Origin of the sequence: Streptomyces sp. NPDC050418, from assembly GCF_044458745.1 — a bacterium.
In the GTDB taxonomy this organism is placed as follows: Bacteria; Actinomycetota; Actinomycetes; order Streptomycetales; family Streptomycetaceae; genus Streptomyces.
This window is the reverse complement of the sequence record NZ_JBITIG010000014.1, coordinates 1-115,343: the sequence shown is the minus strand read 5'-3', so window position 1 is coordinate 115,343 and position 115,343 is coordinate 1. Positions and strand designations below refer to the sequence as shown.

Sequence of the window (115,343 nt, the reverse complement as noted above, 5' to 3'; positions counted from 1 at the left end):
GAGCGCGACGGCCTCGTCGGGGGTGATCCGCAGCGCCCAGTCGCTCATGTCGAAGGTGCCACGCCACGACTCGGGCAGCGTCTGCAGCTCGCTGAGTGCCTGCTGGGTGCGCAGCGTGTACGTGGACGCCACGGACTGCAGATAGGCGAGGGCCGCCACGGGCTCCTGGTCCACGACCTCGCGGTCGCTCAGCGTCGTCGTCCGGTGCGCCGCGCGCCACCAGCGCTCGCGCGCGTTGCCCCGCTCGGTGTCCTCCTCGACGAAGCCGGCCGCGTCCAGCTGACGCAGGTGGTAGCTGGCCGTACCGGAGTTCACGCCCAGGCGCTCCGCGAGCCGGGTGGCCGTGGACGGTCCGAACTTCCGCAGCAGCCCGACCAGCTGCACCCGGACAGGGTGGGCGAGGGCCCGCAGCCCCTTGGCGTCGAGGACGACCGTGTCCTCGGGGGCGGGGGCGGGGTGGTGCTCGGGGGTCTGCGGCGCATCACTCATGGACCCCACCGTAGACCGCAAAGAGTTATTCGCGAAGAACTCTTTGCGAAGAAGCCTCCGCATGGAGCACCACCCCGCCTTTTGAACGCGTTCAACAGGGGCGTACTCTCCTGCCATGAGCGACAGAGCCGCCCTGCTCAAGGGCATCCGCGCGTGGTTGGTCCTGTTCGTCGTCTGCCTGGTCCTGAGCGGAGCCACGGCCTTCCCCCTCGTCCACGAACTGCGCTGGACCGAGGACCTGCTGCGATGGCTGTCCGTGGGCGACCACCTGCCCGGCCTCGTCGAGTGGATCGAACGCGTCCGCGCCGGCCTGGACGCGGCCGACGCGGACTATCCGTTCCTGCTCTACGGCACCGACTGGCTCGCCTTCGCCCACCTCGTCATCGCCGTCGCGTTCTACGGGCCCTACCGCGACCCGGTCCGCAACATCTGGGTGATCGAGTTCGGCATGATCGCCTGCGCCGGGATCGTCCCGCTGGCCCTGATCTGCGGGCCGATCCGCGGGATACCCTTCTGGTGGTCGCTGATCGACATGGCGTTCGGCGTCTTCGGGGTGATCCCGCTGTACGTGGTGCGGCGGAAGATCAAGCGCCTGGAGGCGCTCACGGGCGCGGGCGCCAACCCCGTCCCCGTACCTACTGGTTGAACGCCGGGAACGCGAAACGCGTCCCCAGGGCCAGTCCGTCCTGGTGGGCGGCGGTGGCGTTGACCGAGTAGACGACCGTGCGCGAGAGGTCCGGGGTCGCGGCGATCACCGTGTGGAAGCCGGGGCGTGCGCCCGTCTTGCCCCAGACCTCCTTGCCGTTGATGGTGAACGTCTCCAGACCGGCCGCCATCGTCGCCGCCTTCCCGGTCTCGATGTCGTCCACCCCCGGCAGCGTGAACATCTCCTTGAGCTGCGGCTCGGGGACGACGCGTCCGCGGAACAGGGAGGTGAGGAAGCGCTCCAGGTCGCGGGTGGAGGAGATGAGGTCACCGGCCGCGAAGCGGTCCGTCACGTTCCACTCGGTGACGTCCACCAGCTTCCCGTCCATCTCCTGGTACCCGCGGTGGTGCGGGCCGCGGATCCGGGGGTCGGAGCCCGGGAAGTACGAGTCGCGCATCCCGAGGGGCTTGAAGATCCGCTGCGCGGCCTGGCGGGCGTACGAGTCCCCGGTGACCTTCTCGATGATCAGGCCGAGCACCGTGTAGTGGATGTTCGAGTAGCGCTGGTACTCGCCCGGCTTGTGCAGCGGCCCCTTCGCCGCCGAGGCCGCGACGACCTCCTGCGGCGTCAGCGTCTCGAAGCGGTTCTCGTACAGCTCCTCGTCCGTCTCGCCGAGCGAGGAGCCCGCGTCCAGGCCGCTCGTGTAATTGAGCAACTGCCGTACGGTGATGGGCTGGAACTTCGGAGACGGGAGCAGGCCCGGCAGGTACTCCTGCACCGTCCCGTCGAGGTCGAGCGAGCCGTCGGCGACGAGCTTCAGGGTGAGCGCCGCCGTCACGACCTTCGTGGTCGAGCCCGCACGGAAGCGCACGTCGTCGCGCGCGGGAGCGCCCGTCCTCAGGTTGCTCACACCCGCCACGCCCTGCCAGTCGCGCCCGTCACCGCCCACGCGCACCAGCGCCGCCGTCGCCTGCCGGTCGGGCAGCCCTTCGAGCGCCTTCTCCAGGGCCGCCACATCCGGGCCGCGCTCCGCCGTCTCGCGCTCCGCGGTCACGGCCGCGGCGGGCCGTCCGTCCGCGAAGGCTGGTGCGGCGAGCGCACCGCCGGCGGCGAGGCCGAGGACGAGGGCGGCGGCGACGGTCGTACGCAGGGAAGCACGCATGCTGAAAGCTCCAGGAGGCCGTGGTCGCACGGTATTTGTGCCGTGCCGGACTGAACGGCTTCCATCCTGCTGAGCACCGGGCCGCCCCGGATCATCGCGACGGAGGGTGCCGCCCCTGGTGTGACCCTGGGGGTGCCGACGGCCTCAACTGCGTGATGCTCAGGGATGATCCCTAGAGCCCGCCGAGCTGACGCAGGTCGAGCCCGGTGGGCGGGGGCAGCGGCGGACGTACGGCATCCGTGCGGAACGCGTCGAGCATCAGGGCCACGAGGCGCCGGGAGGCGGCGGACGGGTCGGGTGTCGCGCCGAGTGCGGCATTGGCGACGAGGAGGACGGTCAGGTCGGAGGGATGGAAGTCCGCGCGCAGCGCCCCCGCTTCCTGCGCCCGGCGGACGAGGCCCGCGAAGTCCCGTTCGCCTTGCCGCCGCAGCCGGGCGTGCTCGCCCGCGGTGTCGGGAAAGGCGTCGAGGAAGGCCGCGGTGAACCCTCGTTCGGCGGCCTGCAGGGCGCAGATCCGCTCGATCACATGACAGAAGCCGCGCCAGGGGTCGGGGTCCGCCAGGCCCTCGTCGAACGCGGCGATGCAGGCCTCCAGCTGGTCGGCGAAGACCTCGCGGATCAGGTCGTCACGGGTGGGGAAGCGCCGGTAGAGCGTGGCGACGCCCACCTCGGCCCGGCGCGCGATCGTGGCCATCGGCACTTCCACGCCGTGCTCGGCGTAGGCCGCGCGGGCCGCTTCCAGGATGCGCTGCCGGTTGCGCAGGGCGTCCGCACGCAAGCGAGAGGAATCCTCGTCGATCTTTCTCACCTCCGGTCCAAACGGACGGTGTCGTCCACTTGCCACCGTACGTTCGAAGGACCAGGAGCCGACGGACGAGGTACGGGACATGACCGAGAAGATGCGCGCCGCGCTGTACGACCGCTTCGGCGGACCCGAGGTGCTGTACGTGGGCGAGGCGGACCGGCCCGTGCCCGGCCCCGGCGAGGTGCTGGTGCGGGTGGCGGCGGTCAGCGTCAACGGCGGCGAGCTCGCGGCCCGTTCGGGGCGGGTGCGGCTCGTGACGGGCCGGAAGTTCCCGCAGCGCACGGGGCTCGACTTCGCGGGGACCGTCGCCGCGCTCGGCGCGGGCGCGTCCGGTGTCGCGGTGGGGGACCGGGTCTGGGGTGTGATGGGCCGCGGCTCGGGATTCGGAAGCGCCGCCGAATACCTGGCCGTCCGCCCCGAGCGGCTCGGACGGATCCCCGACCGGATCGACCTCCATGAGGCCGCCGCACTGCCCGTGGGCACCACGGCGATCACCGCGTTGCGCGACAAGGCGGGCCTGCGCCCGGGCGAACGTCTCCTGGTCCGCGGCGCGACCGGCGGAGTGGGGTACGTCGCCGTCCAGCTCGGCAAGGCGATGGGCGCGCACGTCACGGGCCTCGCCCGGGCCGGCAACCTCGGCCTCGTACGCGACCTCGGCGCCGATGAGGCCCTCGACTACCGCACCGCCGCACCGGCCGGCCTCGGGCGCTACGACGTCGTTCTCGACACGGTCGGCAAGGACCTCGCCGCCTACCGCCGGCTGCTCACCCCGAAGGGCCGGATGGTCGCCATCGCCTTCGACCTCGACCGGGTGGCCGCCTCGCTCGGCTCAGTGCTCGCCAGTGGGGTGCACGGGCGCGGCCGGGTGCGCTTTTTCAGCGGCAATCCGAAGACGGCGCTCTTCGACGACCTCGCCTCGTACGTGGAACAGGGGGCGCTGCGCCCGCTCGTGGACCGCGTCTTCCCGCTGGACGCGATCGGCGAGGCGCACCGGGCCCTGGAGGCCGGGGGTGTGCGGGGCAAGTACGTGGTGCGGGTCGCCTGAGGCCTGTCCCGGCCCGGTCGGTGCCCCGGCCGGGTGCTCAGGAAGCGCCAGGGGGGCGGTCACGCCATCCACTGCGTGACGTACGCGTCGATCTCATCGGTGATCCGCGCCTTGCCCGCCGCGTCCAGGAAGGACGCCTCGACCGCGTTCTTCGCGAGGGCCGCCAGGCCGCGCTCGTCGAGGCCGAGGAGGCGGGCCGCCACCGCGTACTCGGAGTTGAGGTCCGTGCCGAACATCGGCGGGTCGTCCGAGTTGATGGTGACGACGACGCCTGCCTGCACCATCTCCTTGACGGGGTGCTCGTCCAGCGTCGCCACCGCACGCGTCGCGATGTTCGACGTCGGGCAGACCTCCAGCGGGATGCGGTGCTCGGCGAGGTGCGCGAGGAGCGCCGGGTCCTGGGTGGAGCTGGTGCCGTGGCCGATGCGCTCGGCGCCCAGCTCGCGCAGCGCGTCCCAGACCGTCTGCGGGCCCGTGGTCTCGCCCGCGTGCGGGACCGAGCGCAGTCCGGCCGCGCGCGCCCGGTCGAAGTACGGCTTGAACTGCGGGCGCGGGACGCCGATCTCGGGTCCGCCGAGACCGAAGGAGACAAGGCCCTCGGGGCGCAGGGCGTCGTCCGTCGCGAGGCGCGCGGTCACCTCGGCGGCCTCGAGGCCGGCCTCGCCGGGAATGTCGAAGCACCAGCGCAGGACCGTGCCGAACTCGGACTCGGCGGCCTTGCGCGCGTCCTCGATCGCCTCCATGAAGCCACGCTCGTCGATCCCGCGCCGTACCGAGCTGTACGGCGTGACGGTCAGTTCCGCGTACCGGATGTTCTGGCGGGCCATGTCGCGGGCCACCTCGAAGGTGAGGTCGCGGACGTCCTGCGGCGTGCGGACGAGGTCGACGACCGCCAGGTACACCTCGATGAAGTGCGCGAAGTCCGTGAACGTGAAGAAGTCCGCGAGCGCCTCGGGGTCGGTGGGGACCTTCGAGTCGGGGTGGCGGGCGGCGAGTTCCGCGACGATACGGGGCGAGGCGGAGCCGACGTGGTGCACATGCAGCTCGGCCTTGGGCAGCCCGGCGATGAAGGGGGTCAGATCCGTCGCGGTCACGGGGTCCTCCGGGGGAGTGCGGTTGCTGTGCGGTGGCGACGCGTGGCGATGCGGCCCACCGGGTAACGGCGGTGACGCGTCGGGATCATCGTAGGTGCGGGGCGTGCTCCCCCCTTGGGCAGGCGCCCGGGGCGGGTGCGCGGCCTGCCCGTAGCATGTCGGGACGCCCGGATCCGGAAGATCGGGACGCGGGGAGCTGAAGGGAACGGCGATGTCCGAGCAAGCAGACCAGACGCCCGAGCAGCGGGACCAGCAGGACCCGTGGGCGCCCCCTGCCGACCGGACCCCCGAGGGCACGGTGGACCCGGGGGCCACGCAGGTGGGTTCCGATGTCGACACGCTCGCGTCGTCGGTGGACGCCGGGACGCCGGTCGTCGACGGTCCGGTGCCCACGTCGGCCGCGGGCGCGGAGGCCGAGACCATCGGCGCCGCCCCGGCCGCCCGCCCCGAGGCCGAGACCATCGGCGCTCCGCTGCCCGGCAACCACGACGGCGAGACGCTGCTCGGTGCGCCCGGGGAGCCGGGACCGGCCCCGGAGGTCTCCCTGACGAAGGGGGCCGCGCCGCAGGACGCACCGCCGGAGCGCGACATCTGGGCCCCGCCCGCCGAGCAGCACCGGCAGGGCCCCGCCCCCGCCTACGGCGCTCCGGGCGCCGGGCCCTGGCAGAACCCGGGCGGTCCCGCGGCCCAGGCGCCGTACCCGGGCGCCCAACCCCCGTACGCCGCAAGCGGTCCGGCCCCCGACGGCGCCGTCCCGCCGCCGCCGGTCGGACCCGAGGGTCCCGGACCGGGCTACGGCTATCCCGGCTACGGTCCGCAGGCCGGCTTCCCGCACTACGGCGCCCAGCCCGGCTACGGCTGGCCGCACATGCCGCTGCCCGCGAGCAACGGGATGGGCACGGCCTCGCTGGTGCTCGGGATCATCTCCGCCGTGCTCTTCTGCCTGTGGCCGGTGGCGATCATCGTCGGGGTGCTCGCGATCATCTTCGGCGCGATCGGCCGCGGCAAGGCGAGCCGGGGCGAGGCGAACAACGCGGGCCAGGCCCTGGCGGGCCTGATCTGCGGCTGCGTCGGCACAGCCCTCGCCGTGATCTTCCTGATCCTCGTGGTGGTCAACAACTACGACCCCTACGGCAACGATCCGTACGACTTCGGCGACAACCTCGTCGTCAAGGCCTCGGCGCCGCAGTACCCCTGACCCTCACACCCCCGCGCGCAGTCGCTCCCGCGCCTCCATCAGCGCGAAGCCCAGCAGGTTGAGCCCGCGCCACTGCCCCGGGTCCGCGGCCCGCTCGTCGGCGGCCGCAAGACCGATGCCCCAGATGCGGTCCAGCGGGCTGGCCTCGACCAGGACGCGGTCGCCCGTGCCGAGCAGATACGCCCGCAACTGGGGGTGTGCGGCGAACTTGTGGGTGCTGCCCTCGGCCACCACCTCGAAGCGCTCGCGCCGCCAGATCTCCTCGTCGAAGCCGCGCACCAGGCGGCCCGCCTTCTTCGCGGCGCCGGGCGAGCTCGCCGTGACGGCGGCCCGCTCCGCCTCCTCGTCACCGAAGAGGCGGGCCTTCGCCGCCATCATCCAGTGCTCCGCCGTCGCGTAGCCCACCTCGTCCACCGTGAACAGGGCGGGCCACCACTGGCTCAGGACATGCGGGCCGACCGCACCGTCCGCAGGTGCCGTATGTCCCCAGAAGTGCAGGAATTTCACGTTCTCGCCGTTTTTGACCCGCTCGGCCAGCGCGTCGATCTTTGATTCCGTCGCCTCGATCGCCATACACGCGAGTCTCGCAGGCACCACGGACAGTCCGTCCCTCGTTTTCCCTTGCCACTCGACACCCTGGCCGACAGATTCCGTTGAGTAACCAAAAGGCAACAACGGAATCCCTTGGCGGAGGGCCTTTCCTCTGTCAGGATCGGCACTCAAATCGAGCTGGAGCTACGGAAACCTGGAGCGACAGAGATGCACTTCCCCGCGCAGCAGCGCCTCGCCGCCGGCGCGCAGTACATCGACGGCCGGCTGTGCCCCGGCACGTCGGGCCGCACCCACGACGTGATCGACCCGGCCACGGGCGACACGGTCTACACGTACGAACTCGCGGGCCCGGACGATGTGGACGCCGCCGTCGCCGCCGCGAAGGCCGCCTTCCCCGGCTGGGCGGGCAGCACCCCGGGCGAGCGCTCCGACGCGCTGCACCGCTTCGCCGCCGTCCTGGCCGAGCGTGCGGAGGAGTTCGCGCAGGCCGAGTCGCTGCAATGCGGCAAGCCGCTCAAGCTGAGCCGCGAGTTCGACGTACCGGGCACCATCGACAACACCGCCTTCTTCGCGGGCGCCGCACGGCACTTGGCGGGCCAGAGCGCGGGCGAGTACAGCGGGGACCACACCTCGTACGTACGCCGTGAACCGATCGGTGTCGTCGGCTCCATCGCCCCCTGGAACTACCCGCTGCAGATGGCCGCGTGGAAGATCCTGCCGGCCGTCGCCGCGGGCAACACGATCGTCCTCAAGCCCGCCGAGCTGACCCCGCTGACCTCGCTCCTCTTCGCGGAGGCCGCCACCGCCGCGGGGATCCCGGACGGTGTCATCAACATCGTCACCGGCACCGGCAAGGAGGCGGGCGAGCACCTCGTCGGCCACCCCGACGTGGCCATGACCTCCTTCACCGGCTCCACCGCGGTGGGCAAGCGGGTCGCCGAGGTCGCCACCGCCACCGTCAAGCGCCTCCACCTGGAGCTCGGCGGCAAGGCACCCTTCGTCGTCTTCGACGACGCCGATGTCGAGGCCGCCGCGCACGGCGCCGTCGCCGGTTCGCTGATCAACACGGGCCAGGACTGCACCGCTGCGACCCGTGCGTACGTCCAGCGCCCGCTGTACGAGGCCTTCGTGGCGCGTACCAAGGAGCTGATGGAGTCCGTGCGCGTCGGCGACCCGTTCGCCGGCGACACCGACCTCGGCCCGCTCATCAGCCACGCGCAGCGCGACCGCGTCGCGGGCTTCGTGGAGCGCGCCCGCGGCTACGCGCGGATCGTCACCGGCGGCGAGGCGCCCAAGAGCGACGGCGCCTACTACCGTCCGACCCTCATCGCGGACGCCGCGCAGGACAGCGAGGTCGTCCAGTCGGAGATCTTCGGCCCGGTGCTGGTCGTCCTGCCCTTCGACAGCGACGACGAGGGCCTCGCCCTCGCCAACGACACCCCGTACGGTCTCGCCGCCTCCGCCTGGACCCGCGACGTGTTCCGTGCGAACCGCGCCACCCGTGAGATCAAGGCGGGCTGTGTCTGGGTCAACGACCACATCCCGATCATCAGCGAGATGCCGCACGGCGGCCACAAGGCCTCCGGCTTCGGCAAGGACATGTCCGTGTACTCCTTCGAGGAGTACACCCAGGTGAAGCACGTCATGTACGACAACACCGCGGTCGCCGCGAAGGACTGGCACCGCACGATCTTCGGAGACCGATAGGCCGTCGGCCGCCCCGGCGGCCGCACCCTTCCCCCACCACGGGGACCCTCCCGAAAGGGCATCACGCGCCATGGAGCAGTACGAGCCCGACCGCCCCTCCGCCGTCCAACTGGCCGCCTGGCGGCGCAGCATGACCAGTGGCCGGGGCGCGCTGTCCCGCCGAGCGATGCTGCGCGCCTCGGGCGCCGGCGCCCTCACCGTCGGCGGCCTCGGGGCGCTCAGCGCCTGCGGCATCCCCGCGGCCGCCAAGAACGAGGGCGGCGTCGCCGCCGACGACCACTCGAAGAAGGAGAAGCGCGTCACCTTCTCCAACTGGACCGAGTACATGGACGTCGACGACAAGGACGAGAACCGCCGGCCCACCCTGGAGGCGTTCACGAAACGCACCGGGATATCGGTGAAGTACACCGAGGACATCAACGACAACAGCGAGTTCTTCGGCAAGATCAAGCCGCAGCTCGCGGCCGGCCAGGACACCGGACGCGACCTGATCAACGTCACCGACTGGCTGGCCGCCCGGCTCATCCGCTTCGGCTGGGTACAGAAGCTCGACCACGCCAACACCCCGCACGCCTTCGCCAACCTGGCCCCGCAGTTCAGGGACCCGGACTGGGACCCGGGACGCGCGTACTCCTTCCCCTGGACGGGCATCGCCACCGTCATCGCGTACAACACGAAGGCCACCGGCGGCCGCGAGGTCACCTCGGTCTCGCAGCTGCTCGACGACCCCAAGCTCAAGGGCAAGGTCGGCTTCCTCACGGAGATGCGCGACACCGTCGGCATGACGATGCTCGACATGGGCAAGGACATCGAGTCCTTCAAGGACGACGACTACGACGCTGCCATCGCCCGGCTGCAGAAGGGCGTCGACCGGGGCCAGATCCGCCGCTTCACCGGCAACGACTACACCGGCGACCTCGACAAGGGCGACCTGGCGGCCTGTCTCGCCTGGGCGGGCGACATCGTCCAGCTGCAGGCCGACAACCCGGACATCAAGTTCCACATCCCGGACAGCGGCTACCACACGTCCTCGGACAACCTGCTGATCCCCAACAAGGCCCGGCACAAGACCAACGCCGAGCTCCTCATCGACCACTACTACCAGCTGCCCGTCGCCGCGCAGCTGGCCGCGTGGATCAGCTACGTCTGCCCGGTCGAGGGCGTCAGGCCCGAACTCGCCAAGATCGACGAGGACTTGGCGAACGACCCGCTGATCGTCCCGGACAAGGAGATGGCCGCCCTCTCGCACTCCTTCCGCTCGCTGAGCAGCAAAGAGGAGTCGACGTACGAGGAGAAGTTCGCCAAGCTCACCGGCGCCTGAGCCGCACACCCGCCGCACCCGCGGCACCCGCTGCCGCACCCCTGCCGACCTCCTGCCGCACCCCGCAGTCCCCGCAGACCTCGGCCTCTTCGCCGCCCCTCCCTCTGAATCCCCTTGTAGGTAACCGATGACCGACACCACCCGCGGCGATGTCCGCCTCTCCGGGATCAGCAAGACCTACGGCTCCTTCACGGCCGTCCACCCGCTCGACCTGACCGTCCCCGAGGGCTCCTTCTTCGCCCTGCTCGGCGCCTCCGGCTGCGGCAAGACCACCACGTTGCGCATGATCGCCGGCCTGGAGGACCCCAGCTCGGGCACCGTGCACCTCGGCGACCAGGACGTGACGTCGCTGCCGCCGTACAAGCGCCCGGTGAACACCGTCTTCCAGTCGTACGCGCTCTTCCCGCACCTCGACATCTTCGAGAACATCGCCTTCGGGCTGCGCCGGCGCGGCATCAAGTCGCCCAAGAAGCAGGTCGGCGAGATGCTCGACCTGGTGCAGCTCGGCGACCACGCGCACAAGAAGCCGCACCAGCTCTCCGGCGGCCAGCAGCAGCGCGTCGCCGTGGCCCGCGCGCTGATCAACCACCCCAAGGTGCTGCTCCTCGACGAGCCGCTCGGCGCCCTCGACCTCAAGCTGCGCCGCCAGATGCAGCTCGAACTCAAGCGCATCCAGACCGAGGTGGGCATCACGTTCGTGCACGTCACGCACGACCAGGAGGAGGCCATGACGATGGCCGACCAGGTCGCCGTGATGAACGGCGGGCGCGTCGAGCAGCTCGGCTCCCCGGCCGATCTCTACGAGAACCCGAGCACGACCTTCGTCGCCAACTTCCTCGGCACCTCCAACCTCATCACCACCGAGGTCGCCGACACGAGCGGCGACACCCTCGTGGTGAAGGCCGGTGACGCCAAGCTGTCCCTGCCCGCCTCCCGTACCAGCGCCGACACCCGCACCGGCGGCAAGGTGCTGCTCGGCATCCGCCCGGAGAAGATCTCGCTCGCCCACGCCGACGAGGCGGGCACGATCCCCGAGGGCCGTAACCGCATCACCGGCAGGATCGCGCAGTCCAGCTTCATCGGCGTCTCCACGCAGTACGTCATCGACTCGCCCGTCTGCGACGCGTTCGAGGTGTACGTGCAGAACGTCGAGCGCGACGGCCGCTTCGCCCCCGGCGCCGAGGTCGTCCTGCACTGGAGCCCCGAGCACTCCTTCGGGCTCGACGCGGCGCAGGACATCGACGCGGGTACCGAGGAAGAGGTGGCCGCATGACGGTCACGGACGTGCCGCCCCAGGCGCCCGCTCGGCCACCGGCCGAACCTCCCAAGAAGCGCGGCCGCTTCACCCCGTACTGGCTGCTGCTGCCCGGACTGCTCTGGCTCGTCGTCTTCTTCGCGCTGCCGATGCTCTACCAGGCCTCCACCTCGGTGCAGACCGGTTCCCTGGAGTCCGGCTACAAGGTCACCTGGCACTTCCAGACCTATCTGGACGCACTCGGCGAGTACTGGCCGCACTTCCTGCGCTCGGTCCTCTACGCGGGCATCGCCACGGTCCTGTGCCTGCTCCTCGGGTACCCGCTCGCGTACCTCATCGCGTTCAAGGCCGGACGCTGGCGCAACCTCGTCCTGATCCTGGTGATCGCCCCGTTCTTCACCAGCTTCCTGATCCGTACGCTGGCCTGGAAGACGATCCTCGCCGACAACGGCATCGTCGTGGACGTGCTCAACACCCTGCACATCATCGACGTGACCAACTGGCTGAGCCTGACCGAGGGCGACCGGGTGCTCGCCACCCCGCTCGCGGTCGTCTGCGGACTCACGTACAACTTCCTGCCGTTCATGATCCTGCCGCTGTACACCTCGCTGGAACGGATCGACGGCAGGCTGCACGAGGCGGCCGGCGACCTGTACGCCCGGCCCTTCACCACCTTCCGCAAGGTGACCTTCCCGCTGTCCCTGCCGGGCGTCGTCTCGGGCACCCTGCTCACCTTCATCCCGGCCAGCGGCGACTACGTCAACGCCCAGCTCCTCGGCTCCACCAGCGAGAAGATGGTCGGCAACGTCATCCAGTCGCAGTTCCTCACCGTGCTCGACTACCCGACCGCGGCCGCGCTCTCCTTCATCCTGATGGCGGCGATCCTGCTGATCGTCACCTTCTACATCCGCCGTGCCGGAACGGAGGACCTGGTCTGATGGCTGCCTTCATACGGTGGATCCGACGCAACCTCGTCGTGCTCGCGGGCCTGCTCACCCTCGGCTTCCTGATCCTGCCGAACGTGATCGTGCTCGTCTTCTCCTTCAACAACCCGAGCGGGAAGTTCAACTACGCCTGGCGGGAGTTCTCCACCGACGCCTGGGCCGACCCGTGCGGCGTCGCCGACATGTGCGGCTCGCTCGCGCTCAGCCTGCAGATCGCCCTGTGGGCGACCCTCGGCGCCACCGTCCTCGGCACGATGATCGCCTTCGCGCTCGCCCGCTACCGCTTCAAGGCCCGCGGCGCCGTGAACTCGCTGATCTTCCTGCCGATGGCGATGCCCGAGGTCGTGATGGCCGCCTCGCTGCTCACGCTCTTCCTCAACATGGGCGCGCAGCTTGGCTTCTGGACCATCCTCATCGCGCACATCATGTTCTGCCTGAGCTTCGTCGTGACGGCCGTCAAGGCCCGCGTGATGTCCATGGACCCGCGCCTGGAGGAAGCCGCACGCGACCTCTACGCGGGCCCCGTGCAGACCTTCGTCCGCGTCACCCTGCCCATCGCGGCACCGGGTATCGCCGCGGGCGCGCTGCTCGCCTTCGCGCTCTCCTTCGACGACTTCATCATCACCAACTTCAACGCCGGCTCGACCGTGACCTTCCCGATGTTCGTCTGGGGTTCGGCGCAGCGCGGCACACCCGTGCAGATCAATGTCATCGGCACGGCGATGTTCGCCATCGCCGTGATCTGCGTCCTGGCCGGGATCCTGGTCGGGAACCGCCGTAAGAAACACGCATAGGCAGCCGTTCACACGCGGACGGCTGTCCCCAGAGGGAGTTGGAAATCATGGCCCCACGTGCCATGAGCAGCACGGAAGTCCTCGCCTCGCTCGCGGACGCCAAGCCGGTCTCGTACTGGCTCGACGACCCCGGCAGGCCCGAGGCACTCCCCGCCCTGACCGGCGACGAGCGGTGCGATCTGCTCGTCGTCGGCGGGGGATACAGCGGTCTGTGGACCGCCCTGATCGCCAAGGAACGCGACCCGTCCCGTGACGTCGTCCTCGTCGAGGCCCAGGAAATCGCCTGGGCCGCGTCGGGTCGCAACGGCGGCTTCTGCGCCGCGTCCCTGACGCACGGCCTCGGCAACGGGCTGGCCCGCTGGCCGAAGGAGATCGGCCTGCTCGAGCAGCTCGGCGCGCGCAACCTCGACGCCATCGAGGAGGCCGTCAAGCGCTACGGCATCGACTGCGACTTCGAGCGCACCGGCGAGATCGACGTCGCCACCGAGCCGCACCAGGTGGCCGAACTCGCCGAGATGTACGAGGAGATCAAGACCCTCGGCCTCGAAGGCAACGTCTCCCTCCTGGACGCGGACGCGATGCGCGCGGAAGTCGACTCGCCGACTTTCCTCGGCGGCCTCTACGACCGCGACGGCGTGGCCATGCTCCACCCGGCCAAGCTCGCCTGGGGCCTCAAGCGGGCCTGCCTCGACCTGGGTGTCCGCCTGTACGAACACACCCCGGCCACCGAACTCGCCCGGCAGGGCGAGGGCATGGCGGTGCGCACCCCGTACGGCCGGATCTTCGCGCGCGATGTCGCCCTCGGCACCAACGTCTTCCCGTCGCTGGTCAAGCGGATGCGCCCGTACACGGTCCCCGTCTACGACTACGCGCTGATGACCCAGCCGCTGACCGACGAGCAGCTCGCGTCGATCGGCTGGAACGGCCGCCAGGGCCTGGGCGACTCGGCCAACCAGTTCCACTACTTCCGGCTCTCCGCCGACCACCGCATCCTGTGGGGCGGCTACGACGCGATCTATCCGTACGGCGGAAAGGTCCGCGCCGAGTACGACCACCGCCCCGAGACCTACGCCAAACTCGCCCGGCACTTCTTCACCTGCTTCCCGCAGCTCGCCGGCGTCCGCTTCAGCCACGCGTGGGGCGGCGCGATCGACACCTGCACCCGCTTCTCGGCCTTCTTCGGCACGGCACACAAGGGCCGGGTCGCCTACGCCGCCGGATATACGGGCCTCGGCGTGGGCGCCACCCGCTTCGGCGCCGAGGTGATGCTCGACCTGCTCGCGGGCGAGCGCACCGAACGCACCGAGCTGGAGATGGTGCGCAGCAAGCCGCTGCCGTTCCCGCCCGAGCCCTTCGCCTGGACGGGCATCGAGCTCACGAAGCGCTCCCTGGCCCGCGCGGACCTCAACGGGGGCCGGCGCAACGCGTGGCTGAAGGTGATGGACCGCTTCGGCTTCGGCTTCGACAGCTGAGCCCACAGCCGCGTCACCGGTCGTCTCGTATGGATTACGCCGGTCGAACGCGCCCTGTGACCCGCTTCACTACCAACAAGTAGCGGAAACCCGCGTAAGCAAAGCGCCGCCCGCCCCTCTCCTTCGTGTCAGGCCCAGCCACGCACGCGAAGAAGGAGGCCCCGCCATGACCGGCACCGGGGTGAAGGCGGCAGTCGAATGGCTCGTATCGGTCGCACCGGATCCCGAGGCCTGCCGCTGGGAGTGGGAACGCAACCCCCATGGGGTCGCCCTGCTCCCGGCCGGCAGGCTCTGGGACGTCCTGATCCTGCCGGGCGAGCTCGGCTCTCCCACGCTGGAGATCCTCACCCGTTGCCTCGACCGCCCAGGTCCCGTCCTCGCCGACTTCGGCGACTCCCGGATGGGCTTCTTCGTGCCCGCGGGCACGGCGGGGCGCTGGGTCGGCACGGGCGTGCGCGGCGCGGGCCGCGGCACGTGGATCGTCGTCCCCTACCCGGGCCGCGCCACGGGCGCCGGCGTCCGCTGGCTCGTCCCGCCGGACGGCACCGGCACCCTCATCGACCCGAGCCTCCTCGAACTCGCCATGCACGAGGCCGCGGCGGGTCTTGCCCGGGAGGAGACGGGGGACTGACGACCGCGACCGCGAGCAGCAGCAGGCCGCCCAGACACCAGCTCGCCAGTACGTCGAGCGGCCAGTGATAGCCCTGCCGCACCAGGCCGAACCCGTTGAGCACCACCACCAGCGCACAGAGGGCGGTGAGCTCATGCCGGAAACGGGTGTACGGCAGGAGCAGCAGCACCGCCGCCCCGTACGCCACGATCGTGGTGGCCGCGTGGCCTGACGGATAGAAGCCGCCGGTCCCGTCCATGCCGGGCGGGCCCGGGCGGTCGATCGCGGCCTTGAGCGGGGCGACGAGGGCGGGCACCAGGGCGAGGGCGAGTGCGGCGGCGAGCGGGCGCTGCCGGCGGCGGGGGTCATCGGGGAGTACGGGTCTGACGACGCTCCACACGACCGCCGCACCGAGCACGGGGACCGCCACCGCGATATTGCCGAGATCGGCGAAGAACTCCGCGAGCCCGGACGGGAATCCACCCGTTCGGATCGCCGTGCCGAGGCGTTCGTCCAGACGGCTCACAGGGCCGTCGGACACGACCTGCCAGGTGAAGAGCGCGAAGAGCAGGGCGCAGAGGGCGGCGAGCGCGGCGCGTGAGGCCCCACGAAAAGGGGCCGGCCGTTTCGGAACAGGGGGGGTGGTTCCGCAACGGCCGGCCGGATCGGTGTGCCGCGCGCCCCGGGGGGTTTGGGGCGGGCGGCGGTCCGATCGGTGAGGTTCACCGGAGCCTGGGACTCCGGCTGTGTGCGCGAGGGCACATCCGGGGCGGGGCTGGGGAGGCTCCGCTCCGGGGTCGCCCACAGTCCCCTGTGGGCGGGGTGTTTCTCTCATCTGGGAAAAACCTACGCCTGGGGGTGCGAGTGCGACAGGCGGAATGACATCCCGCCATCGGGCCCGCACACGGTCTTCACAAGCTCCGACTGTTCCCCCAGGTCGGCGGGCCCGCATCCGGAAACGTCCACACAACTCGGGACGCATCCGGAGCGGGATTTCCGCCGGATATCCGGTCAACCTCGGTCAGATGCGGGCGAAGGCCTGCTCCAGGATGTCCAGACCCTCGTTGAGGAGCTCCTCGCCGATGACCAGCGGCGGCAGGAAGCGCAGGACGTTCCCGTACGTACCGCAGGTCAGGACGAGCAGACCCTCCGCGTGGCAGGCCTTGGCCAGCGCGGCCGTCGCCTCCGGGTTCGGGGTCTTCGACGCCGGGTCCTTGACGAGCTCGATGGCGATCATGGCGCCGCGGCCGCGGATGTCGCCGACGATCTCGTACTTCTCCTGCATCGCCGTGAGGCGGGCCTTCATGATCTGCTCGATCTTCTTCGCCTTGGCGTTGAGGTCGAGCTCCTTCATGGTCTCGATGGCGCCGAGCGCACCGGCGCAGGCCACCGGGTTGCCGCCGTAGGTGCCGCCGAGGCCGCCCGAGTGGGGGGCGTCCATGATCTCGGCGCGGCCCGTGACGGCGGCGAGCGGCAGCCCGCCCGCGATGCCCTTGGCGGTGGTGATCAGGTCGGGGACGACACCCTCGTCCTCACACGCGAACCACTGGCCCGTACGGCAGAAGCCGGACTGGATCTCGTCCGCGACGAACACGATCCCGTTGTCCTTGGCGAACTGGGCGATCGCGGGCAGGAAGCCCTTGGCGGGCTCGATGAAGCCGCCCTCGCCGAGCACCGGCTCGATGATGATCGCGGCGACGTTCTCCGCGCCGACCTGCTTGTTGATCATGTCGATGGCCTGGGCGGAGGCCTCGGCGCCGGCGTTCTCGGCGCCGGTCGGCCAGCGGTAGCCGTAGGCGACCGGGACGCGGTAGACCTCGGGGGCGAACGGGCCGAAGCCGTGCTTGTACGGCATGTTCTTGGCGGTCAGCGCCATCGTGAGGTTCGTACGGCCGTGGTAGCCGTGGTCGAAGACGACGACGGCCTGGCGCTTGGTGTACGCACGGGCGATCTTGACGGCGTTCTCGACGGCCTCGGCGCCGCTGTTGAACAGCGCGGACTTCTTGTCGTGGTCACCGGGGGTGAGCTCGGCCAGCGCCTCGGCGACGGCCACGTAGCCCTCGTACGGCGTGACCATGAAGCACGTGTGGGTGAAGTCCTGCAGCTGGGCGCTCGCCTTGCGGACGACGGCCTCGGCGGAGGCGCCGACGCTGGTCACGGCGATGCCGGAGCCGAAGTCGATCAGGCGGTTGCCGTCGACGTCCTCGATGATCCCGCCGCCCGCGCGCGCCGTGAACACGGGCAGCACGGACCCCACGCCGCCCGCGACGGCGGCGGTACGCCGGGCCTGCAGCTCCTGCGACTTCGGACCGGGAATGGCGGTGACGACGCGGCGCTCCTGCGGAATTGCACTCATGAGGGGCTCCTTGGGCGATGTGGGGGTTTGGACGCGGTTGTTCTTCTTCGCAGGTTAGGGGCGGGGGTGGGGTGGGGGCATGCGCCGTGCTGGAGAAGTGGGCGGGTGTTGTTGTCCGTCGCGGACAGTGGTGGCCTCAGCCCGGCCGGCGTTTGAGGCCTGCGACCGGAGGTCGCATCGGGGTCCGGGGCGGAGCCCCGGTTTCGGGAAGGGGCGGGGTCGGGGAAAAAGAAACAAGCCGCCCCCTGCCGCGGCGGCGCGCGAAACTGTGAACTCCCCTTGCGGGCCGACTAAATTGAGGCACCGCAGACGACCGACAGACCGGCAGGTCAGGGGGCAAGGCCATGGATACCGAGGGTCACCAGGAGCCGCGCACGACGCGCAGCGCACCGGTACCGCCGCCGCGCCCCACGCGCGCCCCCGGCGCCACCCCCCAGCAACCACGGGGCCCGGAGTTCCTGGCCTGGCTGCGCGCCCCCCGCCCCACCGCACTCCCCGGCATCTGGCGCCTCAACCACCGCCCCCGCCCGGCGCAGGAGCCGGACGAGATCCCGGCGCGGCAGCTGCTGAGCGGGGCGCTCATCGCGTTCCTATGCGGCTGGCTCATGTGGTCGCTGCTGTGGAACGGCTATCTGGGCGGGTGGTGGATCGTGCCCCTGGAGCTGGTCACGCCGGACTCCTGGCGATTCGAGGGAGACCGGTACACGGGAGCCGCCATCTACTACGCGTACTACGCCCTGATCGCCTTCGGCATCATGGTCGCCGTAGGCCGCCTGGGCCGCTGGTCCGAGGTCTGGCGCCGCTACGTCGCCCCACGCTTCCGCCGCCCGGAGCCCCTCCAGGCCCCGGTCACCACCCCCCAGGAGGACCCGGCCCGCTGGCCCCACCTCCGTGCCGCCGGCGCCGCGCAGGCCGCCGACAAGCTGGCCGCCGAGGCCGACGCGGGCCGGATGCAGGACGTGGACCTCGCGCGGATCGAGCGCGCCTGGCAGTCCGTACGGTCCGGGCGCCACCCCCTCGACACCTTCACGCGCGCCGTGCTCAGCGACGGCGCCGCCGCCTGTCTGCACCCCTCCGGCGCCCGCGACCTCACCACCCGCACCGCCCGCCACGACCTGCGCACCGGCCAGGTCCGCCTCGGCCAGGCGGCGGACGACCAGCGCAATCCGTACGCCTACCGCGGCACCGGACTCGCCCTCGGCCCCGAACTGCTCGGCACCAGCTTCCTCGCCGTCGGGCCCTCCGGCTCGGGCAAGACCGGCAGTGTGATCCGCCCGCTCGCCGAGGCCCTCTGCCTCCAGGCGCTCGCGGGCCGCGCGGCCGTGGTGGTCGTCGGCGCGGCGGGTGCGGGGCTCGGGCCGACGGAGAACTACGACGTGGTGATCAGGATCGGCCACCCGGATTCCGAGTACGACTTCGATCTGTACGGCGGCACGGGCGATCCGGACGAGGCCGCCGCCGTCCTCGCGGAGGCGCTCGTCGGCGACCTCGCCGACCCGCACCCCGGCGGTGACAGCCGCCGCTCCGCCACCGTCCTCGCCCAGCTCCTCGGCCCCTACCGGGCCGTGCACGGCCGCTTCCCGGCCGTCCCCGAGCTCCGCGCGCTGCTCGACGGCGCCCCCGACCCGCTGTCCGACCTGCGCAAGGCGCTGCACGACGCGGGCGACGAGCCGATGCTGCGCGAACTCGACGCGCGCGAACGGCAGTCGGGCACCGCGGGCGACCCCGGCGCTCTCCTCGCGGACCGGGTCGCGCTGCTCGACCGGCCCGCCTTCGCCGGGTTCTTCGACACGACCGGCCAGAGCCGCCCGTTCTCGCTGCGCGCCCTCGACCACCCCGTCCGGGTCCGGATCGACCTGCCCGAACGAGGTCACGCCGACGCCTCACGGATCCTCGCCCGGCTGGTCCTCGCACAGTTCACCGCGAGCGCCGCGCACCGCGAGGACCGTTCGCTCTTCGCCTGTCTGATCCTCGACGACGCCTCCCGCACCATCACGCCCGAGGCGGTCCGCGGCATCCAGCGGCTGCGGTCCGCGAACGCGGGCACGGTCCTCACCCTCCGTACGCTCGACGAGGTCGCCGCACCGCTGCGTACCGCCCTGCTGGGCGCGGCGGGCTGCCGCATGGCGCTCTCCGGGGTGACCCCGTGGGACGGGCAGCAGTTCGCGGAGGTCTGGGGCAAGGAGTGGATCGAGGCGCGGGATGTCACCGACCGGCAGATCGTCGCGGACGAGCCGCTGACGAAGGTCTCCCACTTCGTACGGAAGGTCATCACCGGCAAGGCGCCGACCGCCCAGTCGGTCACAGTCCGCCAGGTCGAGCGCGAACGCTGGTCGGCCTCCGAGCTCGCGCACGCCGTACCGCCCGGACACGCGGTCCTCTCCCTGACGACGGTGCGCGGGGAGCACGCACCGCCGCTGCTCGTCGACCTCAGGAGCTGAGCCGGCGCCCGCGGGTCACGCGCTCGGCGAGGCCGAGGCGCAGGGTGAGGGCGAGGGGGAGGCCGTCGGGGACTCGGTCGGGCTCTCGCTCGGGTCCGGGCTCTCCGAGGGGCAGTCGGTCGGGGTGCCCGGATCGGTGGGACCGCCGGTCGGGTCCTCGGTGACCGGCGGGTCGGTCGGCGGGTCCGTGGGCGGGTCGACGGGGGGATCCGTGGGCGGGTCGGTGGGCGGTGTCTCCTCGTCCGACGGGCCGGGGCCCGGTTCCGTGGGGTCCGGTGAGTCGGTCGGATTCGGCGGGTCGGGCTTCTCCGTGGGCCCCGGACCGATGATGATGCCGCCGTCCCCCTTGTCCCCGCCGACCGGTTTCGTGGCCGGAGTCTTCGACCCCGCGCCGGGGCTCTTCGGCACGACACCCTTGCCGTCGGGCACGGTGTGCACGCCGTCGCGGTAGAACTCCAGCCAGTACAGGACGGTCCGGAGGTAGTCGCGCGAGTAGTTGTAGCTGAGGATGCCGCGCTCGAGGCCGCCCGGTGTGCCCAGGTCGCGGCTGCCCGCGCACAGGTAGCGTCCGGCGCCGAGCGCCGCGTCGAAGATGTTGTTCGGGTCGGAGCGCCCGTCGCCGTTGCCGTCCGTGCCCCAGCGGCGCCATGTGCCGGGCAGGAACTGCATGGGCCCGACCGCCCGGTCGTACACCGCGTCGCCGTCCCACTCGCCGTTCTCGGTGTCGAGGATCAGCGCGAACCCGTTGCCGTCCAGCGCCGGTCCGGTGATCCGGTGCCGCGTGGTGCCGTCGGCGTCCACGTCGCCGCCGCGGGCCTGCCCCGACTCGACCTTGCCGATCGCGGCGAGCAGCTGCCAGGACAGCCGGCAGCCCGGATCCGTACGGTCCACGGTCTTCTCGGCGCGCCGGTAGGCGGCGAGGACCGTGGCCGGGATACCGGACTGGGCCCGCACCTGGGGCGCGGAGAAGGTGGCGTCCGGGGCGTCCGGCGTTTCCAGGGGCGGGAGTTCGGTGTGGTACGAGTCGTCGCCCTGGGAGTCGACGCGGGGGAGGGGTTCGTCGAGGACGGAGAACGGATCGCTGCCGCCCGCCCTGCCGCCGCCCGCGCCGCGGAGCAGGTCCGAGGCCTGGGACGCGGTGAGCAGGGCGGAGGCGGCGACGGCCACGGCGGTACCGCGCAGGCCCCGCCTCAGACGGGTGGCGCGGCGCGGGCGGCGGCGTCGGTCACGCGAGGTGCGCACGGGAGGTTCCCCTTTCGGTGGGCGGGGGTGCGTTCGTCGTGTGCGGTGGTCAGGTGTCCTCAGGCTTGGTCAGGTGTCCTCAGGCGTGGTCAGGCAGGGTGACTCGGGCTCACCGCCCTCAGGTGCCGAAGGTGTCGATGGCGGAGACCCGCCACGTACCGTCCTTCTCGACGAGGTCGACGGCGAGCATCGCGCCCGCGTAGTTCGCGTCGGTCTTGGCCTTCGCGACGGTGCCCGTGCTGCTCTGGTCGGCGAACACGAGGACCCGGGCGCGGTCACCGTCGATCCGCTCCACCGCGCTGTCGGTGACGGTCGTGGTGACCACGGTCTTCTGCTGCTCGGCCTGCTTCAGGACCGGCGCGAGCAGGGTGCGGTGCTGGGCGACCGCATTGCCGGTGAGCAGCCGGTCCGCGGCCGCCTTCGCCGCGGCAGGGTCGGCCTGGTCATACGAGAACAGGGCGTTCACCGCCTTCTCAGCCTGGCCCTTGACCTCGCTGGTCCGGGCGGGGTCGAGCAGCGCGGAGTTCCGCAGCGCGGCCTCGTCCCGCAGACCTTGCGCCCGTGCGGTCGCCCAGCCGGCGAAGCCGCCGAGCAGCAGGGTGAGAAGGCAGAGGGCGGCGAGCGGCCGGGGGACGCGGCGGGCGGTGACAGGTCTCGGTCCGCGGAGGCGGGAGATGCGGACGGGGGTGCGGTTCCAGGGTTCTCGGGGAGCGGGCTTCTTGCGCTCCGGGGACTTCGCGCGCTCCGACGGCCTCTCGCGCTCCGACGGACTCTCGCGCTCCGGGGCGATGTCCTGTTCCGGAGTACGGGCCGTCTCGCGTACGGGAGTCCGTGCGGGAGTCCGTACGGCGGCGAGGCGGCGCTGCCGGTTGAGGTGGTGGCGGGTGGTGTGGCGTGTGCTGGACATCAGGTCCGCTCCCGTCGGTTCGGGTGGTCGGGCAGCCAGGGGGAGGCTCGGTCGGCCGGTGGATGCCGCGCGGCTCAGCCGCCGGACGCGGTGTCGCCGACCGGGGCCTGACCCAGGGCGCTGAGCTTCCAGTGGCCGTCGGCGCGCGTGAGTTCGCCGAGCATCCGGCTGTCCTTCTGCGAGGACTCGCCGTCCGCGGCCGTGACGGTGACCCGCAGCGCGACGAGGACACGGGCCTTGCCCGCCCGCTCGTCCAGCTCGGTCAGGGCGCCGTCGAGCACCTTGGCCGTGCTGACGGTCCGCGCCTCGCGCACCTGCTTCTCGAACGCCGGGCGCCCGTCGACGAGTTGGCCGTTCAGCGCACCTGTCGTGGACGACTCCCACAGGTCGAGCCCGTCGCCCAGGTCCTTGTGGTCGAGGGTGTTGAGGTTCTGCACGGCCTGCTCGCCCGCCGCGAGCGCGTCGTCGCGGGCGGTCGCGTACGAGGCGGTGCCGCTGTGCGCCGCGTCGTACCAGGACCAGCCGGCCCACACGGCGAAGCCGCCCGCGACGAGGGTCAGGGCGAGGGCCGCGAGCAGCAGCGGCCGGGCGATGCGGTCCATCGGGCGTCCTTTCAGCGGGCCTTGAGGTCGACGATCCGCCAGACGTCACCGCGCAGTTCGGCGGTGACGGACAGCTGGGCGGCGGACGTCGTGGGCTTCTTGGATCCGCGCGCGGCGGTCTGGTCGAGGAAGACGAGAAGATGCGCGGTGTCCCCGCGCAGACTGACGGTGCCCACACGTACGGCCTGCGTGGAGAGGGTCACCTTCTGATCGCGTACATCCGCCCTGACCCGGGCGAAGAGCTGCGCGTACTGGCGGGCCGCGCGGCCGTCGAGCGAAGCGCGGGCGGAGCGCTCCGTCGCCTCGGTGCCGTCGGGCGTGTACGAGAACACCTTGGCCAGCGCGCTGCTCACATCCCCGTTGACGCGGGCCGTGGCGGCGGCGTCGGTCAGGGCCTGGTTGTGCGCGGCATCGGTGGACCGCAGCGCGTACGCCTGCTGCAGCCCGAGCGCGCCGACGAGCCCGAGGACGACTCCGGCGACGGCGATGACCACGCGCCCGCGCCGCCACCCGCCTTCGGCCTGTTCGCCCGCACCGGCGGCATCGGAATCCGCGGTGTCGCCCTCCACCTCGTCCCCGACCGCAAGCCCGGCATCGGCATCGGCTGCGGCATCGGCTGCGGCTTCGGCTTCCCCGGACACCTCAACACCCGTATCCGTACCGCTCACTTCGCCACCCCCGCCACCGGCACCGCATGGAGCGCCCGCACCTTCCATGTCCCGTCCTCCGCCCGGTCGAGCGTCGCCTCGAGCCGTTTGCGGTCCGTCGTGGGGGACTTGGCGCCCTTCGGCGTGGTCTCCACGCGCAGGGTCGCGATGAGCTTGGCGGTGCCCGCGTGGTCGTCGAGCGCAGTGAGCGCCGCGTCCGTGACGACTCCGCGCGCGGAGGCACCGGCGGCCGGTGACAGTTCCGTCAGCTCCGTACGCAACGGTCCGGACGTCACCGCCTGCCACGCGCCGATGCCCTCCTTCGCGCGCCCGGCCGACGAGGCGTCCAGCGTCGAGAGCGCGGCGACGGCCGAGCGCCCGTCCGCGAGCGCCGCGTCCCGGGCCCGCGCGTACGCGAGGTCGTCGTCGGTGCGCGCCTGGACGTACGACCATGTGCCCGCGCCGCACAGCGCGACGGCGGCGGCGAGTCCCACGCCCGTCAGGATCCGGCTCACGATGCGTCCCCCTTGCCTTCCAGGCCGAGCAGCGCGGCCATGTCACCGGACGAACGCTCCGCACCGCTCTCCTCGACCGAGGGCAGATTCAGCGCCCCGGGCTTCGCCGGATCGGGCACGGCCCTGCTGCCGGGCGCGTGCGCCGAGCCGCGGACGCCGATGCCGCTGGAGGCGGGGGACGTGCAGCGCGCCTTCGTGTTGAGGGCGGGCGCCCGGCTCGTGTCCGTGCCGAGCCGGTAGCGCGTACCGCCGTAACCCGCCGTACAGGGCAGAGGCTTGAAGAACGTGACGCTCATCCCGAAGCCGACCTTCTTGCCGTCCACCGCCGTGGCGCCCGCCGCGACGGCCCGCGGCAGCTGCACGAGCAGCTCCTCGGTGCCGCGCTGCCGCGTGACGGCGATCTCGGACGTGGTGAGGAGGTTCGCGAGCAGCACGCTCAGGTCCGGGTCCATGTCCCGCAGCAGCCCGCTGATCTGGGTGGCCGCCTCCGGTGCGGCCATCACGAGCCGGCGCAGATCGGCGTCGGAGCCCTTGAGCGTGGCCGCGAGCCGCGATGCCCCGGAGGCGAAGCCGCGGATCGCCTCGCCCTCCTCGGCCTGGGTGCGCAGCACGATGGCGCCGTCCGTCATCAGACGGACCGACGTGGGCAGCGCCCGGTCGGCCGCCCGGACGAACTCGGTGCCGTTGTCGAGCAGCACCTGGAGGTCCTCGCCGCGGCCCTCGAAAGCCTTGCCGAACTCGTCGACGACGGTGCGCAGATAGTCGAGCGGCACGGAGGTGGTGAGATCGTCGACGCTCTGCAGGACGTCGGTCACCGGCCGCGGCACAGCGGTCCGTGTGGCCTCGATCCGTGAACCCTCCTCCAGGTAGGGCCCGTCACCGCGCTGCGGCCGCAGGTCGATGTACTGCTCGCCGACCGCGGACAGGCCGGCGACCACGGCCCGTACGTCGTCGGGGATGTCGGACGCGGACTTCTTGATCCGCAGCTCGGCCTCCACCCCGTCCGCCGTCAGCCCGATCGGCCCGACCCGCCCCACGGACACCCCGCGGTACGTGACGTCGGAGTGCGTGAACAGGCCGCCTGTACGGGGCAGTTGGACCTTCACCGTGTAGTAGTCGGCCGCCCCGACGTACCGCCCGAGATCCGCGTACCGGATCCCGAGGTAGGCGAGGACGACGACGGCGATGACGAGGAAGGCGAGGTTCTTGAGCCGGACGGCGAGGGTGATCACTGCTCATCACCCCCGGAGTCCGGTGTGGAGGTGGCGGGGAGGGGCAGCGCGGGACTGCTGCTCTTCGGCGCCGGCTCTTCCCTCTTCTCCCTTTCCCTCTCCGTCTCCTTCTCCTTCGGCGCCGACCCGCCGGACCCCGCCCTCGCGGACGGAGACCCCGAGGGCGCCGGTGGTGTCAGTGGAGGAATGAGCTGTGTCCCGGGCGCCGCCGTCAGGTCCAGATAGACATTGAGGTAGTCGCCCTTGATCCCGCGCAGCACCTCGTCCGTGAACGGATAGGTGAGCAGCACCTCCAGCGAGTCGGGCAGGTCCCGGCCCGCGTCCGCCAGCGCCTTGAGGGTGGGAGCGAGGGCCTTGAGGTCGGCCACCATGTCGTCCTTGCCTTTGTGGACGGTGTCGATGGCGACGCCGCTGAGCCGGTCGAGCGAGCGCAGCATCGTCATCAGCGAACCCCGCTGCTTCTCCAGGGTCTTGAGGCCCGGCGACAGATCGGTGAGCACGGTGGCCACGTCCTCCTTGCGGTGCGAGAGCGTCGAGGAGAGCCGGTTGACGCCGTCGAGCGCGGCGGTGATGGCGCCGCGGTTGTCGTCCAGGTTCGTCACCAGCGTGTTGACGCGGCGCAGCGTCGAACGGACCGTGTCCTCGCGCCCGCCGATCGCCTTGTTGAGCTCCTGCGTGATGGTCTTGAGCTGGTTGACCCCACCGCCGTTGAGCAGCAGCGACAGGGCACCGAAGACCTCCTCGACCTCCGAGTTGCGTCCCGTGCGGGACACCGGGATCACGTCACCGGAGCGCAGGGACCCCGTCCCGCCGTGCTCGGGCGCGACGAGCTGCACGTACTTCTCGCCGAGCAGGCTGGACTGTTCGAGCCGGGCCCCGGTGTCGGCGGGCAGCCGCACATCGCCGTTGACGCGCAGCGTGACGCGGGCGCTCCAGGTGTCCGTGCCGCTCAGGCTGATGTCGGTGACGCGTCCGACGGCCACGTCGTTCACCTTCACCGCGGACTGCGGGACGAGACTGACCACGTCCTTCATCTCGACGGTGACGGTGTACGGATGGTCGCCGAGGTCCGCGCCGCCGGGCAGCGGCAGATCCTCGATCCCGTCGAACGAGGGCGAGGGCAGGATCACGGCGCCGTACGTGAGACAGAAGGCGACGGTGACGGACAGTGTGGCGCCGATCCACAGCGACCGTCCCGTGCCGCGGCGCAGCCTCACCGCTCACCACCTCCCACGGCGGGCAGCGGAAGGAGCGGGCCGCCCATGCTGATCTCGTTGAGGTTGGTGCGGCCGTCGAGGGTGCGCGTGCGCGGGTTGTACGTCCTGACCACGTTCCCCGCGGCGAGCGGCGCCGTGTCCATCGCCTCGGCCAGCGAGGCCCGTTGGTCGACCAGGGCCTGGGTGATCGGCACGAGCTTGCGCACGTTGTCCTTCAGGTCGCCCCTGTTGTCCTTGATGAACTTCTTCACCTTGGCCAGGGCGCCGCCGAGCTCCTTGAGCGCGCCGGCCAGCGCGTCCCGGTTGTCGGCGAAGTAGCCGGTGACGGCGTCGAGGTCCTCCTGCGCGCCGCGCACCCCGGTGTCCTTCTCCTTGAGCATCGTGGTGAAGGTCTGCAGCTGCCCGAGCGTGGTGAACAGATCGTCGCTGCTGCCGTCGAGGGTCCTTGCGGCCTTGCCGAACTGCTCGATGCTGTCGCCCATCGCGCTCCCGTTGCCCTTCAGGTTCTTCGCCCCGGTGCCGATGAGCTCCGACAGCGCTCCCTCGGCGTTGGCCCCGCCGGGGCCGAGCGCCTGGCTGAGCTCGGTGATGCTGTCGTAGAGCTGGTCGATCTCCACGGGAGTGCGATTGCGCGAGGCGGGCAGCTCGTCCCCGTCCCCGAGCCGCGCACCGCCCGTGTACGCGGGTGTCAGCTGCACATACCGGTCCGCGACGACACTCGGCGCGACGGCCACGGCCCGCGCCCCGGCCGGCACCCGCACCCCGTCGTCGACGACGAGCGTGACCTCGACGCGGGTGCCCTGCGGCTCCACCGAGGCCACCTCGCCGACGCGGACGCCGAGGATGCGCAGATCCGATCCGGCGTAGATGCCGACGGCCCGGTCGAAGTAGGCGGTGATCCGCATGCCGCCGGAGGTCACGGCGCGCACCCCGACGATGCCGCCCGCGACGAGCACGGCCAGGGCGAGCGCGCCCACCAGGAGCTTTCTGCGTACGGCGATTTTGCGTACGGCGATCCTTTTGCGCACGGCCATCACGCGCCACCGCCCTTCGCGTCGTACTTCCCGTCCTTGGGCGGCCTGCAGGATTCATCCGGCAGCGAGTCCTCGGGCAGGTAGTTCCGCGGGACGATGCCGCACAGGTAGCTGTCGAACCACCGCCCGTTGCCGAGGGTGTTGCCGATCAGCCGGTAGTACGGGCCGACGAGCGCGAGGGTCTTGTCGAGCTTGTCCTTGTTCTTCGCCAGCACGGACGTGACCCGGCCCAGGGCCTTCAGCGTGGGCTTCAGGTCCTTCTCGTTGTCGGTCACGAGCCCGTCGAGCTCGACGCCCAGCGCCTGGCTGCCGGTGAGCAGCGCCTTGATCGCCGTACGCCGCTTCTTCAGCTCCTTGAGCAGGGAGCCGCCGTCGTCGATGAGCGTCTCGAAGCTCGACTTCTTCGTCTCCAGGGTCTTCGTCAGCTTCTTGCTGCCGTCGAGGAGTTGGGCGAGCTGCGTGTCCCGCGACGAGACGGTCTTCGAAAGCGCCGACAGTCCCTTGACCGCGGCCTTCACATCGGGCGGCGAGTCCTTGAACGTGTCGGAGATCGTCTCGAAGCTCTTCGCCAGCTGCCCCGTGTCGATCTCGTCGAAGGTCCCGCTCAGATCCTGGAAGGCCTCCGTGACGTCGTACGGAGAGGTGGTGCGGCTGAGCGGGATCCGCGCCCCGGGGTCCTGCCGGCCGGAGCCGAGCGGGTCGAGGGCCACGTACTTCTCGCCGAGCAGCGTCTTGATGGCGATCGAGGCGGTGGTCCGGTCGCCGATCCAGATGCCGTCGTCCTCGATCCGGAAACCGACCTTGACCTTGGCCCCGTCCAGGCCCACGGAGGTGACCTCGCCGACCTTCACGCCGGCGATCCGGACCTCGTCGCCGTCGCCGAGACCGGCGGCCTCGCTGAAGTCGGCGCTGTAGTCGGTGCCGCCGCCCACGAAGGGCAGACTGCTCGCGTTGAACGCGGCGAGCGCGAGCAGGACGAGGACGAGGAGTCCGGCGAGGGCGACACCGACGGGGTTGCGTTCCTGGACCGGCTTGAACCGGGGGCGGCGTATCGCGGGCCGTTTCACTGGCACCTCGCTTCTTCGACGAGGATGCCGGTGGGCGGCTTCGACCCGTCGGACATGGTGACGCCGCCGACCGTGGCCCGGCACAGATAGAGGTTCAGCCAGGAGCCGTACGACGAGAGGCGGGACAGGGCGGTGAGCTTGGCGGGCGTGCGGTCGAGGAAGTTCTCGATCTGCGGAAGGCCCCTGCCGAGCGAGCCGGACAGCCGGCCGAGCTGCTTGATGTCGTCCTTGAGCGGCTTGCGGGCGTCGTGGAAGAACCCGGCGGTGACTTCGGTCAGTTCACCCATCGCCTCCACGGCCTGTCCGAGCGGTTCACGGTCCTCGTTGAAGCCGGACACGAGTTGCGTCAGGGTGGTGACGACGTCCTTGAACTGGTCCTCGCGCCCGTTGATCGTGGTCAGCACCTCGTTGAGGTTGCCGATGACCTGGCCGATGACCTTGTCCTTGGCGGCCACGGTCGTGGTGAGCGAGCCCACGTGCTCGATGAGGCTGTCGACGGTGCCGCCCTCCCCCTGCAGGACCTTGACGATGGACCCCGCCAACTCGTTGACGTCACCCGGCGACAGCCCCTCGAACAGCGGCTTGAACCCGTTGAACAGCAGCGTCAGATCGAGCGCGGGCGTCGTCCGTCCCACCGGGATGGTGCCGCCGGGTGCGAGCGCGGGGGTCTGGGTGCCCGTGCCGCGCTCAAGGGCCACGTACCGCTGGCCGACCATGTTGAGGTACTTCACGGCGGCCGTCGTGGTGCCCGGCAGCTCGCGGCCCTTCTCGACGGTGAAGGTGACCTGCGCGGTCCGCCGGTCCACCACCCGCACATCGGTGACCTCGCCGACCTTGACGCCCGAGATCCGTACGCCGTCCCCGTCGATGAGCCCGGTGACGTCCGTGAAGCGGGCGCGGTACGTGACGGTGTCGGTGCCCACGCCGGTATTGGCGATGGACAGGGCGAGCAGGGCGGTGGCCAGCGTGGTGGCTCCGAGGAAGATGAGGGACTTGACCAGCGGTCCGGCGATCGAACGCCGCCGGATGTGCTTCAGGTCCCGCTCCCCGGCCTTCGGCTCCTTTTCCCGTGTGCTCACTTCAGCTTCACCTCCGTACCGCGGTAGACGGGCCCGGCGAGCAGGCTCGACCAGTCCGGCAGCTCGCCCGGCGCCGTCTTGGCGGCCGGTGCGATGAGCTCGTTCACCAGGTCGTTCTCCTGTGGCGAGTTGGCCGGGCCGAGCGTCTGACCGGCGGAGGCCGCGGCCTGCACGGGCGCGCGGGCGCCGGCGCCCAGATACGGCACGGGATAGCAGGCGGGTCCGCCGCCGGAGCCGTACGACGGGGTGTCGCGCCCCGGCACGTACGCGCCGCGTGAGGCGACCGCCGTGACCTCCACGTGCAGGCCGGGTTCGCCCGTGCCCTTGCCCAGCGCCTTGTCCATCCGCGGGACGAACTCGGCGAGCGTGCGCAGGGTGCACGGGAACGACGAGGAGTACTCGGCGAGCAGTTCGAGCGTCGGCCGCGACGTGGCGGACAGCCGGATGATGTTGTCCTGGTTCGCCCGCAGGAAGGCGTCGAGGTCCTCGGCGGTACGGGTCGTACCCCCGTACGCCGTCGCGAGGTCCTTCTCCTTCTCGGCGAGGGTGCTCGACGTGGTGGTGAAGTCCGTGAGCGCGTCGACGATGCCGGGTGCGGCGTCCGCGTACACATGCGAGACCTTCACCAGCTGCTTCAGGTCCTCGTTGAGGGTCGGCAGATGCGGGTTGAACTTCCGCAGATGTGCGTCGAGCGTGGTGAGCGACTCACCGATCGTGTCGCCGCGGCCCTCCAGGGCCTGCGATACGGCGGACAGCGTGGCCGACAGCTTCTGCGGCTGTACGGCGGTGAGCATCGGCAGTACGTCGTCGAGCACTTCCTGCAGCTCGATCGCGTTCTCCGACCGGTCCTGCGGGATGACGGCCCCGGCGGGCAGCATCCGCGTACTGGGCGCGCTCGGCGGTACGAGGGCCACGTACCGTTCGCCGAACAGCGTGGTCGGCAGCATCTGGGCGCGGACGTCCTCGGGGATGTGGCCGAGCGCACCGGGTTCGAGCGCGAGGGTGAGCCGGGCCCCGGAGTCGGTGGCGTCGATCTTGCGCACCTCGCCGAGGACGACACCCCGCAGCTTCACCTCGGCCCCGAGATGCATCTCGTTGCCGGCGCTGCCGGTCTCCACCACGACCTCGTCGGAGTCGGTGAACTCCTTGTTGTAGACGGCGACCGCCAGCCAGATCAGCAGGGCGGGCACGAGCAGGAAGACGACTCCGGCACACCTGCGGCGCAAGGTCTCCATGTCAGCCCGCCACCTTCACGGTCGTGGTCGCGCCCCACAGCGCGAGGGACAGGAAGAAGTCGGTGACGGAGATCAGCACGATCGCGTTGCGCACGGACCGCCCGACCGCGATCCCGACCCCCGCGGGACCGCCGCTCGCCCGGAACCCGTAGTAGCAGTGGGCGACGATCACCATCACGCTGAAGATCAGCACCTTGAGCACCGAGAGCAGCACGTCGGTGGGGGAGAGGAACAGATTGAAGTAGTGGTCGTACGTGCCCTGCGACTGGCCGTTGAAGACAGTGGTCACGAGGCGGGAGGCGGCGTACGAGGAGAGCAGGCCGATCGCGTACAGCGGGATGATCGCGACGACCCCGGCGATGATCCGCGTGGTGACGAGGTACGGCATCGACCGCACGCCCATCCCTTCGAGCGCGTCCACCTCCTCGTTGATCCGCATCGCACCGAGCTGCGCGGTGAACCCGGCGCCGACGGTGGCGGACAGTGCGAGTCCGGCGACGAGCGGGGCGATCTCGCGGGTGTTGAAGTACGCGGAGACGAACCCGGTGAACGCGGCCGTACCGATCTGGTCCAGGGCCGCATACCCCTGGAGTCCGACGACGGTGCCGGTCGCGGCGGTCATCGCGACCATCACCCCGATGGTGCCGCCGATGACGCCGAGCCCGCCGGAGCCGAAGGCCACCTCGGCGAGCAGCCGCTGCACTTCCTTGGTGTAGCGGTGCAGGGTGCGCGGGACCCACACCAACGCCCTGACGTAGAAGAGCAGTTGGTCGCCACCGCGGTCGAGCCAGGCGAGGGGGGAGCTCATGGCGGGCTCAGCCTCCCTTCGGCGGAACGATCTGGAGGTAGATGCCGGTCATCACGGTGTTCACGAAGAAGAGCAGGATGAACGTGATCACCACGGACTGGTTGACGGCGTCGCCGACGCCCTTCGGGCCGCCGCGCGGGTTGAGCCCGCGGTAGGCGGCGACGATCCCCGCGATGAACCCGAAGACGAGCGCCTTCAGTTCGCTGATGTAGAGATCGGGCAGCTGGGCGAGCGCCGAGAAGCTCTGCAGATACGCGCCCGGGGTGCCGCCCTGCAGCACGATGTTGAAGAAGTAGCCGCCGAGCGTGCCGACCACCGAGACCATGCCGTTGAGCAGCACCGCCACGGACATCGTGGCGAGCACACGGGGCACGACCAGGCGCTGGACGGGCGAGACGCCCATCACGGCCATCGCGTCCAGCTCCTCGCGGATCTTCCGCGAACCGAGGTCGGCGCAGATGGCGGAGCCGCCGGCGCCCGCGATGAGCAGGGCCACGATGAGCGGGCTCGCCTGCTGGATGACGGCCAGGACACTCGCGCCGCCCGTGAACGACTGGGCACCCAATTGCTGGGTCAGCGAGCCGACTTGGAGCGCGATCACCGCACCGAAGGGAATGGACACCAGCGCTGCGGGCAGGATCGTGACGCTCGCGATGAACCAGAACTGCTCGGTGAACTCGCGGAACTGGAAGGGTCTTCGGAACACGTCCCGCGCGACCTGCAGCCCGAGCGCGAAGAGCTGTCCGGTCTGGCGAAGGGGGCCGAGCAAGGGATTCGGCGCTTTCGGCGCGGCCCGGCTCATGCGGCGCCCCCGGCCCGCGGCATCACGACCGTCGGCTCCAGCGGCTCCTGCCCGTACGTGGCCCTGATCGCCGTCTGCGCCGACTGCGGGAGCCCGGGCAGCAGCTTGAGCACCCGCTCGCGCCGGCGGGCGACCGCGGCGCGCGGGCCGAGACCCGCGGACGGTTCGAGCTGCGGGACGAGAGCGCGCGGCGGAGGTGCCGTCGGCCGCGCTCCCTGCGCCGCCTCCGCGGCCAGCGTCGCGGCGTCCTTCTCCTCCGACATCCCGATGGGTCCGACGACATCGGCGGTCAGGAACTGCCGTACCACCGGCTCCTCGCTGGTGAGCAGCACCTCGCGCGGCCCGAAGGTCACCAGGCCCTTGCGGTACAGCATCCCCATGTTGTCGGGCACGGTCGCCGCGATGTCGAGGTTGTGCGTGACGATGAGCATCGTCGCGTCGATCTGCGTGTTGAGGTCGATGAGCAGCTGCGATATGTAGGCCGTGCGGACCGGATCGAGCCCCGAGTCCGGCTCGTCGCAGAGGATGATCTGCGGGTCGAGGACGAGGGCGCGGGCGAGTCCGGCCCGCTTGCGCATCCCGCCGCTGATCTCGCCCGGCAGCTTGCCCTCGGCCCCCGACAGGCCCACCACGTCGATGCGTTCCATGACGATGCGGCGGATCTCCGACTCCTTCTTCTTCGTGTGCTCGCGCAGCGGGAACGCGATGTTGTCGAAGAGGTTCATGGAGCCGAAGAGGGCGCCGTCCTGGAACATCAGGCCGAACAGTTTCCTGGCCTCCATGACGTCGCGCTCCGGGCTGCGGGCCATGTCGACGCCGTCGACGAGGACCCGGCCGCGCTCCGGTTTGAGCAGCCCGATCAGGGACTTGAGGAAGACGGTCTTGCCGGTGCCGGACGGCCCCAGCATCACGCTCACCTCACCGGCGGGCAGGGTCAGGCTGACGTCCTGCCAGATCTGCTGCTTGCCGAAGGACTTCGTGAGGCCTTCGACCTTCACTTCGATTCCCATGTCACCTCAAGGAAGCAGGAAGATATTTGTAACCGCCGTGACAGCTGAGCATCGCGGGGCGCACCGTAAAACACGCTGAAACTCCCGGACAAGCGCCCGGGGGGAAATTCGTGAACCGATTCGGCGACTTGTCTCCGCGGAGATAATCCAGGTTCCGGAGTTTGTCACCGCGGAGCTATGAAAACCTCGATGGGGGCGAGGCCCCACGCCACCGGGGGGTTGGCCGGCGCAGGGCCCCGTCCATGGGAAATCCGGCCCGGAAGGAGGGTGCGGGCCGCGCTTTTCCCGTGCCACTCCCCGCCGGCAGGGGGCCGCCGGCCAGGAGTTGTGTGGCTGTGAGTGCGACGCTACGGGCGAGTAACCTTACTCCGCAATACACCTGGGTGACTTTTCGCGCCAGGGTCCACCGCGGTGTCGACTTTTCTCACCGTGCACCTAAGTCGGCCTGGGTTATTACTCACCGTGGGGATAGGTCGGAAGGTGCGTCAGCGGTAAATCGCGGGGATTGCAGAAAGCCTCTTGCGGCCCCAGGTTACTTGCTCGTAACGTCCATGCCGCAGTCAGCGAGCAGCAGTGAAAATCCCCCGAGAGAGGATTCACGAATGCGTACCCTGATCCGCAACGGCCTGGTGGCCGCGACCGCCGTCGCCGCATCTTTTGGCCTGGCCGCCACGTCGGCGTCGGCGACCTCGCTCGCCCCGTGGACCGTCACCGGCAACACGAACCCGGACGGCCGGTACACGGCTTCGGCCGGTCTCACGACGCTCACGAACGTCAACACCGACGCCGCTCTGCAATGCAGTTCCGCAACGGCCGAAGGGGAGTTGCCGAACGGCACCAGGACGACCGACCAGGTCGCCACCATCGACGGCAGCACCTGGACGAACTGCTCCGGGCCGGCCGGCATCACCTTCTCGGTCAGTCACGTGGGCGCGTGGGAGATCAACGCGCTCAGTACGAACGCCTCCGGCGGGGTTGACGGAAACATCACGAACATCAGCGCAAACATCAGCGGTCCGCTGTGCTCCGCGTCGGTCTCCGGGGCGGTCCCCGCCACCTACGACAATGCGGGACACCTGATCGTCCACCCCGACGCCGCAAGCACGTCGAAGCTGACCATCTCCAACGTCGTCGGCTGCTTCGGCCTGATGAACAACGGCGACCAGGTCGTCTTCGACGGCACCTACAACGTCGCCCCGGACACCATCCGTATCACTGCAGGCTGACCGTCATCCGTCCAGCTCCTGCCCCCGTGCCACCCGGCACGGGGGTCTGACGCGCCCCGCAGAATCAGGAGAGCCGCGATGCCCAGATCCCGCGCCCCGTACCGAGCGGCCGCGCTCCGGCTTGCCGCGGTGTGCGTCATCGTCGTCGCGCTCGGCTCGCCCGCCACGGGCGCGGCCCCGCCGAAGGCCGCGTCGGTGGATCTCGCCTACGACTGCGCCTTCCCGGACGGTACGCACTCGGTCGGGCTCCGCCTCACGGCGACCTTCCCCTCCGCGGCCGGGACCGGGGACGCCATCAAGCCCGAGCACGTCGGCGCAGAGCTCACCGTGCCCCCGGACGCTCAGCAAGGCATCGCCGCCGATGATTCCGGCGCAACCGTCGTCACCGCGTCCGCGGACGTGACGATGCGCATCGCCCAGGGCGACCACGAGGCCGAGGCCGGCTGGAACGTCCGTACGGAATCGGCGGTCCCGCTCCCCGCGGAGGGTGATCTCGTACTGCCGCTGCGCGGTGAAGCACCCTCGGTGACGGTCGGCTCCCCGGGCGCGGTGACGTTCCAGCCGGGCGGTCTCACGCTCCAGCTCGGGGCAGCCTCCTCCGCGGACCCCATGAAGGTGAAGTGCGGGACTCCGACCGGAACGGCCACGCCGCTCGCGACCGTCGAGGTCGGTGGAGCCGCTTCCGAAAGCCCTGCGCCCTCCGGGAGCGAGCCTCCGCCGGGCGCCGACGAGGGTTCCCTCGACGTGCGGGGCCAGGGGCGCGAGGCCGCGCCGGACCCGGGCGAGATCCCCGAGGAATGCGAGGTCCTTGAGGGCGGCAACATTGCCAACTCGGGCTGCGCCTATCTCAACGGCTTCAACAATGTGCGGAAGCTCGACGGCGCTGCGTTCCTGACCACCACCGTCATGAACCTGGGGGGCAACTCCGCGGCCCCGCCGTTCTACTGCGACGAGAACAACGATCCCACCAGCGACACGACGTGGTACTGCATCCCCATGCTGGCGGAGATGGCCCACCAAGGACGCAACGAGTTCGCGCCGTCCGAGGCCACCTTCCTGTCCTTCCGTGCCATCCCGACCACGGCGACCCTCGAGGTGTCCGTGGTCGGCCGCATCACCATCTTCACCCGGGCCAGGCTGAAGCCGCCGTACAAGTCGGAATTCGCGGCGGAGTCGGTGATGAGTGTGCGCGTACGCGACATGCGGGTGAACGGACAGCCCTTGGACCTCGGCCCGGACTGCCGCACGACTGAACCGTTCCCCGTCATGCTGCGCGCGACCGAGAAGGAGTACAACGTCACGTTCGGCGGATACCTGTCGGGGGAGGCCACCATCCCCGCCTTCACCGGATGCGGTGCGGACGAGGACCTCGACCGGCTGCTCACCGCCTCCATATCCGGCCCGGGCAACTACGTGCGCATGACGCAGGGCGCCATGTGCACGCTCTACAACGCGGACGGCTGCCCGCCCAACAAGCCTATTCCGCACCGCTGATGGGCGCCGAGGCCGACTGCACCCGTCAAGCCGGCAGATCCCCGCATGGACGCCACATGCGCCCCACAAGGCGCACGGCCCACCATCCATTTACTTTCGGCCAATCGGCACCAACTGGTGTACAGAGCAACCGCTTTCTCATACCGTCACCAGTCCTCAACGGTTAGCACCTGACGGCACACGGGTGGCCTTCGGCCCGAGGGCCTCCCCATGCTCTCCCCCACCGGGCGCGCAAGCTCCAGGGACAGGAAGCCGCATGCAGCCAGCCGCTATTCCCCCCTCCGACACGGACGGCCCGCTGCCCAGAGAGTTCGCCGCGATCATGCGGCCCGAACTTCCGGGGCTGATCAAGGAGATCCGCAGTGAGGTGACCCGCACCTATCCCGAATACGGGCGTCTGCTCTCCGGACCCGACGGCGACATGATCCGGCGGGGCGTGGAACACAGCCTCGCCGGGTTCGTCGACCGCGTGGCCGACCCCTCGTGCGCCACTCCCCAACGGGACGAGCTGCTCCGCAAGTTCGGCCGCGTCGAGGCGTACGAAGGCCGTGGCCTCGAATCCCTGCAGGGCGCGTACAAGCTCGGTGCCCGCGTGGCACTGCGCCGAGCGAAGGCGATCGGCCGCCGCTACAACCTCTCGCCGGCCGTGCTGCTCACCTTCGCCGATGCGCTCTTCGCCTACATCGGAGAGCTGGAGTCCCTCTCCAGAGAGGGGTACGAGGAGGTCAAATTCCGTACCGACTCAGGGAATTCGGCCCTGCGAAGACAGCTGCTCCACATGCTGCTCGTGGGGCCGCCGCTCCCCGACGCCGGACTGCGCGACCTGTGCGAACAGACCGGCTGGGAGCTGCCCGACGAGGTGACCCTCGTGGCGGTACGCCCCCCGGCCCCCGACCGCATCAGCCGCGCGCTCGCTCCCGACTGTCTGACCGATCTGGGGATACCGCAGCCCCACATCCTCGTGCCCGGACCCTTCGACGCGGCCCGCCGCCGCATGCTGAAGGCGGCGCTCGCGCAGGTCCCGGCGGTGATCGGCCTCACCGTGCCCACGGCTCATGGGAGCGATTCCATCCGCTGGGCGCGCCAGACCCTCCGCCTCGTCGACGAAGAGATCATCCCGGAGGAACCGCTGATCGACTGCGCGCAGCACCTCACCACACTGTGGCTGCTCTCCGACCCGCAGCTGACCGCGCGCATCGCGGCCGAAGAACTCGCACCGCTCGACAGCCTCTCGGGCCACCGGCGCGCCCGCCTCATCGAGACCCTGCGCGTGCACATCACGAGCCGGGCGCCCGCGGAGCAGGTGGGCGAGGAGCTGGGGGTGCACGCCCAGACGGTCCGCTACCGCCTGCGCAACCTCGACTCGTACTTCGGTGAGCGGCTCGGTGATCCGGACCACCGGTTCGCACTGGAGGCGGTGTTGCGCGCCCAGTACCTCCAGGGCGCCGACCAGGGCGACTGAGGTCCGGGTCCGGTCCGGAGCCGGCCCGGGTGACGGAGGTCCGGCGCCTCCGCACACCGAGCCCCACACCGAGCACACACCGAGCCCCACACGGGATCGCCACGACCTCGCTGCCACTTCCTTACACTGAGGCACAATCGTTCCAGGCCGTTCATACGCAGCGGCCAAGAACAGGATCAACCCTCCTGTACCTTCCCGTACCCGACCGAATGCCTCGCTCATGCCGCCCACGCTCGCCTCGCTCGTCCACCATTCCGCGCTCAAGCTCCGTGTGCGCGCGGGTGAGGACCGGCTGGACACCCCGGTGCGCTGGGCGCACGTCAGCGAGCTCGCCGACCCCGTTCCGTACATGGAAGGCGGGGAGCTGCTCCTGATCACGGCGCTCAAGCTGGACGCCGAGGACCCGGACGCGATGCGCCGCTATGTGAAGCGGCTGGTGGACGCGGGGGTGATCGGGCTCGGCTTCGCCGTCGGGGTCAATTACGAGGACATCCCGGACGCGCTGGTGACCGCCGCCGCGGGCGAGGGCCTGCCGCTGCTCGAAGTGCCGCGCCGCACACCCTTCCTCGCGATCAGCAAGGCCGTCTCGGCGGCCATCGCCGCCGACCAGTACAAGTCCGTGACCGCCGGGTTCGCCGCGCAGCGCGAGCTGACCCGGCAGGCGCTCGCGGGCGGCCCGGAGGGGCTCCTGACCGCGCTCGCCGCGCAGGTCGACGGCTGGGCCGCGCTGTACGACGCCTCGGGCGCCCTCGTCGCCACCGCACCCGACTGGGCGGCGCGCCGCGCCGGGGCGCTCACGGTCGACGTGGAGCGGCTGCGTTCGCGCCCCGCACCCGCCAGCCTCGTCGTGTCCGGCGCGGACGACCGCGTGGAGCTGCACTCCATCGGCACCGGGCGCAGGCCCCGCACCGCCCTCGCCGTCGGCACGGCGAGCAGCCTCGGCACCGCCGAGCGCTATGCCGTGCACTCCGCGATCGCCCTGCTCACACTCACCACCGAGCGCTCCCGCTCCCTGCACTCCGCCGAGCAGCGGCTCGGCGCGGCGGTCCTGCGGATGCTGCTCGCGGGGGAGCCGACCCACGCTCGGACGGTCGCCGGCGACCTGTACGGCGGGCTGCTCGACGCGCCGTTCCGGCTGCTCGTCGCAGAGAACGTGTCGGCCTCGGCACGGGTGCACGCCGACGGGCACGCACCGGCGTCGGAAGAGCCCGGCGCGGACTCCGCCGACGAGGACCCGCTCGTGGCGCTCGCCGACGTCGTCGAAGCGGCGGCAGCGCACTCCGGCGAGGCCGTGCTCGTGGTGCCCGACGGCGGCGACCGGCTCGTCGTCCTCATGTCCGACGAGGGCGCGGCGGCCTCGGCCTGTGCCGAGCACGCACGCCGTCTGGAGGCCGTCCGTGCCGCCGGGCGCGAGCAGCCCGCCCCGGACGCCGACGACCTGGTCGTCGGCCTGTCCGCGCCCGCCGGTCCGATCGCCGCGGCCGCCGCGTACAAGCAGGCCGAACAGGCCCTCTCCGTGGCGCGCCGCCGAGGCCGCTGTCTCGTCGAGCACGAGTCGCTCGCGGCGGGCTCGGTCCTGCCGCTGCTCGCCGACGACGCGGTACGGGCCTTCGCGGACGGTCTGCTCCGGGCCCTGTACGAGCACGACGCCACGGGCCGCGGCGACCTCGTCGCCTCCCTGCGGGCGTGGCTGTCGCGGCACGGCCAGTGGGACGCGGCGGCGGCGGACCTCGGGGTGCACCGGCACACGTTGCGGTACCGGATGCGGCGGGTCGAGGAGATTCTGGGGCGGTCGCTCGACGACGCGGATGTCCGGATGGAGCTGTGGCTGGCGTTGAAGGCTACGGCTGCGGCGGAGTAGGACTTTCAGCCCCTGCGGCGTTTGAGCAGATCCGAGCGAAGCTCGGATGGGGGTCCGGGGCGGAGCCCCGGTTTCGGGAAGGGGCGGGGCGGGGAGGAGAGCCCGCCCGCCGCAGGCGCCACCCACCCGCGCACGGCCACGATCGCCACCCGGTCCAAAACCCCCACCCGACTGCTCCACCCCGGACAAACGCCACGCAGCCCTCGCGCCCCTACCGTGGAGGTGACCCCACACCATCACGCACCACCCGCGGAAGGGCCCGGCCATGACCGAAACCCATGCCTTCTGGCTCGCCGGCCGCCAGGCCACCGGCGAGACCACCCTCGACGTCACCTCCCCCTGGGACGGCAGCACCGTCGGCGCCGTGAGCGTGCCGACCGACGCCCAGGTCGAGGAGGCCGTGGCCGCCGCGTACGCCGTACGGGACGAGTTCGCCGCGACGCCCGCCCACGTACGCGCCGCCGCCCTCGACCACGTCAGCAAGCGCCTCGTCGAGCGCACCGAGGAGATCGCCCGCCTCATCTCCGCCGAGAACGGCAAGCCCGTCAAGTGGGCGCGTGGCGAGGTCGGCCGCGCCGTCTCCGTCTTCCGCTTCGCCGCCGAGGAGGCCCGCCGCTTCAACGGCGGCGAGGCCCAGCGCCTCGACACCGACGCCGGCGGCCAGGGCCGCCTCGCGCTGACCCGCCGCTTCCCCAAGGGCGTCGTCCTCGGCATCGCACCGTTCAACTTCCCGCTGAACCTGTGCGCCCACAAGATCGCCCCGGCCATCGCGGTCGGCGCCCCGATCATCCTCAAGCCGGCCCCCGCGACCCCGCTCAGCGGCCTGATCATCGGTGAGCTGCTCGCCGAGACCGAGCTGCCCGCGGGCTCCTGGTCGGTCCTTCCGGTCGCCAACGACCACATGCCGCAGCTGGTCCAGGACGAGCGTCTGCCCGTCATCTCCTTCACGGGCTCCGACAAGGTCGGCTACGCGATCATGGACTCGGTCCCGCGCAAGCACCTCACGCTCGAACTCGGCGGCAACGGCGCGGCGGTCGTCCTGCCCGACTTCGCCTCCGACGAGGACCTGGACTGGGCGGCCACCCGCATCGCCACCTTCTCCAACTACCAGGGCGGCCAGTCCTGCATCTCGGTGCAGCGCGTCATCGCCGACGCCTCGGTCCACGACCGGCTGCTGCCCCGTATCGTCAAGGCCGTCGACGCCCAGGTCACCGGCGATCCGACCGACGACAAGACCGACGTCGGGCCGCTGGTCAGCGAGGACGCCGCCAAGCGCGTCGAGTCCTGGGTCGACGAGGCCGTGCGGGCCGGCGCCCGGCTCCTCGCGGGCGGCAGCCGCGAAGGCGCCTCGTACGCCCCGACCGTCCTCACCGACGTTCCCGCCGACGTGACGATCTCCTGCGAGGAGGTCTTCGGCCCGGTCCTCACCGTCCAGAAGGTGAACGGCGAGGCCGAGGCCTTCGCCGCCGTCAACTCCTCCAAGTACGGCCTCCAGGCAGGCGTGTTCACCCACGACGTCCAGGCCGCCTTCCGCGCCCACCGCGCCCTCGAGGTCGGCGGCGTCATCATCGGCGACGTCCCCTCCTACCGCGCCGACCAGATGCCGTACGGCGGCGCCAAGCAGTCCGGCGTGGGCCGCGAAGGCGTCCGCTTCGCGATGGACGACTACACCTACGAGCGCGTGATGGTCTTCACCGGCATCCAGCTGTAGCGGCACCTGGACGACCACGGCCGGAGCCCCTGGGGAGGGGCTCCGGCCGTACTGCGCTCTGCGCCCATGTGCCGTACGCGTTGTGCGCACACTCTGGTGTGGATCACCATAATCAGGTACGAACGATCGAGTAGCACCGGCCGGTAACCCCACCCCACTCGCGGCGAGGTGAGCCCGATGTCCGCCACCCACGAAAGCCAGCCGAAGCGCGCCCAGGGCGCGGAACCCAAGGTCTCCGAGCGCGAGGCCCGGCAGGTCGCCGAGGCCGCACGGGAACAGGACTGGCGCAAGCCCAGCTTCGCCAAGGAGCTGTTCCTCGGGCGCTTCCGGCTCGACCTGGTGCATCCGCACCCCGTACCCGCCGACGAGGACGCCCGGCGCGGCGAGGAGTTCCTCGCCAAGCTCAAGGACTTCTGCGAGACGCGGATCGACGGCGCGCGGATCGAGCGCGACGCGCAGATCCCCGACGAGGTGATCAACGGGCTCAAGGAGCTCGGCGCGCTCGGTATGAAGATCGACACGAAGTACGGCGGGCTCGGCCTCACCCAGGTCTACTACAACAAGGCCCTCGCCCTCGTCGGCTCCGCCAACCCGGCCCTCGGCGCGCTGCTCTCGGCCCATCAGTCGATCGGCGTCCCGCAGCCGCTGAAGATCTTCGGCACGCAGGAGCAGAAGGACACGTTCCTGCCGCGGCTGGCCCGTACGGATATCTCCGCGTTCCTGCTCACCGAACCGGACGTCGGCTCCGACCCGGCCCGCCTCGCCACCACCGCGACCCCCGACGGGGACGACTACGTCCTCGACGGCGTGAAGCTGTGGACCACGAACGGGGTGGTCGCGGACCTGCTCGTCGTGATGGCGCGCGTGCCGAAGTCCGAGGGGCACAAGGGCGGGATCACCGCGTTCGTCGTCGAGGCGGCGGCGGACGGCGTCACGGTCGAGCACCGCAACGCGTTCATGGGGCTGCGCGGTCTGGAGAACGGTGTGACCCGGTTCCACCAGGTGAGGGTCCCCGCGTCGAGCCGGATCGGCCCGGAGGGCGCGGGCCTCAAGATCGCCCTCACCACCCTCAACACCGGCCGCCTCTCGCTCCCCGCGATGTGCGTCGGCGCGGGCAAGTGGTGTCTGAAGATCGCGCGCGAGTGGTCGGGGGAGCGCGAGCAGTGGGGCAAGCCGGTCGCGCTGCACGAGGCCGTCGGCACGAAGATCTCCTTCATCGCCGCGACCACCTTCGCCCTCGAAGCCGTCCTCGACCTCTCCTCGCAGATGGCCGACGAGGACCGCAACGACATCCGCATCGAGGCCGCCCTCGCCAAGCTGTACGGGTCCGAGATGGCCTGGCTGATGGCGGACGAGCTCGTCCAGATCCGGGGCGGCCGCGGCTTCGAGACTGCCGAGTCGCTCGCCGCGCGCGGCGAACGGGCCGTCCCCGCCGAGCAGGTGCTGCGCGATCTGCGCATCAACCGGATCTTCGAGGGCTCGACGGAGATCATGCATCTCCTCATCGCCCGCGAGGCCGTCGACGCGCATCTGAAGGTCGCCGGTGACCTCATCGACCCGGACAAGTCCCTGTCGGACAAGGCGAAGGCGGGGGTGAAGGCCGGTGGCTTCTACGCCCGCTGGCTGCCGAAGCTCGTCGCCGGACCCGGCCAACTCCCGCGGACGTACGGGGAGTTCCACCCGTCCGGGCACGCGGACCTCTCCACGCATCTCCGCTTCGTCGAACGCACCTCGCGCAAGCTGGCCCGTTCCACCTTCTACGCGATGTCGCGGTGGCAGGGGCGGATGGAGACCAAGCAGGGCTTCCTGGGCCGGATCGTCGACATCGGTGCGGAGCTCTTCGCCATGAGCGCGGCGTGCGTGCGGGCGGAGCTGCTGCGGTCGACGTCGGCGCACGGGCGTGAGGCCTACCAACTGGCCGATGTCTTCTGCCGGCAGGCCCGGATCCGGGTCGACGAGCTCTTCGCGCGGTTGTGGACCAATACGGATGACGTGGACCGCAAGGTCGTCAAGGCGGTCCTGGCCGGTTCGTACGAGTGGCTGGAGGACGGAATCGTCGATCTCAGCGGAGAGGGGCCCTGGATCGCGGACGCGACACCCGGGCCCTCGAAGACGGACAACGTCCACCGCCCGATCCGCTGAGGCCGCGCCTGCGGCAGACCCCGATGCGGCCTTCGGTCACAGGCCTCGAACGCGTGCCGGGCTGAATTTCAGCCCGGCACGCGCACTCCCGCATGGCCCCCACCCGACCCCGGGGCGAACCGTCGATGACACCTCGGCGCCGCACGCCAACCCACCAGAACCCCCCTCGTTCAGCGGGACATGACCCTCCTCGCCCCGCGCCCGCGCACTCGCCCCCGCCTCACCCGGCCCGGACGCCCGCACCCGGCCCTCGGCCTGCTCCTGGCGCTCGCCGCCACCGTCCTCGTCCAACTCGCCGCGGCCCACTTCCCCTTCGCCGAACCCACCCGTACCGACGCCGTCGCAGCGACCACCACCACCGCGGCAACCCTCACCGCCCTCGCCTGGCTCACCCTCCGCGACCGCGCCCCGCTCGCCGCGTACCCACTGCTCGCTGCCCTCCCCACGTTCCTCCTCGCGCTCCCGCTCCACGGGACCCCGCTCTACCTCGGCGGTCTGGCGAGTGACAACCAGTTCCGTGTGCAGTACGTGACCCGGTACGCCGCCGAGGCCGCGCTCTCCGACGTCAACTACGCCGATCTGCCGCCCCTTTACCCACCCGCCTGGTTCTGGCTCGCGGGCCGTGCCGCGTCGCACGTCGGGATCGAGGGGTGGGCCGCGTACAAACCGGCGGCCATCACCTCGATCGCGCTGACCACCGCCCTGGCCCACGCCCTGTGGTCCCGCCTCACCGGGCACCGCCTCGCCGTGGCCCTGGCGGTGGCCACCCTGCTCGCCGCGTTCCACGCGCCCGCGTTCGCCGCGCTGGAGCCGTACGCCTGGCTCGTCGCCGCGGTGATGCCCCCGCTCGCGGTCCTCGCCCACCGTGCGCTCACCGCCCCCCGCACCCCGTACCGGACCCTCGTCCTCTGCGGCCTCTACCTGGGCCTCGCCACCCTCACGTACACCCTGCTAGCCGCCTTCTGGGCCTTCGCCCTAGTGGTCATGGCTCTCACCCTGATCCCCGGGAACCCCCGCCGGACGCGCACCCTCCTGACCCGGCTCGCTCTCGTCGCCGCCACCGCGACCCCGCTCGCCCTGATCACCTGGGGTCCGTATCTCGCGGCCGCCCTGCCCGCCGGAATGCCGCGCAACAACGCGCTGCGTTTCATCCCGGTCCAGCAGACGTCCTTTCCGCTCCCGATGACCGAGCTCACCCTCACCGGCCTGCTCTGCCTCGCGGGCACCCTCTGGCTCCTGACACACGCCCGCCGCACCTCCACCCCGGGCGCCCCCACCGCCCGCGCCCTGCTCACCCTCGCCGCCGCCTGCTACCTCTGGTCCCTGCTCTCGCAGCTGGCCGTCGTGCTCGGTCCGAGCAGCCTGCTCTCCTTCCGCGTGCACCCGGTCCTCTTCGCCACGCTCTTCTGCGCGGGCGTCCTCGCCGTGGCCGAACTCACTGCCCGCATGCACACGAAGGGGTACGTACGTCCCGTCGCCGCCACCGTGACCGCGACGGTCTGCGCCCTCGCCCTCGTGCAGCAGGCGCCGCGCGATCTGCGCCAGGAGTTCGACGCCGCGTACGGGCCCAGGCCGCCCCGCGCCCTGATCGACACCATCGCCGAACTCACCGGGGGCGCCCGCCCGCAGGACCTGACCGTCCTCACCGACCAGCACCGCCTGCTCTCCGCCGCGCCCTACCGCGGCTACCTCACCGCCGAACCCGTCTACTCCCACCCGCTCGCCGACTTCGCGGGCCGCACCGAGGAGGTCAGGTCCTGGGCGCAGCCGGCAAGTCCCGCCGCGTTCGAGGCCCGCCTGGCACACGGCCCGTACGACCCGCCGCAGGTGTTCGTGCTGCGCCGCGCGCCGGGCGCGTACGCCCTCACGCTCGGCCGCGACAACTTCCCGCACCAGCCCAACCGCGTCGGCCTTCCGGTCCGTCTGCCCGCAGCGCTCTTCGACGCGGGCCGCTTCGCACGCGAGGACGTGGGCCCGTACACGGTCCTCGTCCACCGCCCCGTACCCCCTTCTCGTACGCAAGGAAGTGACCCATCCGTAGGGGAAAGGTGACACCCGGTCCTGGGAGGACAGGCGGAGGGGCAACAATGGGGGAATGAGCGACAGTCCAGCCCCCCTCGCCGATCCGCATCTGGTCTTCGACCCCGTGTCCCTGGACGACGGCCCCCGCGAGATCGCGATCCTCGGCTCCACCGGCTCGATCGGCACGCAGGCCGTCGACCTCGTCCTGCGCCACCCCGACCGGTTCAAGGTCACCGCCCTGTCCGCGAACGGCGGACGGGTCGCGCTGCTCGCCGAGCAGGCCCGGCGGCTGCGGGTGCGGACGGTCGCCGTCGCGCAGGAGGCTGCGGTCCCCGCGCTGCGCGAGGCGCTGAAGGAGCAGTACGGAAGCGACGCGCTCCCCGAGATCCTGGCCGGACCGGACGCCGCCACCGAGGTGGCGGCCTCCGCCTGCCACACCGTGCTCAACGGCATCACCGGGTCGATCGGTCTCGCCCCGACCCTCGCCGCCCTCGAAGCGGGCCGCACCCTCGCGCTCGCCAACAAGGAGTCGCTGATCGTCGGCGGGCCGCTGGTCAAGGCGCTCGCCAAGCCCGGGCAGATCATCCCGGTCGACTCCGAGCACGCCGCGCTCTTCCAGGCGCTCGCCGCCGGCACCCGCGCCGATGTCCGCAAGCTCGTCGTCACCGCGTCCGGCGGCCCGTTCCGCGGCCGCACGAAGGCGGAGCTCGCCGACGTCAAGCCCGAGGACGCCCTCGCCCACCCGACCTGGGCGATGGGCCCGGTCATCACGGTCAACAGCGCGACGCTCGTCAACAAGGGCCTGGAGGTCATCGAGGCGCACCTCCTCTACGACATCCCCTTCGACCGCATCGAGGTCGTCGTCCACCCGCAGTCCTATGTGCACTCGATGGTGGAGTTCACCGACGGCTCGACCCTCGCGCAGGCCACCCCGCCGGACATGCGCGGCCCGATCGCGATCGGCATCGGCTGGCCCGAGCGCATCCCGGACGCGGCGCCCGCGTTCGACTGGACGAAGGCGTCCACCTGGGAGTTCTTCCCGCTCGACACCGAGGCCTTCCCGTCGGTGGGGCTCGCCCGGCACGTGGGGGAGCTCGCCGGGACGGCTCCGGCGGTGTTCAATGCCGCCAACGAGGAGTGCGTCGAGGCCTTCCTGGCCGGTGCGCTGCCGTTCAACGGAATCATGGAGACCGTCACCGAGGTCGTCGCCGAACACGGCACACCGGTATCGGGAACTTCCCTGACCGTCGCGGACGTCCTCGATGCGGAGACCTGGGCACGCGCCCGGGCCCGTGAACTGGCGGGGCTGACCTCCCGTACAGACCGTAAGGACCACAACCAGGCGACCGCGGAGGCTCGTGCATGACGACCTTGATGATGATCCTCGGCATAGTCGTCTTCGTGATCGGGCTGCTGTTCTCGATCGCCTGGCACGAGCTGGGGCACCTGTCCACGGCCAAGCTCTTCGGGATCCGCGTGCCGCAGTACATGGTCGGCTTCGGGCCGACCATCTGGTCGCGCAAGAAGGGCGAGACCGAGTACGGCATCAAGGCGATCCCGCTCGGCGGCTACATCCGCATGATCGGGATGTTCCCGCCCGGGCCGGACGGCAAGATCGAGGCGCGCTCCACCTCACCGTGGCGCGGGATGATCGAGGACGCCCGCTCGGCGGCCTTCGAGGAGCTCAAGCCGGGCGACGAGACGCGGCTCTTCTACACGCGCAAGCCGTGGAAGCGCGTGATCGTCATGTTCGCCGGGCCGTTCATGAACCTGATCCTGGCCGTCGCGATCTTCCTCGGCGTCCTGATGACCTTCGGATGGAACGAGCAGACGACCACCGTCGGCCGGGTCTCCGACTGCGTCATCCTGGCGAGCGAGAACCGCAGCAAATGCGAGAAGGGCGACAAGGCGGCGCCCGCCAAGGCCGCGGGCCTGAAGGCCGGCGACAAGATCGTGGCGTTCAACGGCGAACGGATCGACGACTGGACCACCCTCCAGTCCCGTATCCGCGACACCATCGGCCCGGCCACCATCACGGTCGAACGCAAGGGCGCCGAGAAGGACCTGCACGCCACCCTGACCAAGAACCAGGTCAGCAGGATCGACGGCGACGGCGAGTATGTCGAGGGCAAGTACGACTACGCCGGATTCCTCGGCTTCACCCCGGCCTCCGGGATCGTCGAGCAGTCCTTCACCGAGTCCGTGGACCGCATGGGCGAGATGATGCAGAACGGCGTCGAGTCGCTGATCGCCCTGCCGTCGAAGATCCCCGACCTGTGGGACGCGGCCTTCGGTGACGGGGAGCGCAAGCAGGACTCCCCGATGGGCGTGGTCGGCGCGGCCCGCGTCGGCGGCGAGGTGTTCACGCTCGACATCCCGCCGGAGAACCAGATCGCGATGATGCTGTTCCTCGTCGCGGGCTTCAACCTGTCGCTGTTCCTCTTCAACATGCTCCCGCTGCTGCCGCTCGACGGCGGTCACATCGCGGGCGCCCTGTGGGAGTCGCTGCGGCGCAAGGTGGCGCGGGTGTTCAAGCGCCCCGACCCGGGTCCGTTCGACGTGGCGAAGCTGATGCCGGTCGCCTACGTCGTCGCGGGAATCTTCGTCTGCTTCACGCTGCTCGTGCTGATCGCGGACGTGGTCAACCCGGTGACCATCAGCTGATCACCACCCGTTCACGGTGGCCGGGCACCGTCGGTGTCCGGCCACCCACCCTTCGGGTGGTGTGCGCCACGGCGATGTGCCCGGCCCCCGGGCCGTGGCGTAACCTCGAACGCCGGAGCCCGCCCATCCGGGGACATCCGGGACCACCCTCCGGAACCTTCCGGACCATGATCCACACCTTGGGGTTGCACAGCAGATGACTGCGATTTCTCTGGGAATGCCGTCCGTACCGGTCCAGCTCGCCGAGCGCCGCCGCTCGCGGCAGATCCAGGTCGGCTCCGTGGCGGTCGGCGGCGACGCACCCGTCTCGGTGCAGTCGATGACCACCACGCGCACCTCGGACATCGGCGCCACGCTCCAGCAGATCGCCGAGCTGACGGCGTCCGGCTGCCAGATCGTCCGTGTCGCGTGCCCCACGCAGGACGACGCGGACGCGCTCGCCACCATCGCCAGGAAGTCCCAGATCCCGGTGATCGCGGACATCCACTTCCAGCCGAAGTACGTGTTCGCGGCGATCGACGCGGGCTGTGCGGCGGTCCGGGTCAACCCCGGCAACATCAAGCAGTTCGACGACAAGGTGAAGGAGATCGCCCAGGCCGCCTCGGCCTCGGGCACCCCGATCCGCATCGGCGTCAACGCGGGCTCGCTCGACGCGCGTCTGCTCAAGAAGTACGGCAAGGCCACCCCGGAGGCCCTCGTCGAGTCCGCGCTCTGGGAGGCCTCCCTCTTCGAGGAGCACGGCTTCCGCGACATCAAGATCTCGGTCAAGCACAACGACCCGGTCGTGATGGTCAACGCGTACCGTCAGCTCGCCGCCCAGAGCGACTACCCGCTGCACCTCGGCGTCACCGAGGCGGGCCCGGCCTTCCAGGGCACCATCAAGTCGGCCGTCGCCTTCGGCGCGCTCCTGGCGGAGGGCATCGGCGACACCATCCGCGTCTCCCTCTCCGCCCCGCCGGCGGAGGAGGTCAAGGTCGGCATCCAGATCCTGGAGTCCCTGAACCTGCGCCAGCGCCGCCTGGAGATCGTCTCCTGCCCGTCCTGCGGCCGCGCCCAGGTCGACGTCTACAAGCTCGCGGACGAGGTGACCGCCGGCCTGGAGGGCATGGAGGTCCCGCTCCGTGTCGCGGTCATGGGCTGCGTCGTGAACGGCCCCGGCGAGGCCCGCGAGGCCGACCTCGGCGTCGCCTCCGGCAACGGCAAGGGCCAGATCTTCGTGAAGGGCGAGGTCATCAAGACCGTCCCCGAGTCGAAGATCGTCGAGACGCTGATCGAGGAGGCGATGAAGATCGCCGAGCAGATGGAGAAGGACGGCATCGCCTCGGGCGAGCCGTCGGTGTCGGTCGCGGGCTGAGCCCCCTGCTCCTCGCTGCGCCCCGCGGGACGGGATCCCGCGGGGCGTTTGCATGCTCCGGGCCGGAAAGCCGCAGGTCCGGGGGCGAAGTCCCTCCGCACTCCTTCGCGAGGGGCACCCGCGAACAGCTCCAGGTACAGTGCGGAGATCCGTAACCCCGCCCTCCGAAGGCCCCCGTACCGTGTTGACCCAGACGACCACCAGGGTGCTCGACCCCGGCGATCTCGACGCCGCCCTCGAGGTGCTGGAGCGCGAGCCCGTGCACAACGCGTTCGTGACCAGTCGGGTCCGGGTCGCGGGCCTTGACCCCTGGCGGCTGGGGGGCGAGATGTGGGGCTGGTACGAGGGCGGGGTCCTCAAATCGCTGTGTTACGCGGGCGCCAACCTCGTTCCGATCTGCGCGGGCCCCGAGGCCGTGCGTGCCTTCGCCGACCGGGCCCGCCGGGCCGGGCGCCGCTGCTCCTCGATCGTCGGGCCCGCCGAGCCCACCGCCCTGCTGTGGAAGCTGCTCGAACCCGCCTGGGGTCCGGCCCGCGAGGTCCGCTCCCACCAGCCCCTGATGGTCACCGAGCGGATGCCCGACGACATCGCCCCGGACCCGTACGTCCGCCGTATCCGCAAGAACGAGATGGACGTGATCATGCCCGCGTGCGTGGCCATGTTCACCGAGGAGGTCGGCGTCTCGCCGCTCGCGGGCGACGGCGGTCTGCTCTACCAGGCCCGCGTCGCCGAACTCGTCGGCGCCGGGCGGTCGTTCGCGCGGATCGAGGACGGCAAGGTCCTGTTCAAGGCGGAGATCGGCGCCGCCACTCCCACCGCCTGCCAGATCCAGGGCGTCTGGGTCGACCCCGCGCACCGCGGCCGCGGCCTCTCGATCACCGGCATGGCGGCCGTCCTGCGCTACGCCCTGGCCGATGTCGCCCCCGTCGTCAGCCTCTACGTCAACGACTACAACACCGCCGCCAGGGCCACGTACCGCAGGGTGGGCTTCCGGGAGACCGGCGCGTTCATGAGCGTCCTGTTCTAGCGCCTCCGCCGCCCTGTTTCTGCGGCGCCACCTGCGAGTGTGCCCCCGGGCGTTAGGGTTCCCGCATGACTGACGACGACGTCATGATCGGGGATCTCGATCTTGCCCACCGGGTCGACGAGGCGCTGGCCGTGCAGGCCCGGGCCTTCGGCCTGAGCGACGACGAGGTCGCCGTACGCCGCCAGATCGTCCTCCGCCACCTCGGCTACCCCGGCGCCCGCGCCCTGGGCGCCACCACCCGCGACGGCAGCCTCGTCGGCTTCGTCTACGGGATGCCCAACGACCGGGCCCACTGGTGGTCCACGGTCGTCGAGCCGTATCTGCGCAGCCGCGAACTCGACTTCTGGCTCGACGACTCCTTCGTCATCACCGAACTGCACGTCGACCCCTCGCACCAGAACCAGGGCATCGGCCGCACTCTGATCACCACGATCACGGACGCCGCGCCCCAGCCCCGCTCGATCCTCTCGGCGATCGACCACGAGAGCCCGGCCCGCGGCCTCTACCGTTCGCTCGGCTACGGGGACCTGGCCCGCCAGGTCCTCTTCCCGAGCGCCCCGAAGCCGTACGCGGTGATGGGCGCCCCGCTGCCGCTGCGCCGCCCGCGCTAGCGCGGCCGCGACGCCATGGCCCGCCGGGCCCCGAAACGGATTACCGCCGACGCCCCCCACCCGGATAACCTCCAACGCACACCTACGTACAGCAGCCCGCAGGAGAGCAGAACCATGGCCCAGGTCCAGCGCATGTCGAAGTTGATGGTCAAGACACTGCGCGACGACCCGGCGGACGCCGAGGTCCTCAGCCACAAGCTGCTGGTCCGCGCCGGTTACGTACGCCGTACGGCCGCCGGCATCTGGTCCTGGCTGCCGCTGGGCAAGAAGGTCCTCGCCAACGTGGAGCGCGTCGTCCGCGAGGAGATGGACGCCATCGGCGCCCAGGAGGTCACTCTGCCCGCCCTGCTGCCCCGCGAGCCCTACGAGGCCACCGGCCGCTGGGAGGAGTACGGCGCCGAGCTGTTCCGCCTCAACGACCGCAAGGGCGGCGACTACCTCCTCGGCCCCACCCACGAGGAGATCTTCACCCTCCTGGTCAAGGACCAGTGCTCGTCCTACAAGGACCTGCCCGTCATCCTCTACCAGATCCAGTCGAAGTACCGCGACGAGGCCCGCCCCCGCGCCGGCATCCTGCGCGGCCGCGAGTTCCTGATGAAGGACTCGTACTCCTTCGACACCGCCGACGAGGGCCTCGACGCCTCCTACGCGCTGCACCGCGCCGCCTACCAGCGCATCTTCGAGCGCCTCGGCCTCGACTACCGCATCTGCGCCGCGACCGCCGGCGCCATGGGCGGCTCCAAGTCCGAGGAGTTCCTCGCCCCGGCCGCGGCCGGCGAGGACACCTTCGCCGACTGCCCCAACTGCGACTACGCGGCCAACACCGAGGCCATCACGTACGCCCTGAAGCCGGTGGACGGCAGCGGCGCCGGCGCGGTCGAGGAGCTCGACACCCCCGACACCCCGACCATCGAGACCCTCGCCGCCCACCTAGGCGTCCAGGCCTCCGAGACCCTGAAGAACCTTCTGGTCAAGGTCGACGGCGAGATCTTCGCGATCGGCGTCCCCGGCGACCGCGAGGTCGACATGGACAAGGTCGAGGCGCACTTCGCCCCCTCCGAGGTCGAGCTCGTGACCGCCGAGGACTTCGAGGTCCGCGAGGACCTCGTCCGCGGCTACGTCGGACCGCAGGGCCTGGAGAAGGTCACCTACCTCGCCGACCCGCGCATCGCGCCCGGCACGAGCTGGATCACGGGCGCCAACAAGGAGGGCAAGCACGCGAAGAACGTCGTCGCGGGCCGTGACTTCGAGGTCGACGAGTACGTGGACGTCGTGGTCGTCGTCGAGGGCGACCCCTGCCCCTCCTGCGGCACCGGCCTGAAGCTGGACCGCGCCATCGAGATCGGCCACATCTTCCAGCTCGGCCGCAAGTACGCCGACGCCTTCCAGCTCGACGTCCTCGGCCAGAACGGCAAGCCCGTCCGCGTCACCATGGGCTCGTACGGCATCGGCGTCTCGCGCGCCGTCGCCGCACTCGCCGAGCAGCACGCCGACGAGCAGGGCCTGGTCTGGCCCGAGGAGATCGCCCCGGCCGACGTGCACGTGGTCGCCGCCGGCAAGGCCCTGCAGACCGAGCTGGCCCTGGAGGTCTCGGACCAGCTGGCCGCCGCCGGTGTCCGTGTCCTCGTGGACGACCGCCCGGGCATCTCGCCCGGCGTGAAGTTCACCGACTCCGAGCTGATCGGCGTCCCGAAGATCCTTGTCGCCGGCCGCCGCTCGGGCGACCGCGTCCTGGAGCTCAAGGACCGTCGCACGGGTGAGCGCGAGGAGCTCACGGTCGAGGAGGCCGTGGCCCGCCTGACCGCCTGATCACCGCGCATACGCGAGAGCGCCCCGGACCGCAGCGGTCCGGGGCGCTCTCGCGTGTGCGGCTCGCCTTACAGCCAGCCCGCGAACTCCAGCAGGTTCTCCGCGTCCCGCGTACGCCCCACCCGCAGCGCCCGCGCCCCGGACTCCACCGCGCGGAACAGGGTCCAGCCCCGCAGCCGTACGGGATCGACGTCCAGGGACTCCGCGAGCCGCTTCACACGGCGGCGGGTCGTGGACGGGCCCGTGGGCGCGCCGATCAGGTCCTCCACCCGGTCGCGCACCAGGCGCGCCAGATCGAAGGCGCACTCGCCGACCACCGGGTCGGGCCCGACCGCGAGCCACGGCGAGCGCTCACCCGCGAGCACCTTGCTCTGCCGGAACGTGCCGTGCAGCAGCCGCAGTTCGGGCGGCGCGGCCACCAGCTCCTCGCGCGCTGCGAGCGCCGAGTCGACGAGCAGCGCGATGCCGGGGAAGTCCGGGAAGGCGCCGGGCGTCGCCCGCATCGCCTCCGCCTGCCGCCCCGTGCGCTCGGGCACGGTCTCGCAGTTGCGTCCGGGCGGCGGGTCCACCCACAGCCGCCGCAGCGTCCCGGCCGCTTCGAGAAGCGCCTTGGACTCCGGCAGCGTCCGCACCGACACCTCGGGCGTCAGCCGCTCCAGGAGCATCGCACCGTCGTTGATCCCGGGATCCAGCAGGCGTACGGCGCCGAAGCCGCCCCAGTGCGTCAGCGCGGCCCGCTCCGCCTCCGGCCGGAAGCGCTCGGGCGCCAGCTTCAGGACGGCGCTCTCGCCGTCGGCCGTACGGACATGGGCGACAAGACTGCTGCGGCCGCCCGGCTGGTGCACCTTCTCGACGGCGAGCCCGCGCCGTACGGCCGCCTCGTCGAGCAGCACTCCGAGCTCGGCGAGCCACGCGGACGCCCCGTCGTCGCGCACTTCGCCGAGCGCGGTCATCAGACGCTGCGGCGGTTCGATTGCCATGCGCGAGAACTTCCCTTCAAAGCTGTGAAACAAAAACCCCGGCCGGGGGCGTCAGGCACCCGAGGCGGGTCGGGCCCGGTCCGTCACGCGGACGGTGTGGCCGACTCGGCCGGTTGCGCCGCCCGCTCGGCGAGCCCCGGGAAGGCTACGCTGCCGCCCCGCCAGCGCACCGCCCGGATCGCGGCCTCGCGCAGCGCGTCCGCCGCCGACCTGCGGCGTTCGCCCTCTGTGGCCCGTACGACATCGGCGTACACCCCGGCCACCTTGTCCTCCAGATCGGCCGCGAGACGCGTCGCGGCGGGGGAGTCGGGGACCGGGAACGGCAGCGCGTACGCGGCCGCCGCGGGCTCCGGCGAGGCGCCCAGGTCGCGCAGCGTCCGCCGCAGCTCGTCGCGGCGTGCCCGGTGCGCGTCGTACGCGGACCTGGCCTCGTCCCTGCGGCCCTCACGGATCCGTCCGCCGACCACCCCGTAGCCGTAGACAGCCGCGTGCTCGGCCCGCAGCGCCGCCTGGTGCGCGGCGATCTCCTCGCTCTTGTGCTCGTCGTCCCTCATCGGCCCGCCTCGGTCAGCAGATACGCATGTACGTCACCGGCGGCCGCGATCGACGCGAGCAGCCGGGCCTCCTCACCGCCCACCTCGGCCAGCGCACCGCGCCGGCTGTCGGCGAGCGCGCGCTCGGCCCCGGCGAGGCGCCGCAGCGTCGCCTTCTCGCCGAGCGGTTCCTGAACGGGCGTGCTGCGCGCGGGACTTGGCGTCCTTGCGGGCGCACCGCCGAGCGCCTCCAGATGCGCGCGGACGTTGTCGCGCAGCGGCCCGAGCCGGTCCGCGAGCCCGGGACGCGCGGTGAGCGCGGCCTCGTACTCGGCGAGCAGCCCCGCACTGTCCTTGGCGGCGGCGGCCCGGACCTGCCCGGTGGAGCGCTTACGGCTCGCGGCACCGGACGATCCCGCGTCCGCACCGTCGGCGGAGCAGGCGGCGAGCAGCGCGGCACCCGCGGCCGTCACGGCCCCGGTCAGCAGACTCCGGCGGCGCGGCCCGGTGGGGGCGGCCAGGGAGACAGGTTCGTCGTACGGCACGGCAGACGTCCTCGGGGCGGTCAAGGGGCGGACGGGATCCGGTCAACAGCCGGAGCAGTGATCACCCTACGCGCGCACCCGCTCCCAGCCGGGAGCGGGACACCGGTGCCGTCGACGCGCCTCCACCGGCTGCCGTCATGCGCCGCCACCCGGTGGACAGCAACACCTCCCGCGACCGGATACCCTTTGAGCTGACACGCGAGAAACCCACAACAGCACACGCGGCCGAGGAGTCACCCGGATGAGCACCACCCAGAGCGAGAGGCTGCGCGGTCTGCTTGAACCGCTCGTCGGCGCCAAGGATCTGGATCTCGAAGAGATCACCGTGACCCCTGCCGGTAAGCGTCGTGTGCTGCGTGTCGTGGTCGACTCCGACGAAGGCGTCCAGCTGGACACCTGTGCCGAGCTGAGCCGTGAGATCTCCGTGAAGCTCGACGACACGGACGCCATGGGGGACGGCGAGTACGTCCTCGAGGTCACGTCCCCGGGCGCCGACCGCCCCCTCACCGAGCACCGCCACTATGTGCGTGCCACGGGCCGCCTGGTGAAGTTCCAGCTCACCGAGGGCGGCGAGCTCGTCGCCCGCATCCTCGGCGTCGACGACGAGGGTCTGGACCTCGAAGTGCCGGGTGTGAAGGGCCGTAAGCCCACCGCCCGCCGTATTGCTTTCGACTCCGTCGCCAAGGCGCGCGTGGAAGTCGAGTTCAACCGCAAGAACACCGGAAACGACAGCGACGCAGAGAAGGAGGCGTAGTCGTGGACATCGACATGAGTGCCCTGCGGGGTCTGGTCCGGGAGAAGGAGATCTCCTTCGACCTGCTGGTCGAGGCGATCGAGTCGGCCCTCCTGATCGCCTACCACCGCACCGACGGCAGCCGCCGCCGCGCGCGCGTGGAGCTGGACAAGAACACCGGGCACGTGACGGTGTGGGCCAAGGAGGACGCCGAGGATCTCGAGGAGGGCCAGGAGCCCCGCGAGTTCGACGACACCCCCTCGGACTTCGGCCGGATCGCGGCCACCACCGCCAAGCAGGTCATCCTGCAGCGTCTGCGCGACGCCGAGGACGACGCGACGCTCGGCGAGTACGCGGGCCGCGAGGGCGACATCGTCACGGGCGTCGTCCAGCAGGGCCGCGACCCGAAGAACGTCCTGGTCGACATCGGCAAGCTGGAGGCCATCCTGCCGGTGCAGGAGCAGGTCCCCGGCGAGCAGTACCCGCACGGCCAGCGGCTGCGTTCCTACGTCGTACGCGTCGTGAAGGGCGTCCGCGGCCCGTCCGTGACGCTGTCGCGCACGCACCCCAACCTCGTGAAGAAGCTCTTCGCGCTGGAGGTCCCGGAGATCGCGGACGGGTCCGTGGAGATCTCCGCGATCGCCCGCGAGGCCGGCCACCGCACCAAGATCGCGGTCCGCTCGACCCGCTCCGGTCTGAACGCGAAGGGCGCCTGCATCGGCCCGATGGGCGGCCGTGTGCGCAACGTCATGGCGGAGCTCGGCGGCGAGAAGATCGACATCGTGGACTGGTCCGACGACCCGGCCGAGATGGTCGCCAACGCCCTCTCGCCGGCCCGCGTCTCCAAGGTCGAGATCGTGGACCTCGCGGCCCGCTCGGCCCGTGTCACGGTCCCCGACTACCAGCTCTCCCTCGCGATCGGCAAGGAGGGCCAGAACGCCCGCCTCGCGGCGCGGCTCACGGGCTGGCGGATCGACATCAGGCCGGACACGGAGCAGCCGGCCGGGGAGTGACGCCCGGGGGCCGCCCACCGGCGTGGACGGCCCGCCACCGCATAGATCACGCCGAATCCGATCGCGCAGCCATTCGATTCTTGCCCCAAAGGGGTGAGGTCGGTGCGGGGAGGTAGACTTAATCGTGTCTGGCCGGACGCCAACCCGAGCCTGCCCTGAGCGAACCTGCGTGGGATGCCGGGAGCGAGCGGCCAAGAGCGATCTGCTGCGGATCGTGCGGAAAGAGGACGACTGCGTCCCCGACCCGCGCGGTACGCTGCCCGGCCGGGGTGCATATGTACACCCGGTCCTGGTCTGTATCGACACGGCGGTCCGCCGCCGGGCGTTCCCGAGGGCGCTGCGCGCCGAGGGTCCGCTCGACACCGCGGCCCTGCGCCGGTATGTCGAGCAGGCGCAACCGTAAGAAGACGTGCCGCACGGAGCCCCGTGCGGTCCAGTACCCCCGCGAGTTGGAAGTAGGTCGAGATTGCGATGAGCACTCGATGAGCACGCGATGAGTACGCCCATGAAGTAGCGACGGTCCGGCGTAACCCGGACCTAAAAGGAGCGAAGTGGCTAAGGTCCGGGTATACGAACTCGCCAAGGAGTTCGGGGTTGAGAGCAAGGTCGTCATGGCCAAGCTCCAAGAACTCGGTGAATTCGTACGTTCGGCGTCCTCGACGATCGAGGCGCCGGTAGTACGCAAACTGACTGACGCATTGCAGGGTCCGGGTGGCGGCGGCGCCGCCAAGAAGGCCTCCCCTGCCAAGCCTGCGGCGCCCAAGAAGGCCGCCGCGAAGCCGGCCTCTCCGGCTGCTGCGACGCCCGCGGGGCGTCCCGCGGCGCCGAAGCCCGCGCCGGTCACCCCCAAGCCTGCGGCGGAGAAGCCCGCGGCCCCCGCGCCGGGTCCGCGTCCCGCAGCGCCCAAGCCGGCGGCGGCACCCAAGCCCGCCCCGGCCACGCCGGAATTCACCGCGCCTCCGGCCGCCCCCGCGGCGCCGAAGCCCGCTGGTGAGCGTCCGGCCGCACGTCCCGGCGCGCCCAAGCCCGGCGGTTCCCGTCCGGCCCCCGGTCAGGGTGGTCAGGGCCAGGCCCCGCGTCCCGGTGGCGCCCCGCGTCCCGGTGGCCAGGGTGCCGCGCGTCCCGGCGGCCGTCCCGCGGGTCCGCGTCCGGGCAACAACCCGTTCACGTCCGGCGGTTCCACCGGCATGGGCCGCCCGCAGGCGCCCCGTCCCGGCGGCGCCCCGCGTCCCGGTGGCCAGGGTGCGCCCGGCGGCCCGCGTCCGCAGGGCGCCGGCCAGGGCGGTCCCCGTCCCCAGGGCGGCGCGCGTCCGACTCCGGGCGGCATGCCTCGCCCGCAGGGTCCGGGTGCCGGTGCCGGCGGCCCGCGTCCCGGCGGCGGCAACCGTCCGAACCCGGGCATGATGCCGCAGCGTCCCGCTGCGGGCCCGCGTCCCGGTGGTGGCCCCGGCGGTGGCCGTGGTCCCGGCGGCGGCGGTCGTCCCGGTGGCGGTGGCGGCGGCGGTCGTCCCGGCTTCGCCGGTCGTCCCGGCGGCGGCGGTGGCGGCGGCGGCTTCGCCGGTCGTCCCGGTGGTCCCGGTGGCGGCGGCGGTGCCGGTCGTCCCGGTGGTGGCGGCGGCTTCGGCGGTCGTCCCGGCTTCGGCGGCCGTCCCGGTGGTCCGGGTGGCCGTGGTGGCACGCAGGGCGCCTTCGGCCGTCCCGGCGGTCCCGCGCGTCGTGGTCGCAAGTCGAAGCGGCAGAGGCGCCAGGAGTACGAGGCCATGCAGGCCCCGTCGGTCGGCGGCGTGATGCTGCCTCGCGGCAACGGCGAGACCGTTCGCCTGTCGCGCGGTGCTTCGCTCACCGACTTCGCCGAGAAGATCAACGCCAACCCGGCGTCGCTCGTCGCGGTGATGATGAACCTCGGCGAGATGGTCACGGCCACGCAGTCCGTCTCCGACGACATCCTTCAGATGCTCGGCACGGAGATGAACTACACCGTCGAGATCGTCAGCCCGGAGGAGGAGGACCGCGAGCTTCTCGAGTCCTTCGACATCGAGTTCGGCGAGGACGAGGGTGGCGAGGAGTTCCTCGTCGCGCGTCCGCCGGTCGTGACCGTCATGGGTCACGTCGACCACGGTAAGACCCGGCTTCTGGACGCGATCCGCAAGACGAACGTCGTCGCGGGCGAGGCCGGCGGTATTACGCAGCACATCGGTGCGTACCAGGTCACGACCGAGGTCAACGACGAAGAGCGCAAGATCACCTTCATCGACACCCCGGGTCACGAGGCGTTCACCGCCATGCGTGCCCGTGGTGCGAAGTCGACCGACATCGCGATCCTCGTGGTGGCGGCCAACGACGGTGTCATGCCGCAGACGGTCGAGGCGCTGAACCACGCCAAGGCGGCCGACGTGCCGATCGTGGTCGCGGTCAACAAGATCGACGTCGAGGGTGCCGACCCGACCAAGGTGCGCGGTCAGCTCACCGAATACGGTCTGGTGGCCGAGGAGTACGGCGGCGACACGATGTTCGTCGACATCTCCGCCAAGCAGGGCCTCAACATCGAGTCCCTCCTGGAGGCCGTGGTCCTGACCGCGGACGCCTCGCTCGACCTGCGGGCCAACCCCGACCAGGACGCGCAGGGTATTGCGATCGAGTCCCACCTCGACCGTGGTCGTGGTGCGGTGTCGACCGTCCTCGTCCAGCGCGGAACGCTGCGCATCGGCGACACGATGGTCGTGGGCGACGCCTACGGCCGTGTGCGCGCCATGCTCGACGACAAGGGTGAGAACGTCGAGGTCGCTGAGCCCTCGACGCCGGTTCTCGTCCTCGGTCTGACCAACGTGCCGGGCGCCGGCGACAACTTCCTTGTCGTCGACGAGGACCGCACCGCGCGTCAGATCGCCGAGAAGCGTGCCGCCCGTGAGCGCAACGCCGCGTTCGCCAAGCGCACCCGCCGGGTGTCCCTCGAGGACCTCGACCAGGTGCTCAAGGCCGGTCTGGTGCAGGACCTCAACATCATCATCAAGGGTGATGCTTCGGGTTCCGTCGAGGCGCTCGAGTCCTCGCTGCTCCAGCTGGACGTCGGCGAAGAGGTCGACATCCGCATCCTGCACCGCGGTGTGGGTGCGGTCACCGAGTCGGACATCAACCTGGCGATGGGCTCCGACGCCATCGTCATCGGCTTCAACGTCCGTGCGGCCGGCCGTGCCGCGCAGATGGCGGAGCGCGAGGGTGTCGACGTCCGCTACTACTCGGTGATCTACCAGGCCATCGAGGAGATCGAGGCGGCCCTCAAGGGCATGCTCAAGCCGGAGTACGAAGAGGTCGAGCTCGGTACGGCGGAGGTCCGCGAGGTCTTCCGTTCGTCCAAGCTGGGCAACATCGCCGGTGTGCTCATCCGGTCCGGCGAGGTCAAGCGCAACACCAAGGCGCGCCTGCTGCGCGATGGCAAGGTCATCGCGGAGAACCTCACCATCACCGGTCTGCGCCGCTTCAAGGACGACGTCACCGAGATCCGCGAGGGCTTCGAGGGTGGTATCAACCTCGGAAACTTCAACGACATCAAGATCGACGACGTCATCGCGACGTACGAGATGCGCGAGAAGCCGCGCGGCTGATCGCGTAACTGATCACGCAGCGTGATCCGGGGCCGGTCGACGGGAAATTCCGTCGATCGGCCCCGGCCGTTGCGGGTACGGTTTGCACGCCCCTGCGAAAGGCAGGCAGGGAGCCGTCTAGCCCGTACCGGCGGGACATCCGGCCAACTTGAAGAAGACAGCCATGTACGTGGGGACTCTGTCCTTCGATCTGCTTCTCGGCGACGTACGGTCGTTGAAGGAGAAGCGCTCCGTGATCCGCCCGATCGTCGCCGAGCTGCACCGCAAGTTCGCGGTCAGCGTGGCGGAGGTCGGCGACCAGAACCTCCATCGCCGCGCCGAGATCGGCGTCGCGATGGTCTCCGGGGACACGGGGCACCTGTCCGACGTGCTCGACCGGTGCGAGCGGCTGATGGCCGCACGCCCCGAGGTGGAGCTGCTCTCGGTGCGCCGGCGGCTGCACGGGGACGATGATTGACGTACGCAGGACGCGTACGAGAGGTGCGTACGAGACGTACGTACGGAAGAAACACAGAGGGAGACGGACCAGTGGCCGACAACGCGCGGGCGAAGAAGCTGGCGGACCTCATCCGGGAAGTGGTCGCACAGAAGCTGCAGCGCGGAATCAAGGACCCGCGCCTGGGCTCGCACGTGACCATCACGGACACGAGGGTCACCGGCGATCTGCGGGAGGCGACCGTCTTCTACACGGTCTACGGCGACGACGAGGACCGGGAGAACGCGGCCCGCGGCCTGGAGAGCGCCAAGGGCGTCCTCCGCTCGGCGGTGGGCGCGGCGGCGGGTGTGAAGTTCACGCCGACCCTGACCTTCGTGGCCGACGCCCTGCCGGAGACCGCCAAGACCATCGAGGACCTCCTCGACAAGGCACGGGCCTCCGACGCGCAGGTGCGTGAGGCGTCCTCGGGCGCCACGTACGCCGGTGACGCGGACCCGTACAAGAAGCCGGAAGAGGACGACGCTTCCGCATGAGCAAGCAGGCACAGACGCCGGACGGACTTGTCATCGTCGACAAGCCGTCCGGCTTCACTTCGCATGACGTGGTCGCGAAGATGCGCGGGATCGCCAAGACCCGCAGGGTCGGCCACGCCGGCACGCTCGACCCGATGGCGACCGGTGTGCTCGTCCTCGGGGTCGAGCGCGCCACCAAGCTCCTCGGGCATCTCGCCCTCACGGAGAAGGAGTACCTGGGCACGATCCGCCTGGGCCAGAACTCCGTGACGGACGACGCCGAGGGCGAGATCACCTCGTCCGCGGACGCCTCGCGTGTGAAGCGTGACGCGATCGACGCCGGGATCGCCAAGCTGACCGGCGACATCATGCAGGTCCCGTCCAAGGTCAGCGCGATCAAGATCGATGGCGTGCGGTCCTACAAGCGGGCCCGCGAGGGCGAGGAGTTCGAGATCCCCGCGCGGCCGGTCACGGTCTCGTCCTTCCAGGTGTACGACGTGCGCGACGCCGTCGCCGAGGACGGCACCCCGGTCGTGGACCTGGTGGTCTCGGTGGTCTGCTCCTCCGGCACGTACATCCGGGCGCTCGCCCGTGACCTGGGCGCGGACCTCGGGGTCGGCGGCCACCTCACGGCGCTCCGGCGCACGCGCGTCGGGCCGTACGGACTGGACGCGGCCCGCACCCTCGACGCCCACCAGTCCTCGCTGACCGTGATGCCGGTCGCCGAGGCCGCCGCGGCGGCGTTCCCGCGCTGGGACGTCGACGAGAAGCGGGCGCGGCTGCTGCTCAACGGGGTGCGGATCGAGATGCCGGACGAGTACGGGCCAGGGGAGTCGGTCGCGGTCTTCGACGCGACCGGCCGCTTCGTCGCCCTCGTGGAGAACCTCAAGGGCAAGGCCAAGAGCCTCGCCGTCTTCGCGTAACTGCAGGAGCCTGCCCGTACGGGAAAACTCACCCGTTCGGGCAGGCGCTCGAAGCACAGCCCCGGTTCACAGGGGGCGCATCCGGTTGGCGGCCCTCCTCGCGGAACAGCCCTTCCTACGGTCGTAGGAGCAGCACCGCGGGGAGGACGAGCCATGGCCGGGGGTCGTGAGGAACTGGTCAGGATCTGCGATCTCGCGGGCCGTCCCCGAGGCACCGGCTTCGCCGCCGACGAGGACGGCACGATCGTCACCAGCCACGAGGCCGTCGACGGGCTCGCCCGCATCGTCCTGCACGCCCCCGGCGGCCGCACCTGCGTGGTCACCGAGGAGGCCGTCACCGCGCTGCCGGAGGCGGATCTGGCCCTCGTCCGCACCGAAGGCCTCGGGCTGCGGGCCCTGCCGCTGTCCGTCCGCGAGCACGTCGAGCCCGGCGCGTATGTGCGCATCGCGGCCCTCGGCTGGCGCGAGGCACGCGTCCTGGACGCCGGGGCGCAGGTCACGTACACCGCGACCGACCGATTCCATCTCCTGGGCGGCGTCCTTGAGTTGGCCGTCGGCACCGATGCCAGCGACGCGCTGCAGCTCGGCGGCGGGGCGGCCGGCGGTCCCGTCGTGGACAGCGAGACCGGTGCCGTGCTCGGGGTGCTCGGCACCGCGCTCGACGCCGGGCACCGTGCGCCCGGCTACGCGGTGGCGCTGCGGGCCGCCGCACGGGCCGACGCCGACGGGCCCCTCGCGGAGCTGCTCCGGCGCAACGCGGCGAGTGTCCCCGCGTACGGGCGCGACCTCAATCTGGCCGGGGCGCTGCAGCTCAGCGCCATCTCCGTGGGCTCGGACCTGCCGCGCGAGGAGCGCGAACCGGTCGAACGGGCCGAGGTGGGGCGGGAGTTCACGGCCTTCACCGACTCCGCGGCCCGGACGGGCCCTGGTGTACTCGGACTCGTCGGCGACCCCGGCAGCGGCCGCACCACGGAGCTCGGCGCACTCGCCCGCCGTCGTGCGCGCGGCGCGGTCCCCGCCCCGACGGTCTGGCTGCGCGGCGCCTCGCTGCAGGCCGGGGACGAGTCGCTGGCCGACGCGGTCGGGCGGGCGCTCGCGCACGCCGGGCGGATCGTGGCCGCGTCCGAGGGAGTGCCGGTGGCCGACGAGCCGGACGGCGAGCTGGGGGACATCGGTCCGGACCGCATCGCCCGCCTCGTACGGGACGCGGGCCGCCCCCTCCTCGTCCTGCTCGACGGTCCCGAGGAGATGCCGCCGCAGCTGGCGCACCGGCTCCCGGAGTGGACCACGGGCACCGGGCAGTGGCTGCGTGGCACGGGGGCGCGCCTGGTGGTGGCGTGCAGGGCCGAGTACTGGGAGCAGGCGGGGGCCCTCTTCGCCGAGGGCATGCTGTACGGCTCCACACAGGGCGGCCGGCTGCCCGCCTGTGTGCGCGTGGGCGAGCTGGGGGAGCAGCAGGCGGGCTGGGTGCGGGCGCTGTACGGGGTGCCCGCGCAGGCGCTGACGGAGCGCGACGCCGAACACCCGCTGGCCGTACGGCTGTTGGGTGAGGTGCGTGCCGCGCTCGGTGAGACGGCCGCCACCGGCACGCCCGACCGCTCCGAGATCTTCACCGCCTACCTCGACCTCCTCGCCCTGCGCATCGCCGTCCGTCTCGCCGCGCTCCAGGACCTGCACGGCACGGACGTACGGCGGCTCGCGGCGAAGGTCTCCGGGCGGCTGCACGAGGCCGCGCGGCGCTGTCTGGGTCCCGGGCAGGGGGAGTTGGACCGTACGGCCTTCGAGGAGGTCTTCCCGTGGGCCACGGGCTGGGCCTCCGCCGTCCTCACCGAGGGCGCCCTGGTCCCCGCGGGCACCGGCTACCGCTTCGCCCACGAGGAGCTTGCCGACTGGATCCAGGGGGCGCACCTGGACCTGGACGCGGCGCTGCGCTCCCTGGTCCACCGGTGGCGCGAGCAGCCCTGCGGGGCGGAGCCTTCCGGTGAGAAGCCCTGTGGTGAGCGGCCTTCGGGCGAGCAGCTCTTCGGCGAGCTGCCCTCCGGCGAGGCGGCCGAGGCGGCGTTCCGGCTGCCCGCACGCGTGGAGCGCCCCGCACGCGTGGAGCGCCGCCGCACGCGCAAGGCTGCGGTGCAGGGCGAGGTGGCGGATCCTCTGGCGGCCGGGGCTGCTGCCGTGCCCGTTCCGCGTCGGCGCTCGCGCAAGGCGGCGGAGGCGCTGCAGGCCGAGGTCGCGGATCCTTCGCGGGCCGGAGCCGCCGCCGGGGCCGTTCCGCGTCGGCGCTCGCGGAAGGCATCGGAGGCGCTGCAGGCCGATGGGGCCGGTCTTCCGGAGGCCGGTGCCGGGCCCGTCCCGCGGCGTCGCTCCCGCAAGGGGCCCGATCCGTCGCAGCCCGGGGCGGCCGAACCGTCGGGCGGCGCGCTACCCGTTCCGCGTCACCGCATCGGACCCGTACTGCAAGCCCTCCTGCTCCTCGAACGCCAGCAGGGGCCCGACCGGCTCCGCCGGCGCCTCGACGAGCTCACGCTGGCCGCCGACCACTTCGCCGAGCACGGGCTGCGGGCCACGCCCAGCTGGGCGGCGGGTGGGGCGCGGCGGCCCGCGGATGCCGCCTGGTGGGCCGTTCATCTGCTCACCGAGACTCTTCTGCGGGTTCCGGACGCGCGGCCGTACCTGCCGGTCCTGCGTCTGCTCGCCGACCGGATCCTGGCGCGCGGGCCGGTGCGCGGTGTGTACGACGGCTTCGGGCCGTGGTTCTGGCGGGCCCTGCCGCTGCCCGCAGCCGACCGGCTCGACCTGCTGCGGCGGCTCGTGGTCGCCGACGCCGCGCCCGACGGCACGCGCTACCTCGACACGGCTTCCGACCTGCTGCGGGACGAACCCGCCCTCGTACAGCCGCTGTTGACATCCTGGTTCACCGACGACCGTCCGCTCGCCAGCGCCCCCGCCGCGACCGTCGCGCATGCCGCGCAGGCGCTCCTGCACACCCACCGGCGGCGCGCGCTCGACGAACTCACCGAGGCCCTCGTCGACAGCGCGCACCCCCGCGGCGACGAACTCCTCGCCACGCTCGCCGAGGAGGAGCCCTCCGCCCTGTGCCGGGCCGTCGACCGCTGGGCGCACGACGACCGCGCCGCGCGACGCGTGGCGGCGGCCGCGTACGGCCTCCAGGTCGCCTGGCACCTCACCTCCGAGGCGGACCGCACGCTGCTGCGCTACGCGGCACTCGCGCTGCTCTCCTGCGAGAGCACCCTGCACGGCACGGCACTCTCCCTCCTCGTACGGGACCCCCTCACCCGGTCCCGCCACCTCCCGCGCGCGCTCGAGCTCTACGCGGCCGGCGACCTCCAGCCCTCATCGGCAGCCCTGGCCGCGGCGCTCACGACCCACCCGGAGCCGGTCCTCGCGGCCTTCAAGGCCCGACTGCGCGCGCCCGGCCCGGGCTCCGCGGAAGTACTGGCCGCCCTGTCGGAGGTCACGTCGCAGACGGTCGCGCGCCGCGCGGCCCTCCTCGTACGGGACTTCGTCGCACTCCACCCGGCGGCGGCACCCCAGGCGGCGGCCTACGTCGACCGCTGCCTCACGCACGGCGCCTCGGCCAGGACGACGCTCATCCCCCTGGTCACCGACCTCCTGCGGAGCGGCCCGGCGGAAGTCCGCCGCTCCCTCGCCCGCGTCCTCGCGGCCCGCGGTTCCGCCGGCTCACGCGAGCTGCGAGGCGAACTCCTCGACCTCCTCCTCGCCACCGAGAGGGACCCCTCCGTCCTGAACGAGGTCCTGACGACGGCGGTCCGCACGGGCAGCGCCGACTGGCCCCGAGCGGCCACCCTGATCCGCCACTGCGGCACCCTCTGGACCCGCACCCCGGACGGCGCCACCACCTTCGACCAGCGCCTGATCGAACTGTCCCGTACCTACGCGGGGTTCGCGACGGTCCTCGCGGGCTGGCTGGACGAGGCGCCCGGTGTGTGGACGGTCCTGGTGGGGGCGGCGGCGCGACGGGTGATCCTGGGCCAGGCGGTCGGTGCCTTCAGCCCCGCAGGTGTCTGAGGCGGGCGAAGCCCCGGTTTCCGGAAGGGGCGAGGCGAGCCACCCCCCGAAGACATGGCACTCTTAGTGCTGCGCAAACATCAGGACGTACACAGGTTCGGCGAGGAGCAAACACAGTGCAGCGCTGGCGTGGCTTGGAGGACATCCCCCAGGACTGGGGGCGCAGCGTCGTCACCATCGGCTCCTACGACGGAGTGCACCGCGGACACCAGCTGATCATCGGCAAGGCGGTGCAGCGCGCCAAGGAGCTGGGCATCCCCTCCGTGGTCGTCACCTTCGACCCGCACCCCAGCGAGGTCGTCCGCCCCGGCAGCCACCCGCCGCTGCTCGCCCCGCACCACCGCCGCGCGGAACTGATGGCGGACCTGGGCGTGGACGCCGTACTGATCCTCCCGTTCACCACCGAGTTCTCGAAGCTCTCGCCCGCCGACTTCGTGGCGAAGGTCCTCGTCGACAAGCTGCACGCCCGTGTCGTCGTCGAGGGCCCGAACTTCCGCTTCGGCCACAAGGCCGCCGGCAACGTCGAGTTCCTCGCCGAGCAGGGCCGTACGTTCGACTACGAGGTCGAGGTCTTCGACCTGGTCGTCCGCGGTGAGGCGGGCGGTGGCGAGCCCTTCTCCTCGACCCTGACCCGCCGCCTCGTCGCCGAGGGCGACGTCGCGGGCGCCGCCGAGATCCTGGGCCGCCCGCACCGCGTCGAGGGCGTCGTCGTCCGCGGCGCGCAGCGCGGCCGCGAACTCGGCTTCCCGACGGCCAACGTGGAGACCCTGCCGCACACCGCGATCCCCGCGGACGGCGTCTACGCGGGCTACCTGCACGTCGAGGGCGAGGCCATGCCGGCCGCGATCTCGGTCGGCACCAACCCGCAGTTCGACGCGGTCGAGCGCACCGTCGAGGCCTACGCCATCGACCGCGTGGGCCTCGACCTGTACGGCCTGCACGTGGCCGTGGACTTCGTGGCGTACGTCCGTGGCATGGCGAAGTTCGACTCGCTGGAGCAGCTCATCGAAGCGATCGCGGACGACGTACGCCGCTCGAAGGAACTCCTCGCCGACCACCGGGCCTGAGCCCGGAGCGGCGCGCTCCGGAGCACATCGCTCCGGAGCACCGCCCTGCGGAACCCCGGATCAGAACGCCCCCACCGCCGTCACCTCTCCGCCGCTCTTGGCGAAGACCCGATTGCCCGCGGCGGCGAGTGACTGGTGCTTGGAGTAGGGGAGTACGAGCCTCAGCGCACTCTCCCCGTCGGCCACCCGCACGGCATGGAGCTGCAGCTGGAACTCGTCGCTGCCGGTCACCGTGTCGCCCGTCCGCAGATACCAGGCGCCGTTCGCCTGCACGAGCACGGGAAGGCCGTCGTTCGCCCCCCAGTACGCCTGCCACGCCTCGCCGCCGTCACGGGTGCCGAGGCGCCGCGGGAAGTAGTCGCCGGTCGCGTAGACGGCGCCCTCGTGGACCGTCGGCCGCCCCCACGGCCCGTTGTCGCCCTTGGTGTCCTCGGGCTCGGTCCGCCAGATCTCCCGCCCGTCGCGGAGCCGGCGGGCGGACAGACGCGTACCGCCGTGGAACACCGTGTCCCCGTCGATGGCCACGTGGACGAGCGAGCTCCTGCTCTGCTGATCCGACCACACCACCTTCCCGGCACGCGCGTCGATCGCCAGAACGCCCCCCTCGTCGGTCCCGATCACGAGCCGGCCCCCGCTCGCGGCCGAGGACAGAGCGCCCTGCCCCTTGAAGGCGGCGGGGGCGCTCAGCGTCCAGCGCACCTTCGCGTCGGACGTGCCGACACAGCGCAGCCGCTTGTCCTTCGTCAGGAAGTAGACAGCGTCGTCGTCCGCCGTCAGCAGGTGCTGCACCTCGGCCGCCCGGCACGTCCATTTGGCGACGCCGGTGGAGGCCACGTACGTGCGCAGCGTCCCGCCCTTGTCGGCCGCCGCCACCAGCCGGTCGGACAGCGACAGATAGCCGGCCGCCGCATGGATGCCCGCTTGCTGCCAGCGACGTGATCCGTCCCGTACGTCGTACGCGGCGATGCCACCGCTCGCGGCACCGAAGACCAGGACGTCGCGCACCGGCAGGAGGTCCTGTGCGTACACGTCGGCCTCGTCGACGACCCGCCAGATGAGGGTGGCCGCAGGAACGCTGCCGACGGCCGGTTTGCCCTCCAGGTTCTCCAGAGCCTGCTTGGGCGTACGCGCGGCAGGCGGGATGTCGAACGGATCGTTCTTCGCGGGCGGACGCGCGTCGCCCCGGCCGGCCAGCCACCACACGCCGGTACCGCCCCCCGCGGCCAGCACCGCGCCACCTGCCGCCAGACCGGTGAGCAGCCTGCGCCGCGCCGGGGACGGCGCCTGGCCGTCCGTGGGGCCCGCTGCCTGTGTGGTCAGCCGGCGCGCGTCCCGCTCACGCTCCTTGATGGCGTCGGCGAGAGGCCCGCGCCGCCAGTGGCGCCCGGACCCCTTGGCAGGGGCCATCGCCTGCTCGATCTGCGCGGGAGTGGGCCGCAGCGCCGGGTCCTTGGCGAGACAGGGCGCCAGAAGGGCCGCCAACTCCGGTGAGATACCTGCCAGTTCGGGTTCGCCGTGCACCACCGCGTACTGCACGGCCGCCACATGCCCGCCGTCGAACGCCCGCCGCCCACGGGCCGCGTACACGAACACCGCACCCAGCGAGAACACATCGGCCGGGGGCGCCACGCGTTGCCCGAGGACCTGCTCGGGCGCGCCGTAGCCCGGCGTGACCGGTACCTGCCCGGTGGTGGTGAGTGTGAGGCCGTGCTCGGGCCGGGCGATGCCGAAGTCGATGACGCGGGGGCCGTCCGCGGTGAGCACGATGTTCTGCGGCTTCAGGTCGCGGTGCACGAACCCGGCCGCGTGGATGTCGGCGACCGTCCGCGCGAGCGAGGCGGCGAGCGCCCGCAGCGCGCCCTCGTCGAGCGGGCCGAACCGTTCGACGGCCTGGTCGAGGGTGAGCCCCGCGAGGAACTCGGTCGCCATCCACGGCCGCCCGCCCTCGGTCCAGGCCCCGAGCACCGCGGCGACGCCCGGGCTGCGCACGGCCTGCGCGGCCTGCGCCTCGCGTACGAAGCGCTGGGCGAGGTGCGTGTCGTGCGCCAGCTCGGGCCGCAGCACCTTGACCGCCGCCAGGGTCCCGGCCGCGTCCTGGCCGACGTACACCTTGCCCATACCGCCTTCGCCGAGCACGCCGAAGACGCGGTACGGGCCGAGGCGGACGGGATCTCCGGGGCCGAGCGGGGTCATGGGTCAGGTCCTTCACGCGCGAGGGGGAGGGGGTGACGAGGGGGCGGCTCAGCTCACTTCAGCGGATACGCGGTCAAGGAGTTCTCCTCCACGCCGAGCAGGAGCCGGTCGGGCACGTCCGCGTAGAAGCGCGTCGCACTCGTCTTGTACGTGCGTGCGACGGCGTGGGTCCGCAGGTCGATGGCGTGCAGCTGAACGCCGTTGCGGTAGTAGCCGTACCGCTTGGTCAGCAGCGGCCGCCAGGCCAGTGACGCCTCGCTGACCTGGTCCGAGGTCTCGGTCCATGCCACCTTGCCGCTGTCCGCGGCCAGTGCGCTGAGGCCGACGCCCTGTCCGACCGCGTACACGACTCCGGAGGCGTACGAGGGAGGACCGTACGAGACTCCGGCCTTGCTCCTCCACACCTCCTCACCGTTGTCGATCCGCCACGCCCGCAGCCGCTCGCCGCCGAGGTGGATCCGCCCGTCGCCGAGCGCCAACGCGGCCTGCAGGGCGTCGGGATCGTCGGTCTTTCCGTACGGCTTGTCCCAGAGGACCTCGCCGTTGCGGATGTCCCGAACGACGACGCGTACGGTCTCCGGCTCGGTCTCCTGCAGCGTGACAAGGCGGTCACCGACGACCTCGGCGGCCAGGAAGTGAAGCCGTTGGCTCTTGTCCGGACGCTTGGGCAGCGCCTTCGACCACAGAGTCCTGCCCGTCTTGATGTCGGCGGCGCGCAGCGTGAACTTCTGCGAGGCGAGGAAACCCCTTGCGGACTCCTTGCCGGAAGCGACGGCGGCGTACGCCACCGTGCCGCGGACGCAGAGCAGTTGGTTTCCCTCCACGCGGGCGTTGGTGCCCCTGAAGTAGGCAGGTGTCGGCCCGACGGAGTTGGCCCAGACCGAGATGCCGGCGGGCGTCACGCCTGCTGCCGTGCGGTCGTGGTGCGGGCTCAGCCGGTAGGCGAGCTTGCCGCTGGAGTCGACCTGCCAGGGCGCCCCGTCGGCGACGAAATCCTCCGTACGCCCGCCGTCCTTCGGATCGAAGCAGAACGTGGTGGCCCGGTAAGGGAGTTGGATCTTCCCGTTGACGGGGTGGGGCGCGGTGAGTCCCCAATCGAGAAGGAGCTGCACGTCGGTCTTCCAGACCGGGTCGATGTTCCGCGTCTGCTCGGGCCCCGCGTCCCCCTTCCCGGAACCCCCGGTCCGCTCCCGCGAGGAGCTCCACCACCAGGCGCCGCCGCCCGCGAGCCCCACCGCGGCGACCGCCCCGCCGCCGAACAGGAGCCGGCGCCGGGACACGCCCGCTCCGGCCGTGGCCGGCGTCGGCGCGCCGGACGTGAAGGTGTCGGCCGGCGGAGGCAGCCGCTGCGGGGTGACACGCCAGACGTCGGCGGCCCGCTGCCCGATCTGCGCCATCAGCGAGTCCGGCAGCTGCTCGGCGAACTCGCCGCTGCCGTCGTGGAGTCGGGCCGCGAGCTCGAGGACTCCCGGTCGCTGCGCCGGATCCTTGGCCAGGCACTGCGCGAGCACGGACGCGAGGGACGCGGGCACACTGCTCAGATCGGCCTCCGCGTACCGCACGCGGTACAGCAGATCAGCCGCCTGCCCGGTCCCGAACGGCCCGCTTCCCCGGGCCGCGTACACCAGCACCCCGGCGAGTGCGAAGACATCGCCGGCCGCGCCGTGCTCCTGGCCGGTGGCCTGCTCGGGCGACATGAAGGCCGGGGTGCCGACGGCGGATCCGGTCCGGGTGAGCCGGGCGTCCCCGACCGCCCGCGCGATCCCGAAGTCGATGACCTTCGGACCGTAGGCCGTGACGAGGATGTTGGACGGCTTCAGGTCGCGGTGCACGACCTCGGACCGGTGCAGCTGGTCAAGTGCCGCACACAGAGCGGCCCCGAGCGCACGGACCGTCCGCTCGGGCAGCGGTCCGGACGTCTCCACGGCCTCGTCGAGCGGGGGCCCGAGCACGTACTCCGTGGCGAGCCAGGGAGTGGCCGCCAGCGGGTCGGCGTCGACGACCCGGGCCCCGAACCGCCCACCGATGACCCGGGCCGCATCGGTCTCGAGGCGGAAGCGCGTCCGGGCGTCGGCGGTCTCGGCGATCCCCGGGTGCATGGTCTTGAGCGCGACGGTGGCCCCGCCGGGCGTACGGGCGAGATACACGGTCCCCATGCCGCCGCTGCCCAGGCGGGCGACGAGGCGGTAGGGGCCGAGGGCGGCGGGGTCGTCGTGGACCAGAGGTGTGGGCATGGGGTGGGGATCCCTCGTCGGGGCGATGGGGCGGGCGCCGGGCTCGTGGGGGAGGGCATCCGCGGGGGCAGGAGGCGTCGTGGGGGACGTCGGCGGGTCACCTCACAGGGATGTCAGGGAGCGGCGTCGCGGCGGGCGTCCTGTGGGGCGTCCGGCTCACGCAGACGCATGCACGGCCCTCCGCGCCGCTCCCGTCGCCTCGCCCGCCCCGTGCTCCAGTTCGGCGCCGAGTACGGCGGCGGCCTGATGGGCGAGCGCCGCGCCGATGCGGGGCGGCAGCCAGCCGGGGGTGAGCAGAGCGGCGGCGAGGTCGGTCGCGCCGAAGCCGGCCGCGTGCTGCGCCCCCGCCGGATCGCCGGCCAACTCCCGTACGACCTCCGCGAGTTGCATACGGTCGGCCGGATCGCGTGCGAGGCACCGCGTCACCACGGGCCGGAGAGAGGCGGGCAGTTCATCCCGCTCCGGCGCCGTGCTCCCGGTGGCGGCGAAGGCGAGCGTCGCCCCCAGCGCATACACATCGCCCATCGGCCGCGGCATACCGCCCGCCGCCTGCTCGGGCGCGAGCACGCTGTCGTCGACACCGGCGAGGCCCCGCCGCGGCGCACCGTCGGACGCGGCGGCACGCACCGCGCCGTAGCCGCCGAGCCGGGGTCCGTCATGGGCGAGGAGGACGGCGGCCGGGGAGACACCGGAGTGCGTGAGGTTCTGTCCGTGGATCACGGAGAGGGTTTCGGCGAGGGCGACACCCAGGGCGCGGACGGTCATCTCGGGCAGCGGGCCGCCGTGCACGGCCAGGGCGACGGGCAGCGGCAGCACCGGCTGATACGGAGCGGCGTGCCAGACACCGTGCCCGGCCGGTGCCAACTCGACGGCGGGCAGCACCCACCGCCCCACCAGGTAGCGCGAGGCGTCCGCCTCGGCAAGGAAGCGTGCGGGGTCGGTTCCGGGAAGCGGACTGCTGAGGAGGACGGTGCGCTCGCCGTCGGGCGTCCGGGCGATATGCCGCAGCGCGGGCGGTGCGGACCGGCCGGCTCCGCCGCTGCTCGTGTCGAGCGCCGAGAGGACCGCATACGGACCGATCCACTGCACCGCGCCACCGGACCCCGCCCGGCGCTCAGCTCCCTGCCCGCCCTGCAAGTGCAATCACTCCCCGCCCCGTATGAATCAAGCGCCGTGAGCCTACTAGAGGGGCTGGTGGGGCCAGGGTGGGGGACGTGCGGGGTGAGAGCTCTGAGGGGTGGAGTGGTGCGCTGGGGCGGACCGAGTGTGCCGGGGCTGGCCAAGGGTCGGGGCGGACCGAGCGTGCCGGGGGCTGGCCAAGGGCCGCGGGGCAGACCGAGGCGCCGGAGCAGACCTGGGCGCCGGAAGCAGCCGCTCCACGCCGCCGCCCCGGCGCCCCTCCACGTCAGTCCGTCTTCGCCACCCCGGCACCGGAGTCCCCGTCCCTCGTGCCGGACAGTGTCTTGGTGAGCGGGACGGCCGCGTCCCCGCCGGCCGCCTCCGCCGCACCGCCGTCCCGCGCCGCAGCCCAATGGCAGGCCACCTGCCGCTCCCCTTCACCGGACAGCACCGGCAGCACCTTCGTACGGCAGGAGCGGGCCACCCCCGCCCGTTCCGCCTCGCCCGAGGCCAGCACCTGGCAGCGGGCGTGGAAGCGGCAGCCGCCCGGGATGCGGGAGGGGTCCGGGGGTTCGCCCGTGAGGACCACCGGGGCGCCCGGTGCCTCCGGGAGGACGGACAACAAAGCCTGGGTGTACGGGTGCTGGGGCGAGGTCAGGACCTCCTCGACCGTTCCCGTCTCCACGATCCGGCCCAGGTACATCACCGCCACGCGGTCCGCGATGTTCCAGGCCAGACCCAGGTCGTGGGTGACGACGAGGGCCGAGAGGCCCAGGTCCGCCCGGAGCGACAGGAGCAGCGCCAGGATCTCGCCGCGTACGGACGCGTCCAGGGAGGCCACGGGCTCGTCCGCGACGATCAGTTCGGGGTCGAGCACGAGCGCGCCCGCGATCACGACGCGCTGGCGCTGCCCGCCCGACAGCTCGTGCGGATAGCGCAGGAAGAAGCGCTCCGGCGGACGCAGACCCGCCCGCGACAGCGCCGACGCGACGGCCTCCCGTTCGTCGCCCCCGTAGCCATGGATCCGCAGCCCCTCCGCCACCGCGTCGTACACCGTGTGGCGCGGGTTGAGCGAACCGCTGGGGTCCTGGAGGACCAGCTGGGCACGCTTGCGGTAGGCCTTGAGGGCCTTGCCGCGGTACGTCAGCGGGGCGCCGTCGAAGAGGACCTGGCCGGCCGTCGGCGGAACCAGGCCGAGCAGCGAGCGCGCGAGCGTCGTCTTGCCGCAGCCCGACTCGCCGACGAGCGCCACGATCTCGCCGCGCCGGATGTCGAGGTCGACCCCGTCCACGGCGCGCGCCTCAGGCGCACCGCGCCGGCCGGGGAAGGCCACCTTCAGGCCGGCCGCACTCAGCAACGCACCGCTCATCGTTCGCTCCCCACCGTCGCGGCCGGCGCATCGGCCGCCTTCACGTGCACACAAGCCGCCTGCCACGACGCGCCCGCGTCGACGAGCTCCTGATCCTCGGACGCGCAGGAGTCGAGCGCCACCGGACACCGCGGGTGGAAGGTGCACCCCGACGGCAGATCCGAGGGGTCGGGCGGATCGCCGGGCAGACCCTGCGGGGCGAACCGGGAGGCCGGGTCGCCGATCCGCGGGAACGCCGCCGACAGGGCCTTGCCGTACGGGTGCCGCGCATCGTCGTACACCTGCCGCGCCGGACCGTCCTCGACCACACGCCCCGCGTACATGACCGTGAGCCGGTCGCAGGTGTCCGCGAGCACCGCGAGGTCATGGCTGATCATGATCAGCCCGAGGTTCTCCCGGGCCACCAACTCCTCGATCAGCCGCAGGATCTGCGCCTGGATCATCACGTCGAGCGCGGTCGTCGGCTCGTCCGCGATGATCAGGTCGGGCGCGCAGGCCAGCGCCATCGCGATCATCACGCGCTGCCGCTGACCGCCGGAGAGCTCGTGCGGGTAGGCCTTGGCGCGCGAGGCGGGCAGGCCGACCTGCTGGAGCAGCTCCCGTACGCGGGCCTTCACCCGCTCCGGCGGAGTCGTACGGTGCAGCCGGATGGGCTCGGCGATCTGGTCGCCGATCCGGTGCACCGCGTTGAGCGAGTGCATCGCGCCCTGGAAGACGATCGACGCGCCCGCCCAGCGCACCGCGCGCAGCCGCCCCCACTTCATGGCGAGGACGTCCTCACCGTCGAGCAGGATCTGCCCGGTCACCTTGCTGCCCGCGGGCAGCAGCCGCAGCAGCGCCAGCGCGAGGGTCGACTTGCCGCAGCCGGACTCACCGGCGATGCCCAGCTTCTGCCCGGCGTCCACCGTCAGATCGACGCCGCGCACGGCCTGTGCGCCATTCGCATACGTGACATGCAGGTCACGTACCTCCAAGAGGCTCAACGGGCCACCCCCAGCCTGGGATTGAGAACCGACTCGACCGCACGCCCGCAGAGCGTGAACGACAGCGCCACCGCCGCGATGGCGAGGCCGGGCGGGGCGAGATACCACCAGTGGCCCGCGCTGACCGCGCCCGCCTCGCGCGCGTCCTGCAGCATGCCGCCCCACGAGGTGACCGTGGGATCGGAAAGCCCCAGGAACGCGAGGGTCGACTCCGTGAGGATCGCGCTGGAGATGACCAGCGTGGTCTGGGCGAGGACGAGGGGCATCACGTTCGGCAGGACGTGCCGCAGCATGATGTGCCCGTGCCCGCCGCCGAGCGCACGGGCCCGTTCGATGTACGGCCGCGACTCCACGGCGAGGGTCTGCGCGCGCACCAGACGGGCCGTGGTCGGCCAGGTGGTGACGCCGATCGCGAGGATCACCGTCCACATCGAGCGGTCCATCACGGTCGCCAGGGCGATGGCGAGCACCAGCGTCGGCATCACCAGGAACCAGTCCGTGATGCGCATGAGGACGGTCGCGAACCAGCCCTTGTAGTGCCCGGCGACGATCCCGACGAGGGTGCCGATCGCCACGCACAGGAACGCGGCGAGCAGACCGACGGTCAGGGACACCCGCGCACCCCAGACGAGCAGCGCGAGAACGCTGCGCCCGAACTGGTCGGTGCCCAGCGGGAACTCACCGCTCGGGTCCTCCAGGGCCATCCCCGGTGCGTCCGTCACGGACTCCGAGTCGGCGCCCACGAGCACAGGCGCGGCGAGCGCGATCAGGGCGATCAGGAGCAGAGCGCCCAGGCCCCACAGCCCGCTGCGATGGCTGCGGTACTCGCGCCAGAAGCGGGCCAGCGACTGGCGCATCCGCGCCGCCTTGAGCGCCCGCGGGCTCTTGCCGCCGGTCTTGGTCAGGGGCTCGGCGGAGGCTTGTGCCGTCGGTTCGGCAGTCGGTTCTGCGGTCATCGGCCCACCCGGGGATCGAGCAGCGGATACAGCACATCGGCAAGGGTGTTGGCCAGGATCACCGCGGCCGCCCAGAAGAAGAACAGGGCCTGCACCAGCGGCAGATCGGGGCCGGCGAGCGACTCGTAGAAGAGCCCGCCGAGGCCCGGCCAGGAGAACACGGTCTCGACCAGGATCTGCCCCGCGACCACATGCCCGAGGTTCACGAACATCAGCGTGAACGTGGGCAGCAGCGCGTTCGGCACCGCATGCCGGCGCCGTACGACATCGTCACGGAGTCCCTTGGCCCGCGCGGTCGTCAGATAGTCGCTGCCCATCTCGTCGAGCAGCGAGGAGCGCATCACGAGCAGCGTCTGCGCGTAGCCGACCGCGACCAGCGTGATGACCGGCAGGATCATGTGGTGCGCGACATCGATGACGTACGCGAATCCGGTCTCGTCGCCGGATTCCAGGCCACCGGTCGGGAACATCCCCGGAATGGGCCCTATGCCGACGGAGAACACGATGATGAGCAGCAGTCCGAGCCAGAACGACGGGACGGAGTAGAGCGTCAGGGCCAGGGCGCTGTTGAACTTGTCGCCCTTCTTGCCGTGCCGCCACGCCGACCGTGTCCCGAGCCAGAGGCCGAGCGCGGTGAAGAGGATGTACGCGGTGCCGGTGAGCAGCAGCGTCGCCGGAATGGCCGCCGTGATCTTCTCCATCACCGGCATGTGGAACTGGTACGACATACCGAAGTCGCCGCTCAGAGCGTCCTTCATGTAGTCGAGGAACTGCTGCCACATGGGCTGGTCGAGGCCGAACTCCCGCCGCAGGTTCTCCAGTTGCTCGCTGGAGATCGGGCGCCCGCCGGTCATGTGCTTGACGGGATCACTGGGAATCAGCCGGAAGAGGAAGAAGCTCGTGACGAGGACGGCGAACAGGGAGATCACGGCTCCCAGGATCTTGCCCGCCGCATAACGCAAGTACGCCTTGGTGTCGCGCGCGCGTGGCCCGCGGCCGGCCGAAGGACCGGGCGTTCCCGGGCCGTCGGCTTCCGCGCCGTGCACGAGCGCCGGAGTGCTCTCAGCTGTCATGGGACTCTCGTTACTCGTGCGGATCCCGGGTCCGGTACGAGCCCCTGCGCGGGACCCGCACCGGACACCGGGCCGGTCGTCTACTCGCGGTCGTCGGCCGTGGCCGCGCGCCGCCGCGTGAACAGGAACGCGGCACCGCCGAGCACGAGCACACCGATCACGACACCGATCACGATCCCGGTCGAACCGGAGTCGTCGCCGCCGTCACCGCCGCTCGCACCGCCACTGCCCGCACCCGCGGGCTCGGCCGACCACCAGCTCCAATACCCGTCCTGGCCGTAGATGTTGCCGGAGGCCTCGGGCATCGTCATGATCGACTTGATCTGGTCCGTGCGGTACGCCTCGACCGCGTTCGGGTACGCGATGACATTCATGTACCCCGAGTCGTACAGCCAGGACTGCATTTCCTTGACCGTGTCGGCGCGCTTGGCCGGGTCGTATTCGGCGAGCTGCTTCTGGTAGAGCTCGTCGAACTTCTTGTCGCAGATGAAGTTGTCCGTGGCCGCGCTCTCCTTGGCCTTCTCCGGAAGGGCCGCGCAGGTGTGGATACCGAGCACGAAGTCCGGGTCCGGGTTCACCGACCAGCCGTCGAACGCCAGGTCGTACTCGCCCGCGTACCAGGGAACCGAGACATCGTCGAGGCACTGCACTTCGAGGCCGATTCCGAGATCGCCCCACCATTCCTGCAGATACTTGCCGATCGCCTTGTCGTTCGGGTCCGTCGCGTGGCACAGGATCCGGAAGTTGAGCGGCTTTCCGTCCTTTCCGACCCGCTTTCCGTTCTTCTCCGGATATCCGGCCTCATCGAGCAGCTTCGCGGCCTTCTCCGGGTCGTACGCGAGCTTCTGGCTCTCGTCCGGCTTCCAGAAATACGATTCGAAGCGCGGCGGAATGTAGCCCTCGCCCTCGACCGCGTGGCCCTGGAAGACCTTGTCGACGATCGTCTTGCGGTCGACCGAGAGGAACAGCGCCTGGCGCACCTTCTGGTCGAGCAGCGCCGGGTGGCCGTCGCCGAAGGTCTTGCCGTCCTTGGTCTTCGCGCCCGGGTTGGTGGCGATGGCGAAGAAGCGCCGCCCCGGACCCTCGTTGACCTTGATGTTCTTCTCGCTCGCCAGGCTCTGGGCCTGGGCGGGCGTCAGCGCGGGCGAGCCGGCGACGAAGGACACCTCGCCCTTCTTGAGCGCGGCGACCGCGGCGTCCTGGTCCTTGAACGTACGGAAGACGAGCTCGTCGAACTTCGGTGCCCCGCGCCAGAATTCCTTGTTGGCCTTGAGCTTCACGAACTGGTCGGTCTTGTACTCCGTGAGCGTGAACGGCCCGTTGCCGACGATCGGGAACTTCTCGTCGTTGTTGAACTTCGAGTAGTCGTCGACGTCCTTCCAGATGTGCTCGGGCACGATCGGGACGTCGAGCGAGGTCATCGTCGCCTGCGGCTTCTTGAGCTCGATCACGAGCTCGGTGTCGCTCGGGGCGGTGACCTTCTTGAAGTTCGTGACGAAGCTGCCGTTGGCCTGACCGGCGTTCTCGTCGGTCATGATCTTGTTGAACGTGAAGGCCGCGTCCTTCGCCGTGGCCTTCTGCCCGTCCGACCACTTCGAGTCGTCACGGATCTTGTACGTCCAGGTCAGCTTGTCCGCCGAGGACTTCCACTCGGTGGCGAAGCCGGGGACGACCTTGTTGTCCTTGGCGTCGTAGTTGGTCAGGTACTCGTACATGAGCCGGTGGATGCTCGTACTGACCAGACGCTGGGCCAGGAACGGGCTCAGCGAGTCGACGCTCTGTGCGAGCGCGACGGTGAGGGTCTTGCCCTCGGCCTTCGCCTGGACCTGACCGGCCTGGGCATCGGCCTGCGTCGAGGCGGGGGCCGCGGGCGCGGCGGGCGCCGCGGCGAGACCGGCCGTCAGGGCGAGCGCGGCGGCACCGGAGGCGAACAGGTACCGGCGGCGTCGGGGCGACGGTGGGGAATTGAGCTGAGGTGCGTGCTGATCTCTTACGTTCATGGGTCGGTGACCTCGCGTCATCGCTCGCATGGAAACGGCAGGAACAAGCGCCGAAGGGTCTGAGTGGTCTGTGTGTCTATCAGCGGTGGTCTAAACATGTCAACGGTCGCCGTAGGGGGTTTGGCCTGCGGGAACGACCTTGTAGGGATAGCCAGTTGAGGGCTTCGTATACGGCATTGGTCTAGTCACGTGAAAGTCCCGCATGGCCCCTGCGGCGTTTGAGGAGATCCTTCAGCCCCTCCGGCGTTTGAGGAGATCCTTCAGCCCCTCCGGCGTTTGAGGAGATCCGAACGAAGTTCGGATGCGGGGGTCCGGGGGCAAAGCCCCCGGTTTCGGGAAGGGGCGGGTAGGGGAAACCAATTCCTCACCGCAACCCAAAACGGCCGCGCAGCCGATGCAGAAACACCGGCCACGCGGCCACCGAGAAACCCTCAACTCACCCCACTGTTACGGCGCCTGAGGCGGCACACCCCCAGGCGGAACGGGCCCCTGAAGCCCCGCCTGCGGAGGCTGCTGCTGCGGATACCCCTGCCCCTGCGGAGCCTGCGGAGGCAGCTGCTGCGGGTATCCCTGCGGATACCCCTGCGGAGGCACCCCGCCCCCAACCTGCTGCTGCCCCGGCATCGGAGGAGCCAGATGCGGCGGCATCCCGGACCCGTTCTGCGTCCACAGCCCCTGCTCCTGCTGCGCCCGCGCGAAGTCCTCCGCCACCATCGCGGACAGCGTGAAGTACGCCTCCCGCGTCCGCGGCCGCATCATGTCGAGATCGACCTCGGCACCGGCCGACAGGTGCTCGTCGAAGGGCACCACGACCACCCCGCGGCACCGCGTCTCGAAGTGCTGCACGATGTCGTCGACCTTGATCATCTTGCCGGTCTCGCGCACACCGGAGATCACCGTGATCGACCGCGAGACGAGGTCGGCGTACCCGTGCGCGGACAGCCAGTCCAGCGTCGTGGACGCACTGCTCGCCCCGTCCACCGACGGCGTCGAGATGATGATCAACTGATCGGCCAGATCGAGCACTCCACGCATGGCGCTGTACAGCAGCCCCGTACCCGAGTCCGTCAGGATGATCGGGTACTGCCGCCCGAGCACGTCGATCGCACGCCGGTAGTCCTCGTCGTTGAACGTCGTCGAGACCGCCGGGTCCACGTCGTTGGCGATGATCTCGAGCCCGGACGGCGCCTGGGACGTGAAACGGCGGATATCCATGTACGAGTTGAGATACGGGATCGCCTGCACGAGGTCCCGGATCGTGGCCCCGGTCTCACGGCGCACGCGGCGGCCGAGCGTACCGGCGTCCGGGTTGGCGTCGATCGCCAGGATCTTGTCCTGCCGCTCGGTCGCGAGCGTCGCACCCAGCGCGGTGGTGGTCGTGGTCTTGCCGACGCCGCCCTTCAGCGAGATGACGGCGATCCGGTAGCAGGACAGCACCGGCGTGCGGATCAGGTCCAACTTCCGCTGCCGCTCGGCCTCTTCCTTCTTCGCACCGAGCTTGAACCGCGAGGCGGAACTCGGCTGCCGGCTGCTCTTCGTCTTCTGCTTCTTGTTGATCAGCCGGTCGGACGACAGCTCGACGGCCGCGGTGTAGCCGAGCGGCGCACCACCCGTGACCTGCGGCTCCCGCTGGTCATGCGTGACGGGCTGCGGCCAGGCGGCGCCTGCGCGCGGGTCCATCGGGGGCATGGGCTGACCGGGCGCTGCGGGGTGGCCCTGCGGAGGGACGGGCTGCGGAGCCGGAGGCTGCGGAGTGGCCGCAGGGGCCGGGAGGTTGGCACCGGGCGCCGGTGCGGGCGCGGGCAGGTTGGCCCCGGGTACGGGCGGCTGGTTGGCCCCGGGCTGGGGCGCGGGCGGCTGCGGGAAGCCGTAGCCGCCGGCCGGGGGTTGCTGGTGCTGCGGTGCGGGGGCGGGAGCGGGTACCGGTGCAGGTGCTTGTGCGGCCGGCGCCGGGGCGCCCGGGTGCGGGAAGCCGTAGCCGCCTGCGGGAGCGGGCGGCTGGCCCGGGGCACCGGGGTGCGGGAAGCCGTAACCGGCCTGCGGGGGCTGCGGGTTGGGCTGCTGCTGCGCGACCGGGGCGGGAGCGGGCGCCGGGGCGGGCGGGGTACCGGGGAGCCCGGGCTGGGCAGGCGCGACGGGAGCCGCCGGCGGCAGCGCGTAACTGGTGGGCTGCGCGGCGGACGGTGCCGGTGCCGGCGTCGGCGAGGGCACCTCGGACGTCGGCCCGGGCACGGGCGACTGCTGCGGCGTGGCGGGCACGGCCGGGCTCGGCGGCGCGGGCCATGCGGGCGGCGCCTGGGGGGCGGGCTGTGCGGGCACCGGCGGCTGCTCCTGTACGGGCTGCGCCGGGGCGGGCCACTGCGGCGCGGGCGCCGGAGCCTGCGGCTGCCCCTCGGCGGCCACGGGCTGATAGGCGGGCGGCAGCGGCGGCAGGCCCGCGCCTTCGGGCGCGGAAGGCCAGGAGGGAGCGGCAGGCACGGCATCCTGCACCTCGTCGGCCGCGGAGGCGTCGCTCACCGGGTCCGCGTCGTCGGCGGCACCTACGGGCACACTGTCGCGCACCTCATCCTCGACGTCGGCCACGCCCTCCGGACGGTCCGTTCCGTCCGTACCATCGGCGTCGGCCGGGTCTGCGGCCTCCGCCTTGGCCGCGTCCTCGTCCTCTTCGCTTCCCGCTTCGTGCTGTTCCGCCGGATCGGCAACCTCTGCGTCGGCCTCCTGTACGGCAGGAACCGAATCCTGAATGTCACCGTCCACCGCGAGGTCGTCGTCCACCGCGAGGCCGTCCGCACCCTGCTCGGATGCCTCCGTACTCTCACCGGCCGCATCGGAATCGACGGAGACGGAGGGGGCGGAGACGGAGGGGGCGGAAGGCGCGTCCCCGTCGCTCTCCGCGTCCGCGTCACCCGCACCCGAGACCCCGATGGAATCCACCGCGGCCTGGGCGGCGGCAGCGCGATCGTCGATCTCCCGCTTCAGCGAAGCAGCAGAGAACCGCATGGTGGCCCCACTTTCGAGGTCCCCATTCCCGCCCACGTCCTCACCCTCGGGCTCAGCCGCAGCGGCCACAACGGGCTCACTCACGACAGGCGGGCTCGCGACGGGCGGGCTCACGACGGGCTCGCCGACCGGAGCCTGCGGCCCGGGCGCGACGGCGGGCTGGAACCCGCCGCCCTCGGGCAGCCCGGGCACACCGGCCGGGTACCCGGCGCCGGAACCACCGGCACCGCCCGCACCACCCATATCACCCGAACCGGCAGATCCCGCAGCATTCTGCGTATACCAGGCCGGAGGGGTGTAATCGATGGTGAACTCGCCCGTCATCTCGACGGACTCCGCGTCGGACTGATCATCGACGGGTGTGTTCCAGCCCCCGTGGATCCCGTCCCGATCGCTGTTCACAATGCCTCCTGGTGTGGTCGAGCACCCTGCGTGCCGTGGTGGGGCGACTCGTATCGCCGATACAGCCGCCATCGTCCGATCCCGGCTTTCCCCCTGGGACGCACCCGACCCGCGCACAGGTTCTGATACGTCTCCGGCCCCAGCCTAACTATCAAGACCGTCAGTACGGCAGGCCGGACAACCCACTCTCGACTGTCCCGTACGTCACGTCCTGCCCTCGATCGCCGCGACCACACTCCACCCCTGCGCTCATACGGGACAACCCGCCCAGAACCGCCCCCGTTCTGGAGCCGGACCGCTCACCGAAATGCACGCCACCCCCACACCCTGCGCACCCCTGCCCGACAACCGGACTGGCTCCCGCCGCACCGAAGGGTGACCCCTGCCGCGCAAGGTGGACGACTCCGCCGGAACCTTCCGTATGCCCCATGCCCTCGCACATTGCATTCGGGACGTCCGCCCCGCCCCCGTTCCCGCATGTCGGACAGGGCATAGTGAGCCCCGACCGAAGCGATCGTTCACCATCGGTCACGTACACATCACCGCAAAGCCCAGGTGCTTGGCGGGCCGGGGGAGAGGATCGTATGCCTGCGACGGAGCCACCACAGTCACATCCGGAGACCGTGCACGAGGACTTCCCACGCGTCCCCGAGGCTTTCGGCCCAGCTCCCTCCGCGTTCACCCAGTCCACCCTGTCGGCGCGCGCGGGCCGGCGCCGCAGGACGCTGACGACGGTGGTGGTGCTCTCGCTCCTCGCGGCACTCGGCGCGGCAGGCGGCACCTGGCTTCTCTGGCCCGGCGGCGGGACGGACGACGCGGCCTCGGCTGCAGCGCCGGCCAACCCCGGGAAGGTGTACCAACCGCGCCCCTACAAGCCCACATCGACCGTCGAGGGACGGATCACGTACGGCCTGGAGGAACCCAAGGTCCGCAAAGGCGACTACGGAAAGCCGGTTCCGGGGAGCTGGGTCAAGGGCGACACGTTCGCGGTGACGGTGCAACGCAGCATCAACGGCTACAAGTTCGACTCCGAACCGAAGTGGACGATCAACACACCCGGTGAGGTCTGCGGGGCCGCCGAGAACTTGACGGACCAAGGCCAGTCGGTGGTGCTGGTACGGGAATCGGTTAGGCGGTCCGGCATCGCCGGCGAACCCGTCTGCAACGGCGTGATCGCCTTCGACATCGATACCGGAAAGCGTCTCTGGAAGGCCAAGGCGTCCACCGATCATGACTTCAGCGGCGTGGCGGTGAGCGGCGGCGTGGTGGCTGTCAGCGGCCCCGACGCGACGACCGCGTACGACATGGACAGCGGCAAGGTGCTGTGGAGCGGAACGACGTCGTCGTCGGACTGCTCCAACACGGGCTTCACCGGCGGATCGGCCCTGCTCACACTGCTCTGGTGCGGCGATGACGACAATCCGTCGATGTACCTCCAGCGCCTGGACCCCCGTACCGGCAAGCCGGCCTGGAACTACAGCCTGACCAAGGGGATCACCGCGGCGTACGTCCTGTCCGCCGACCCTCCGGTGATCGCGGTGGCGGCCGGGCACCCGACGCCCACCGATGTCATTTCCCTGGACGACCACGGAAAGATGCGGGCGTCCATCTCGCTGGGCGTGGACCGCTACAGCCTCGGCTGCGAATCGGAGTTCATGACGGCGCTGCAGATCTGCCGTAACGCCGTGCTTCTCGGCGAGCGCCTGTACGTCGCCACGTCGGAGGAGCTGGACAAGGTCAACTCCATCGTGGAATTCGACATCGCCACCGGCAAGAAGAAGAGGAAGTTCAACTCCCAGCCGGACCGTCCGATCTATCCCCTGCGCGCCAACGGCGCAGAAGAAATCCTGGTCTTCCAGACCCCGACCGCCAGCATCTCCCAATCAGGCCCGACGATCCGCCGATCCGTCACGTCGATCCTCAGCCTGAACCCGGAAACCGGGAGGCGTGACCTCCGCATGGTGCTCCCCGAGGTCACCGAAACCGCATGGATCCTCGAACCCACAACATCGAGGATCCATTTCGAGAACAACCGGATCTACGTGGCCGCCGACAAGATCTCGGGTTCGGAACCAGAGAACGGGAGGCCGCGGCCCTGGTTCGCGGTGGCGTACGAGAGCGCGATCTGAAACAGAAGGGGTGGGCACCTCCCGTGCGTGCCCACCCCATCGGTCGTCCAGGCCGGACGTATCAGCCGTTGAAGTAGCTGGCTGCCTTCTTGTCGCCGGCCATGTAGTCGCCACCCGCGTGACCGACGATCTGGCCGATCTGCATGAGGGAGTTGTGGATCGACCGGGCGTGGTTGTCCAGCTTCTTCTGGTCGCCGTCGAAGGCCCTCTGGCTGTCGCCTTCCCAGCCTTCCGCGACCTTGCCGACCGCACGCTTCAGCGCGTCGATGCACTCCTCGAGCTTCTTGGCCTCGTTGCCGAGCCGCGTCGTCATGTCGTCGAGCGTCCCGTACCGTACGAGCAGCTCGTCAGGGTTGTTGTAAGCCACGGTTAGTTCTCTCTCCCGTTGGAAATTCCGGCGCGATCAGTGCGGTGAATCGCCTGATTACATTCCGTCGAAGGCCGAACGCCCGGCACCCGTGTCGGTCTGAATCCTGTTGATCTGCGCCTTGATCTCGTCCTCGAGGCTTTCCTTGTCACCGCGCATCGTCTGGAGCCTGTCCAGCGTCGTCACGAGGGTTTCGCCGATCCCCCTGATGCTCAGGTTGATCTCCTGCTGCTTCGCGTCGAACGCACCGGCGCCGACACCTGTCCAGTTCCGCTCCATCGTGTCGAGGATCTGATGCAGGGTCTTCACCGAGTTCTGCAGATCGGTGTAGCGGTTCTGGATGTCCTTCTCGAGATCGAGGACCGCGCGGTCGCTTAGCTTCCGGACATCAGCCATGACGGCTCACTTTCTCTCTGGGTTACTGAGGCGCGCGCACGCGCCGGTCAGGTTGTGCGCTTCCTGCGTACTGCGACGAATCCACCCACCGCCGCAAGGGCGATGACCGCAGCACCACCGCCGATGAGCCAGCCGGTCTTACCGCTGCCTCCGGCTTCCTCGCTCGATCCTGCGACGGCGACCTTGTCGTCGCTCTTCGCCTGAGAACCGTTTGACGAGGACGCAGCAGGCGTGGGGGAGGACTTTGTGTCGAGGGTCTTCTCGTTGGTCAGGGGGTTGATGTTCGGGTCACCCGGCTTGCCGACGCCGTGCGTCAGGTGGGTGTTGGGACGGATGATCCCGTGCCCGAGGTACTCACTGACCGCCCCGGCCTTCGTCCCCTTGGCCCGCCCTGCACTCTCGATCATGACGCGGAGGACCTGGTTCGAGGTCCAGTCGGGGTGGGCGGACCAGATGAGGGCGGCGGAGGCGGAGGCGAGGGCCGTGGCATTGCTGGTGCCGTCCGCATCGCAGTAGCGCTTGAAGGTGTTGTCGCACCAGCCGGGGATCTCGCTTCCGGGTGCGGCGAGGTCAACAACGTCACCGTGCTGGGAGTAGTCGCCGACACGTCCGTCTTGGTCGATTCCTGCAACACCGACGACTTCAGGGTATGCAGCTGGATACTGCTTCTTGTTGCCCTTCTTGGCGTTGTTTCCTACACCGGCGAAGAACAACTTCCCTTTGCTCTGTGCGTACTTGACCGCGTCGTGTTCCTGCACCGAACGGACGTCGTTTGCGAACGACATGCTGATGATCTGTGCGTCGCTATCTGCGGCGGCACGAATGGCGTCGACCGTATCGAAGTTGTTGACCTGTTCGCCGCCTTGGACATCATTTTCGCTGATGCGAATCGGAATGATTCTTGCGCCCGGTGCGAGCCCTTTGAGTCCACCCCCAGCTCCGGTGCCGGCGATCAACTCGGCCATGGTGGTCCCGTGACCGTCGAAGGCATCTGTTGCCTCACCCTTGACCTTGGTGGCATCAAAGCCATCGAGGACTTGCCCCTTGAGTGAGGCGGTCGATGCGCTGACGCCTGTGTCGATGACTGCGACCTTGATGCCGGTACCTGTGGAGGCCTTCCAGATCTCCTCGGCGCGCATGGCATTGAGGTACCACTGCCGGGACTGAGCGTCCGCTGCCGCTGCTGGAGCAGCCGCCCCACCGACGGCGAGAAGCGTCGCCGCTGATACGGACAACGCACTCATAAGCGGTCGCCATAGGAGGCCCTGCTTCGTTGCGCTCAAGCCCAGTCCCAAACCGTGTGTCATCCCGACTTCCGAGCCTTTCCTGTACCTATTCGATCACCGGCGGAACGGCATCACGCCGCCGGGCCGCCCATGTCTCTTCGTCTTCCGTCAGGTAGTCCGGCCTCTCGGAACCGGACTGTTCCTCTTCGTCCGGTCGACGTCGCCCTGTCCTGTTGCCCGCCAGGCCTGCGCCACCTGCGGTGAAGGCGCCGCCTTGGCGGCGGCCAGGAGCACCTCCCCGGGCTGCGCCGACGATTCCGTTCGAGCCGGGCGTCCCGCGTCCAGTGGACCGCGGTGCACCGGCCGGATTCGAGCCGACTACGCCTGACTGGCCCGGCCTTGCCGTCATCCCACGACCGGCTGTGGTCCCTTCCCCGCCGACCACGGTGCCACGTGGCATTCGAGACGTCGCAGAGCCAGCTCCCGCACGGTGCGGGGAGCCGCCCATGATGCCGTTCGGGTTGCCCGCGCGGATCCCACCCGTTCCCGGCCGACCAACTGGTCCTGCTTGCCCGGTGGTTCCTGCTGGTTTGGCAGTGGGCGTGCCGCCCACGATTCCCGGGCGGCCGACAGGGTTCGCGCGCCCTGGAGTGGTCTGGCCGTTCCCGACCGCGGTCGGCCTCCCTGTGATCCCGGGTGAACGTCCGGTTGTCGGGCCATTGGTTCCGGTAGTACCAGGGCGCCCGAGGGGCCCGGTGGTACGAGACGTGCCGGTCGAAGGGGGCAGGCCGCGCTTCCCTGTCTGAACTGGGTTCGCAGGCCCGGTCGAGAACGGTGGGACAGGCCCAGTGGTCGGCCCGGTGGGAGGTGTGGTGACTGGTGCTGTGGGTCCAGTCGTCGAAGGGGGCGCCGGCGGAGCGGCAACGGTGTCGATCTGCATGGACGCACTGGGCGGGGGTGCCGCGGCCGCAACACCCGTGGCCGTACCACTCTTGCCGACTCCGGCAGGAGTAGTGCCGTCAATCCCTGCCGGAGACGCCGTTCCGGCAGGGGCAGCGGCAGGACCGCCGCCGTCCACGCCGCTGATTCCGTCACCCCTGGGCGGAGGAACCGCCGCCTTCAACCCCTCCGGAAACGTCGGCACAGCCTGCTTCGCCAGCATCTGCTCCGACACCGCATAGAACGACGACAGCCGGTTCATCTGGGTGATCGCCTCCTGGCGGTCACCCTCCACCTTCACCGCGGCTTGGTATTCCTGGTTGTCCTGGACCTGCGCGATGATCGGGAAGTCGTCGGGAATCCGCTGGTCGAGGCGGCCGTCGCGAGGCGGCATGGAGCCGCGGACCGAGGCGAGGCCGGTGCTTGCCGTCTTCATCTGCGAGCCGGCCGAGTTCGCGAACGTGCCGATGGACCAGGCGTGTTGGGCCAGTGCGCGGCCGAAGCGGCGGAACTCCTCCGCGCCCTCGCCCTTCCACTCGACCCGCGTGACGTACTGGTCGAGCTCCTCGGCCGCCTCGTTGAGCTTGTCCTTGGCCTTGATCAGTGCATCGCCGGCGTTCTCGAGGTCGCTGGGCTTCGCGTCCTGGATGAGGTCCAGCATGTCGTTGAGCCTGATCTTGTCCTGGTCGAAGTTGGTCCGGCCGAAGAGACCGCCGGCGCTCGGGACGGCGCCGAACGGCAGGCCCTCCATCAACTTCTGCATCTGCCCGTAGGCATCGCTCACGCCGTACGCGTTCTGGATCTCGGCCGTCTTCTCGGCCTGCTGCTTCTCGTACTTGCTGCCGTACTGCTCGGGCGTGACTTCCTTCTGCGGTGCGGTCTCCGCGTTCGTGGTCCCACTCTCAGCAGCGGGCCGCTTCTCGTCGCTCACTCCGCGCCTCCCATGTCCCCCGAGCCGTACGAATCAGCGGAGTTGCGCTTCTCGCCGGCAGGCGTGCCGCCCTCGGAATTCGAGCCGTCGTTCTTCGAGGCATCGGTCTTCGAGTCGCCCTTTCCGGAGGACTCGTTGGCAGCCGCTGCGGCCCGGTCCCGCTCCTCCTCGACCCGCGTCTGAATCACGTAGAACCGCCGCCGCAGTTCCTCCTCGAGGTTGTCGTAACCGACCTCGGAGGCCCGTACGGCGATCTGCAGCATCTCGATCTGGTCGCCCAGCGAACGCGACAGGCTGACAAGGGAGCGGTGTACGCGGTGGTACTGCGAGTACAGGCCGTCAGCCTCGGGGAACGCCAGGTTGGAGCCGCTGAAAGCGTGGCGCGTCACCGTCTGGTCGGCCACCTTGGCACTGCCCGCCGGGCTGCTCTCGAACTCGGACAGCAGCGCATCCACCTTCGACTGGAACCTCTTGAGCGCCCCAACACCCTTCTCCAGGTCGCCCGATCCACCCTTGGGCCCGGCCGCCTGTGAGGCGACCCCGCCTCCGACAGCTTCCAGCACGCTGCTCGCCCTCCCCGTTTGCACCGCTGGTAAGTCATTGCGATAGCAGTAACGCGAATATCTTCTATCGCAGGATCAACACTCTATCCACTGCCTACGACAGCACCAACTGTCTTCCTGGTCACGTAAGTTCCCTCACGAAGCCCCTGTCGCGGGCATCTCGCCTGGCATGATCCATTGCGTCCGATTTGCCGCCTTCGGCGCCGTCGCTCTCGTAACAGGACTGCGAAGAAAGCAGGAAAGTGGTGCCGCCGTTGTGACGCGGCGGGCCGTCGCGGTCGATTACGACGCGCCGCCCGCCGTCCCTCCCGCTCGGCGTCGTGAGTCCCGGTACGCCACCGCCCCGCCCGCCACGGCGGCCACCAGCACCCCGCCGCCGATCAGGACATACGTGGCCATACGGGCATTGCGCTCGTCCGGTGTTTCGCCGACGGTCAGGCGGGCGGCCTCGGGGGCCTTCGCGTCCGATACACCCTCATGGGGGACCGGTGACTCCAGCGGTCTGTCGTCATCCGTCAGGGCGCGCACCGGGTCGATCACGCCCCAGCCGACCAGGCGGTCGTGCCCGGCGGTGGAGCGCTCCGCGGTCTGTTCGATCTGGGCCGCGATCTGGTGCGGCTTCCAGTCGGGGTGCTTCTGCTTGATCAGGGCCGCGACACCCGTGACGTACGGGGCGGAGAAACTCGTGCCGTTGTCCGCGCAGTGCCCGCCGCCCGGCACCGTGGACACCATGTCGACGCCCGGCGCGGCGACCCCGACGAACTCGCCGGACTGCGAGAACGCCGCCCGCTCGTTGTTGCGGTCGGAGGAAGCGACGGCCAGGACACCGGGGAAGGCGGCCGGATACGTCTCCTTGACGTTGCCGCCGAGCCCGTCGTTGCCCGCCGAGGCGACGACGAGCACGTTCTTGCCGGTCGCGTAGTCCACCGCGTCCTTGAGCAGGGAGTCGCCGGCGATCGGGTTCACCGTGTCCTGCGAGATGTTGATGACATCCGCGTCGGCCTGGTCGACCGAGTAACGGATCGCCTGGGCAAGGGTCTTGGCGTTGCCGTTGCCGTCCGCGTCGTTGTGCTGGATCGGGATGATCGTGGCGCCCGGGGCCAGGCCCACGAAACCCGTGCCCTTGGCGGGCCGCGCCGCGATGATCCCCGCCACCTTGGTGCCGTGCCCGACCACGTCGTCCGTACCGCGCTCGTTGCCGCGATCGAGTTTGCGGCCCTGCTCGTCCTTGGCGCCCTTCGGAATGAAGTTCCGGCCCGCGCGTACGTCCACGGCCGGCTTGAGCTGCTTGTTCCTGACGTCGACGCCCGTGTCGATGACCGCGACCCGTACGCCCTTGCCGGTCGCCTGCTTCCACAACTCATCGAGCAGTACGCGCTGCAACGCCCACGGCCGGCCCTCATAGGGCTTGCTGGGGAACGAGCACTGACCTGCCGTGTCCGACGGGGGAGCGGCGGGGGAGGCGGCGGACGCGCTCGTCACGGGCAGACCGACGCATACGAGGACAGTCGCTCCCGCACCGGCCGCCAGCCGCCTGATGCCGTACGTCACGCCCAGCCCCCTCACGAACCCTGCGGCTGACGCGCCGCACCCGTCGAGAGCCGCGGCCCGGTGGGCAGGAACGTGGACCACTCGGCCGGTACGGGAACGGGGTCGACGGTCTTGTAACCGAGCCGCTCCTGCGCGGCGGCGGCCTCCTGCCGCGCCGCCTCCCGCTCCTTCGCCGAGCCGGACTCACCGATCCCGGCGTCGTCCGTGGAGGTGTCGCCGTTGGACTGCATCGCGTACCGCAGCCCGGTGTCCGTGACGAGGAACAGGAAGCCCGACTTCATGTCGGAGCCCTTGACCTGCCGGTAGAGCAGACCCGAACCCGGGGTCACGTACGCGCTGCTGCCGCCGTTGGCCAGCGGCTTCGGGTAGGAGGTGCCGGCCCAGGTGCTCAGCGTCGTACGCCCGCTGTCCCCGTCGACGCCGCGCAGCACGCTGCACACCGTATTGCGGCTGCCACTTGTCGTCTCCGCCTCGTTGACGACGCTCGGGTCGGCCTGCGGCCAGTTCAGCTCCTTCTTGCTGCCGAAGCCGGCGCCGAGGCCGGTGATGGCGGAACCGCTCTCCTCCGTGGCGTTGCCGTGCTGACCCACCTCGGCGAGCTGCTCGCTGTTGAGCAGCAGCTTCGCCATGAAGTCGGAGACCGGGGCGATGCGGTCGGCGAGGACCAGGTAGTGCTGCTCCTCCCGTCCTGCCTCGTTGGCCTGCAGAATCGTGCCGACCTTGTACTGGTCCGTGGCGGACGAGGTGCCGCCCACGGTCCCCGGAACCCGCGGGAACTTGATCGGATCGCCCTGGTGGAGCGTCGCGAGCCACTCGCCCGAGACCTTCTGGGGCACGCGGCCATGGCCCACGACCTGGCGCAGCAGCAGTTCGTCGGTCTTCTGCAGGGGGTACGCGGTGCCGCCCGCGTCGACCACATAGCGGGTCTTCTCCGGTGCGGGGCCTTCCACGTACAGGAGTTGACCCCCACGTACGCGCTCACGCCCCTCGGTCTCCTTCTCCTCGCGCTCGGCGAGGACGAAGGTCGCCCGCTGGCTCCGCGCGCCCTGACCGGGCCGCTCGCACACGGCCCAGCGCTTGGCGACCGCGGCGTCCGCCTTGTCGGGGAGCCGGTCGGGGGCGTACGGGATGCCGATCGTCGGACCGTGGTGCAGCGGACTCTCGTCGAGCAGCTGCTCCTTGACCGTGACGACCTTCTCGTTGCCCGCGTCGAGGAGCAGCCGCGCAGAGGCCATGTTGAGGACGGGGTGGAGCTGCTTCTTGCCGTCGGTCATCAACACCACATAGCGAGTCGTCGACTTGTCGGCAACGATCACGTTCGCACCGGGCGCATCCCACCCCTTGGGGGCCACCGGCTTGAACATCCCCCACGCGCCGAACACGGCGAGGACCACGACCGCGACGATCGCACCCGGCATCACCGCGCGCAGCGGTTTGGGGGCACCTTCCTCGGTGCCCGACGGGTTGGGCTGCAGGAACTGCGCCACAAGCCTCCGCTTCGCGAAGGTGTAGGCGTTAAGTTCATCCCGCCGTGATGCCATGTGCGCTGTGCCCCTCTCCCCGTTGGGCGACCAGGGTCCCACACGCGACCCAGGAGCTCCCTGTCGTAACGGACCCCTACTATGCCTGTAGGCGTTCGCCTGCCCGTGCCCAGGTGGCGCCCGGACCGGCCCCCGCCAGGGCTCGGGTAGGGTGAGCGCCCGTCCCAACAGGCAAGCGAACAGCGGCAAATACGGACACAAGGGGGGCAACGCGGCGATGACCACTGCGATGCGCGACCGCACCGGACGCGGCACCGCGGGCGCCACCGGGAGTTCCCGGGGGCAACGGAGCAATCCCGCCCCCACGGGTCCCGCCCCCACGCGTCCCGCCGCCCCTGCCGCGAAGACCCAGCTGCGTCCCCGTTCGCGAACGGGCCGCCTCGGCCCCTTCCAGCTGCGCCAGCTCGTCCTCATCGAGACGGCGCTCGCGGTCGCGGCCGTGGGCGCCGTCCTCGGTGAACTGTGGCTGATCCCGGCGGTCGTGGTGGCCGCCGTCCTGGTCCTGCTCGCGGTGGTACGCCGCCGTGGGCACGCACTGCAGGACTGGCTGTCCACCGTCTCGGCCTTCCGGGCGCGCCGCCGCCTGGCCGCCGAGCCGGTCGTGCCGGGTGTCGATCCGCAGCTTGCCCCGGTCGTCGAATGCGTTCCCGGCCTCGAGCCGCAGACCTATGTGGACCGTGAGCGGCGCACCATCGGGATGCTCGGCGACGGCACGTTCCTCACGGCGGTCGTCCGGGTCGAGGCGGGCGGTGAGGCGCTGCGCCCCGCGTTCGGTGCGCGGTCGCTGCCGCTGCCCCTGCTCGCGGACGCCCTCCAGGTCGACGACATCGTCCTGGAATCGGCCCAGTTGGTGCAGCAGGTCCGCTCGGCCCCCGCGCCGCACCTGCCGCAGCAGTCCGTGGCCCGGCTCTCGTACGCGCCGCTGCAGCAGCAGACCGGCGCACCGGCGCTCCGTATGACCTGGGTGGCGCTGAAGCTCGATCCGGAGCTGTGCGCGGAGGCCGTCGCGGCGCGCGGCGGCGGTGTCGAAGGTGCCCAGCGCTGCCTCGTCCGCGCCGCCGACCACATCGCGAGCCGCATCACCGGCGCCGGTTTCCGCGCCACCGTCCTCGACCAGGACGAGCTCAATGCCACGTTCGCCACGTCCGCCTGCGCCAGCCCGATGCTCGCGGCCCGCGCCACCCGCCCGGACGCGGCACCGCAGCGCCGCACCGCCGAGACGGCGCGTGTCTGGCGCTGCGACGACCGCTGGCACACCACGTACGCGGTCGGCCGCTGGCCCGAACTCGGCCGCGCGGCAACCCCGTTGCCCCGCCTGGTGTCCTTGCTGACCTCGATCCCCGCGTACGCGACAACGTTCAGCCTGACCGTACGGCGTGGCGATCACCGCACCTCCATGACGGTGAACGGCCATGTACGCATCACCGGAGGCTCGGACAACGACCTGGTGAACGTGCGCCGTTCACTCGAAAGCGCGGCCCGCTCCGCCAAGGTCGGTCTGATCCGACTGGACCGCGAACAGGTCCCCGGCGTCCTCGCCACGTTGCCGCTGGGAGGCGCCCGATGAGCTCTGTCGCTTCTGTTCCCGGCCGTCTGCGGGGGCTGCTCGGCCCGCGCCACCCCGGCCACACGATGCCGCTCGACGATCTCGGCGCGCTGACGCTGCCCGTCGGCGACGACGGCGTGGTCATCGGCGACGACGCCGAGGGCCGGCCCCAGATGATCGGCTTCCACCGCCCTGTCCCTTACGAGGTGCTGCTGATCGGCGGCCTGTGGACCGCGCAGGTCCTGGCGCTCCGCGCCGCGGGCACGGGCGCGCGGGTGGCCGTCGAGACGGGCCGTGCGCAGGCCTGGACGACGCTGGCCCAGGCGGCCGGCGCGGGCCTCGAATGCATGACGCTGCACGGTGTGGGCCGCGTACCGCCCATGGGTGCGACCGTGGGCAGCCCGGTCGTGGTGGTCCGGGACTGCGGTATGCGTCCGCCGCGCGGCCGCGTCGTCGCGTCGCCGTGGCAGTCGGTCCTGACGCTGCTGCCCTACATGAGCCCGGTCGCCCCCCGTCTGATGCGCAACTCGGCCCTGGTGGGCATCCAGCGCGTCTCGCCCGGCGAGGCCGAGCAGATCGGCAAGATCCTCAGCCTGAGCGCCGCCGAGATCGAGGCCCTGCCGACCCTCGCGGACGGCGTGACGCTCTGGTGCGCCGGCGCGGACCGCCAGTGGGTCATGACCATGGGCACGGACGCGGAGTCCGGCCTGCTCGGCGTGGCCCGCCGAATCGACTGAACTTTCCCGCAACCGCCCCTGCGAAGGTCACCACGAGGGCACCATGACCCGTGTCAGGGAACACTCGACCCGAAGGGGAGACGGGCATGGGCACCCAGCAGGAGAAGGACGAGCTCTACTCACTCGACATCTCGAACGTGGAATGGCTCGCCCCACCGGGCACGGAGAACGCAGCCGAACGCGTCGAGATCGCGTACCTCCCGGGCGGCGGGGTCGCGATGCGGTCGTCGATGGATCCGGAGACGGTGCTTCGGTATACGGAGGCTGAGTGGCGGGCGTTTGTGCTGGGGGCTCGGGACGGGGAGTTCGATCTGACGTAGCGTCTCTGCGCGCGGGACGCACCTGATCAAGTGCGGTACCTGGGTTCAGGCGGGCTCGAAGGGAGTTCCGCCGAATCTGCGCAATCGGCGGCGTGGGCGACCTTCCGGGAAATGGAGTTGAGGATGGTCATCAGGTCGCGCGCCAACTCTCCGTTCGAGGAGCGGAGCGTCGAGTACATCCCCGCTTTGATGAACCTGAACCTGCCCTCCTCTCCCGAGGTGTGGCACGAGAAGATCAGAGTCGCACCGATCTCACTTGCCGTGGCGAATTCACCCATCACGAAGTCCGCTTGGTCGCGTGATGAACCACCGGATTGATCTTCTGCCTTCGGGTAGCGATTGACGCCCTCGAAGCTGATGTCGAGAAGAGGGGTGCCGCTCTCATCCCCGACCGCGTACACGAGGCAATCGGTGCGTTCGGACGCGCTCTTATGGAGCGACTTGACGGCACGGTCGGGTGTGAACCAATCGGCCTTGTCGGGAAGCTCTTCATAGCGCGCTTTCTTCGACAGCCTGGTCAGTACGTTGCTCGCGGCGGAATCGAAGGCGCTGTCGCAGATTCGTGAAGCCGGAAGCCCGCTGGGCTCCTCGGTCTTCGGCGAGCTGCAGCTCGCCAGAGCTCCGATCAGGACTGCCGAGCAAAGCGTGATGATGGACCCCTTGTGATTCATGATCATGCTTTCTGGCTTCGGGCCGGGTTCAGTCCTTGTAGGGAGGGAGGCCTCGCTGGTTGTTCTGTCCTGGCCCGGTGGCCAGGTATGCATCCTTGATATCTTGAGGCCACTGCTGGTAGTCCGCTCGGTCCGCGACTTCGTCGTGCCCCTTGATGTACGCCGAGTAGGCGTCGTCAAGGTCTTTGGCACCCGCATTGAAGAACTCTCTACTTGTCATCTGGGACTCGTTTGTGGCGTCCTGTTCCGCTGAATCGGTGCCCTTGTCGATGTCTTGCCCGATGAACGTTCCCAGAATCTCTCCGGCTGTATCGGCTGCGACGGGTGCGAACATGATCGCAGCCGCTGTGGAGCCAGGTACGGGAACGGCGGCGATGCCACCCGCAATGACGGCTCCCACGGCGACCTTCTTCCAATCGGCGCCACGGGCGAGCGCCTTGTTGGCGTCCTCCGCATCTCCCTCGGCATTCACCTGCGCCTGCTGCGCGTAGGAGTGGTCAAGGATTCCCCGGGCTTCGGCGCCAGTGGTCAACGCATCGCGGGCATGACCCATCCCGGCTTCACTGATCTGCTCACCGTTCATCGGTGAGTGCGTGTCCAGGAGGCTCAGCGTGTAGAGATGCTGAGCGGACGTGACCGTCGCGTGCGACGTTTCGTTCTGCCCCAGAAGACTCAGGAAGTCGATAGCGCCTTGATTGTTGAATTGTGCCCGGCCTGGATACTGAGACGGGAAAGAACCTGCATCGCGGGATGCATCGCTGATTCCTGACAGGTTGTAGTTGAGATCATCGATGTACGCGGCGCCCATCTTGCCAAGGCTGTCTGCCATTTCGGGCTGATCGTGCAACATCTTCGGTGCATCTTCGGTGCCGTACAGGTATGCAACCTGCTCCATGACATCTGCCGTCGCCTCGGTCCGTCGATCCCCGGTGCCAGGAATCATCGGGTCCTTCGCAGTCATGGGATCGGCGTCATAGGCGTACCCAGTCGTCGCGGCCTCCAGGGCATGACCAAGCGCATCCCGACCGGCAATCACATCACGATCACCGTCGAAAGTGGCATCCTCATACCAGTGGCGTTCCTTGGTCAAGTACTTGAGGTGTTCGTTGACCTCGGATTCCTTGTCGACGTATTCACCGTCAACGGCAGGCCCCTCAAAGAACTTGGCCGAAGCCTCCGGGTTATGCCCCAGCGCCTGAAGGAACCCACTGACGGGATCCCGGCCGCGATCGTTCTTATCCCAGAAATTGAGGTTCGACTGATCATGGTTGTTGATCCAGAACGGTGTGCCGTGATGTGAGTCGGTGTCGACCTTCTTGTCGAACTCAAGGAGCCGATCGCCGTAACTCGTGAGGAAGTCCGTGTCGTAATCGCCGAACCGCATCAAATTGCTCATCACGACGAAGCTGCGGGGGCCGTCCTCGTATTCGCCGAGCCGTTTCTCGCCCAGTGACGTGATCGACGACTCCCACTTGTCCATCGCCTGGCTGTCCGAACGCGTCGCCGTACCCAGTGTGATGCCGAGGTTCTTCTGAAGCTGCTTCATGGTCTTCAGGCGATCGGGATCGTAGGTACCTGCGCCTGACGCTGCCGCGCCCGAGTAGAACTCCAAGGTTCCCTTCGGGCCGAGCTTCGTTGCGAACTCTTCGGCGAAGAGGGGGTCATTGCGGTACTTGGCCAGACCGGCGTTGATGGCGTTCAGTTCGGTCTTGGTGAGGTCGTCCGGATCCTTCGCCGCCAGCTTTGCCAGCTCGTCCGCCCTCTTGACCGCATCCGCAGCGGCATCACGATCCTTGTAGGAGGCATCGGAGAATCCGAGTTCGCTCTGATCGGCGAGCGCCTTGAGGACCTTGGCGGCGGAATCATCCGACGTGGTGGCTTTGTCGAGGATTCCCTGGATCTCCTTGACTGCGGCATCGACGATCTGCTGACCGTTTGCCGGCACGGGATGGACGCTGTAGATGGCCTCGAACCCGCCGCCTGCCACGCCGTACACAGAGACCTTCTTGTCCCATGCACGATCGATGGCTTCCAGGAGCTGGCGCTTGTAGTCCTTCAACTCGTTCCGGGTGTCCCTGAGGATGTTCCGGATGCTGTCTGCCTGCTTGTGCGCATCGCCGAACTCGCCGGCTGTCTTGCCGACGAAGATGCGGCTCACGGTGGCGTTGAGACCCTGCCAGTCGGCCTTCTGTGCGGCCTTGAGCAATCCCTTGGTTGCCGACTTCTCGAGTTCCTCGAGGTTGTCCACCATCGTGGACCAGTCGGTAACTGCCTCGTCGAGGAGCTTGAAGTTCGCGTGGCGCAGGTCTTCGAGGTTCACTACTTGCCACCCTTGCCCTTGCCGCCATCGGCCCAGTTCTCATCGAAGCCGGCATCGAGCATGGCGATCGAGCTCGTGTGGCGGGCGATGTAATCGTCGTCAGTCCGGTGCTGTTTGTCGGTGATCGCAAGATGGTTGTTGATGTGGGCACAGGCGTCCATCAGCGACTTCAGCTGCTCTTCCCAGCGGCTGGAGACGCGCTGCAGGGCTGATCCGAGAGCGAAGCCCTGCTTCGTGAGGTCTCCTGCGGCCGAGTCGCTGGACGGCACGGCGACACGGGCTTCCTTCCACAACCGGTCGTACAGCGCATGAGCGTGGTCGCCGATCTTCGCCAGGTCCTGGTGCTTGACCTTGAGGTCGCCGACACCGGAACCGTCAGGCAAGGGCGGGTCGTCGAGGCGGTTCAACTGCATCTGGCCGTCGCCCTGCCGCCCAGCCGCCTCGGACTTCAGTTGCTCCCACTCATCCCACGCCATCGAACGTGCCCCTTCCTCTGCTACTCGCCGACGAACCCGGTCTGCACCAACGGATTACCGCGCTTGCGCGACACGAAGACCCCTCGCCCGACCGGCATCGGCCGCGCCCGTACCCCGCCGAAGATGTCGCCCTCGTTCGGGTCGCCGGCCAGGACCACGCCCTGTGCGCCCAGTTCCATCAGACGCTGCATGAAGGGCTCGTACGACGCACGCGAAGCCCCGGCAGAACTGCGGGCGATGATGAAGCGGATGCCCACGTCGCGTGCGAACGGGAGTTGTTCCGTGAGCTTTGCCAGGGGGTTGCCGGACGACGTCGAGACAAGGTCGTAGTCGTCGACGACCACGAAGACCTCCGGGCCCGTCCACCAGCTGCGGTCACGGAGCTGCTGGGCGGTGACCTCCGAGGACGGTGTGCGGCGCTGCATCAGATCCGCCAGCGCGTCCACGTGGTGGTCCATCGCGTTCGACATCGGGACGTACTCGGCCAGGTGCGTGGCCGGTGTCACGTCCAGGAGCCCGCGCCGGTTGTCGATGACGAAGAACTTCGCCACGTTCCCGTCGTACCGCTGCGAGATCTGCGAGATCAGCAGCCGCAGCAGATTCGACTTGCCCGATTCGCTCTCGCCGAAGATGAGGAAGAACGGGTCGCGGTCGAAGTCGACGAAGACGGGTTCGAGGTTGTTCTCGTCGATGGCGAACGAGACGCCCAGGTCGGGACGCGCGTTGCCGGCCGGAAGCTCCGCGGAGGGCAGCATGCGCGGGAGGAGACGCACCTCCGGTGCGCCCGCGGCGGTCCAGTGCCGGGCCGCCTCCTGGTTCATCGCCGCCGTCGCCTCGGACAGGTCGCTGTCCGAGTTGATGCCGTCGATGCGGGGGACGGCCGCCATGAAGTGGAGCTTCTCGGACGTCATGCCCCGGCCGGGCACGCCCGCCGGCACGTTCGCCGCGACCTTGCGGTCGAGCTCCGAGTCCATGGTGTCGCCGAGCCGCAGTTCGAGACGGTTCATGAGGTGGTCCTTGAGGTTGGAGCGCACCTCCATGGACCGGGACGCGGTCAGCACCACGTGGATGCCGTAGCCCAGGCCGCGGGCCGCGATCTCCAGGACGATCGGGTCGAGGTTGTCGTACTCCGTACGGAAATTGCCCCACCCGTCGATGACGAGGAAGACATCGCCCCACGGCTGGTCCGTGAACGAGATCTCCCCGCGTGCGCGCAGCCGCCGGAACGTCGCGATCGAGTCGATACCCGCCGTACGGAAGTACTCCTCGCGCCGCGCGAGGATCCCGTACACCTCTGCGACCGTGCGCCGCACCCGCTCGGGGTCGAGGCGCGATGCCACGCCGCCCACGTGCGGCAGACCGGCGATGGACGACATGCCGCCGCCACCGAAGTCGAGCCCGTAGAACTGGACTTCGTGTGGCGTGTGCGTCAGCGCGAAGGCCGAGATGAGCGTACGCAGGAACGTGGACTTGCCGGACTGCGGGCCGCCGACGATCTGCATATGGCCCGCCGCACCCGAGAAGTCCCGGTAGAGCGTGTCCCGGCGCTGCTCGAAGGGCTTGTCCACGACACCGAGGGGAACGACGAGCCGCCCCGCTCCCTCGTATCCGGGAACGGTGAGCCCGCGGCCCTCGACCGCCGTGAGGCCGGGCAGCAGTTCGTCGAGCGACGGCGGATTGTCCAGCGGCGGCAGCCACACCTGGTGCGCCGCGACGCCGCGGCCTTCGAGCCGTCGCACGATCACATCGAGTACGGAGTCGGCGAGCGCGTCGTCCGAGGAGCCGGAGGGGTCGGCGGAGGAGCGCGCGTCCGGCACCCGTGCCGCCGGATCCGGCGCCACGTACTGCACGGGGACGTGTGCGGCCGTGAACGCCACCGGACGGCGGTCCACCGGGAGCGGCCCACCGGGGGTCACCTGCTGTGTCCCGGTGCGGTAGGTCCCCGACACGTACGCGGCCTTGAAGCGCACCATTTCGTCCGTGCCGAACTTCAGATAGCCGGAGCCGGGCACGTTCGGCAGTGTGTACGCGTCGGGCACGCCGATCGCCGCCCGCGACTCGGCCGCCGAGAAGGTCCGCAGGCCCACGCGGTACGAGAGGTACGTCTCGAGCCCGCGCAGCCGGCCTTCCTCAAGGCGCTGCGAGGCGAGCAGCAGGTGCACACCGAGCGAACGTCCGATGCGTCCGATCTGCACGAACATCTCGATGAAGTCCGGCTTGGCCGTCAACAGTTCGCTGAACTCGTCGATCACGAGAACGAGTGACGGGATCGGCTGCAGCGGCGCGCCGGCCGCGCGCGCCTTCTCGTAGTCGTGGATGTTCGCGTAGTTGCCGGCGTCGCGGAGCATCTCCTGGCGCCGGTTGAGCTCACCGCGGATCGAGTCGCCCATGCGGTCGACGAGCGTCAGGTCGTCGGCCAGGTTGGTGATCACCGCGGCCACGTGCGGCATTTGAGACATTCCGGCGAAGGTCGCGCCGCCCTTGAAGTCCGCGAGGACGAAGTTCAGCGTCTCCGAGGAGTGCGTGACCGCCAGGCCCAGGACGAGCGTGCGCAGCAGCTCGGACTTGCCGGAACCGGTCGCGCCCACGCACAGACCGTGCGGCCCCATGCCTTCCTGCGCCGCCTCCTTGAGGTCGAGCATGACGGGCGCCCCGTCCTCGCCCACACCGATCGGTACGCGCAGCCGCTCCGCCTGGGCGCGCGGCCGCCAGGTCCGCGAGACGTCGACGGCGGCCGCGTCGCCGAGGTTCAGCAGGTCCGTGAAGTCCAGGTTGGCGAGCAGCGGTTCGTCGTCGTCGCCGCCCGAGGCCATCCGCAGCGGGGCCAGCTGCCGGGCGAGCGCCTCGGCCGCCTCGTACGAGAGTCGGTCGGGCGTTCCGTCGTAGACGAGGCCGTGGCCGGATTCGAGCTGCAGCTTCGCGCGGTCCACGGTGACGGAAAGACCGCCGCGCGCCCCCTGGTTGTCGCCGGGCACGACCTCGATGACCGTGACGCCCTGCAGACCCTCGGGTGCGGCCAGCGGTGAAAGCTGTGGCAGACCCTCGCCGTCGAGGACGACGACGATGTGCGGCTGGTCGAGCAGCGGCGCGCCGTTGGCCTGGAAGCGGGGGCGGCCGTCGAGCCGCCCGGCGAGCAGTTCCTCCAGCTCGGCGGCGTCCGTGGTGATCATGCGGCGGCTGCCCGCACCGTCCGGGGCGCCGCCCGACTGCACATGCGGCAGCCACTTCGTCCACTCCCAGTGCGCGGCCGCGTCGCGGCGCGCGGCGACCGCGATCAGCAGGTCGTCGGGGGAGTGCAGGGACGCGAGGGAGCCGACCATCGAGCGCACGGAACCGCGTACCGCATCGGCCTCACCGCTGACCGTCACGTGGTAGAAGGCCCGCAGCGAGACGGCCATCGGCAGCTCGTCCAACGTGCTGTGGGTGTGCAGGAACTGCTGCATCGCGCCCGCCGTCAGCGGCTCCAGCTCGTCGACCGGCGCCGTCTCGGGGGCGATCAGCTCGGTCGCGAGCTGCTGGGCGCCGAGTCCGACGCGGACCTGGCCGAAGTCGGCGTCGCCGACGCGCCGTTCCCACACCCGGCTGCCCTCGGCGACCAGCGCCCACAGCTGCTCGGGGGCGGGGTGCAGATAGAACTGGGCGTCACGCTGCAGCCGCGCCGTGCGCTGCACGGTGCGCCGGGTCTGAGCGAGGTAACGGAGGTAGTCGCGGCGCATATCGGCCAGTTGCCCTTGCGTACCGCGCCGGTAGCGGACCAGCATCGCGACGGCCATCGCGATCGTGGACGCGATCATCACCATGCCCATGATCCGCATGATCGGATTGGGCGTCATGAAGAAGAAGACGACAGATCCGCCCATACCGAGCATCGGCAGGAGCTGCATCAGCGCGCCCTCCTGCTGACCGCGCGGCAGCTCCGGGGGAGGCTGCAACTGCACCCGCTCACCAGGCACTTCGGTGGGCAGGGCGCGCGGTGGGCGCTTGACGACGATCTGGCTCACAGCTCACCAATTCCCTTGCCGGACGGAAATGTTCCTATCGGCGCCCCCGTGGCGACAAGGCCCGTCCGCGGGGGGTGATCCTACTTGCGTACCACGGGACGCACGGGCGGTAGGGTGTCGCGAGATACGGATGAGGTAAGCACCGGAGCATGTCCTTCGGCAGTACGCAGCCGCGAACCAGCGCAAAATTCCGGGGCATTGCGGAAGCTGCCCGGGGCATCGCGGAACCTGCTGTGACGGTCCGCGTCGGCAGCCCGGCGAGCGCCTTGCGTCATGAGCCTCATGCATACGAGGGGGAGCAGCAGTGAGTACGACCGTCCAAGCGCCGGCCCCGAACGCGACGGGCCGACCGGGTCAGACCGGCCCCGCAACGCCGGCCGCCGGCGGCACCGGCTTCTGCCGTGTCACGGTCGTGGCCCCCGACAGCCGGGTCGACGTCGCCCTGCCCGACGACATCCCGGTCGCCGACCTCCACCCCGAGATCCTGCGCCTGTCCGGCCAGAGCCCCGCCCCGGGCGCGCCCGTCGGCTACCACCTCGTACGCCGCGACGGCACGGTCCTCGACAGCGCCGGCTCCCTCGCGAGCCAGCGCATCCTCGACGGCGAACTGCTCTCGCTGCGCCCCTTCGCCGACTCCCTGCCGCCGGCCGTCTTCGACGACGTGTCCGACGCTGTCGCCTCGGCCGTCGCCAAGGACCGCACCCTGTGGTCCGACGCCCTGATGCGCGGCGCCGGCCTCTTCGCGGGTTCGGTGCTCCTGGTCCTGCTCGCGTTCGTGCTCTGGACCTCGGCCATCGGCCACGACATGAACGGCCTGCCGGGCATCCTGGCTGCCGTCGCGGCCGTCTCTCTGCTCGCCCTCGCGTGTGTACGGGCCCGGGTGTACGCCGACCGCGCCTCGGCCGTCGCCTTCGGCGTGGGCGCGCTCGCCAACGCGGCCGTCGCCGGCTCGGGACTGCTGCCCACGGCCGCCGGCCAGGGCATCGGCAGGCTGCAGTTCCTCCTCGCCTGCGCGGCCGTCCTGCTGTTCGCGGTGATCCTGATGATCGTGACGCCGAACGGCGACGGCCCCTTCGTGGCCTTCGTCCTCGCCGCCACGATCGGCCTGCTCGCCACCTTCGTCGCGATCCTCGCCGAGCTCGCCCCGATCGAGACCGCCGCGGCCTGCGCCCCCGTCGCCGTCGGCGTCCTCGCGTTCCTGCCCGGCCTCTCGGCCCGCTTCGCCCGCCTCCCGATCGGCTTCGAGCCCCCGCGTACGACGGTCGGCGACTACGGCAACGGCGACGACCGCACCCCGCAGGGCCCCGTCGACGGCGAGCGCATCGCGGCCCAGGCCCGCCGCGGCCACGAACTCCTCGTCGGCCTCGTCGGCGGCTGCGCGCTCGTCGCGGTCGTCGCGGCCGGGGTGCTCGGCTTCTCGGACAACGTGTGGGGCCAGATCCTCGCCTTCGCTACCGGCATCGCGCTCCTGATGCGCTCCCACCTGTTCCGCTACACCGCCCAGGTCGGCTGCGCGCTCGCCGCGGGCCTGGCCTCCCTGGTCCTGCTCGGCCTCGGCCTCGCCCTGAACCCGCCCTACGAGCTGCTGCTCGACGCCCTGCGCGGCGACAGCGCCGCCCTCGACCTGCGGATGATCTGGCTCACCGCGGCCATCGCGCTCTGTGCCGCCCTGATCACGGCGATCGGTCTGATCGTGCCCAGCAAGGGCGTCACGCCGTTCTGGGGCCGTTTCCTGGAGATCGCCGAGTCGATGGTGCTCCTGACGCTGCTCCCGCTGTGCCTGGCGGTCTTCGACGTCTACCACTCGATCCGTGCGCTGACGTCCTGACGACGCTCTGCGACACGTGGCCATGCCACCCAGTTGCCCCGCGCCTAGCATCGAGCCATGCGCACCTGGCGTCCGCACCGCGTGCTGCGGCTCTGGCACGGAGCCCTGGGGGTCGTGGGCCTGCTCACCGGCATCGCCCTGCTGGTCCTGGCCCTGACCGACGAGGACGCCGGTGCGCCGATCCTCGCGATCGCCGCCGTGGCGGTCCTGGCCTCCCTGTATCTGCTGCTCCTCGCGTTCAACCGCCGGGTGACCCTGACGGAGAGCGAGCTCCGGGTGCGGAACCTGCTCCGGGAACGGCGGATCCCCCTGCAGCAGGTGGCCGAGGCCGCCCCGAGCCGGGGCTGCGTACGGGTCAGGCTGCACAGCGGCGAGCAGGTACGCGTCATGGCCATCGGCACGTACTACTGGCTGGCGAGCGACCTGTCGCGGGCCGATGACCTGGCACAAGCCGTGAACGAAGCGTCCCGCGGAGTGCGGCCCGCCGCCTAGCGGGCCGGCCGGGCCGGTGCGCAGGCCACTGGTCGGGCGCGCCACGCCCGGCTGGTACTCTGTGTAGCGGCCGTTTGTGCACGCCCCCCGGAACCTCAAGAGTCCGGGCCCGGCGACGGACGGATCCACCGCCTCCCGAGTAACGGAAGCTCCCCTGAGATTCAGACCAGGGGCACTCGGCGGCACCCACAGACTCAGAGGAGTTCGAGTGTCCCTCGACACCGCCACGAAGAAGCAGATCATGGCCGAGTTCGCCACCAAGGAGGGTGACACCGGCTCCCCCGAGGTTCAGGTCGCCATGCTCTCGCGTCGCATCTCGGACCTGACCGAGCACCTCAAGACCCACAAGCACGACCACCACTCCCGTCGTGGTCTGCTGATCCTGGTCGGCCAGCGTCGTCGCCTTCTGCAGTACCTGGCCAAGAAGGACATCCAGCGCTTCCGTACGCTGGTCGACCGCCTCGGCATCCGCCGCGGTGCGGCCGGCGGCGCCAAGTAAGTCGCTGTGAAAGGGAGCGGTTCCCACTCTTGAGGGGGCCGCTCCCTTTGCTGTACGTGCGGAGTGTCACTCAGGCTTTGTAGTCTGGTCGCACAACGCAACACACGGAGAATCGTCCCGACAGCGCCGCCGCCGGTCCTCGGTAGTGGCCCCTGGGGCCTCGTAAGGCCCGCACGACAGGCCGAAGGCAACCCCGGGTGCTTCGATCGAAGACCGGCCCGCACCCAAGGCGCGCTTCTCCGCCCCAGTCCACCGCCACACGGGCGGTCCGGACGAAAGACGATTACGTACGCGACGAAGGCGTACGTCCTGAACGTAGGAGAAACCGCTAGTGGAGAACGAGACCCACTACGCCGAGGCCGTCATCGACAACGGCACCTTCGGCACCCGCACCATCCGCTTCGAGACGGGCCGCCTGGCCAAGCAGGCCGCCGGCTCCGCCGTCGCGTACCTGGACGACGACACGATGGTCCTTTCGGCCACCACCGCGTCGAAGCGCCCCAAGGACCAGCTCGACTTCTTCCCCCTCACGGTGGACGTCGAGGAGCGGATGTACGCAGCCGGCAAGATCCCCGGCTCCTTCTTCCGTCGTGAGGGCCGGCCCTCCGAGGACGCGATCCTCACCTGCCGCCTCATCGACCGCCCGCTGCGCCCGTCCTTCAAGAAGGGCCTGCGCAACGAGATCCAGATCGTCGAGACGATCATGGCTCTCAACCCCGACCACCTGTACGACGTGGTCGCGATCAACGCCGCCTCCTGCTCCACGCAGCTGGCCGGCCTGCCCTTCTCCGGCCCGATCGGCGGCACCCGTGTCGCGCTGATCAACGGCCAGTGGGTCGCGTTCCCGACGCACACCGAGCTCGAGGACGCCGTCTTCGACATGGTCGTCGCCGGTCGCGTCCTCGAGGACGGCGACGTCGCGATCATGATGGTCGAGGCCGAGGCCACCGAGAAGACCATCGAGCTCGTCAAGGGCGGCGCCCAGGCGCCGACCGAAGAGGTCGTGGCCGCGGGCCTCGAGGCCGCGAAGCCCTTCATCAAGGTCCTCTGCAAGGCCCAGGCCGAGCTGGCCGCCAAGGCCGCCAAGCCCACCGGCGAGTTCCCGGTCTTCCTGGACTACCAGGACGACGTCCTGGAGGCCCTGACCGCCGCCGTCTCCGCCGAGCTCTCGCAGGCGCTCACCATCGCCGGCAAGCAGGAGCGCGAGGCCGAGCTGGACCGCGTCAAGGAGATCGCCTCCGAGAAGCTGCTCCCGCAGTTCGAGGGCCGCGAGAAGGAGATCTCGGGTGCGTACCGCGCGCTGACCAAGAAGCTGGTCCGCGAGCGCATCATCAAGGACAAGGTCCGCATCGACGGCCGTGGCCTGACCGACATCCGTACGCTCGCGGCCGAGGTCGAGGCCATCCCGCGCGTGCACGGCTCGGCGCTGTTCGAGCGTGGCGAGACCCAGATCCTGGGCGTCACCACCCTCAACATGCTCCGCATGGAGCAGCAGCTGGACACCCTTTCCCCGGTGACCCGCAAGCGCTACATGCACAACTACAACTTCCCGCCCTACTCCGTCGGCGAGACCGGCCGCGTCGGTTCGCCGAAGCGCCGCGAGATCGGCCACGGCGCTCTCGCCGAGCGCGCCATCCTGCCGGTCCTGCCGACGCGCGAGGAGTTCCCCTACGCGATCCGTCAGGTGTCCGAGGCCCTCGGCTCCAACGGTTCGACGTCCATGGGCTCGGTCTGCGCCTCGACCATGTCGCTCCTGAACGCCGGTGTGCCCCTGAAGGCCCCGGTCGCCGGTATCGCCATGGGTCTGATCTCCCAGGAGATCGACGGCGACACGCACTACGTCGCGCTCACCGACATCCTCGGTGCCGAGGACGCGTTCGGTGACATGGACTTCAAGGTCGCCGGCACGAAGGAGTTCGTGACCGCCCTCCAGCTCGACACCAAGCTGGACGGCATCCCGGCCTCCGTCCTGGCCGCGGCCCTCAAGCAGGCCCGCGACGCCCGTCTGCACATCCTCGACGTGATGATGGAGGCGATCGACGTTCCGGACGAGATGTCCCCGAACGCGCCGCGCATCATCACCGTCAAGATCCCGGTGGACAAGATCGGTGAGGTCATCGGCCCCAAGGGCAAGATGATCAACCAGATCCAGGAGGACACCGGCGCCGACATCACGATCGAGGACGACGGCACCATCTACATCGGTGCTGTCGACGGCCCCTCCGCCGAGGCCGCCCGCGCCACGATCAACGGCATCGCCAACCCGACCATGCCGGAGGTCGGCGAGCGCTACCTGGGCACCGTCGTGAAGACGACGACGTTCGGCGCGTTCGTCTCGCTGCTCCCCGGCAAGGACGGTCTGCTGCACATCTCGCAGATCCGCAAGCTCGCCGGCGGCAAGCGCGTGGAGAACGTCGAGGACGTGCTCGGTGTGGGCCAGAAGGTCCAGGTCGAGATCGCCGAGATCGACTCCCGCGGCAAGCTCTCCCTGATCCCCGTGATCGAGGGCGAAGAGGGCGAGAAGGCCGAAGAGAAGAAGGACGACGCCGACAAGTGACGTCCCGTAGCACCGCGGCGACGGCCCGTACCTCCTCGGAGGTGCGGGCCGTCGCCCGTACCCAAACGCTTCTCAAGGGTGAGAACGGCATCGGTACCGTCCGCCGCACAGTGCTGCCGGGCGGCCTGCGCGTGGTCACCGAGACCCTGCCCTCCGTACGCTCCGCGACCTTCGGCATCTGGGCCCACGTCGGCTCCCGCGACGAGACCCCGGCGCTCAACGGCGCGACGCACTACCTCGAACACCTCCTGTTCAAGGGCACCAAGCGCCGCACCGCGCTCGACATCTCCGCCGCGATCGACGCGGTCGGCGGCGAGATGAACGCGTTCACGGCCAAGGAGTACACCTGCTATTACGCGCGGGTGCTCGACACGGACCTGCCGCTCGCGATCGACGTCGTCTGCGACATGCTCACGGGCTCGCAGATCCAGCAGGCCGACGTGGACGCCGAACGCAACGTGATCCTCGAAGAGATCGCGATGACCGAGGACGACGCCAGCGACTGCGTGCACGACCTGTTCGCGCACACGATGCTCGGCGACACCCCGCTCGGCCGCCCGGTCCTCGGCACGGTCGACACGGTCAACGCGCTGGACGCCGGCCGGATCCGCCGCTTCTACAAGAAGCACTACGACCCGCGCCACCTCGTGGTCGCCGCGGCCGGGAACGTGGACCACGCCAAGGTCGTACGCCAGGTCCGCGCCGCGTTCGAGAAGGCGGGCGCCCTCAAGTCGACCGACGCCACCCCGATCGCTCCGCGCGACGGCCTGCGTACCCTGCGCTCGGCCGGCAAGGTCGAGCTCATCGAGCGCTCCACCGAGCAGGCCCACGTGGTCCTCGGCATGCCCGGCCTCGCCCGCACCGACGACCGGCGCTGGGCACTGAGCGTGCTCAACACCGCGCTCGGCGGCGGCATGTCCTCCCGTCTCTTCCAGGAGGTACGGGAGAAGCGCGGCCTCGCGTACACGGTCTACTCGTACACCTCGGGCTTCGCCGACTGCGGCCTGTTCGGTGTGTACGCGGGCTGCCGGCCCAGCCAGGTCCACGACGTCCTGAAGATCTGCCGCGACGAGCTCGACCAGGTCGCGGCGCACGGTCTGAGCGACGAGGAGATCGACCGCGCGATCGGCCAGCTCTCCGGCTCCACGGTCCTCGGCCTGGAGGACACCGGTGCGCTCATGAACCGCATCGGCAAGAGTGAGCTGTGCTGGGGCACCCACATGTCGGTCGACGACATGCTGGGCAGGATCGCGGCGGTCACCCCCGACGACGTACGGGACGTGGCCCGCGAGATCCTGGGACAGCGGCCCTCGCTGTCGGTGATCGGACCGCTGAAGAACCGCCAGGCGGCCCGGCTCCACGAAGCGGTCGCGTGACTCACTGCTGACGTCGCCCAACTCCCGTAAGGAATCAAGCAAATGAGCAAGCTGCGTGTGGCGGTCCTCGGCGCGAAGGGCCGGATCGGCTCCGAGGCCGTACGCGCCGTCGAAGCCGCCGAGGACCTGGAGCTCGTGGCGGCCCTCGACCGCGACGACTCCATCGACGCGCTCGCGGAGTCGGGCGCCCAGGTCGCCATCGACCTGACGCACCCCGACGCGGTCCTCGGCAACCTCGAGTACTGCACGGCGCACGGCATCCACGCCGTCGTCGGCACCACCGGCTGGACCGACGAGCGCATCGCGCAGGTCGAGGACTGGCTGGCGAAGTCCCCGTCGACCGGCATCCTGATCGCGCCCAACTTCTCCATCGGCGCGGTCCTCACGATGCAGTTCGCCCAGCAGGCGGCCCGTTTCTTCGAGTCCGTCGAGGTCATCGAGCTGCACCACCCCAACAAGGCGGACGCCCCCAGCGGCACCGCGCACCGCACCGCCCAGCTGATCGCGGCGGCCCGGGAGAAGGCAGGCTGCGCCCCGCAGCCCGACGCCACTTCCACGGCCCTCGACGGTGCCCGCGGCGCGGACGTCGACGGAGTGCCCGTGCACTCCGTACGGCTGCGGGGTCTGCTCGCGCACCAGGAGGTGCTGCTCGGCGGCGAGGGCGAGACGCTCACGATCCGCCACGACTCGCTGCACCACAAGTCGTTCATGCCGGGCATCCTGCTCGGTGTGCGCCGCGTGGTGGACACCCCGGGCCTCACGTTCGGCCTGGAGCACTTCCTCGACCTGGGCAACTGACGGTCCGATGCGCGCAAAGCTCACCTATTTCGCCCTGGCCGCCGCCCTGGTCGCGTACTTCGTCCTGGTCGGCAGCCGTGGCGTGCTGCTCATACAGCAGGGCACGGTGCTCACCGTCACGTTCGGCGTGGCGGTGCTCGTGCTGCCGCTCATCGGTCTGTGGTTCCTCTGGAAGACCACGCAATTCGCCCGCAAGGCAGGCAGGTTGGCTGCCGAACTGGAGGCCGAGGGCGGCCTCCCGGTCGACGAGCTGAAGCGGCTGCCGAGCGGCCGGATCGACCGTGACTCGGCCGACGAGGTCTTCGCCCGCCGCCGCGCCGAGACGGAGGACGCGCCGGACGACTGGCGCTGCTGGTTCCGTCTCGCGGTCGCCTACCACGACGCGCGGGACACCCCGCGCGCCCGCAAGGCGATGCAGCGCGCGATCGCCCTGCGCGAGCACGAGCCGGCCTGACCGGCCTCAACAGGCTCGACATGAAGAACCCCGCCAGGCTCCGGCCTGGCGGGGTTCTTCATGTCCGGCTCGAGCTCAGGGTGCCTGACGGTACTCGTACGCCCACGCCTCGACCGTGTCGGCCGCCCGGTCGAATGCCTCGGGACGCCCGAGGAAGTCCGCGTTGTGCGAGGTCATCAGCGGCTCGGCGGCCGGCTTGCGCCCGCCGGGCACGAGCACGGCGGCCTGCCCCTGCACGGTCCGCGGCAGCCCCAGCCAGCGCACCGGCTGCTGCGTCGTACGGATGGAAGCCACCTGGTCCCACGGCACGGTCTTCGTCATGAAGAACCCGACCCGGCGCACTCCGCGCGCGCTCACCCAGGCGCCCATGCGCAGCAGCCGCAGCGCGGACACGATCACCACGAGCGCGCCGATCGCACAGGCGGCACCGCCGGAGGGCTCGTCCGCGAGGGCGATGATCATGGCCGCGAGCAGCATGTACGAGGCCAGCAGAAGCAGCAGCGCCGCGGCGGCGACCCGCCACGGACCGGGCCGGTAGGGCCGGCGCCACTGGTCGCGGTCGTCGAACGGCAGCGCGACGTCGTCCGCCTGGTCGAATGCTCGGTCGGCCGTCAGAAAGGCTAGGGGCACGACGTAATCCTCACTCAAGCCCGTTCGAAGGTGTGCTCGGTGAGGCTACCGAGGCATTCCACGGGCGACCAGTCCCGGGGGTCCGAGCGGGGCGCGCGCCGCGCCGTTCAGGCGACAGGCCGCCCACCTGCGGCGGAGGGAAACCGGCGATACAGGTGCGAACTTCGAGGAAATTTCCGATTTCCGGGCACCTTTGGGCGGTTCTACGCGTCTGTACAGGTACGAGACAACAGACACCGCAAGTGAGCCAAGGAGAAGCGCCCACCATGTTCCGTCGGCGAGAGCCCGTCCCGTTCGCCTTCATCGCCGAAGCCGACAAGTTCCGCAGCAATGTGACCCCGCCTCCCAAGGAGCGCGCCACGGCGGGCCAGATCGTGGGCCGCACCCTGGTGGGTCTCACCGTCGTCACCGGCCTGGTGGGCGCCATGCTCTTCGGCATGCCCGCGCTCTCACCCGACACTTCGCCCGCGCAGACCCAGCATTCCGAGGCCGCCGAGCGCTGACCGGGCGGTCGGAGGCGGGAGTTGTCAGTGCCGCGCCGTAGAGTGGGCGCCGCCCGAGCGAAGCAATTGGAAGGACCGCGCCGGTGAGCGAGACGCCCGCAGAAACCCCCGCCGAAGAGCTCAAGCCCAGCTTCCGCAGCGAGGTGACCGTCGAGCTGGTCAAGCACAGCGCGGCCGACAGCGATGTGCTGTGGGCGGCGCGGGTCTCGACGGCCGGCGAGCAGTCCCTCGAAGAGCTGACGAAGGACCCGGAGCGCTCCAAGGGCCTCATCAATTACCTGATGCGCGACCGCCACGGCAGCCCGTTCGAGCACAACTCGATGACGTTCTTCATCAGCGCCCCCATCTTCGTCTTCCGCGAGTTCATGCGGCACCGCGTGGGCTGGTCGTACAACGAGGAATCGGGCCGGTACAGGGAGCTCCAGCCGGTCTTCTACGTGCCGGGGGAGTCCCGCAAGCTCGTCCAGGAGGGCCGCCCGGGCAAGTACGTCTTCGTCGAGGGCACCGAGGCCCAGCAGGAGCTGACGGGCCGGGTCATGGAGGACTCGTACCGCCAGGCATACGAGGCGTACCAGGAGATGCTCGCCGCCGGTGTCGCCCGCGAGGTAGCCCGGTCGGTCCTGCCGGTCGGTCTTTTCTCGTCGATGTACGCCACGTGCAATGCGCGCTCCCTGATGCACTTCCTCGGGCTGCGCACCCAGCACGAGCTCGCCAAGGTCCCGTCCTTCCCGCAGCGGGAGATCGAGATGGTCGGCGAGAAGATGGAGGCGGCCTGGGCGGAGCTCATGCCCCTCACGTACGCGGCCTTCAACAAGAACGGGCGCGTCGCTCCGTAAGGCGCCACTCCGTACGACAGGGCAGGTCCGGGGCCCTCGCCCGAACCTCCTTGCGATGTGTCCGTATTGCGGCATTTCGAGAAGTTCATCTAGCCTGATCAAACGGACCCGGCACTGCTTGAACCCCCGAGCAGGCAGTGCCGGGCTCCGTTTGTCGTGCCCTGTCACGCCCCGGCGCAGCCCCCGAGGGGCGACCACGCACTGAGCAGCGAGTAGCGTGTTACCCATGGCTCCGATCTCGACTCCGCAGACCCCCTTCGGGCGGGTCCTCACCGCCATGGTCACGCCGTTCACGACGGACGGCGCTCTCGACCTTGACGGCGCTCAGCGACTCGCCGCCCATCTGGTGGACGCAGGCAACGACGGCCTGATCATCAACGGCACCACCGGCGAGTCCCCCACCACCAGCGACGCGGAGAAAAACGATCTCGTACGAGCCGTCCTGGAGGCGGTCGGCGACCGTGCCCATGTCGTCGCCGGCGTCGGCACGAACGACACGCACCACAGCATCGAGCTGGCCCGCGCCGCCGAAAAGACCGGCGCGCACGGCCTGTTGACGGTCACCCCGTACTACAACAAGCCGCCGCAGGAAGGCCTCTACCGGCACTTCACGGCCATCGCCGACAGCACGGAGCTGCCGGTCATGCTCTACGACATCCCCGGCCGCAGCGGCGTCCCGATCTCCACCGAGACGATCGTCCGCCTGGCCGAGCACCCGCGGATCGTCGCCAACAAGGACGCCAAGGGAGACCTCGGCCGCGCGAGCTGGGCCATCGCCCGCTCGGGCCTGGCCTGGTACTCGGGCGACGACATGCTCAACCTGCCCCTCCTGTCCGTGGGCGCCTGCGGTTTCGTCTCGGTCGTCGGTCATGTCGTCGCACCGGAGCTGCGCGCACTCCTGGAGGCCTACACCGCGGGTGACGTCCGCAAGGCCACCGAGATCCACCAGCGCCTGCTGCCCGTGTTCACCGGCATGTTCCGCACGCAGGGCGTCATCACCACGAAGGCCGCGCTCGCCCTCCAGGGCCTGCCCGCAGGACCGCTGCGCCTGCCGCTCGTGGAGCTCTCCGCACAGGAGACCGAACAGCTCAAGATCGATCTCGCCGCGGGCGGGGTACACCTCTGAGAACGCGGCCCCGGCCGTCCCGGGGCCTCACAGACTTCACAACTGAATACGCACGACCCATACGAACCACCTGAACGCGACAACTGCATCGCACGAACGTCATGCGCGCCACGTGCCTTCAAGGAGGACGTGGCGCGTATGGGTAGGAGAGTCTTTTGAGTCATCCGCATCCCGAGCTCGGCGCTCCGCCGAAGCTTCCCAAGGGTGGCCTGCGCGTCACCCCGCTCGGCGGCCTGGGCGAGATCGGCCGCAACATGACCGTCTTCGAGTACGGCGGCCGCCTGCTCATCGTCGACTGCGGCGTGCTCTTCCCCGAGGAGGAGCAGCCCGGCATCGACCTGATCCTGCCGGACTTCAGCAGCATCAGGGACCGCCTCGACGACATCGAGGGCATCGTCCTCACGCACGGCCACGAGGACCACATCGGCGCCGTCCCCTATCTCCTGCGCGAGAAGGCCGACATCCCGCTGATCGGCTCCAAGCTGACGCTCGCCCTGATCGAGGCGAAGCTCCAGGAGCACCGGATCCGCCCGTACACCCTCGAGGTCAAGGAGGGGAACCGCGAGCGCATCGGCCCGTTCGACTGCGAGTTCATCGCGGTCAACCACTCCATCCCGGACGCTCTCGCCGTAGCCATCCGCACCCCTGCGGGCCTGGCCGTGGCCACCGGCGACTTCAAGATGGACCAGCTGCCGCTCGACGGCCGCCTCACCGACCTGCACGCCTTCGCGCGCCTGAGCGAGGAGGGCATCGACCTCCTCCTGTCGGACTCGACGAACGCCGAGGTCCCTGGCTTCGTCCCGCCCGAGCGCGAGATCTCGAACGTCGTACGGTCCGTCTTCGCCGGAGCCCGCAAGCGCATCATCGTGGCGAGCTTCGCCAGCCATGTGCACCGCATCCAGCAGGTCCTGGACGCGGCTCACGAATACGGCCGCAAGGTCGCCTTCGTCGGCCGCTCGATGGTCCGCAACATGGGCATCGCCCGTGACCTGGGCTATCTGCGCGTCCCCGCCGGACTCGTCGTGGACGTCAAGACGCTCGATGACCTCCCGGACCACGAGGTCGTGCTCGTCTGCACGGGCTCACAGGGCGAACCGATGGCCGCGCTCTCCCGCATGGCCAACCGGGACCACCAGATCCGGATCGTCCAGGGCGACACCGTCATCCTGGCCTCGTCCCTGATCCCGGGCAACGAGAACGCGGTCTACCGCGTGATCAACGGCCTGACCCGCTGGGGCGCCAACGTCGTCCACAAGGGCAACGCCAAGGTGCACGTCTCGGGCCACGCATCGGCCGGCGAGCTCCTGTACTTCTACAACATCTGCAAGCCGCGGAACCTCATGCCGGTCCACGGCGAATGGCGCCACCTGCGCGCCAACGCGGAACTCGGCGCGATGACGGGCGTCCCCCAGGAGAACATCGTCATCGCCGAGGACGGCGTGGTCGTCGACCTCGTCGAGGGCAAGGCCAAGATCGTCGGCAAGGTCCAGGCCGGTTATGTGTACGTGGACGGCCTCTCGGTCGGCGACGTCACCGAGTCCTCCCTGAAGGACCGCAGGATCCTCGGGGACGAGGGCATCATCTCGGTCTTCGTGGTCGTGGACTCCACGACCGGCAAGATCACGGGTGGCCCGCACGTCCAGGCCCGAGGCTCCGGTATCGACGACTCGGACTTCAGCGCGGTCATCCCGAAGATCAACGAAGTTCTGGAGAAGTCGGCCCAGGACGGTGTCGTCGAACCCCATCAGCTGCAGCAGCTCATCCGCCGCACGCTGGGCAAGTGGGTCTCCGACAACTACCGCCGGCGCCCGATGATCCTCCCCGTGGTCGTCGAGGTCTGACGCGCACGGAGCAGCTCGATCGGAGCGGGGCGCCTCGATTTGCATCGGGGCGCCCCGCTCCAGTACGTTTACGGCTCCGCCTGACCGGGAACCCGGCGCACTCGTGCGCTCGGAGGAGCCCGGAGCGGGTGGAAATTCCGACTCAGAATCTCTGATAAAGTCGGTCTCGCCGGAAAGGGAAACCGCCGAAAAGCGGAAACCCTGAAAGGCACCGAGGAAATCGGGCCCGAAAGAGTCTGATAGAGTCGGAAACGCAAGAACGAAGGGAAGCCCGGAGGAAAGCCCGAGAGGGTGAGTA

General features: G+C 70.5%; 93 protein-coding genes (1 of these 93 running past the window's edge). 48 read left to right on the top strand and 45 right to left on the bottom strand.

The window, feature by feature from the left end; all coding sequences use genetic code 11:
* Positions 1–489, bottom strand: the 5' portion of a protein-coding gene (locus ACIBI4_RS29810) for an ArsR/SmtB family transcription factor (protein ID WP_399207246.1). Its footprint begins 180 nt before the window's first position; 489 of the gene's 669 nt are visible here — the first part of the coding sequence; it begins with the start codon at positions 487–489; its stop codon lies beyond the left edge, outside the window.
* A gap of 115 nt (positions 490–604) precedes the next feature.
* On the opposite strand from ACIBI4_RS29810, the gene ACIBI4_RS29805 reads away from it, so the two are divergent.
* A complete protein-coding gene (locus ACIBI4_RS29805; protein WP_399207245.1) occupies positions 605–1,135 on the top strand; it encodes a hypothetical protein in 531 nt (176 codons plus the stop codon).
* Here ACIBI4_RS29805 and ACIBI4_RS29800 read toward each other — a convergent pair.
* Positions 1,125–2,297, bottom strand: a complete 1,173-nt coding sequence (locus tag ACIBI4_RS29800; protein WP_399207244.1) for a serine hydrolase domain-containing protein — start codon at positions 2,295–2,297, stop codon at positions 1,125–1,127. The two genes, ACIBI4_RS29805 and ACIBI4_RS29800, sit on opposite strands and share 11 nt — an antisense overlap.
* A 172-nt stretch (positions 2,298–2,469) precedes the next feature.
* Complete coding sequence (locus tag ACIBI4_RS29795) at positions 2,470–3,075, bottom strand: TetR/AcrR family transcriptional regulator (protein ID WP_399207243.1); 606 nt, start codon at positions 3,073–3,075, stop codon at positions 2,470–2,472.
* Between the two features lie 109 nt (positions 3,076–3,184).
* Between ACIBI4_RS29795 and ACIBI4_RS29790 the strand changes: the two genes are divergently transcribed.
* The gene (locus tag ACIBI4_RS29790; RefSeq protein WP_399207242.1) at positions 3,185–4,147 is read left to right on the top strand and encodes an NAD(P)-dependent alcohol dehydrogenase; all 963 of its coding nucleotides are present in this window, start codon (positions 3,185–3,187) and stop codon (positions 4,145–4,147) included.
* A gap of 59 nt (positions 4,148–4,206) precedes the next feature.
* On the opposite strand, the gene ACIBI4_RS29785 is transcribed toward ACIBI4_RS29790, so the two are convergent.
* Positions 4,207–5,241: an adenosine deaminase gene (locus tag ACIBI4_RS29785; RefSeq protein ID WP_399207240.1), complete on the bottom strand. Its 1,035-nt coding sequence runs from the start codon at positions 5,239–5,241 to the stop codon at positions 4,207–4,209.
* A gap of 211 nt (positions 5,242–5,452) precedes the next feature.
* On the opposite strand from ACIBI4_RS29785, the gene ACIBI4_RS29780 reads away from it, so the two are divergent.
* Positions 5,453–6,439, top strand: a complete 987-nt coding sequence (locus tag ACIBI4_RS29780) for a DUF4190 domain-containing protein (protein WP_399207239.1) — start codon at positions 5,453–5,455, stop codon at positions 6,437–6,439.
* A 3-nt stretch (positions 6,440–6,442) separates the two neighbouring features.
* On the opposite strand, the gene ACIBI4_RS29775 is transcribed toward ACIBI4_RS29780, so the two are convergent.
* Positions 6,443–7,012, bottom strand: a complete 570-nt coding sequence (locus tag ACIBI4_RS29775) for an NADAR family protein (protein WP_399207238.1) — start codon at positions 7,010–7,012, stop codon at positions 6,443–6,445.
* A 186-nt stretch (positions 7,013–7,198) separates the two neighbouring features.
* Between ACIBI4_RS29775 and ACIBI4_RS29770 the strand changes: the two genes are divergently transcribed.
* The 7 genes from ACIBI4_RS29770 (at position 7,199) to ACIBI4_RS29740 (ending at position 15,115) form a co-directional block, all read left to right on the top strand.
* Positions 7,199–8,698 (top strand): gamma-aminobutyraldehyde dehydrogenase, encoded by a 1,500-nt coding sequence (locus tag ACIBI4_RS29770; protein ID WP_399207237.1) that lies wholly within the window; start codon positions 7,199–7,201, stop codon positions 8,696–8,698.
* A gap of 70 nt (positions 8,699–8,768) precedes the next feature.
* Complete coding sequence (locus ACIBI4_RS29765; RefSeq protein WP_399207236.1) at positions 8,769–10,019, top strand: PotD/PotF family extracellular solute-binding protein; 1,251 nt, start codon at positions 8,769–8,771, stop codon at positions 10,017–10,019.
* 127 nt (positions 10,020–10,146) lie between these two features.
* Positions 10,147–11,292 (top strand): ABC transporter ATP-binding protein, encoded by a 1,146-nt coding sequence (locus ACIBI4_RS29760; RefSeq protein ID WP_399207235.1) that lies wholly within the window; start codon positions 10,147–10,149, stop codon positions 11,290–11,292.
* Positions 11,289–12,212, top strand: coding sequence for an ABC transporter permease (locus tag ACIBI4_RS29755; protein ID WP_399207234.1), 924 nt, complete (start codon positions 11,289–11,291; stop codon positions 12,210–12,212). The genes ACIBI4_RS29760 and ACIBI4_RS29755 overlap by 4 nt, the downstream gene beginning before the upstream one ends.
* Positions 12,212–13,012 (top strand): ABC transporter permease, encoded by an 801-nt coding sequence (locus ACIBI4_RS29750; RefSeq protein WP_399207233.1) that lies wholly within the window; start codon positions 12,212–12,214, stop codon positions 13,010–13,012. The genes ACIBI4_RS29755 and ACIBI4_RS29750 overlap by 1 nt, the downstream gene beginning before the upstream one ends.
* 47 nt (positions 13,013–13,059) lie before the next feature.
* The gene (locus tag ACIBI4_RS29745; RefSeq protein ID WP_399207232.1) at positions 13,060–14,484 is read left to right on the top strand and encodes an NAD(P)/FAD-dependent oxidoreductase; all 1,425 of its coding nucleotides are present in this window, start codon (positions 13,060–13,062) and stop codon (positions 14,482–14,484) included.
* Between the two features lie 166 nt (positions 14,485–14,650).
* Complete coding sequence (locus tag ACIBI4_RS29740) at positions 14,651–15,115, top strand: hypothetical protein (RefSeq protein WP_399207231.1); 465 nt, start codon at positions 14,651–14,653, stop codon at positions 15,113–15,115.
* On the opposite strand, the gene ACIBI4_RS29735 is transcribed toward ACIBI4_RS29740, so the two are convergent.
* Both ACIBI4_RS29735 and gabT read right to left on the bottom strand, forming a co-directional pair.
* The gene (locus tag ACIBI4_RS29735) at positions 15,039–15,635 is read right to left on the bottom strand and encodes a phosphatase PAP2 family protein (RefSeq protein ID WP_399207230.1); all 597 of its coding nucleotides are present in this window, start codon (positions 15,633–15,635) and stop codon (positions 15,039–15,041) included. The genes ACIBI4_RS29740 and ACIBI4_RS29735 overlap by 77 nt on opposite strands.
* Before the next feature lie 480 nt (positions 15,636–16,115).
* Positions 16,116–17,450, bottom strand: a complete 1,335-nt coding sequence (gene gabT / locus ACIBI4_RS29730) for a 4-aminobutyrate--2-oxoglutarate transaminase (protein WP_399207229.1) — start codon at positions 17,448–17,450, stop codon at positions 16,116–16,118.
* 344 nt (positions 17,451–17,794) lie between these two features.
* On the opposite strand from gabT, the gene ACIBI4_RS29725 reads away from it, so the two are divergent.
* Positions 17,795–19,891, top strand: coding sequence for an ATP-binding protein (locus tag ACIBI4_RS29725; RefSeq protein WP_399207228.1), 2,097 nt, complete (start codon positions 17,795–17,797; stop codon positions 19,889–19,891).
* A 15-nt stretch (positions 19,892–19,906) separates the two neighbouring features.
* Here the strand turns inward: ACIBI4_RS29725 and ACIBI4_RS29720 are convergent, their stop codons facing one another.
* The 14 genes from ACIBI4_RS29720 to ACIBI4_RS29655 form a co-directional block, all read right to left on the bottom strand.
* Positions 19,907–21,133: a lytic transglycosylase domain-containing protein gene (locus ACIBI4_RS29720; RefSeq protein WP_399207227.1), complete on the bottom strand. Its 1,227-nt coding sequence runs from the start codon at positions 21,131–21,133 to the stop codon at positions 19,907–19,909.
* Between the two features lie 118 nt (positions 21,134–21,251).
* Entirely contained in the window at positions 21,252–22,040 is a 789-nt protein-coding gene (locus tag ACIBI4_RS29715; RefSeq protein WP_399207226.1) for a hypothetical protein, read from the bottom strand.
* 74 nt (positions 22,041–22,114) lie between these two features.
* Positions 22,115–22,642 (bottom strand): nuclear transport factor 2 family protein, encoded by a 528-nt coding sequence (locus ACIBI4_RS29710; RefSeq protein ID WP_399207225.1) that lies wholly within the window; start codon positions 22,640–22,642, stop codon positions 22,115–22,117.
* An 11-nt stretch (positions 22,643–22,653) separates the two neighbouring features.
* Positions 22,654–23,283: a hypothetical protein gene (locus ACIBI4_RS29705; RefSeq protein ID WP_399207224.1), complete on the bottom strand. Its 630-nt coding sequence runs from the start codon at positions 23,281–23,283 to the stop codon at positions 22,654–22,656.
* A 23-nt stretch (positions 23,284–23,306) separates the two neighbouring features.
* A complete protein-coding gene (locus ACIBI4_RS29700; RefSeq protein ID WP_399207223.1) occupies positions 23,307–23,804 on the bottom strand; it encodes a hypothetical protein in 498 nt (165 codons plus the stop codon).
* Positions 23,801–25,036 (bottom strand): MCE family protein, encoded by a 1,236-nt coding sequence (locus tag ACIBI4_RS29695; protein WP_399207222.1) that lies wholly within the window; start codon positions 25,034–25,036, stop codon positions 23,801–23,803. The genes ACIBI4_RS29700 and ACIBI4_RS29695 overlap by 4 nt, the downstream gene beginning before the upstream one ends.
* Complete coding sequence (locus ACIBI4_RS29690) at positions 25,033–26,205, bottom strand: MCE family protein (protein WP_399207347.1); 1,173 nt, start codon at positions 26,203–26,205, stop codon at positions 25,033–25,035. Before ACIBI4_RS29690 ends, ACIBI4_RS29695 begins: the two co-directional genes overlap by 4 nt.
* Before the next feature lie 44 nt (positions 26,206–26,249).
* The gene (locus ACIBI4_RS29685) at positions 26,250–27,287 is read right to left on the bottom strand and encodes an MCE family protein (RefSeq protein WP_399207221.1); all 1,038 of its coding nucleotides are present in this window, start codon (positions 27,285–27,287) and stop codon (positions 26,250–26,252) included.
* Positions 27,287–28,354, bottom strand: coding sequence for an MCE family protein (locus ACIBI4_RS29680; RefSeq protein ID WP_399207220.1), 1,068 nt, complete (start codon positions 28,352–28,354; stop codon positions 27,287–27,289). Before ACIBI4_RS29680 ends, ACIBI4_RS29685 begins: the two co-directional genes overlap by 1 nt.
* Positions 28,351–29,382, bottom strand: a complete 1,032-nt coding sequence (locus ACIBI4_RS29675; RefSeq protein WP_399207346.1) for an MCE family protein — start codon at positions 29,380–29,382, stop codon at positions 28,351–28,353. Before ACIBI4_RS29675 ends, ACIBI4_RS29680 begins: the two co-directional genes overlap by 4 nt.
* A gap of 47 nt (positions 29,383–29,429) precedes the next feature.
* On the bottom strand, positions 29,430–30,668 hold the full coding sequence (locus ACIBI4_RS29670; protein ID WP_399207219.1) for an MCE family protein: 1,239 nt from the start codon (positions 30,666–30,668) through the stop codon (positions 29,430–29,432).
* A 1-nt stretch (position 30,669) separates the two neighbouring features.
* Positions 30,670–31,476 (bottom strand): MlaE family ABC transporter permease, encoded by an 807-nt coding sequence (locus ACIBI4_RS29665; RefSeq protein WP_399207218.1) that lies wholly within the window; start codon positions 31,474–31,476, stop codon positions 30,670–30,672.
* A gap of 7 nt (positions 31,477–31,483) precedes the next feature.
* Positions 31,484–32,278, bottom strand: a complete 795-nt coding sequence (locus ACIBI4_RS29660; protein ID WP_399207217.1) for an MlaE family ABC transporter permease — start codon at positions 32,276–32,278, stop codon at positions 31,484–31,486.
* Positions 32,275–33,288, bottom strand: coding sequence for an ABC transporter ATP-binding protein (locus tag ACIBI4_RS29655; protein WP_399207216.1), 1,014 nt, complete (start codon positions 33,286–33,288; stop codon positions 32,275–32,277). Before ACIBI4_RS29655 ends, ACIBI4_RS29660 begins: the two co-directional genes overlap by 4 nt.
* A 602-nt stretch (positions 33,289–33,890) precedes the next feature.
* Here ACIBI4_RS29655 and ACIBI4_RS29650 point away from each other — a divergent pair.
* From ACIBI4_RS29650 to ACIBI4_RS29590, 13 genes are all read left to right on the top strand, one after another.
* On the top strand, positions 33,891–34,514 hold the full coding sequence (locus ACIBI4_RS29650; RefSeq protein WP_399207215.1) for a hypothetical protein: 624 nt from the start codon (positions 33,891–33,893) through the stop codon (positions 34,512–34,514).
* A 78-nt stretch (positions 34,515–34,592) separates the two neighbouring features.
* Entirely contained in the window at positions 34,593–36,008 is a 1,416-nt protein-coding gene (locus ACIBI4_RS29645) for a DUF6801 domain-containing protein (RefSeq protein ID WP_399207214.1), read from the top strand.
* Positions 36,009–36,264: 256 nt separating this feature from the next.
* On the top strand, positions 36,265–37,470 hold the full coding sequence (locus ACIBI4_RS29640) for a PucR family transcriptional regulator (protein ID WP_399207213.1): 1,206 nt from the start codon (positions 36,265–36,267) through the stop codon (positions 37,468–37,470).
* A gap of 220 nt (positions 37,471–37,690) precedes the next feature.
* Positions 37,691–39,331 (top strand): PucR family transcriptional regulator, encoded by a 1,641-nt coding sequence (locus ACIBI4_RS29635; protein WP_399207212.1) that lies wholly within the window; start codon positions 37,691–37,693, stop codon positions 39,329–39,331.
* A gap of 265 nt (positions 39,332–39,596) precedes the next feature.
* Positions 39,597–41,042, top strand: a complete 1,446-nt coding sequence (locus tag ACIBI4_RS29630) for an aldehyde dehydrogenase family protein (RefSeq protein WP_399207211.1) — start codon at positions 39,597–39,599, stop codon at positions 41,040–41,042.
* A gap of 177 nt (positions 41,043–41,219) precedes the next feature.
* Positions 41,220–43,184, top strand: coding sequence for an acyl-CoA dehydrogenase family protein (locus ACIBI4_RS29625; RefSeq protein ID WP_399207210.1), 1,965 nt, complete (start codon positions 41,220–41,222; stop codon positions 43,182–43,184).
* Between the two features lie 180 nt (positions 43,185–43,364).
* The gene (locus ACIBI4_RS29620) at positions 43,365–45,236 is read left to right on the top strand and encodes an arabinofuranosyltransferase (protein WP_399207209.1); all 1,872 of its coding nucleotides are present in this window, start codon (positions 43,365–43,367) and stop codon (positions 45,234–45,236) included.
* A gap of 43 nt (positions 45,237–45,279) precedes the next feature.
* A complete protein-coding gene (gene dxr / locus ACIBI4_RS29615; RefSeq protein WP_399207208.1) occupies positions 45,280–46,572 on the top strand; it encodes a 1-deoxy-D-xylulose-5-phosphate reductoisomerase in 1,293 nt (430 codons plus the stop codon).
* Positions 46,569–47,870 (top strand): M50 family metallopeptidase, encoded by a 1,302-nt coding sequence (locus tag ACIBI4_RS29610; RefSeq protein ID WP_399207207.1) that lies wholly within the window; start codon positions 46,569–46,571, stop codon positions 47,868–47,870. The genes dxr and ACIBI4_RS29610 overlap by 4 nt, the downstream gene beginning before the upstream one ends.
* A 196-nt stretch (positions 47,871–48,066) precedes the next feature.
* Positions 48,067–49,224: a flavodoxin-dependent (E)-4-hydroxy-3-methylbut-2-enyl-diphosphate synthase gene (ispG, locus tag ACIBI4_RS29605; protein WP_399207206.1), complete on the top strand. Its 1,158-nt coding sequence runs from the start codon at positions 48,067–48,069 to the stop codon at positions 49,222–49,224.
* Between the two features lie 181 nt (positions 49,225–49,405).
* Positions 49,406–50,251: a GNAT family N-acetyltransferase gene (locus ACIBI4_RS29600; protein WP_399207204.1), complete on the top strand. Its 846-nt coding sequence runs from the start codon at positions 49,406–49,408 to the stop codon at positions 50,249–50,251.
* A gap of 65 nt (positions 50,252–50,316) precedes the next feature.
* A complete protein-coding gene (locus ACIBI4_RS29595) occupies positions 50,317–50,862 on the top strand; it encodes a GNAT family N-acetyltransferase (protein ID WP_399207203.1) in 546 nt (181 codons plus the stop codon).
* 114 nt (positions 50,863–50,976) lie between these two features.
* The gene (locus ACIBI4_RS29590) at positions 50,977–52,671 is read left to right on the top strand and encodes a proline--tRNA ligase (RefSeq protein ID WP_399207202.1); all 1,695 of its coding nucleotides are present in this window, start codon (positions 50,977–50,979) and stop codon (positions 52,669–52,671) included.
* Between the two features lie 68 nt (positions 52,672–52,739).
* Here ACIBI4_RS29590 and ACIBI4_RS29585 read toward each other — a convergent pair whose 3' ends face one another.
* The 3 genes from ACIBI4_RS29585 to ACIBI4_RS29575 form a co-directional block, all read right to left on the bottom strand.
* Positions 52,740–53,651 carry an aminoglycoside phosphotransferase family protein gene (locus ACIBI4_RS29585; RefSeq protein WP_399207201.1) on the bottom strand — a complete coding sequence of 304 codons (912 nt, stop codon included), beginning with the start codon at positions 53,649–53,651 and terminating at the stop codon, positions 52,740–52,742.
* Positions 53,652–53,734: 83 nt separating this feature from the next.
* The gene (locus tag ACIBI4_RS29580; protein WP_399207200.1) at positions 53,735–54,205 is read right to left on the bottom strand and encodes a ferritin-like domain-containing protein; all 471 of its coding nucleotides are present in this window, start codon (positions 54,203–54,205) and stop codon (positions 53,735–53,737) included.
* The gene (locus ACIBI4_RS29575; protein WP_399207199.1) at positions 54,202–54,729 is read right to left on the bottom strand and encodes a hypothetical protein; all 528 of its coding nucleotides are present in this window, start codon (positions 54,727–54,729) and stop codon (positions 54,202–54,204) included. The genes ACIBI4_RS29580 and ACIBI4_RS29575 overlap by 4 nt, the downstream gene beginning before the upstream one ends.
* Positions 54,730–54,970: 241 nt before the next feature.
* On the opposite strand from ACIBI4_RS29575, the gene rimP reads away from it, so the two are divergent.
* The 9 genes from rimP (at position 54,971) to ACIBI4_RS29530 (ending at position 67,062) form a co-directional block, all read left to right on the top strand.
* On the top strand, positions 54,971–55,483 hold the full coding sequence (gene rimP / locus ACIBI4_RS29570; RefSeq protein WP_399207198.1) for a ribosome maturation factor RimP: 513 nt from the start codon (positions 54,971–54,973) through the stop codon (positions 55,481–55,483).
* A gap of 2 nt (positions 55,484–55,485) precedes the next feature.
* Positions 55,486–56,475, top strand: coding sequence for a transcription termination factor NusA (nusA, locus tag ACIBI4_RS29565; protein WP_399207197.1), 990 nt, complete (start codon positions 55,486–55,488; stop codon positions 56,473–56,475).
* Between the two features lie 124 nt (positions 56,476–56,599).
* On the top strand, positions 56,600–56,878 hold the full coding sequence (locus ACIBI4_RS29560; RefSeq protein WP_399207196.1) for a YlxR family protein: 279 nt from the start codon (positions 56,600–56,602) through the stop codon (positions 56,876–56,878).
* 148 nt (positions 56,879–57,026) lie between these two features.
* Positions 57,027–60,077: a translation initiation factor IF-2 gene (gene infB, locus ACIBI4_RS29555; protein ID WP_399207195.1), complete on the top strand. Its 3,051-nt coding sequence runs from the start codon at positions 57,027–57,029 to the stop codon at positions 60,075–60,077.
* 163 nt (positions 60,078–60,240) lie between these two features.
* Entirely contained in the window at positions 60,241–60,534 is a 294-nt protein-coding gene (locus ACIBI4_RS29550; protein WP_399207194.1) for a DUF503 domain-containing protein, read from the top strand.
* 71 nt (positions 60,535–60,605) lie between these two features.
* On the top strand, positions 60,606–61,046 hold the full coding sequence (gene rbfA / locus ACIBI4_RS29545) for a 30S ribosome-binding factor RbfA (protein ID WP_399207193.1): 441 nt from the start codon (positions 60,606–60,608) through the stop codon (positions 61,044–61,046).
* Positions 61,043–61,948, top strand: coding sequence for a tRNA pseudouridine(55) synthase TruB (gene truB / locus ACIBI4_RS29540; protein WP_399207192.1), 906 nt, complete (start codon positions 61,043–61,045; stop codon positions 61,946–61,948). The genes rbfA and truB overlap by 4 nt, the downstream gene beginning before the upstream one ends.
* Before the next feature lie 153 nt (positions 61,949–62,101).
* Entirely contained in the window at positions 62,102–65,995 is a 3,894-nt protein-coding gene (locus ACIBI4_RS29535; protein ID WP_399207191.1) for a trypsin-like peptidase domain-containing protein, read from the top strand.
* Positions 65,996–66,111: 116 nt separating this feature from the next.
* Entirely contained in the window at positions 66,112–67,062 is a 951-nt protein-coding gene (locus ACIBI4_RS29530) for a bifunctional riboflavin kinase/FAD synthetase (RefSeq protein ID WP_399207190.1), read from the top strand.
* Between the two features lie 60 nt (positions 67,063–67,122).
* Here ACIBI4_RS29530 and ACIBI4_RS29525 read toward each other — a convergent pair whose 3' ends face one another.
* The 9 genes from ACIBI4_RS29525 to ACIBI4_RS29485 all read right to left on the bottom strand — a co-directional run bounded on the left by ACIBI4_RS29525 (position 67,123) and on the right by ACIBI4_RS29485 (position 82,391).
* Positions 67,123–69,255: a protein kinase gene (locus ACIBI4_RS29525; protein WP_399207189.1), complete on the bottom strand. Its 2,133-nt coding sequence runs from the start codon at positions 69,253–69,255 to the stop codon at positions 67,123–67,125.
* 53 nt (positions 69,256–69,308) lie between these two features.
* Complete coding sequence (locus tag ACIBI4_RS29520; RefSeq protein WP_399207188.1) at positions 69,309–71,489, bottom strand: protein kinase; 2,181 nt, start codon at positions 71,487–71,489, stop codon at positions 69,309–69,311.
* 156 nt (positions 71,490–71,645) lie between these two features.
* Positions 71,646–72,578: a serine/threonine protein kinase gene (locus tag ACIBI4_RS29515; RefSeq protein WP_399207187.1), complete on the bottom strand. Its 933-nt coding sequence runs from the start codon at positions 72,576–72,578 to the stop codon at positions 71,646–71,648.
* A 316-nt stretch (positions 72,579–72,894) separates the two neighbouring features.
* A complete protein-coding gene (locus tag ACIBI4_RS29510; protein ID WP_399207186.1) occupies positions 72,895–73,977 on the bottom strand; it encodes an ABC transporter ATP-binding protein in 1,083 nt (360 codons plus the stop codon).
* On the bottom strand, positions 73,974–74,960 hold the full coding sequence (locus ACIBI4_RS29505; protein ID WP_399207185.1) for an ABC transporter ATP-binding protein: 987 nt from the start codon (positions 74,958–74,960) through the stop codon (positions 73,974–73,976). Before ACIBI4_RS29505 ends, ACIBI4_RS29510 begins: the two co-directional genes overlap by 4 nt.
* Positions 74,957–75,916, bottom strand: a complete 960-nt coding sequence (locus ACIBI4_RS29500; RefSeq protein WP_399207184.1) for an ABC transporter permease — start codon at positions 75,914–75,916, stop codon at positions 74,957–74,959. Before ACIBI4_RS29500 ends, ACIBI4_RS29505 begins: the two co-directional genes overlap by 4 nt.
* Positions 75,913–76,989, bottom strand: a complete 1,077-nt coding sequence (locus ACIBI4_RS29495) for an ABC transporter permease (RefSeq protein WP_399207183.1) — start codon at positions 76,987–76,989, stop codon at positions 75,913–75,915. Before ACIBI4_RS29495 ends, ACIBI4_RS29500 begins: the two co-directional genes overlap by 4 nt.
* Positions 76,990–77,069: 80 nt before the next feature.
* Positions 77,070–78,989 (bottom strand): ABC transporter substrate-binding protein, encoded by a 1,920-nt coding sequence (locus ACIBI4_RS29490; protein ID WP_399207182.1) that lies wholly within the window; start codon positions 78,987–78,989, stop codon positions 77,070–77,072.
* 447 nt (positions 78,990–79,436) lie between these two features.
* The gene (locus ACIBI4_RS29485; RefSeq protein ID WP_399207181.1) at positions 79,437–82,391 is read right to left on the bottom strand and encodes an SCO5717 family growth-regulating ATPase; all 2,955 of its coding nucleotides are present in this window, start codon (positions 82,389–82,391) and stop codon (positions 79,437–79,439) included.
* A gap of 584 nt (positions 82,392–82,975) precedes the next feature.
* On the opposite strand from ACIBI4_RS29485, the gene ACIBI4_RS29480 reads away from it, so the two are divergent.
* Positions 82,976–84,520 carry a PQQ-binding-like beta-propeller repeat protein gene (locus tag ACIBI4_RS29480; protein WP_399207180.1) on the top strand — a complete coding sequence of 515 codons (1,545 nt, stop codon included), beginning with the start codon at positions 82,976–82,978 and terminating at the stop codon, positions 84,518–84,520.
* Positions 84,521–84,581: 61 nt separating this feature from the next.
* Here the strand turns inward: ACIBI4_RS29480 and ACIBI4_RS29475 are convergent, their stop codons facing one another.
* The 7 genes from ACIBI4_RS29475 to eccB all read right to left on the bottom strand — a co-directional run bounded on the left by ACIBI4_RS29475 (position 84,582) and on the right by eccB (position 92,034).
* Complete coding sequence (locus tag ACIBI4_RS29475) at positions 84,582–84,887, bottom strand: WXG100 family type VII secretion target (RefSeq protein WP_399207178.1); 306 nt, start codon at positions 84,885–84,887, stop codon at positions 84,582–84,584.
* Between the two features lie 57 nt (positions 84,888–84,944).
* Positions 84,945–85,283 (bottom strand): WXG100 family type VII secretion target, encoded by a 339-nt coding sequence (locus ACIBI4_RS29470; RefSeq protein WP_399207177.1) that lies wholly within the window; start codon positions 85,281–85,283, stop codon positions 84,945–84,947.
* 47 nt (positions 85,284–85,330) lie between these two features.
* Positions 85,331–86,422 carry a S8 family serine peptidase gene (locus ACIBI4_RS29465; RefSeq protein ID WP_399207176.1) on the bottom strand — a complete coding sequence of 364 codons (1,092 nt, stop codon included), beginning with the start codon at positions 86,420–86,422 and terminating at the stop codon, positions 85,331–85,333.
* A gap of 193 nt (positions 86,423–86,615) precedes the next feature.
* Entirely contained in the window at positions 86,616–88,379 is a 1,764-nt protein-coding gene (locus ACIBI4_RS29460) for a hypothetical protein (protein WP_399207175.1), read from the bottom strand.
* Entirely contained in the window at positions 88,376–88,942 is a 567-nt protein-coding gene (locus ACIBI4_RS29455) for a hypothetical protein (protein WP_399207174.1), read from the bottom strand. Before ACIBI4_RS29455 ends, ACIBI4_RS29460 begins: the two co-directional genes overlap by 4 nt.
* A gap of 282 nt (positions 88,943–89,224) precedes the next feature.
* Complete coding sequence (mycP, locus tag ACIBI4_RS29450) at positions 89,225–90,493, bottom strand: type VII secretion-associated serine protease mycosin (RefSeq protein ID WP_399207173.1); 1,269 nt, start codon at positions 90,491–90,493, stop codon at positions 89,225–89,227.
* Between the two features lie 11 nt (positions 90,494–90,504).
* Positions 90,505–92,034: a type VII secretion protein EccB gene (gene eccB, locus ACIBI4_RS29445; RefSeq protein WP_399207172.1), complete on the bottom strand. Its 1,530-nt coding sequence runs from the start codon at positions 92,032–92,034 to the stop codon at positions 90,505–90,507.
* A 217-nt stretch (positions 92,035–92,251) separates the two neighbouring features.
* Here eccB and eccE point away from each other — a divergent pair, with 217 nt between their 5' ends.
* The 3 genes from eccE to ACIBI4_RS29430 all read left to right on the top strand — a co-directional run bounded on the left by eccE (position 92,252) and on the right by ACIBI4_RS29430 (position 94,637).
* Positions 92,252–93,601 (top strand): type VII secretion protein EccE, encoded by a 1,350-nt coding sequence (eccE, locus tag ACIBI4_RS29440; RefSeq protein ID WP_399207171.1) that lies wholly within the window; start codon positions 92,252–92,254, stop codon positions 93,599–93,601.
* Positions 93,598–94,317 carry a hypothetical protein gene (locus tag ACIBI4_RS29435; RefSeq protein ID WP_399207170.1) on the top strand — a complete coding sequence of 240 codons (720 nt, stop codon included), beginning with the start codon at positions 93,598–93,600 and terminating at the stop codon, positions 94,315–94,317. Before eccE ends, ACIBI4_RS29435 begins: the two co-directional genes overlap by 4 nt.
* 86 nt (positions 94,318–94,403) lie before the next feature.
* The gene (locus ACIBI4_RS29430) at positions 94,404–94,637 is read left to right on the top strand and encodes a DUF397 domain-containing protein (protein ID WP_399207168.1); all 234 of its coding nucleotides are present in this window, start codon (positions 94,404–94,406) and stop codon (positions 94,635–94,637) included.
* Between the two features lie 26 nt (positions 94,638–94,663).
* On the opposite strand, the gene ACIBI4_RS29425 is transcribed toward ACIBI4_RS29430, so the two are convergent.
* The 4 genes from ACIBI4_RS29425 to eccCa are packed head-to-tail and all read right to left on the bottom strand — an operon-like array spanning position 94,664 to position 102,105.
* Entirely contained in the window at positions 94,664–95,314 is a 651-nt protein-coding gene (locus ACIBI4_RS29425; RefSeq protein ID WP_399207167.1) for a hypothetical protein, read from the bottom strand.
* Positions 95,315–95,336: 22 nt separating this feature from the next.
* Positions 95,337–97,628 (bottom strand): hypothetical protein, encoded by a 2,292-nt coding sequence (locus tag ACIBI4_RS29420; RefSeq protein ID WP_399207166.1) that lies wholly within the window; start codon positions 97,626–97,628, stop codon positions 95,337–95,339.
* A complete protein-coding gene (locus ACIBI4_RS29415) occupies positions 97,628–98,104 on the bottom strand; it encodes a hypothetical protein (protein ID WP_399207165.1) in 477 nt (158 codons plus the stop codon). The genes ACIBI4_RS29420 and ACIBI4_RS29415 overlap by 1 nt, the downstream gene beginning before the upstream one ends.
* A gap of 20 nt (positions 98,105–98,124) precedes the next feature.
* Entirely contained in the window at positions 98,125–102,105 is a 3,981-nt protein-coding gene (eccCa, locus tag ACIBI4_RS29410) for a type VII secretion protein EccCa (RefSeq protein WP_399207164.1), read from the bottom strand.
* A gap of 304 nt (positions 102,106–102,409) precedes the next feature.
* On the opposite strand from eccCa, the gene eccD reads away from it, so the two are divergent.
* The 7 genes from eccD (at position 102,410) to ACIBI4_RS29375 (ending at position 110,109) form a co-directional block, all read left to right on the top strand.
* Positions 102,410–103,933, top strand: a complete 1,524-nt coding sequence (gene eccD / locus ACIBI4_RS29405) for a type VII secretion integral membrane protein EccD (protein WP_399207163.1) — start codon at positions 102,410–102,412, stop codon at positions 103,931–103,933.
* A 57-nt stretch (positions 103,934–103,990) separates the two neighbouring features.
* Positions 103,991–104,425 carry a PH domain-containing protein gene (locus ACIBI4_RS29400; RefSeq protein WP_399207162.1) on the top strand — a complete coding sequence of 145 codons (435 nt, stop codon included), beginning with the start codon at positions 103,991–103,993 and terminating at the stop codon, positions 104,423–104,425.
* 208 nt (positions 104,426–104,633) lie between these two features.
* Positions 104,634–104,924, top strand: a complete 291-nt coding sequence (gene rpsO, locus ACIBI4_RS29395) for a 30S ribosomal protein S15 (protein WP_093607828.1) — start codon at positions 104,634–104,636, stop codon at positions 104,922–104,924.
* Between the two features lie 331 nt (positions 104,925–105,255).
* The gene (locus tag ACIBI4_RS29390) at positions 105,256–107,481 is read left to right on the top strand and encodes a polyribonucleotide nucleotidyltransferase (protein WP_399207161.1); all 2,226 of its coding nucleotides are present in this window, start codon (positions 105,256–105,258) and stop codon (positions 107,479–107,481) included.
* The gene (locus ACIBI4_RS29385) at positions 107,478–108,857 is read left to right on the top strand and encodes a M16 family metallopeptidase (RefSeq protein ID WP_399207160.1); all 1,380 of its coding nucleotides are present in this window, start codon (positions 107,478–107,480) and stop codon (positions 108,855–108,857) included. The genes ACIBI4_RS29390 and ACIBI4_RS29385 overlap by 4 nt, the downstream gene beginning before the upstream one ends.
* A gap of 42 nt (positions 108,858–108,899) precedes the next feature.
* Positions 108,900–109,655: a 4-hydroxy-tetrahydrodipicolinate reductase gene (gene dapB, locus ACIBI4_RS29380; RefSeq protein WP_399207159.1), complete on the top strand. Its 756-nt coding sequence runs from the start codon at positions 108,900–108,902 to the stop codon at positions 109,653–109,655.
* A gap of 7 nt (positions 109,656–109,662) precedes the next feature.
* On the top strand, positions 109,663–110,109 hold the full coding sequence (locus tag ACIBI4_RS29375) for a hypothetical protein (RefSeq protein WP_399207158.1): 447 nt from the start codon (positions 109,663–109,665) through the stop codon (positions 110,107–110,109).
* A 75-nt stretch (positions 110,110–110,184) separates the two neighbouring features.
* Here ACIBI4_RS29375 and ACIBI4_RS29370 read toward each other — a convergent pair whose 3' ends face one another.
* Positions 110,185–110,739: a PH domain-containing protein gene (locus ACIBI4_RS29370; protein ID WP_399207157.1), complete on the bottom strand. Its 555-nt coding sequence runs from the start codon at positions 110,737–110,739 to the stop codon at positions 110,185–110,187.
* A 266-nt stretch (positions 110,740–111,005) separates the two neighbouring features.
* Between ACIBI4_RS29370 and ACIBI4_RS29365 the strand changes: the two genes are divergently transcribed.
* The 4 genes from ACIBI4_RS29365 to ACIBI4_RS29350 all read left to right on the top strand — a co-directional run bounded on the left by ACIBI4_RS29365 (position 111,006) and on the right by ACIBI4_RS29350 (position 115,045).
* Positions 111,006–111,242, top strand: a complete 237-nt coding sequence (locus ACIBI4_RS29365) for a hypothetical protein (protein WP_399207156.1) — start codon at positions 111,006–111,008, stop codon at positions 111,240–111,242.
* An 83-nt stretch (positions 111,243–111,325) separates the two neighbouring features.
* Positions 111,326–112,078: an FAD-dependent thymidylate synthase gene (thyX, locus tag ACIBI4_RS29360; RefSeq protein ID WP_399207155.1), complete on the top strand. Its 753-nt coding sequence runs from the start codon at positions 111,326–111,328 to the stop codon at positions 112,076–112,078.
* Between the two features lie 226 nt (positions 112,079–112,304).
* Positions 112,305–113,204: a 4-hydroxy-tetrahydrodipicolinate synthase gene (dapA, locus tag ACIBI4_RS29355; protein WP_399207154.1), complete on the top strand. Its 900-nt coding sequence runs from the start codon at positions 112,305–112,307 to the stop codon at positions 113,202–113,204.
* A 155-nt stretch (positions 113,205–113,359) separates the two neighbouring features.
* Complete coding sequence (locus tag ACIBI4_RS29350; protein ID WP_399207153.1) at positions 113,360–115,045, top strand: ribonuclease J; 1,686 nt, start codon at positions 113,360–113,362, stop codon at positions 115,043–115,045.
* The last annotated feature ends 298 nt before the right edge of the window (positions 115,046–115,343 follow it).

Excerpts from the sequence above, each read along its gene's own strand:
- ACIBI4_RS29805 (WP_399207245.1), top strand. The coding sequence starts at position 605 with ATGAGCGACAGAGCCGCCCTGCTCAAGGGCATCCGCGCGTGGTTGGTC.
- ACIBI4_RS29640 (WP_399207213.1), top strand. The coding sequence starts at position 36,265 with ATGCAGCCAGCCGCTATTCCCCCCTCCGACACGGACGGCCCGCTGCCC.
- gabT (WP_399207229.1), bottom strand. The coding sequence starts at position 17,450 with ATGAGTGCAATTCCGCAGGAGCGCCGCGTCGTCACCGCCATTCCCGGT.
- ACIBI4_RS29725 (WP_399207228.1), top strand. The coding sequence starts at position 17,795 with ATGGATACCGAGGGTCACCAGGAGCCGCGCACGACGCGCAGCGCACCG.
- ACIBI4_RS29425 (WP_399207167.1), bottom strand. The coding sequence starts at position 95,314 with ATGATCATGAATCACAAGGGGTCCATCATCACGCTTTGCTCGGCAGTC.
- ACIBI4_RS29630 (WP_399207211.1), top strand. The coding sequence starts at position 39,597 with ATGACCGAAACCCATGCCTTCTGGCTCGCCGGCCGCCAGGCCACCGGC.
- dapA (WP_399207154.1), top strand. The coding sequence starts at position 112,305 with ATGGCTCCGATCTCGACTCCGCAGACCCCCTTCGGGCGGGTCCTCACC.
- ACIBI4_RS29685 (WP_399207221.1), bottom strand. The coding sequence starts at position 27,287 with ATGGCCGTGCGCAAAAGGATCGCCGTACGCAAAATCGCCGTACGCAGA.
- ACIBI4_RS29650 (WP_399207215.1), top strand. The coding sequence starts at position 33,891 with ATGCGTACCCTGATCCGCAACGGCCTGGTGGCCGCGACCGCCGTCGCC.
- ACIBI4_RS29765 (WP_399207236.1), top strand. The coding sequence starts at position 8,769 with ATGGAGCAGTACGAGCCCGACCGCCCCTCCGCCGTCCAACTGGCCGCC.
- truB (WP_399207192.1), top strand. The coding sequence starts at position 61,043 with ATGAGCAAGCAGGCACAGACGCCGGACGGACTTGTCATCGTCGACAAG.
- ACIBI4_RS29495 (WP_399207183.1), bottom strand. The coding sequence starts at position 76,989 with ATGACAGCTGAGAGCACTCCGGCGCTCGTGCACGGCGCGGAAGCCGAC.
- ACIBI4_RS29520 (WP_399207188.1), bottom strand. The coding sequence starts at position 71,489 with ATGCCCACACCTCTGGTCCACGACGACCCCGCCGCCCTCGGCCCCTAC.
- rimP (WP_399207198.1), top strand. The coding sequence starts at position 54,971 with ATGAGCACCACCCAGAGCGAGAGGCTGCGCGGTCTGCTTGAACCGCTC.
- ACIBI4_RS29670 (WP_399207219.1), bottom strand. The coding sequence starts at position 30,668 with ATGGAGACCTTGCGCCGCAGGTGTGCCGGAGTCGTCTTCCTGCTCGTG.
- ACIBI4_RS29800 (WP_399207244.1), bottom strand. The coding sequence starts at position 2,297 with ATGCGTGCTTCCCTGCGTACGACCGTCGCCGCCGCCCTCGTCCTCGGC.
- ACIBI4_RS29585 (WP_399207201.1), bottom strand. The coding sequence starts at position 53,651 with ATGGCAATCGAACCGCCGCAGCGTCTGATGACCGCGCTCGGCGAAGTG.
- ACIBI4_RS29610 (WP_399207207.1), top strand. The coding sequence starts at position 46,569 with ATGACGACCTTGATGATGATCCTCGGCATAGTCGTCTTCGTGATCGGG.
- ACIBI4_RS29435 (WP_399207170.1), top strand. The coding sequence starts at position 93,598 with ATGAGCTCTGTCGCTTCTGTTCCCGGCCGTCTGCGGGGGCTGCTCGGC.
- ACIBI4_RS29660 (WP_399207217.1), bottom strand. The coding sequence starts at position 32,278 with ATGAGCCGGGCCGCGCCGAAAGCGCCGAATCCCTTGCTCGGCCCCCTT.
- ACIBI4_RS29580 (WP_399207200.1), bottom strand. The coding sequence starts at position 54,205 with ATGAGGGACGACGAGCACAAGAGCGAGGAGATCGCCGCGCACCAGGCG.
- dapB (WP_399207159.1), top strand. The coding sequence starts at position 108,900 with ATGAGCAAGCTGCGTGTGGCGGTCCTCGGCGCGAAGGGCCGGATCGGC.
- ACIBI4_RS29550 (WP_399207194.1), top strand. The coding sequence starts at position 60,241 with ATGTACGTGGGGACTCTGTCCTTCGATCTGCTTCTCGGCGACGTACGG.
- ACIBI4_RS29595 (WP_399207203.1), top strand. The coding sequence starts at position 50,317 with ATGACTGACGACGACGTCATGATCGGGGATCTCGATCTTGCCCACCGG.
- ACIBI4_RS29510 (WP_399207186.1), bottom strand. The coding sequence starts at position 73,977 with ATGAGCGGTGCGTTGCTGAGTGCGGCCGGCCTGAAGGTGGCCTTCCCC.
- ACIBI4_RS29375 (WP_399207158.1), top strand. The coding sequence starts at position 109,663 with ATGCGCGCAAAGCTCACCTATTTCGCCCTGGCCGCCGCCCTGGTCGCG.
- eccB (WP_399207172.1), bottom strand. The coding sequence starts at position 92,034 with ATGGCATCACGGCGGGATGAACTTAACGCCTACACCTTCGCGAAGCGG.
- ACIBI4_RS29780 (WP_399207239.1), top strand. The coding sequence starts at position 5,453 with ATGTCCGAGCAAGCAGACCAGACGCCCGAGCAGCGGGACCAGCAGGAC.
- ACIBI4_RS29525 (WP_399207189.1), bottom strand. The coding sequence starts at position 69,255 with ATGACCCCGCTCGGCCCCGGAGATCCCGTCCGCCTCGGCCCGTACCGC.
- ACIBI4_RS29665 (WP_399207218.1), bottom strand. The coding sequence starts at position 31,476 with ATGAGCTCCCCCCTCGCCTGGCTCGACCGCGGTGGCGACCAACTGCTC.
- eccE (WP_399207171.1), top strand. The coding sequence starts at position 92,252 with ATGACCACTGCGATGCGCGACCGCACCGGACGCGGCACCGCGGGCGCC.
- ACIBI4_RS29750 (WP_399207233.1), top strand. The coding sequence starts at position 12,212 with ATGGCTGCCTTCATACGGTGGATCCGACGCAACCTCGTCGTGCTCGCG.
- ACIBI4_RS29500 (WP_399207184.1), bottom strand. The coding sequence starts at position 75,916 with ATGACCGCAGAACCGACTGCCGAACCGACGGCACAAGCCTCCGCCGAG.
- ACIBI4_RS29430 (WP_399207168.1), top strand. The coding sequence starts at position 94,404 with ATGGGCACCCAGCAGGAGAAGGACGAGCTCTACTCACTCGACATCTCG.
- ACIBI4_RS29755 (WP_399207234.1), top strand. The coding sequence starts at position 11,289 with ATGACGGTCACGGACGTGCCGCCCCAGGCGCCCGCTCGGCCACCGGCC.
- ACIBI4_RS29490 (WP_399207182.1), bottom strand. The coding sequence starts at position 78,989 with ATGAACGTAAGAGATCAGCACGCACCTCAGCTCAATTCCCCACCGTCG.
- ACIBI4_RS29415 (WP_399207165.1), bottom strand. The coding sequence starts at position 98,104 with ATGGCGTGGGATGAGTGGGAGCAACTGAAGTCCGAGGCGGCTGGGCGG.
- ACIBI4_RS29470 (WP_399207177.1), bottom strand. The coding sequence starts at position 85,283 with ATGGCTGATGTCCGGAAGCTAAGCGACCGCGCGGTCCTCGATCTCGAG.
- ACIBI4_RS29710 (WP_399207225.1), bottom strand. The coding sequence starts at position 22,642 with ATGGACCGCATCGCCCGGCCGCTGCTGCTCGCGGCCCTCGCCCTGACC.
- ACIBI4_RS29790 (WP_399207242.1), top strand. The coding sequence starts at position 3,185 with ATGACCGAGAAGATGCGCGCCGCGCTGTACGACCGCTTCGGCGGACCC.
- ACIBI4_RS29715 (WP_399207226.1), bottom strand. The coding sequence starts at position 22,040 with ATGTCCAGCACACGCCACACCACCCGCCACCACCTCAACCGGCAGCGC.
- ACIBI4_RS29620 (WP_399207209.1), top strand. The coding sequence starts at position 43,365 with ATGACCCTCCTCGCCCCGCGCCCGCGCACTCGCCCCCGCCTCACCCGG.
- ACIBI4_RS29775 (WP_399207238.1), bottom strand. The coding sequence starts at position 7,012 with ATGGCGATCGAGGCGACGGAATCAAAGATCGACGCGCTGGCCGAGCGG.
- ACIBI4_RS29590 (WP_399207202.1), top strand. The coding sequence starts at position 50,977 with ATGGCCCAGGTCCAGCGCATGTCGAAGTTGATGGTCAAGACACTGCGC.
- ACIBI4_RS29535 (WP_399207191.1), top strand. The coding sequence starts at position 62,102 with ATGGCCGGGGGTCGTGAGGAACTGGTCAGGATCTGCGATCTCGCGGGC.
- ACIBI4_RS29740 (WP_399207231.1), top strand. The coding sequence starts at position 14,651 with ATGACCGGCACCGGGGTGAAGGCGGCAGTCGAATGGCTCGTATCGGTC.
- ACIBI4_RS29745 (WP_399207232.1), top strand. The coding sequence starts at position 13,060 with ATGGCCCCACGTGCCATGAGCAGCACGGAAGTCCTCGCCTCGCTCGCG.
- ACIBI4_RS29480 (WP_399207180.1), top strand. The coding sequence starts at position 82,976 with ATGCCTGCGACGGAGCCACCACAGTCACATCCGGAGACCGTGCACGAG.
- ACIBI4_RS29365 (WP_399207156.1), top strand. The coding sequence starts at position 111,006 with ATGTTCCGTCGGCGAGAGCCCGTCCCGTTCGCCTTCATCGCCGAAGCC.
- ACIBI4_RS29635 (WP_399207212.1), top strand. The coding sequence starts at position 37,691 with ATGCCGCCCACGCTCGCCTCGCTCGTCCACCATTCCGCGCTCAAGCTC.
- ACIBI4_RS29760 (WP_399207235.1), top strand. The coding sequence starts at position 10,147 with ATGACCGACACCACCCGCGGCGATGTCCGCCTCTCCGGGATCAGCAAG.
- ACIBI4_RS29655 (WP_399207216.1), bottom strand. The coding sequence starts at position 33,288 with ATGGGAATCGAAGTGAAGGTCGAAGGCCTCACGAAGTCCTTCGGCAAG.
- ACIBI4_RS29400 (WP_399207162.1), top strand. The coding sequence starts at position 103,991 with ATGCGCACCTGGCGTCCGCACCGCGTGCTGCGGCTCTGGCACGGAGCC.
- ACIBI4_RS29645 (WP_399207214.1), top strand. The coding sequence starts at position 34,593 with ATGCCCAGATCCCGCGCCCCGTACCGAGCGGCCGCGCTCCGGCTTGCC.
- ispG (WP_399207206.1), top strand. The coding sequence starts at position 48,067 with ATGACTGCGATTTCTCTGGGAATGCCGTCCGTACCGGTCCAGCTCGCC.
- ACIBI4_RS29625 (WP_399207210.1), top strand. The coding sequence starts at position 41,220 with ATGTCCGCCACCCACGAAAGCCAGCCGAAGCGCGCCCAGGGCGCGGAA.
- ACIBI4_RS29465 (WP_399207176.1), bottom strand. The coding sequence starts at position 86,422 with ATGCGCGCCGAGGAGATCTGGAAGGCCTCCACAGGTACCGGCATCAAG.
- ACIBI4_RS29770 (WP_399207237.1), top strand. The coding sequence starts at position 7,199 with ATGCACTTCCCCGCGCAGCAGCGCCTCGCCGCCGGCGCGCAGTACATC.
- dxr (WP_399207208.1), top strand. The coding sequence starts at position 45,280 with ATGAGCGACAGTCCAGCCCCCCTCGCCGATCCGCATCTGGTCTTCGAC.